Origin of the sequence: Marinobacterium lacunae, assembly GCF_000705555.1 — a bacterium.
In the GTDB taxonomy this organism is placed as follows: Bacteria; Pseudomonadota; Gammaproteobacteria; order Pseudomonadales; family Balneatricaceae; genus Marinobacterium_D; species Marinobacterium_D lacunae.
Window position 1 is genome coordinate 342,254 of sequence record NZ_JMQN01000015.1, and the last position, 108,268, is coordinate 450,521.

98 protein-coding genes (1 of these 98 only partly in view) are annotated in these 108,268 nt (G+C 57.7%); 61 read left to right on the forward strand and 37 right to left on the reverse strand.

Annotated features, from left to right (window positions below):
• From ADIMK_RS06180 to arfB, 4 genes are all read left to right on the forward strand, one after another.
• Window positions 1-3,069, forward strand: partial view of an MHYT domain-containing protein gene (locus ADIMK_RS06180; RefSeq protein WP_051692551.1) — the 3' portion only. Its footprint begins 300 nt before the window's first position; the window shows 3,069 of its 3,369 coding nt (coding positions 301-3,369); its start codon lies beyond the left edge, outside the window; its stop codon occupies window positions 3,067-3,069.
• Entirely contained in the window at window positions 3,066-4,058 is a 993-nt protein-coding gene (locus tag ADIMK_RS06185) for a response regulator (RefSeq protein ID WP_036184980.1), read from the forward strand. Before ADIMK_RS06180 ends, ADIMK_RS06185 begins: the two co-directional genes overlap by 4 nt.
• A 116-nt stretch (window positions 4,059-4,174) precedes the next feature.
• The gene (locus ADIMK_RS06190) at window positions 4,175-5,041 is read left to right on the forward strand and encodes a bifunctional methionine sulfoxide reductase B/A protein (RefSeq protein ID WP_036184982.1); all 867 of its coding nucleotides are present in this window, start codon (window positions 4,175-4,177) and stop codon (window positions 5,039-5,041) included.
• Complete coding sequence (gene arfB / locus ADIMK_RS06195; protein WP_036184983.1) at window positions 5,041-5,457, forward strand: alternative ribosome rescue aminoacyl-tRNA hydrolase ArfB; 417 nt, start codon at window positions 5,041-5,043, stop codon at window positions 5,455-5,457. Before ADIMK_RS06190 ends, arfB begins: the two co-directional genes overlap by 1 nt.
• A gap of 18 nt (window positions 5,458-5,475) precedes the next feature.
• Here the strand turns inward: arfB and ADIMK_RS06200 are convergent, their stop codons facing one another.
• Window positions 5,476-6,225, reverse strand: coding sequence for a DeoR/GlpR family DNA-binding transcription regulator (locus ADIMK_RS06200; RefSeq protein WP_036184985.1), 750 nt, complete (start codon window positions 6,223-6,225; stop codon window positions 5,476-5,478).
• A 138-nt stretch (window positions 6,226-6,363) separates the two neighbouring features.
• Between ADIMK_RS06200 and ADIMK_RS06205 the strand changes: the two genes are divergently transcribed.
• Genes ADIMK_RS06205 through ADIMK_RS06230 form a run of 6 tightly spaced genes read left to right on the forward strand, consistent with a single transcriptional unit; the run spans window position 6,364 to window position 12,140 of the window.
• Window positions 6,364-7,344: an ABC transporter substrate-binding protein gene (locus ADIMK_RS06205; RefSeq protein ID WP_036184988.1), complete on the forward strand. Its 981-nt coding sequence runs from the start codon at window positions 6,364-6,366 to the stop codon at window positions 7,342-7,344.
• 2 nt (window positions 7,345-7,346) lie between these two features.
• Complete coding sequence (locus ADIMK_RS06210; protein ID WP_036184991.1) at window positions 7,347-9,050, forward strand: ABC transporter permease; 1,704 nt, start codon at window positions 7,347-7,349, stop codon at window positions 9,048-9,050.
• A complete protein-coding gene (locus tag ADIMK_RS06215) occupies window positions 9,038-10,069 on the forward strand; it encodes an ABC transporter ATP-binding protein (protein WP_036184994.1) in 1,032 nt (343 codons plus the stop codon). The genes ADIMK_RS06210 and ADIMK_RS06215 overlap by 13 nt, the downstream gene beginning before the upstream one ends.
• Window positions 10,066-11,118: an MBL fold metallo-hydrolase gene (locus tag ADIMK_RS06220; RefSeq protein WP_036184997.1), complete on the forward strand. Its 1,053-nt coding sequence runs from the start codon at window positions 10,066-10,068 to the stop codon at window positions 11,116-11,118. The genes ADIMK_RS06215 and ADIMK_RS06220 overlap by 4 nt, the downstream gene beginning before the upstream one ends.
• Window positions 11,119-11,128: 10 nt before the next feature.
• The gene (locus ADIMK_RS06225) at window positions 11,129-11,698 is read left to right on the forward strand and encodes a histidine phosphatase family protein (RefSeq protein ID WP_036184999.1); all 570 of its coding nucleotides are present in this window, start codon (window positions 11,129-11,131) and stop codon (window positions 11,696-11,698) included.
• Window positions 11,685-12,140 (forward strand): phosphatase domain-containing protein, encoded by a 456-nt coding sequence (locus tag ADIMK_RS06230; protein WP_036185000.1) that lies wholly within the window; start codon window positions 11,685-11,687, stop codon window positions 12,138-12,140. The genes ADIMK_RS06225 and ADIMK_RS06230 overlap by 14 nt, the downstream gene beginning before the upstream one ends.
• 21 nt (window positions 12,141-12,161) lie before the next feature.
• Here the strand turns inward: ADIMK_RS06230 and ADIMK_RS06235 are convergent, their stop codons facing one another.
• Both ADIMK_RS06235 and ADIMK_RS06240 read right to left on the reverse strand, forming a co-directional pair.
• On the reverse strand, window positions 12,162-14,084 hold the full coding sequence (locus tag ADIMK_RS06235) for an EAL domain-containing protein (protein WP_036185002.1): 1,923 nt from the start codon (window positions 14,082-14,084) through the stop codon (window positions 12,162-12,164).
• Between the two features lie 137 nt (window positions 14,085-14,221).
• Window positions 14,222-16,204 (reverse strand): ABC transporter substrate-binding protein, encoded by a 1,983-nt coding sequence (locus ADIMK_RS06240; RefSeq protein ID WP_051692553.1) that lies wholly within the window; start codon window positions 16,202-16,204, stop codon window positions 14,222-14,224.
• A gap of 219 nt (window positions 16,205-16,423) precedes the next feature.
• On the opposite strand from ADIMK_RS06240, the gene ADIMK_RS06245 reads away from it, so the two are divergent.
• The 4 genes from ADIMK_RS06245 (at window position 16,424) to ADIMK_RS06260 (ending at window position 20,441) form a co-directional block, all read left to right on the forward strand.
• Window positions 16,424-18,010, forward strand: coding sequence for an ABC-F family ATPase (locus tag ADIMK_RS06245; RefSeq protein ID WP_036185003.1), 1,587 nt, complete (start codon window positions 16,424-16,426; stop codon window positions 18,008-18,010).
• A gap of 28 nt (window positions 18,011-18,038) precedes the next feature.
• Complete coding sequence (locus ADIMK_RS06250; protein WP_051692555.1) at window positions 18,039-19,379, forward strand: DEAD/DEAH box helicase; 1,341 nt, start codon at window positions 18,039-18,041, stop codon at window positions 19,377-19,379.
• 41 nt (window positions 19,380-19,420) lie between these two features.
• Window positions 19,421-19,714 carry a hypothetical protein gene (locus ADIMK_RS06255; RefSeq protein WP_036185004.1) on the forward strand — a complete coding sequence of 98 codons (294 nt, stop codon included), beginning with the start codon at window positions 19,421-19,423 and terminating at the stop codon, window positions 19,712-19,714.
• Between the two features lie 70 nt (window positions 19,715-19,784).
• Window positions 19,785-20,441 (forward strand): DsbA family oxidoreductase, encoded by a 657-nt coding sequence (locus ADIMK_RS06260; RefSeq protein WP_036185006.1) that lies wholly within the window; start codon window positions 19,785-19,787, stop codon window positions 20,439-20,441.
• Between the two features lie 10 nt (window positions 20,442-20,451).
• Here the strand turns inward: ADIMK_RS06260 and ADIMK_RS06265 are convergent, their stop codons facing one another.
• Window positions 20,452-21,345, reverse strand: coding sequence for an AraC family transcriptional regulator (locus tag ADIMK_RS06265; RefSeq protein ID WP_051692557.1), 894 nt, complete (start codon window positions 21,343-21,345; stop codon window positions 20,452-20,454).
• 174 nt (window positions 21,346-21,519) lie between these two features.
• On the opposite strand from ADIMK_RS06265, the gene ADIMK_RS06270 reads away from it, so the two are divergent.
• Together ADIMK_RS06270 and ADIMK_RS06275 are read left to right on the forward strand one after the other, a co-directional pair.
• Window positions 21,520-22,518, forward strand: coding sequence for an aldo/keto reductase (locus ADIMK_RS06270; protein ID WP_036185008.1), 999 nt, complete (start codon window positions 21,520-21,522; stop codon window positions 22,516-22,518).
• A gap of 75 nt (window positions 22,519-22,593) precedes the next feature.
• Window positions 22,594-23,205 carry a hypothetical protein gene (locus ADIMK_RS06275; protein WP_036185011.1) on the forward strand — a complete coding sequence of 204 codons (612 nt, stop codon included), beginning with the start codon at window positions 22,594-22,596 and terminating at the stop codon, window positions 23,203-23,205.
• A gap of 52 nt (window positions 23,206-23,257) precedes the next feature.
• Here the strand turns inward: ADIMK_RS06275 and ADIMK_RS06280 are convergent, their stop codons facing one another.
• Complete coding sequence (locus ADIMK_RS06280; protein ID WP_036185013.1) at window positions 23,258-24,604, reverse strand: multiheme c-type cytochrome; 1,347 nt, start codon at window positions 24,602-24,604, stop codon at window positions 23,258-23,260.
• Between the two features lie 21 nt (window positions 24,605-24,625).
• A complete protein-coding gene (locus tag ADIMK_RS06285) occupies window positions 24,626-25,180 on the reverse strand; it encodes a cytochrome c3 family protein (protein ID WP_156042817.1) in 555 nt (184 codons plus the stop codon).
• 394 nt (window positions 25,181-25,574) lie between these two features.
• Here ADIMK_RS06285 and ADIMK_RS21255 point away from each other — a divergent pair, with 394 nt between their 5' ends.
• On the forward strand, window positions 25,575-29,342 hold the full coding sequence (locus ADIMK_RS21255) for a PAS domain S-box protein (RefSeq protein WP_197027486.1): 3,768 nt from the start codon (window positions 25,575-25,577) through the stop codon (window positions 29,340-29,342).
• Here ADIMK_RS21255 and ADIMK_RS06295 read toward each other — a convergent pair.
• Genes ADIMK_RS06295 through ADIMK_RS21260 form a run of 4 tightly spaced genes read right to left on the reverse strand, consistent with a single transcriptional unit; the run spans window position 29,339 to window position 34,007 of the window.
• Window positions 29,339-30,127 (reverse strand): alpha/beta fold hydrolase, encoded by a 789-nt coding sequence (locus tag ADIMK_RS06295; protein ID WP_051692561.1) that lies wholly within the window; start codon window positions 30,125-30,127, stop codon window positions 29,339-29,341. The genes ADIMK_RS21255 and ADIMK_RS06295 overlap by 4 nt on opposite strands.
• A complete protein-coding gene (locus ADIMK_RS06300) occupies window positions 30,124-31,227 on the reverse strand; it encodes a M14 family zinc carboxypeptidase (RefSeq protein ID WP_231517006.1) in 1,104 nt (367 codons plus the stop codon). Before ADIMK_RS06300 ends, ADIMK_RS06295 begins: the two co-directional genes overlap by 4 nt.
• A 54-nt stretch (window positions 31,228-31,281) precedes the next feature.
• Complete coding sequence (locus ADIMK_RS06305; protein WP_036185016.1) at window positions 31,282-32,763, reverse strand: ABC transporter substrate-binding protein; 1,482 nt, start codon at window positions 32,761-32,763, stop codon at window positions 31,282-31,284.
• Window positions 32,760-34,007: a GGDEF domain-containing protein gene (locus ADIMK_RS21260; protein WP_197027487.1), complete on the reverse strand. Its 1,248-nt coding sequence runs from the start codon at window positions 34,005-34,007 to the stop codon at window positions 32,760-32,762. Before ADIMK_RS21260 ends, ADIMK_RS06305 begins: the two co-directional genes overlap by 4 nt.
• Before the next feature lie 368 nt (window positions 34,008-34,375).
• Between ADIMK_RS21260 and ADIMK_RS06315 the strand changes: the two genes are divergently transcribed.
• Window positions 34,376-34,984, forward strand: coding sequence for a hypothetical protein (locus ADIMK_RS06315; protein ID WP_156042819.1), 609 nt, complete (start codon window positions 34,376-34,378; stop codon window positions 34,982-34,984).
• 25 nt (window positions 34,985-35,009) lie between these two features.
• Here the strand turns inward: ADIMK_RS06315 and ADIMK_RS06320 are convergent, their stop codons facing one another.
• Window positions 35,010-35,417 (reverse strand): host attachment protein, encoded by a 408-nt coding sequence (locus ADIMK_RS06320; RefSeq protein ID WP_036185021.1) that lies wholly within the window; start codon window positions 35,415-35,417, stop codon window positions 35,010-35,012.
• 75 nt (window positions 35,418-35,492) lie between these two features.
• Window positions 35,493-38,360: an EAL domain-containing protein gene (locus ADIMK_RS06325; RefSeq protein WP_051692563.1), complete on the reverse strand. Its 2,868-nt coding sequence runs from the start codon at window positions 38,358-38,360 to the stop codon at window positions 35,493-35,495.
• Window positions 38,361-38,598: 238 nt separating this feature from the next.
• Here ADIMK_RS06325 and ADIMK_RS06330 point away from each other — a divergent pair, with 238 nt between their 5' ends.
• Window positions 38,599-39,522 (forward strand): histone deacetylase family protein, encoded by a 924-nt coding sequence (locus ADIMK_RS06330; RefSeq protein WP_036185023.1) that lies wholly within the window; start codon window positions 38,599-38,601, stop codon window positions 39,520-39,522.
• A 41-nt stretch (window positions 39,523-39,563) separates the two neighbouring features.
• Here ADIMK_RS06330 and trpB read toward each other — a convergent pair whose 3' ends face one another.
• Window positions 39,564-40,766: a tryptophan synthase subunit beta gene (gene trpB / locus ADIMK_RS06335; RefSeq protein ID WP_036185025.1), complete on the reverse strand. Its 1,203-nt coding sequence runs from the start codon at window positions 40,764-40,766 to the stop codon at window positions 39,564-39,566.
• 355 nt (window positions 40,767-41,121) lie between these two features.
• On the opposite strand from trpB, the gene ADIMK_RS06340 reads away from it, so the two are divergent.
• Window positions 41,122-41,721, forward strand: a complete 600-nt coding sequence (locus ADIMK_RS06340; protein WP_036185027.1) for a DUF6198 family protein — start codon at window positions 41,122-41,124, stop codon at window positions 41,719-41,721.
• Window positions 41,722-41,772: 51 nt separating this feature from the next.
• Here ADIMK_RS06340 and ADIMK_RS06345 read toward each other — a convergent pair whose 3' ends face one another.
• Window positions 41,773-44,655, reverse strand: coding sequence for a valine--tRNA ligase (locus ADIMK_RS06345; RefSeq protein ID WP_036185375.1), 2,883 nt, complete (start codon window positions 44,653-44,655; stop codon window positions 41,773-41,775).
• A 350-nt stretch (window positions 44,656-45,005) separates the two neighbouring features.
• On the opposite strand from ADIMK_RS06345, the gene ADIMK_RS06350 reads away from it, so the two are divergent.
• Window positions 45,006-45,914: a DMT family transporter gene (locus tag ADIMK_RS06350; RefSeq protein ID WP_197027488.1), complete on the forward strand. Its 909-nt coding sequence runs from the start codon at window positions 45,006-45,008 to the stop codon at window positions 45,912-45,914.
• Window positions 45,915-45,967: 53 nt separating this feature from the next.
• Here the strand turns inward: ADIMK_RS06350 and ADIMK_RS06355 are convergent, their stop codons facing one another.
• From ADIMK_RS06355 to ADIMK_RS06390, 8 genes are all read right to left on the reverse strand, one after another.
• Complete coding sequence (locus ADIMK_RS06355; protein ID WP_036185033.1) at window positions 45,968-47,374, reverse strand: NAD(P)(+) transhydrogenase (Re/Si-specific) subunit beta; 1,407 nt, start codon at window positions 47,372-47,374, stop codon at window positions 45,968-45,970.
• 10 nt (window positions 47,375-47,384) lie between these two features.
• Window positions 47,385-48,947, reverse strand: a complete 1,563-nt coding sequence (locus ADIMK_RS06360) for a Re/Si-specific NAD(P)(+) transhydrogenase subunit alpha (protein WP_036185035.1) — start codon at window positions 48,945-48,947, stop codon at window positions 47,385-47,387.
• Between the two features lie 465 nt (window positions 48,948-49,412).
• Window positions 49,413-50,606 carry an ABC transporter permease gene (locus tag ADIMK_RS06365; protein ID WP_036185037.1) on the reverse strand — a complete coding sequence of 398 codons (1,194 nt, stop codon included), beginning with the start codon at window positions 50,604-50,606 and terminating at the stop codon, window positions 49,413-49,415.
• The gene (locus tag ADIMK_RS06370; protein ID WP_036185039.1) at window positions 50,599-51,816 is read right to left on the reverse strand and encodes an ABC transporter permease; all 1,218 of its coding nucleotides are present in this window, start codon (window positions 51,814-51,816) and stop codon (window positions 50,599-50,601) included. The genes ADIMK_RS06365 and ADIMK_RS06370 overlap by 8 nt, the downstream gene beginning before the upstream one ends.
• On the reverse strand, window positions 51,803-52,507 hold the full coding sequence (locus tag ADIMK_RS06375; RefSeq protein WP_036185041.1) for an ABC transporter ATP-binding protein: 705 nt from the start codon (window positions 52,505-52,507) through the stop codon (window positions 51,803-51,805). Before ADIMK_RS06375 ends, ADIMK_RS06370 begins: the two co-directional genes overlap by 14 nt.
• On the reverse strand, window positions 52,504-53,634 hold the full coding sequence (locus tag ADIMK_RS06380) for an efflux RND transporter periplasmic adaptor subunit (protein ID WP_036185043.1): 1,131 nt from the start codon (window positions 53,632-53,634) through the stop codon (window positions 52,504-52,506). The genes ADIMK_RS06375 and ADIMK_RS06380 overlap by 4 nt, the downstream gene beginning before the upstream one ends.
• A 36-nt stretch (window positions 53,635-53,670) precedes the next feature.
• The gene (locus tag ADIMK_RS06385) at window positions 53,671-54,093 is read right to left on the reverse strand and encodes a DNA polymerase III subunit chi (protein ID WP_036185045.1); all 423 of its coding nucleotides are present in this window, start codon (window positions 54,091-54,093) and stop codon (window positions 53,671-53,673) included.
• Window positions 54,094-54,102: 9 nt separating this feature from the next.
• Window positions 54,103-55,611 (reverse strand): leucyl aminopeptidase, encoded by a 1,509-nt coding sequence (locus ADIMK_RS06390; protein ID WP_036185048.1) that lies wholly within the window; start codon window positions 55,609-55,611, stop codon window positions 54,103-54,105.
• A gap of 191 nt (window positions 55,612-55,802) precedes the next feature.
• Between ADIMK_RS06390 and lptF the strand changes: the two genes are divergently transcribed.
• Together lptF and lptG are read left to right on the forward strand one after the other, a co-directional pair.
• Window positions 55,803-56,930, forward strand: a complete 1,128-nt coding sequence (lptF, locus tag ADIMK_RS06395; RefSeq protein WP_036185050.1) for an LPS export ABC transporter permease LptF — start codon at window positions 55,803-55,805, stop codon at window positions 56,928-56,930.
• Window positions 56,927-57,994: an LPS export ABC transporter permease LptG gene (gene lptG, locus ADIMK_RS06400; protein WP_036185053.1), complete on the forward strand. Its 1,068-nt coding sequence runs from the start codon at window positions 56,927-56,929 to the stop codon at window positions 57,992-57,994. Before lptF ends, lptG begins: the two co-directional genes overlap by 4 nt.
• A gap of 27 nt (window positions 57,995-58,021) precedes the next feature.
• On the opposite strand, the gene ADIMK_RS06405 is transcribed toward lptG, so the two are convergent.
• From ADIMK_RS06405 to gloA, 3 genes are all read right to left on the reverse strand, one after another.
• The gene (locus ADIMK_RS06405) at window positions 58,022-58,486 is read right to left on the reverse strand and encodes an RDD family protein (protein WP_051692564.1); all 465 of its coding nucleotides are present in this window, start codon (window positions 58,484-58,486) and stop codon (window positions 58,022-58,024) included.
• A 68-nt stretch (window positions 58,487-58,554) separates the two neighbouring features.
• On the reverse strand, window positions 58,555-59,364 hold the full coding sequence (locus ADIMK_RS06410; protein WP_036185380.1) for a tetratricopeptide repeat protein: 810 nt from the start codon (window positions 59,362-59,364) through the stop codon (window positions 58,555-58,557).
• A gap of 205 nt (window positions 59,365-59,569) precedes the next feature.
• Complete coding sequence (gene gloA / locus ADIMK_RS06415; RefSeq protein ID WP_036185056.1) at window positions 59,570-59,962, reverse strand: lactoylglutathione lyase; 393 nt, start codon at window positions 59,960-59,962, stop codon at window positions 59,570-59,572.
• Between the two features lie 118 nt (window positions 59,963-60,080).
• Here gloA and ADIMK_RS06420 point away from each other — a divergent pair, with 118 nt between their 5' ends.
• The 3 genes from ADIMK_RS06420 (at window position 60,081) to ADIMK_RS06430 (ending at window position 61,570) form a co-directional block, all read left to right on the forward strand.
• Window positions 60,081-60,404, forward strand: a complete 324-nt coding sequence (locus tag ADIMK_RS06420; RefSeq protein ID WP_036185058.1) for a phasin family protein — start codon at window positions 60,081-60,083, stop codon at window positions 60,402-60,404.
• A 110-nt stretch (window positions 60,405-60,514) separates the two neighbouring features.
• A complete protein-coding gene (locus ADIMK_RS06425) occupies window positions 60,515-61,033 on the forward strand; it encodes a flavodoxin (protein WP_036185061.1) in 519 nt (172 codons plus the stop codon).
• A gap of 90 nt (window positions 61,034-61,123) precedes the next feature.
• Window positions 61,124-61,570, forward strand: coding sequence for a c-type cytochrome (locus ADIMK_RS06430; RefSeq protein ID WP_036185064.1), 447 nt, complete (start codon window positions 61,124-61,126; stop codon window positions 61,568-61,570).
• Between the two features lie 57 nt (window positions 61,571-61,627).
• On the opposite strand, the gene ADIMK_RS06435 is transcribed toward ADIMK_RS06430, so the two are convergent.
• Window positions 61,628-62,299: a cytochrome b/b6 domain-containing protein gene (locus tag ADIMK_RS06435; RefSeq protein WP_036185066.1), complete on the reverse strand. Its 672-nt coding sequence runs from the start codon at window positions 62,297-62,299 to the stop codon at window positions 61,628-61,630.
• Window positions 62,300-62,485: 186 nt separating this feature from the next.
• Between ADIMK_RS06435 and prfB the strand changes: the two genes are divergently transcribed.
• The 4 genes from prfB to ung all read left to right on the forward strand — a co-directional run bounded on the left by prfB (window position 62,486) and on the right by ung (window position 66,377).
• Window positions 62,486-63,580, forward strand: a complete 1,095-nt coding sequence (gene prfB / locus ADIMK_RS06440) for a peptide chain release factor 2 (RefSeq protein ID WP_036185068.1) — start codon at window positions 62,486-62,488, stop codon at window positions 63,578-63,580.
• 40 nt (window positions 63,581-63,620) lie between these two features.
• Window positions 63,621-65,150 (forward strand): lysine--tRNA ligase, encoded by a 1,530-nt coding sequence (gene lysS, locus ADIMK_RS06445; protein WP_036185070.1) that lies wholly within the window; start codon window positions 63,621-63,623, stop codon window positions 65,148-65,150.
• Window positions 65,151-65,219: 69 nt separating this feature from the next.
• On the forward strand, window positions 65,220-65,666 hold the full coding sequence (locus tag ADIMK_RS06450) for a hypothetical protein (protein WP_036185072.1): 447 nt from the start codon (window positions 65,220-65,222) through the stop codon (window positions 65,664-65,666).
• A 27-nt stretch (window positions 65,667-65,693) separates the two neighbouring features.
• Window positions 65,694-66,377 carry a uracil-DNA glycosylase gene (gene ung / locus ADIMK_RS06455; RefSeq protein WP_036185383.1) on the forward strand — a complete coding sequence of 228 codons (684 nt, stop codon included), beginning with the start codon at window positions 65,694-65,696 and terminating at the stop codon, window positions 66,375-66,377.
• 65 nt (window positions 66,378-66,442) lie between these two features.
• Here ung and ADIMK_RS06460 read toward each other — a convergent pair whose 3' ends face one another.
• From ADIMK_RS06460 to rsgA, 9 genes are all read right to left on the reverse strand, one after another.
• Complete coding sequence (locus tag ADIMK_RS06460) at window positions 66,443-66,694, reverse strand: hypothetical protein (protein WP_036185074.1); 252 nt, start codon at window positions 66,692-66,694, stop codon at window positions 66,443-66,445.
• A 61-nt stretch (window positions 66,695-66,755) separates the two neighbouring features.
• Window positions 66,756-68,156, reverse strand: coding sequence for an efflux transporter outer membrane subunit (locus ADIMK_RS06465; protein WP_036185076.1), 1,401 nt, complete (start codon window positions 68,154-68,156; stop codon window positions 66,756-66,758).
• Between the two features lie 6 nt (window positions 68,157-68,162).
• Complete coding sequence (locus ADIMK_RS06470; RefSeq protein ID WP_036185078.1) at window positions 68,163-70,112, reverse strand: MacB family efflux pump subunit; 1,950 nt, start codon at window positions 70,110-70,112, stop codon at window positions 68,163-68,165.
• Window positions 70,113-70,115: 3 nt separating this feature from the next.
• Window positions 70,116-71,357 carry an efflux RND transporter periplasmic adaptor subunit gene (locus tag ADIMK_RS06475; protein WP_036185079.1) on the reverse strand — a complete coding sequence of 414 codons (1,242 nt, stop codon included), beginning with the start codon at window positions 71,355-71,357 and terminating at the stop codon, window positions 70,116-70,118.
• Between the two features lie 173 nt (window positions 71,358-71,530).
• Window positions 71,531-72,565 carry a CAF17-like 4Fe-4S cluster assembly/insertion protein YgfZ gene (ygfZ, locus tag ADIMK_RS06480; protein ID WP_051692565.1) on the reverse strand — a complete coding sequence of 345 codons (1,035 nt, stop codon included), beginning with the start codon at window positions 72,563-72,565 and terminating at the stop codon, window positions 71,531-71,533.
• 32 nt (window positions 72,566-72,597) lie between these two features.
• The gene (asd, locus tag ADIMK_RS06485) at window positions 72,598-73,461 is read right to left on the reverse strand and encodes an archaetidylserine decarboxylase (protein WP_036185082.1); all 864 of its coding nucleotides are present in this window, start codon (window positions 73,459-73,461) and stop codon (window positions 72,598-72,600) included.
• A gap of 36 nt (window positions 73,462-73,497) precedes the next feature.
• Complete coding sequence (locus tag ADIMK_RS06490) at window positions 73,498-74,313, reverse strand: sulfurtransferase (RefSeq protein ID WP_036185088.1); 816 nt, start codon at window positions 74,311-74,313, stop codon at window positions 73,498-73,500.
• Between the two features lie 56 nt (window positions 74,314-74,369).
• Entirely contained in the window at window positions 74,370-75,998 is a 1,629-nt protein-coding gene (locus ADIMK_RS06495; RefSeq protein WP_036185091.1) for an HDOD domain-containing protein, read from the reverse strand.
• Window positions 75,999-76,033: 35 nt separating this feature from the next.
• Window positions 76,034-77,071 carry a small ribosomal subunit biogenesis GTPase RsgA gene (gene rsgA / locus ADIMK_RS06500; protein WP_036185094.1) on the reverse strand — a complete coding sequence of 346 codons (1,038 nt, stop codon included), beginning with the start codon at window positions 77,069-77,071 and terminating at the stop codon, window positions 76,034-76,036.
• Between the two features lie 98 nt (window positions 77,072-77,169).
• Here rsgA and orn point away from each other — a divergent pair, with 98 nt between their 5' ends.
• Window positions 77,170-77,712, forward strand: coding sequence for an oligoribonuclease (orn, locus tag ADIMK_RS06505; protein WP_036185097.1), 543 nt, complete (start codon window positions 77,170-77,172; stop codon window positions 77,710-77,712).
• On the opposite strand, the gene queG is transcribed toward orn, so the two are convergent.
• Window positions 77,709-78,857, reverse strand: coding sequence for a tRNA epoxyqueuosine(34) reductase QueG (gene queG / locus ADIMK_RS06510; RefSeq protein WP_051692566.1), 1,149 nt, complete (start codon window positions 78,855-78,857; stop codon window positions 77,709-77,711). The genes orn and queG overlap by 4 nt on opposite strands.
• Before the next feature lie 48 nt (window positions 78,858-78,905).
• On the opposite strand from queG, the gene ADIMK_RS06515 reads away from it, so the two are divergent.
• The 12 genes from ADIMK_RS06515 to ADIMK_RS06570 all read left to right on the forward strand — a co-directional run bounded on the left by ADIMK_RS06515 (window position 78,906) and on the right by ADIMK_RS06570 (window position 91,778).
• A complete protein-coding gene (locus ADIMK_RS06515; protein WP_036185100.1) occupies window positions 78,906-80,408 on the forward strand; it encodes a bifunctional ADP-dependent NAD(P)H-hydrate dehydratase/NAD(P)H-hydrate epimerase in 1,503 nt (500 codons plus the stop codon).
• Window positions 80,409-80,415: 7 nt separating this feature from the next.
• The gene (tsaE, locus tag ADIMK_RS06520) at window positions 80,416-80,886 is read left to right on the forward strand and encodes a tRNA (adenosine(37)-N6)-threonylcarbamoyltransferase complex ATPase subunit type 1 TsaE (RefSeq protein ID WP_036185102.1); all 471 of its coding nucleotides are present in this window, start codon (window positions 80,416-80,418) and stop codon (window positions 80,884-80,886) included.
• Between the two features lie 44 nt (window positions 80,887-80,930).
• Window positions 80,931-82,277, forward strand: coding sequence for an N-acetylmuramoyl-L-alanine amidase (locus tag ADIMK_RS06525; protein WP_036185104.1), 1,347 nt, complete (start codon window positions 80,931-80,933; stop codon window positions 82,275-82,277).
• Between the two features lie 59 nt (window positions 82,278-82,336).
• A complete protein-coding gene (mutL, locus tag ADIMK_RS06530; RefSeq protein WP_036185106.1) occupies window positions 82,337-84,202 on the forward strand; it encodes a DNA mismatch repair endonuclease MutL in 1,866 nt (621 codons plus the stop codon).
• Between the two features lie 34 nt (window positions 84,203-84,236).
• On the forward strand, window positions 84,237-85,142 hold the full coding sequence (gene miaA / locus ADIMK_RS06535) for a tRNA (adenosine(37)-N6)-dimethylallyltransferase MiaA (RefSeq protein ID WP_051692568.1): 906 nt from the start codon (window positions 84,237-84,239) through the stop codon (window positions 85,140-85,142).
• A gap of 104 nt (window positions 85,143-85,246) precedes the next feature.
• Complete coding sequence (gene hfq, locus ADIMK_RS06540; RefSeq protein WP_036185110.1) at window positions 85,247-85,486, forward strand: RNA chaperone Hfq; 240 nt, start codon at window positions 85,247-85,249, stop codon at window positions 85,484-85,486.
• Between the two features lie 8 nt (window positions 85,487-85,494).
• Window positions 85,495-86,793 carry a ribosome rescue GTPase HflX gene (hflX, locus tag ADIMK_RS06545; RefSeq protein WP_036185113.1) on the forward strand — a complete coding sequence of 433 codons (1,299 nt, stop codon included), beginning with the start codon at window positions 85,495-85,497 and terminating at the stop codon, window positions 86,791-86,793.
• Between the two features lie 71 nt (window positions 86,794-86,864).
• Complete coding sequence (hflK, locus tag ADIMK_RS06550; protein WP_036185115.1) at window positions 86,865-88,067, forward strand: FtsH protease activity modulator HflK; 1,203 nt, start codon at window positions 86,865-86,867, stop codon at window positions 88,065-88,067.
• A complete protein-coding gene (hflC, locus tag ADIMK_RS06555) occupies window positions 88,067-88,945 on the forward strand; it encodes a protease modulator HflC (protein ID WP_036185119.1) in 879 nt (292 codons plus the stop codon). The genes hflK and hflC overlap by 1 nt, the downstream gene beginning before the upstream one ends.
• A gap of 103 nt (window positions 88,946-89,048) precedes the next feature.
• Window positions 89,049-89,243: a DUF2065 domain-containing protein gene (locus ADIMK_RS06560; protein ID WP_036185130.1), complete on the forward strand. Its 195-nt coding sequence runs from the start codon at window positions 89,049-89,051 to the stop codon at window positions 89,241-89,243.
• 28 nt (window positions 89,244-89,271) lie between these two features.
• The gene (locus tag ADIMK_RS06565; protein WP_036185133.1) at window positions 89,272-90,447 is read left to right on the forward strand and encodes an ATP phosphoribosyltransferase regulatory subunit; all 1,176 of its coding nucleotides are present in this window, start codon (window positions 89,272-89,274) and stop codon (window positions 90,445-90,447) included.
• A gap of 35 nt (window positions 90,448-90,482) precedes the next feature.
• Entirely contained in the window at window positions 90,483-91,778 is a 1,296-nt protein-coding gene (locus ADIMK_RS06570) for an adenylosuccinate synthase (RefSeq protein WP_036185136.1), read from the forward strand.
• Window positions 91,779-91,890: 112 nt separating this feature from the next.
• Here the strand turns inward: ADIMK_RS06570 and ADIMK_RS06575 are convergent, their stop codons facing one another.
• Entirely contained in the window at window positions 91,891-92,697 is an 807-nt protein-coding gene (locus ADIMK_RS06575) for an inositol monophosphatase family protein (RefSeq protein WP_036185138.1), read from the reverse strand.
• 223 nt (window positions 92,698-92,920) lie between these two features.
• On the opposite strand from ADIMK_RS06575, the gene ADIMK_RS06580 reads away from it, so the two are divergent.
• The 18 genes from ADIMK_RS06580 to der all read left to right on the forward strand — a co-directional run bounded on the left by ADIMK_RS06580 (window position 92,921) and on the right by der (window position 108,100).
• Window positions 92,921-93,676: an RNA methyltransferase gene (locus tag ADIMK_RS06580; protein ID WP_036185140.1), complete on the forward strand. Its 756-nt coding sequence runs from the start codon at window positions 92,921-92,923 to the stop codon at window positions 93,674-93,676.
• 117 nt (window positions 93,677-93,793) lie between these two features.
• Window positions 93,794-94,279 carry a Fe-S cluster assembly transcriptional regulator IscR gene (gene iscR / locus ADIMK_RS06585; RefSeq protein ID WP_036185142.1) on the forward strand — a complete coding sequence of 162 codons (486 nt, stop codon included), beginning with the start codon at window positions 93,794-93,796 and terminating at the stop codon, window positions 94,277-94,279.
• A 25-nt stretch (window positions 94,280-94,304) separates the two neighbouring features.
• Window positions 94,305-95,519: an IscS subfamily cysteine desulfurase gene (locus ADIMK_RS06590; protein ID WP_036185144.1), complete on the forward strand. Its 1,215-nt coding sequence runs from the start codon at window positions 94,305-94,307 to the stop codon at window positions 95,517-95,519.
• A 37-nt stretch (window positions 95,520-95,556) separates the two neighbouring features.
• Window positions 95,557-95,937 (forward strand): Fe-S cluster assembly scaffold IscU, encoded by a 381-nt coding sequence (iscU, locus tag ADIMK_RS06595; protein ID WP_036185146.1) that lies wholly within the window; start codon window positions 95,557-95,559, stop codon window positions 95,935-95,937.
• A gap of 42 nt (window positions 95,938-95,979) precedes the next feature.
• Entirely contained in the window at window positions 95,980-96,303 is a 324-nt protein-coding gene (gene iscA / locus ADIMK_RS06600; RefSeq protein ID WP_036185148.1) for an iron-sulfur cluster assembly protein IscA, read from the forward strand.
• A 29-nt stretch (window positions 96,304-96,332) separates the two neighbouring features.
• Window positions 96,333-96,863, forward strand: coding sequence for a Fe-S protein assembly co-chaperone HscB (gene hscB, locus ADIMK_RS06605; protein ID WP_051692570.1), 531 nt, complete (start codon window positions 96,333-96,335; stop codon window positions 96,861-96,863).
• A gap of 11 nt (window positions 96,864-96,874) precedes the next feature.
• A complete protein-coding gene (hscA, locus tag ADIMK_RS06610; protein WP_036185151.1) occupies window positions 96,875-98,755 on the forward strand; it encodes a Fe-S protein assembly chaperone HscA in 1,881 nt (626 codons plus the stop codon).
• Window positions 98,755-99,093, forward strand: coding sequence for an ISC system 2Fe-2S type ferredoxin (gene fdx / locus ADIMK_RS06615; RefSeq protein WP_036185161.1), 339 nt, complete (start codon window positions 98,755-98,757; stop codon window positions 99,091-99,093). Before hscA ends, fdx begins: the two co-directional genes overlap by 1 nt.
• 14 nt (window positions 99,094-99,107) lie before the next feature.
• Complete coding sequence (gene iscX, locus ADIMK_RS06620) at window positions 99,108-99,308, forward strand: Fe-S cluster assembly protein IscX (protein WP_036185173.1); 201 nt, start codon at window positions 99,108-99,110, stop codon at window positions 99,306-99,308.
• A gap of 275 nt (window positions 99,309-99,583) precedes the next feature.
• Window positions 99,584-99,928, forward strand: coding sequence for a YMGG-like glycine zipper-containing protein (locus ADIMK_RS06625; RefSeq protein WP_036185175.1), 345 nt, complete (start codon window positions 99,584-99,586; stop codon window positions 99,926-99,928).
• A gap of 168 nt (window positions 99,929-100,096) precedes the next feature.
• Window positions 100,097-100,504, forward strand: a complete 408-nt coding sequence (ndk, locus tag ADIMK_RS06630; protein ID WP_036185177.1) for a nucleoside-diphosphate kinase — start codon at window positions 100,097-100,099, stop codon at window positions 100,502-100,504.
• Between the two features lie 54 nt (window positions 100,505-100,558).
• Window positions 100,559-101,695 (forward strand): dual-specificity RNA methyltransferase RlmN, encoded by a 1,137-nt coding sequence (gene rlmN, locus ADIMK_RS06635; RefSeq protein ID WP_036185179.1) that lies wholly within the window; start codon window positions 100,559-100,561, stop codon window positions 101,693-101,695.
• 11 nt (window positions 101,696-101,706) lie between these two features.
• Window positions 101,707-102,483 carry a type IV pilus biogenesis/stability protein PilW gene (gene pilW / locus ADIMK_RS06640; RefSeq protein ID WP_051692573.1) on the forward strand — a complete coding sequence of 259 codons (777 nt, stop codon included), beginning with the start codon at window positions 101,707-101,709 and terminating at the stop codon, window positions 102,481-102,483.
• Window positions 102,480-103,463: a RodZ domain-containing protein gene (locus ADIMK_RS06645; RefSeq protein WP_036185189.1), complete on the forward strand. Its 984-nt coding sequence runs from the start codon at window positions 102,480-102,482 to the stop codon at window positions 103,461-103,463. The genes pilW and ADIMK_RS06645 overlap by 4 nt, the downstream gene beginning before the upstream one ends.
• 56 nt (window positions 103,464-103,519) lie before the next feature.
• Window positions 103,520-104,779: a histidine--tRNA ligase gene (gene hisS / locus ADIMK_RS06650; protein ID WP_438267741.1), complete on the forward strand. Its 1,260-nt coding sequence runs from the start codon at window positions 103,520-103,522 to the stop codon at window positions 104,777-104,779.
• 8 nt (window positions 104,780-104,787) lie between these two features.
• Entirely contained in the window at window positions 104,788-105,447 is a 660-nt protein-coding gene (locus ADIMK_RS06655) for a YfgM family protein (protein ID WP_051692578.1), read from the forward strand.
• Entirely contained in the window at window positions 105,444-106,589 is a 1,146-nt protein-coding gene (bamB, locus tag ADIMK_RS06660; RefSeq protein WP_036185196.1) for an outer membrane protein assembly factor BamB, read from the forward strand. The genes ADIMK_RS06655 and bamB overlap by 4 nt, the downstream gene beginning before the upstream one ends.
• Before the next feature lie 74 nt (window positions 106,590-106,663).
• Complete coding sequence (gene der / locus ADIMK_RS06665) at window positions 106,664-108,100, forward strand: ribosome biogenesis GTPase Der (protein WP_036185198.1); 1,437 nt, start codon at window positions 106,664-106,666, stop codon at window positions 108,098-108,100.
• The last annotated feature ends 168 nt before the right edge of the window (window positions 108,101-108,268 follow it).

Consider the following 108,268-nt stretch of genomic DNA (forward strand, 5'->3'; position numbering starts at 1 on the left):
GTACCCGGTGTGCTGGCCTGTTGGTTGGCCATGGCTCGTGCGAATGACGAGCGCCTTGACTGGCGGCGTCTGGCGATCAACGGGTTACTGCTTGGCGCGGGTATCGGCACCATGCACTACACCGGCATGGCGGCAATGAAGATGTCGTCCATGATGCATTACGACCCTTACCTGTTTGCACTGTCGATTGTGGTGGCGGTGCTGCTGGCGATGCTGGCGCTGTCGATCAAGAGTTGGATATGGCACGGGTTCAGGCATCTGTCACGTTATTGGGTATCGCTGATCAGCGGCTCGGTGATGGGGCTGGCGATCTCGGCGATGCACTATACCGGTATGGCGGCGGTGGTGTTTGTATCTGACAGCCCCTTGCCGATGTCGGGCGGTCGCGACGATACCGCGGTATTGGCCCTGAGTGTGTCCCTGTTTACCTGCCTGATCACCGTGATCGCGTTATCGATCAACGCGTTGCTCTGGTATCGCAATCTGGTGGCACAGATCAGCGCCAACGCATCGCGGATGGACGCTATTCTCAATACTGCCGTGGATGGCATCATCACCATCGACCATAAGGGGATCATCCAGTCCTTCAATCCCGCGGCCGAGCGGATACTGGGCTGGAGTGCCGACGAAGTATCCGGCATGAACGTCAGTATGCTGATGCCCGAGCCCGACCACTCGGCCCATGACGGTTACCTCGAACAGTACCGAGCTACCCGCAAGCCCAAGATCATCGGTTCCGGGCGGGAGGTGATGGCCAAACACAAGATGGGCCATATGGTGCCCATCCGATTGGGTGTTGGCGAGGTCAATCTGCCGGGCAGCAAGGCGTTGTATGTCGGCTTTATCACCGATATCAGTCAGCGTCGGGCGATGGAAGCCGAGTTGAGAGAGCGCGAAGAGCGCTATCGCTCTTTGATCAGCAATATTCCCGGCGCGTCCTACCGTTGCCGTCAGGATTCACAGTGGAGCATGGCGTTTATTAGCGACGCGATTCGTGACCTGACAGGATGGTCTCCCGAGATGCTGGAGAAGGGCGAAATGACGCTCGGGGAGATGATCCATCCGGATGACCGCGAGATGGTTGAAGGCGCAGTGGCCCGACATGCCGAAAATCAGCAGCGCTTCATGATCGAGTACCGTATTCGCCACCGCGACGGGCGCTGGATATGGCTGTTGGATCATGGCAGCTTTTCCTATGATGAGCAGGGTCAGGTGAAGTGGATCGACGGCGTCTTGCTCGATATCTCCAGCCGAAAGGCGATTGAGGCGGCGCTGGTTGAAGCCAAGGAGCAGGCCGAGGGCGCGGCCAGCGTGAAGTCCGAGTTCCTGGCCAATATGAGTCACGAGATACGCACGCCGATGAATGCCATCATCGGGTTCTCGGATGTGTTGATGGACACCGCGTTGACCGATGATCAGCAGCGCTACCTGAAAACCATCTCGGGATCTGCGCGATCCCTGCTGCACCTGCTTAACGACATACTCGACAGTGCCAAGCTCGAGAAGGGCAAGATGGAGCTTGAGTGGTCAGATTTCTCGATGCCGGAGTTGCTCGACAATGTCATATCGACGCTTTGGTTGCAGGCACGGGATAAATCGCTCGATCTCAGTCTGGATCTCTCGCCCGAACTGGACACCTTCTACCTGGGCGCACCTCAACGTATCCGTCAGGTGCTGACCAACCTGCTGGGCAATGCCGTCAAGTTTACCGAAGAGGGGACTGTGCGGTTGTCGGTACTGCCGGCTGGCGACGGACTGGTGGAGTTCCGTGTCAGCGATACCGGTATCGGCATTCCGGCTGATCGACTGAAAGAGATTTTCGACCCCTTTACCCAGGCAGATGCGTCCATGAGCCGTCGATTTGGCGGTACCGGATTGGGTACGACAATCTGCAAGCAATTGGTGGAGTTGATGGGCGGCACGATCAGTGCCAGCAGCACTCCGGGCCAGGGCAGCTGCTTCAGTTTCCTGCTGCCGCTCAAGCCCGGCCAAAGTGTACAGGCAGAGCCCAAGCTTGATGCTGACCACATACAGCTGCCGCCACTGAACGTGCTGGTCGCCGATGATGTTCAGCAGAATCTGGATCTGCTGACACTGTTGCTTGAGCGCCAGGGCCATAGCGTCATCTCGGCTGAAAATGGCCACGAGGCGCTGCAGCGCTTCTGTGAGCGTCCTTTCGATCTTGTCCTGCTCGATGTCCACATGCCGCAGCTCGATGGTTTGGGGGCTGCCCAGGCGATGCGCAGCCACGAACGTGAAAAGGGCATAGCACACACGCCGATCATTGCGCTGACCGCCAGCGTCATGGAGGAGGATCGCCGGGCCACACGGGAGGCGGGTATGGACGGTTTTGCCACCAAACCGATCGACTTCCGACAACTGACCGCGGAAATGGCACGGGTAACCGGACTCAGCGTACGCGTGGCAGACCCAGCGCCCGGTGGTTCGCCCGACACGACCAAATGCTCGATACAGCGCGAAGACGGTCTCGCGCTTTGGGGTGACTGGACGCTGTACCTGAAGGAGCTTCAACGTTTTGAAGAGAGCAATCGCGACTGCTGCAAACAGTTCGGTGAACTGTATGACCAGCAAAACGTAGAAGAGGTCAGGCTGGCCGCACATCGGCTCAAGGGAGTAGCCGGTAATCTGGCACTCAAGCCGCTCTCCAGAGCGCTGGGACGTATCGAAGATGCCGTGCGACGCGTACCACCCGAGTTCGATCCCGAACTGGTCAGCCAGCTGGAGAGAGCCTTTGACGATTTCAGGCGGGAGCTGGCAAGGATCGTTGAAGAGCAGGCGGAGCGAAAAGAGGTGGTGCCTGCCGCGCTGCCGAGTGAGGATGCCGCTCAGTTCGAAGCCAGCGTGCAGCGCTTGATAGAAGCGGCGCGCGCGGCCGAGTTCGATGACGAGTCGCTGGAGCGGATGAAGCAATCGGCCCCGGAGCGTCATCGCTATACCGTCAACGATATTGCCAGAGCATTTGATGACTTCGATTTTCTCGAGGCGCATCGTTTGCTGGCCGAGTTGACCCCGGCCGACACCAAGGATGTAGAGGAGAGCGCAACGTGAGGCGAGCAAACACCAGAATACTGATCGTCGATGATGAGCCGACCAACCTGAAAGTGTTGCGTCAGGTGTTCCACGACGAACCCTATCGACTCTCGTTTGCACGCAGCGGTGAAGAGGCGCTGGCGCTCATCGAGCAGGAGGTCCCCGATCTTGTGCTGCTTGATGTCATGATGCCGGGCATGACCGGCTATGAAGTCTGTCAGGTGCTCAACGAGCGCTACCCCAGCTCACCCATACCGGTGATTCTGGTGACGGCGCTTCAGGACACGGTCGATGAAGTGAGGGGCTTCGAGTTGGGGGCGGTCGATTACATCACCAAGCCCTTTGCCCCTGCGATTATCAAGGTGCGCGTCAGAAATCAGCTCTCGCTGGTGCGGGCAGAGGAGTTACGCCGCACACAGGTGGAGTTGATCGAGCGGCTGGGTCAGGCGGCGGAGTACAAGGATAACGAGACCGGCAAGCATGTGATCCGCATGAGCCGCTACTCCAGCATACTGGCGCGCGCCTACGGCTTTTGCGACGAGGCCGCGCAGGATCTGGAGCTGGCCGCACCGATGCATGACATCGGCAAGATCGGCATACCGGATTCGATTCTGCTCAAGCCCGGTCGGTTGACCGAGGACGAGTTCGAACAGATGAAGCAGCATCCGCTGATCGGTACCGAAATACTCGGCCAGTCAGACTCCGAGCTGATCAAGCTGGCGCGCAGTATCGCCCTGACCCATCATGAAAAGTGGGATGGCACCGGCTACCCGCATGGGCTGGCCGGTGAAGAGATTCCCATTGAGGGGCGCATAGTTGCACTGGCGGATGTATTCGATGCCCTGACCAGTAAGCGCCCCTACAAGGACGCCTGGAGTGTTTCCGATGCGATGGGGCTGATCCGGGAACAGAGCGGGCGGCACTTTGATCCGGCGCTGGTCACGTTGATCGAGCAGGAGATGACCGCGATTCTCGAGGTCAAGGCGCGCTGGGCCGAGGACGACTAGCCCCAGCGTGTACCTGCAAAGGTTGCCATCAGGCGGCGAGGCTGTAAGGATGCCCGCCATTGTCCGACTAAACAGGCAGGAAAGCCCCGTACACCCACTTCTCACGAGGTAGCGTCATGTCCTACAAGAAACTGACCCCCGAAGAGCAGCATGTGATCCTGCACAAGGGGACCGAGCGCCCCTTTACTGGCAAATATGATGATTTTTTCGAGACCGGTGTCTACACCTGCAAGCAGTGTGGTGCGCCGCTATATCGCTCCGAGGACAAGTTTCCGTCCCACTGCGGCTGGCCCAGCTTCGATGATGAGATAGAGGGCGCGATCCGCCGCGAGGTGGATGCCGATGGACGCCGCACCGAGATCCTGTGCGCGAACTGCGGTGGTCATCTCGGTCATGTGTTCGAGGGCGAGATGCTGACGGCGAAGAATGTGCGCCACTGCGTCAACTCCATCTCCATGGACTTTGTCAGTGCCGAAGACAGGGCACAGCAAAAGGGCGGCGAACTGAAAAAAGCCTACTTTGCCGGCGGCTGCTTCTGGGGAGTCGAACACCTGTTGCAGCAGGTGCCGGGTGTGGTTGCCGTGGTGTCCGGTTATATGGGCGGCCATGTAGACAACCCCAGTTATCAGCAGGTGTGCGGCAAAACCACCGGACATCTGGAAACCGTCGAGGTGCTGTACGACCCCGCGAAGGTGGATTTCGAGACGCTGGCCAAGCTGTTCTTCGAGATCCACGACCCGACACAGGATAATGGCCAGGGGCCGGACCTCGGCCCCCAGTATGCATCGGCGGTGTTCGTCAATGACGACCAGGAGCGCGGTATCGTCGACAGTCTGATCGCACAGCTGGAGAACAAGGGGCACGACGTTGTCACCCGCGTGCTGCCGATGCAGCCGTTCTGGCGCGCCGAGGAATACCACCAGGACTACTACGTCAAAACCGGCAAGACGCCTTACTGCCACCGTTATCAGAAACGGTTCTAATGCTGAGAATCTCCAACACAGTAGTACTGGACGACGCCGAGATCGAGCTGACCGCCATACGTGCGCAGGGCGCGGGCGGTCAGAACGTGAACAAGGTCTCCAGCGCCATCCATCTGCGTTTCGATATTCGTGCCTCCTCTCTGCCCGAGTTCTACAAGGAGCGGTTGCTGGCGCTGTCGGATCAGCGCATCACGCAGGAGGGTGTCGTGGTGATCAAGGCGCAGCAGTTCCGCACACAGGAGAAGAACCGGGCCGATGCCCTTGAGCGCCTGTGTGAGCTGATCCAGAGTGTTGCCAGGGTGCAAAAGGCACGGCGCGAAACAAAACCCACCCGCAGTTCGCAGAAAAAGCGCATGGATAAGAAAAACCAGCGCGGTCAAACCAAGTCCATGCGTGGCAAAGTGCGCGACTTCTGACGCTGTTTTCGGGTCTGCTCAGCACAGCGTATTCCGACCGCTTGCCTTGAGTCCTGCGTGCAGCCTTGGCGGTAGTGGGGTGTCGCTGACCACCAGATCGTACTGCTCAAGCCTGCCTGCACTGCACGGCGCATGGGTGCCGAACTTGCTGCTGTCGATCAGCAGAATGTGAAAGCGGCTCTGCTCCAGCATTGCCTCCCGCGCCATCACCTCATCGTCGTTGTAATCGTAAAGCCGTCCGCCGTCGTCCATGGCTCCGACTGAGGTGATGGCAATATCCGCCTGATAGCGCTGAAAGAAGCGCAGAGCATCACCGCCGATCACATCCTGATCCCGTTGCCGTACCCGCCCGCCGGCGATGGTCAGTGCGCAATCCGGGTGCCCGCACAGCAAGCGCGCCGCATGCAGATTATTGGTCAGAATCTGCAGCCCCTTCAGTGCGCCGAGTTGGGCCGACAGTTCGGCAACTGTCGAGCCGGTGCCGAGAAATAGCGTCTGATAGCCGTTAAGCCACTGTGCACAAAGGCTGCCGATCCGTCGCTTGCCACCGGCGTTGCGAATGCGACGCTGGTCATAGCTGATGTTCTCCCGGTGAGGGAAGGGCAGGACTTCGCCGTGATTGCGCAGGATCAGCCCCTGTTGAGCCAACACCCGTACGTCGGTGCGGATGGTCTGCACGGATACGTTGAAATGGGTCGCCAGCTGTTGCAGCTCGATCCGACCGCGTGTGTTGACCAGCTCGGTGATCTGCTGTCTTCGTTTATGCATCGATGACACCTTGAAGTGCGATGGAAACCGTTGAAGTGCCCAAACGAAAGTGCAGGGCATCAAAACGAAAGCGCACTGTCATTCTGGTGTAAGGAGATGACATTACCTTTGCAGATACGAAATCACGGAGGTAATGACATGCCCATGAAAAAGCTCCTGACACTGGCCGGTGTTGCCGGCCTTTCCTTGCCGATGCTGGCTCTGGCCGATGAAAAACTGGTGCTCTATACCAGCCAGCCCAATACCGATGCCCAAGCCACGGTCGACGCGTTCACTCAGGCCTACCCGGATATCGAGGTGGAGTGGGTGCGCGATGGCACCACCAAGCTGATGACGCGCTTGCGCGCCGAGCTTGAGAGCGGCGTATCCCGTGCCGATCTTCTGCTGATCGCCGATACCGTCACCATGGAATCGCTCAAGCAGGAGGGGCAGCTTCAGCCCTACCTGAGCCCGGAGCGCAGCCACTACGACAAGACACTGTACGAGCCTCAGGGCTATTACTATGGCACCAAGCTGATCACCACCGGCATTGTGCGCCACGTTAACGCCAGTGAGCATCCCAAGAGCTGGGCGGATCTGGCCGCTACCCAGTACAAGGGGCAGGTGGCGATGCCTAGCCCGCTGTACTCCGGTGCGGCGCTGATCCATCTTGAAACGCTGACCTCCAACCCTGATCTGGGCTGGGCGTACTACCAGTCGCTGGCCGACAACCAGACGCAGGCGCAGGGCGGGAACGGTGGCGTACTCAAAGCGGTCGCCTCCGGTAACAAACCCTACGGTGCCATTGTCGATTTCCTCGCGATCCGCGAAGCGCGCAAAGGCTCACCCATTGAGTTTGTCTTCCCGAAAGAGGGTGGCAGCATGGTGACCGAGCCTGTGGCGATCATGAAGGACGCCAAGAATGTCGATGCCGCGCACACGTTCGTCGACTTCGTGCTCTCCAAACAGGGGCAGGAGTTGGTGCGCAGTCAGGGTTATCTGCCGGCCAGCGATCAGGTTGCGCCGCCCGAAGGCTTCCCGCCGCGCAGCGAAATCCGTCTGATGGCGTTCGATGCGGCTGATGCGCTGAAAAATGCCGACGCCAACAAGACGCGCTTTAGTGAACTCTTCGGCGGTTGATAATGAGTGTACGCGCACTACCGGGGGACCAGCCGCGATGGCTGGTTACCCTGATCCTGACGCTGATTGTTCTGCTGAGCCTGACACCCAGTGTGCGGTTGCTGTTGGAGGCGATCAGCCATCTTGAACTGGGCAGCGAATCACCGCTGGCGAGGGTGCTGCGCGACGGCGCTACCTGGCAGGCGCTGTTCAACAGCTTTTACACCTCGTCACTGGCAACGCTGATCGCGCTGTTTCTGGGTTCGTTATTTGCCTGTGCGCTGTCGCTCACTAATGTACGCGGGCGGCAGTGGCTGGTGTTCTGCTTCATGCTACCGATGATGATCCCGCCTCAAGTGACGGCACTGAGCTGGTTGCAGCTGTTCGGACCGAGCAGTCCGCTGCTTAACTCTTTGGGGCTGGCGCCCGCGCTGGGCTCGCCTCAGCCGCTCTATTCCGCTGAGGGGATCGCACTGCTGATGGGGATTCAGCATGCACCGCTGGTGTTCCTGACCCTGCGCAGCAGCCTGATCAATCTGCCCGCCGAGCTGATCGAGGCGGCGCGCATCAGTGGCGCCGGTCAGCGTCAGGTCTGGTGTCAGGTGATACTGCCGCTGTGTCGCAGCGGACTGATCGCTGCGTCGGCCATTGCATTCGTCTCGGCGCTGGGCAACTTCGGCATTCCGGCGATGTTGGGTATCCCCGCCTCGTACTACGTGCTGCCGACACTGATCTATCAACATATGGCGGGCTTCGGTCAGAGCGTGCTCAGCGAGGTGGCCGTGCTGTCGATGCTGATCGGTGTGCTGGCGCTGGCGGGCGTACTGTTGCAGCAGCACTTCTCGCGCCGGGCCCGTTACGAGCTGGTCGGCCACTCCGGCCGGGCCCAGGCCTTTGTGCTGCGGCCCGTGCATCGCCGGTTACTTCAAACATCACTGTGGGCGGTGCTGGCACTGATTTTGGTGGCACCGTTGCTGGCGCTGATGGTGAGTTCACTGGTCCCGGCGCTGGGTGTGTCGTTGAGTGCCGAGACGCTGAGCTTTGATGCATATGTAGAGATGCTCTCCCGTCAGGGTGTGACCGCACGGGCGTTCAGCAACAGTCTGTGGCTGGCCGGCAGCGCTGCACTCTGTCTGATGCTGTTGAGCCTGCCGCTGGCCTGGCTACTGCAACGCATGTCTGGCGCCATGCAGACGGCGGTTAACAGTCTGGTGGAGATACCCTATGCGATTCCGGGTGTGGTGCTGGCGATCGCCTGCATTCTGCTGTTCGCGCGACCCTTGCCGATTATCGAGGTCAGCCTGTACGGCTCGCTGGGCATCATATTCATCGCGTATCTGGCCAGGTTCATGAGCATCGCCTTGAAGCCGGTAATGGCCAGTGCCGGGCAGCTGGACCGCTCGCTGGAGGAGGCGGCGCAGCTCGCAGGCGCAGGCCCCCTACGCCGACTGGGGCAGATCGTGCTGCCGCTGGTGGCACCCGCGCTGTTTGCTGGCGGCCTGCTGGTGTTCTTGACCGCTGTAAATGAATTGACTGTCTCGGCGCTGCTTTGGAGTGCCGGTAACGAGACGCTGGGCGTGCTGGTGTTCAACCTGGATGAGGGCGGCGACAGCGTGCTCGCCGCCGCGGTTTCGGTGGTGATCGTAACGATGGTGGTTGCCCTGATGCTGTTGCTCAGTCTGGTCGGGCGTTGGCTACCCAAAGGAGTGATACCTTGGCGCACCTGATTCTTGAAAATGTCTGTAAACGCTTCGATGACCAACCGGCAGTGGAAGGTCTTGACCTGAATATCGAGCCCGGTGAGTTCGTGGCTCTGCTTGGGCCCAGTGGCTGTGGCAAAACCACCGTGCTGAGAATGCTGGCCGGTTTTGAAGCCCTCTCGGCCGGTTGTATCCGTCTGGGGGACAAGGTGCTGGCTGATGACCATGTTCACCTGCCGCCGGAACAACGCCAGATGGGTATGGTGTTTCAGTCCTATGCGCTCTGGCCACACATGAGCGTGGCGGAAAACGTGGGCTATCCGCTGAAGATGCAGAAGCTTCGCGAAGCGCAGCGCAAACAGCGTGTTGGCGAAGCGCTTGAGGCGGTACAGCTGAGCCATCTGGCTGACCGGGCACCGCGGGATCTCAGCGGCGGACAGCGCCAGCGTGTTGCGCTGGCACGCTGTCTGGTCACCGAACCGGATGTGGTCCTGCTTGATGAGCCGCTGGCCAATCTGGACCGCCATCTGCGCGCCTCCATGGAAGAAGCGTTTCGCGAGTTTCATCGTCGCACCGGCGCCACGCTGATCTATGTCACGCACGATCAGGCCGAAGCGATGTCGCTGGCCAGCCGTATCGCGGTGATGAACCGTGGCAGGCTGGAGCAATGGAGTACGCCGCAGGCGCTGTACGACTACCCGCGCAGCGAGTGGGTTGCAGGGTTCATCGGGCAGGGTGGTGTCGCGCCGGTGCAGGGCGTGTCCGCCGGATGCGAGGTAGGCGGCGAGTCGCTCTCGCGGGGATTATCAATGACCGGTAGCGGTGCCGCCACACCGGTGCTGATCCGCCCTCAGGATGTGCAGGTGGTGGATCATGGCGTACCCGCGTCGGTGGCAGAGTCGATCTACCGTGGCGAGCGTTATGAGCTCAAGCTGCTGCTGGAGAGCGGTGCACAGTTGATGGCCTATCATAACCGACCGTTGGCGCCGGGACAGCGCACAGCGATTCAGGTTACCCGCGGCTGGGCGCTGGAGGCGAGCCGGTGAGCCAGCTGCAGATCCTCAGTGGACTGGGCGACAAGGCTCCGGCGGCGATGCTGCTGGATACGCCGGACGCCCGCCTGCTGATCGAGATGGGCGGGCCACTGGAACCGGGGTTGCCGCGAGGCTGGGATCTGCCCGCTGATCGTCCTGTTGATGCGGTGGTGATCAGTCACGACCACGTGGATCATATGGGGGCCGTTGACCTGCTGCCCGCGGGAATGCCGGTCTATGCGACCGAGCCGGTGGTGGCATCGTTGCCCCAACGGCTGGATCGGCGGTGCTTGCCGCTACAGGGGCAGATTGATCTTGCCGGTGTGACGCTGCGTTGTGGGCAGGCAGGACATTCGCTGGGTGGCGTCTGGCTGCATTTTGAGATTGGCGGTGGCGTTTTATACAGCGGTGATTTTTCGCTGGAGTCCACCCTGTTTCGGTTCGACCCGCCACCGTCTGCCGCCTTGGCACTGCTCGATGCCTCCTACGGTGTCTACGATCGCGCACAGGATGAGTGTCGCAAGGCCCTTGAGCGGTGCCTGAGCATGCCGACGCTGTTGCCGGTTCCAGCCTCGGGGCGGGCATTGGAGATGGCGCTCTGGCTTGATGACCTCGGCATCAGCTGGGCCATGGATCAGCGCTGTGCCGAGCAGCTGGATCGCCTGCTGACGCTGCCCGATGGCTGCTTTCAGCCCGGTGCGCGATCACGCCTTGCCCGGTTGGCGGTATCCACCGATCTGGCCTCGGCGCAGGTCGTACTGGTGGGCAGCCCTGAAGGGATAGGGCCTGTGATCGAGCCATTGATCGCCCGCGGCGATCGCCAACTGATCTACACAGGCTACCTGCCGCCCAAGGCTAGGGGCGATGTGCAATCGGGCAGGGCACAGTGGCTGCGCTGGAATGTGCACCCGCGCGCGTCCGATCTTTGCTCTCTGGCCGAGGCGGTGAATGCCGGGCAGGTGGTGCCGCTATTCACCTCGCTCGAGGACGACACTGCATGGCGTCGTATGCTCGGGCCGCGATTTTATCGACCGCGCGATGCGGTTATTGCATTGGACTGAACAGATAGTCATGAGCGATTCGGATTTAACACTGTTACGCCGCCCCTTTGTGTTTATGCGCCACGGGGAAACCCCGATGAACGCACAGGGCCTGATCTGTGGCGCGACCGATGTGCCACTGAGTACGTTAGGTGAAGCCCAGGCCAAAAGCGCTGAATGGCTTCAACGCAAGCAGTGGAGTCTGGTGGCCTGCAGTGGTCTGCGCAGGGCGCAGCACACCGCGCAGCTGGCACTGCCCAACCAGAGTGCACAGCCGTTTAACGGCTTGAACGAAAGGGACTGGGGGGCGCTGGAGCTCAGGCCTTTGGATGAACAGACACCCTATGAGGTGACACCGCCTGAGGGTGAGTCATGGCCGGCGTTCTGTCGGCGGGTGCTTGAGGCGATGAACCGCCTACTGGCGGGCCATGAATTGCCGCTGATTGTCGCGCACTCCGGTGTATACCGGGTGATCCGTGCATTGCAGACCGGCACGCCACATGGCCCACGCATAGCAAACGCCCAGCCAGTACTGATCGAACCGATCGCCGATGGCTGGACGATGAAAGAGATCAAGGAGAACTGGATTGAACAACGCTGATACCGTAATTGTCGATGTGGATGGCACCCTGGCTCAATTCGAGCCCTCTGAGGTGCACCAGTGGGTACTCAAGAAAGAGAAGGAGTGGGATCCGTTTTTCGCCCATATGAGCGAAGCGCCGGTGGTTGAGCCGATACGGGCGCTGGTGCGGATACTCAAGGCGCAGCAGCAGCGTATCGTGATCTGCAGTGGTCGACCGGATTCCCACCGGCATCACACCCTGGCCTGGCTCGATCGCCACGAAATCCCCTACGACGGGGTGTATCTGCGTGCCCAGGGCGATGACGCTGTCGATGATGAGGCGGTGAAACAGGATCTGCTGGCACAGATTCGCGCTGATGGTTTTCAGCCCTGGCTGGTGATCGATGATCGTGATGCGGTGGTTGAACGGTGGCGCGAGCTTGGTCTGACCTGCCTGCAGTGCGCGCCGGGCAGCTTCTGATCCATAGGGCCGGTTGCGGACTCAGTCGATCGTCAACTGATCGCCCGGAGCCGGCTTTCCGATCGCATAACCCTGTACATAGGTAACCCCCATCGCGGCCAGATCTTCCTGAGTCTTCGTATCCTCGACGAACTCGGCAATCAGCGGAATACCCAGACTGTCGGCAAAGCGGATGACCGCTTCGATCAGTGCACGCGCCTTGCGGCTGTTGTGCATGCGCTTGATCAACTCGCCATCGATCTTCAGGTAATCAGCGTCGATTTTCAGCATCTGGTCGAAGTTGGAGTAGCCGCTGCCGAAGTCGTCTATCGCAATACGCATTCCAGCCAGTTTACAGCGCTTGAGTACCGCCAGCGCTTCATCCTGATAATCGATCGATTCCGACTCGATCACCTCAAGCGTGACTCGCCCCTGCATTCCATACTCTTCCACCTTGCGGATGAGGTTGTCGATGGTGTCGTGATCAAGGAGATCGAAACGTGTCAGGTTGATCGACACGCTGCAATGCTTATCGGCAAACAGGCGGAAACTTTGCTCGATGATGGCACCGGTGAGCTGCCGATAGAGATGGCTTTTGCGAATGGCCGGCAGGAAACGGTAAGGGGTGTGGATCTGCCCGCTGGTGTCGATCAGCCGTGCCAGCGCCTCGTAATGGGTGATCTTGCCGGTGCGGGTATCCAGAATAGGCTGGAACCAGGGCACTACGCGCCCCTGCCGGAAGGCATCACTGACCATATTGAGCCAGTGCAGGTTCTCTTCGTAGCGCGCTTCAGGACGCATGTCGTCGCTGTACAGCAGCATGTCCTGGCCATGCTTGCGGGCTTGATCCATCGCTTCGCGGGCATAGGCAACAAGGTCAGACGCATCGTCAAGGTTCAGTACCAGGCCTGCGCGGGCGGTCACGGTGATCTGACGGTTATCTTCCGCCTCGATCGGCTCGAAGATGGAGTCCAGCAGCTGCTGCGTCAGATGTTTGGTGGTCATCGGGCGGGCGGCCTTGAGCAGTATGAAGTACTCATCCACCATCGACCGATAGAGTTTGGCGCCCGAGGGTAACTGACGGCTGATGGTGTCGGCCACCTGTCGCAGCAGGTGATCCCCTGTCTGGTAGCCGAATAGGGTGTTGATGGCGTGAAACTCATCCAGATTGATCAGAATGCCACTGTAGGGGCCGGATTGCGCCGTCAGCTCCTGCTCCATGCGGGCGATACGCGGCATGCCGGTAATGGGGTCGTAGTAGAGCTCGTTTTCCAGCTCCTCTTCACGGCGGCGCTGAAGATGGCGATAGAGCCGCAGCAGCGGATAGATAGGAACCAACCCGATCAGCGCGGTCAGTGCCGAGACCTGAAGGCTGTTGATGAACAGTGTGTCCGGACCGTCCACTTTGACGTCGGCAGCCATAATGTACGAACTGCCGTCTGAACGCTTGGTGGGCACGAATGCGGAGCGGAAACTGCCCCATTCGTTGGTGTACACCGGCGTAAAGATCGGCTCATTGCTCTGTTTGGCCTCGAACAGCTCATCAGGTGCTGAGCGGTACGGGTTGTAAAACAGGCTGGGGGTGCCGCGGTTCAAATCATCGCGTGTTTCGTTGCTGACGATAAAGAAGGCTTTGCCGTCGACAACATCCATGGAATACACGTACTCCACTCCCGGCAGGTCTTCCACGAGCCGATCGAGGGAGTCGACGATCAGTCGATAGTGCACCTCTCCCGGGGAGTGGCTGCGATCGTAGATGTCGTGGAAGTAGAGGCCGATGATGTGGCCACCTGCGCGCGCCGCCGTCAGCAGCGTGGAGCGAGTCTGGGCCAATTGCTCGGTCCGGCTGGCGCGAAAGCTGTATAGCGTCAGCGCGGTTGTGGCGGCCAGATAGAGCAGGAAAAGTGTCGCGAACAATCCCTGTTCGGTAACGATGAAGCGTGCAATGCGCTTGAAAGCTGGCATCTATTCAACCGGATTGATTATGACAATTCGATTGCCCGTGTTTGGGCCGTATGCAAACAAACTGTCCCGAACATCTCGGGTTTAACGCCAAATCAGTGTCCAACGTCGTCAATAGTATAGCCATTAAGACATTGTGGCTATAGCACGGAGTTGGGCGCCTTTTCCTCTTCTTCTGTAGCGAAGCAGGCTTGGTTACGGCCTTGCGATTTAGCCCGGTACAGGGCGGCGTCCGCCCGGGTAACAAGCATGTCGGTTGAGGTATCCGTCGTCTGATAACTACTGATCCCCAGGCTGATTGTTGCGCTTTCCACACCGGTAAAATGGATGTGCTCGACCGCCTTTCTCAGTTTTTCGGCACAGACCAGAGCGTCTTGCCCGGTTGTGCTGGGGCAGATTACGAGGAACTCCTCGCCACCCCAGCGGCCGACGAGATCAGTGCTTCGGGTCTCCTGAGTGAGCAGTGCAGCGATCTCCTTGAGTACCGAGTCTCCGACCAGATGGCCGAACTGGTCGTTGATCCGCTTGAAGTGGTCCAAGTCCAGCAGTATGACGGAGAAAACCGTTCCATACCGCTGGGCACGGGAAAACTCGGTGTCCAGAAACTCGTCGAGCTTGAGCCGGTTGGCGATACCGGTCAGCGTGTCGGTGGAGGAGAGCAATTCCAGCCGCTTGCGGTCGGTAATGTCTTCACTGACTGCCCGGTAACCGCTGAGTTGGCCATTGAACTCCCTGATCGGTTCTATGTGGCTGTGTATCCAGTAGGAGTTGCCCTGCTTGTCGATATTATGAAGCTCGCCTTCCCAGCTTTCGCCAGCCTTCAACTTGTCCCAAAGCGGTAGATAGAAGGATGCTGGGCGCTCAGGGTGGCGGACGATGCTGTGGTTTTTACCGATCACCTCATCAGCGCTGTAGCCGCTGCGTCGGCAAAACGCGTCACTGACCGCGGTAATCAGCCCCTGCCGATCGGTTTCCGAAATGATGACATGCTGATCGACCATCCGTTTTTGTCGGGTCAGCTCGTAGGTTCGCGTGGCGATAATATTCTTCAGTCGGCTGTTTACCAGTAACACCGCGAGCACGCCGAGCAGCGAGACGGCGACGATTCCGAAAGCCACCCTTAAATAGAACAGCGGCTTTTGCTTGTGCTCATTGGGGTGCCAGATAAGGCTCTCGAGCGTTTTGTCTGCCTTGGCACCGTCAAGCTTGCCCAGCGATTGGTAAATCTGGGCGATGCGGTAGAACCGGGTGGGGCTGGTGTAGCCGATCTCGACGAGAGTGGGGGCTATCATTCGGCGTATTACGTCTGCTTCGTACTCAAGATGCTCCCGTGTTCGCTTGGGTTGGTATTTGGCTATGATCGTGCCGATAGCCTCCTGCGGGTGTGCAAGCGTATATTCCCAGCCTTTTATGCTGGCCTGCATAAAGCGATTTGATCGGTCGGGATACTGCTCTAGCGTCTCGTCGGTGGCGAAGAGTATGTCGCCGTAGAAATCGATGCCGTAGTTATGGGGGTTGAGGATGGTGAAGGGAATGCCGAGTTCCCGCAGGCGAAACGGCTGATTGCTGAGGTAGGCGCTGGTCGCATCCACCTTGCCATCAATAAACGCCTGTCCGGTAAAATCCAGCGGTACAAACTCAAAGTCACTCTCTGACAGGCCGGCATCCTGAAGCATCGAGAGTAAGGGGGCTTCATCGAGCCCCTTCTGATACGACAGACGCTTTCCGGCCAGCGACTCGGGGCCGATATTATCCGAGGAGCCGCGCGTAATGAACACCAGAGGCGAGTGCTGAAAGATTGAGGCCATGACGCGTACAGGGTTGCCCTCTGCACGGTATAGAAGCAGCGAGGAGTCGGCTACGCCGTAATCCGCAGCGCCTTCGATCACCTGAGTTATGTTGTTGAGCTTTGGATCACGCTCGATAAGCTCCACATCCAGCCCGGCGTCCTCATAGAAGCCTTTCTCCTTGGCCATGTAGTAGCCGGCAAACTGGAAGGAGTGAAACCACTTCAGCTGTAAGCTGACGCGCTCCAGTGGCGTGTCCTGGCTGTCATCGGCCAATACAAGCGCACTGAAAAATATCAGCAGGCATGAGAAGCAGTATCTGATCCTGGTCGACACGCGTTCCCCCGGTGGTCGGCTTAGATCCATGAACGTTCGGTGTGAACGTTATGTCGGTAGCCCTGTAAAGATAACACCGAAAATGGGGCTGGGTATCCCCATGATTAACGCAAGCGCAGCATCATTGGTCTATATATGGCATAATTGCGGCCTTATTTTCGGCTTTCGTGCATCGTCATCCACGCCGCACTCTTCCAACTTTCAAATCCGGGTAGTCTCTTGCTTACAACCGCGAACATCACCATGCAGTTCGGCGCCAAGCCGCTGTTCGAAAACATCTCCGTAAAATTTGGCGACGGTAACCGTTACGGTCTGATCGGTGCCAATGGTTGCGGTAAATCCACCTTTATGAAGATCCTCGGCGGCGATCTGGAGCCGAGCAGCGGCACCGTGTCCAAGGATCCGAACGAACGGCTGGGCAAGCTGCGCCAGGACCAGTTCGCCTATGAAGAGTACAGTGTCGTTGACACGGTCATCATGGGCCATGAAGAGCTCTGGGCGATCAAGTCCGAGCGTGATGCGATCTACGCCAAGGCGGAGATGACCGAAGCCGACGGCATCCGCGCCGGTGAGCTGGAAGCGGAGTTCGCCGAGATGGACGGCTATACCGCCGAGTCACGGGCGGGTGAGCTGCTGATCGGTGTCGGGATACCGGTGGAGCAGCACTTCGGCCCGATGAGCGAGATCGCCCCGGGCTGGAAACTGCGTGTCCTGCTGGCGCAGGCCCTGTTTGCCGATCCCGATATCCTGCTGCTCGACGAGCCGACCAACAACCTGGATATCAACACCATCCGTTGGCTCGAAGGGGTGCTGAACCAGCGCAACTGCACGATGATCATCATTTCGCATGACCGTCACTTCCTGAACAGCGTCTGCACCCATATGGCCGACATCGACTACGGTACGTTGAAGGTCTACCCGGGTAACTACGACGACTACATGACCGCGTCCACACAGGCGCGCGAGCGGATGGTCGCCGACAACGCCAAGAAAAAGGCGCAGATCGCCGACCTGAAATCCTTTGTCAGCCGCTTCTCGGCCAACGCCTCCAAGTCACGTCAGGCCACCTCGCGTCTGAAGCAGATCGACAAGATCCAGCTGGAGGAGATCAAACCGTCGAGCCGTCAGAACCCCTTTATCCGTTTCGATCAGGCGAAGAAGCTGCACCGTATCGCGCTGGAAGTTGAGGGGCTGGCCAAGTCGTTCGACGAGGAGCTGTTCTCCGGTCTTAATCTGACTGTCAGTGTCGGCGAGCGTGTCGCGATCATTGGCCCCAACGGTATCGGTAAATCCACACTGCTCAAGTGTCTGGTCGGTGATCTGGAGCCCAATGCCGGCACCGTTAAGTGGTCGGAGAATGCCGAGATCGGCTACTACGCCCAGGATCACGCCCACGAGTTCGAAGAGAACAAAAACCTCTACGACTGGATGGCGCAGTGGGGCCAGGAGGGCGACGACGAGCAGGTTATCCGCGGCACCCTGGGGCGGATGCTGTTCTCGCAGAAGGAGATCGGCAAGTCGGTGAAGGTGATCTCCGGTGGTGAGCAGGGGCGCATGCTGTTCGGCAAGCTGATCCTGCAGAAGCCCAACATCATGCTGCTGGACGAGCCCACCAACCACCTGGATATGGAATCGATCGAGTCGCTTAACCTGGCGCTGGAGAACTACCCCGGCACGCTGCTGTTCGTCAGCCACGACCGCGAGTTCGTCTCCTCTCTGGCGACCCGCATCATCGAACTGACACCCACCGGTATCGTCGATTTCCACGGCGACTACGAAGAGTATCTGCGCAGTCAGGAGCAGTAAGTCAGGACGAGTAGATGAGAGCCAAATCATGAGTGGTTTTACCGAGCTGAATCTATGCCCCGAACTCAACGCCACGCTTGAGGCGTTGGGCTATCGCGAGCCGACGCCGATCCAGTCTCAGGCGATTCCGCTGGTGCTGGCCGGCCACGACCTGATTGCCGAGGCGCAGACCGGTACCGGCAAAACCGCCAGTTTCGCACTGCCGATGATCGAGCGTCTGAGTAAGACTCCGGTAGCAGCCGATTATCACGCTATACGTGGTCTGGTGCTGGTGCCCACCCGCGAGCTGGCGATTCAGGTGGGTGATAACACGCTGGAGTATGGGCAGCTGCTCGGCATGCGGGTGATCTCCATTTTTGGCGGCGTGCGCTTCGATAACCAGCTCCGCAAAATGAAGCGCGGCGCCGATATCCTCGTTGCCACGCCGGGCCGTCTGCTCGATATGCTCAAGCAGAAAAAGCTGACGCTTGAGCAGCTTGAGATATTGGTATTCGACGAAGCGGACCGTATGCTGGATCTTGGCTTTATTAACGAGATTAAGGCACTGCTGGCCTATATGCCCGAGCGCAAGCAGACCCTGCTGTTCTCCGCAACCCTCGATGAAAGCGTTGAGGTTCTGGCTGACAAACTGCTTGATAACCCGAAGCGTGTCAGCGTGGCTAAACGTAACGCGCCCGCCAGTCAGGTGACTCAGCGCGCCTACGCGGTGGATAACCGGGACAAGGCCGATGTGCTGGCCTACCTGATCACCGGTGCACACTGGCAACAAACGTTGGTGTTCACCCGTACCAAACGTCGCGCCGATGAACTGGCCGCTAGCCTTCAGCATGAGGGGATCGATGCACTGGCGATCCACGGCGACAAACACCAGAAAGAGCGTATAGCGACGCTCAACGCATTCGCCAATGGCGAGGTCAACGTTCTGGTCGCTACCGATGTGGCGGCCCGCGGGCTCGATATCGAGAGCCTGCCTCAGGTTGTCAACTACGACCTGCCCAACCAGCCTCAGGATTATGTCCACCGTATCGGCCGCACGGGTCGAGCCGGACAGAAAGGGCTGGCGGTGTCGCTGGTCGCGCCGGAAGAGCGACGCTTTCTAAATGCCATATCCGAGCTGATCAACAAGCCTTTGCAGCTTCAGCCGGTGCCTGTGGCGGAGAATGGAAAACTGACCGACGGTAAAGCGCTGGCGGACAACAGCAAGCGAAAGCCGACAGCCGGTGGGCATAGCGCCAAAGGTGGCGCAAAATCGGGGGCTAAGCCTCAGCCTCAGGCACGGTCGAAAGCGCCGTCACGCACCGCCAAGTCTGAGCCGGAGCCCAATGTACCGGCGCGCTCTGCAGGACGGCGTTCGCTGTTTTCGAAATAATCGCTAGTTGTCGCAAGTGGAATAAAAAAAGGAAAGGTGAAATGGATACTTCGCTTAAAACGCTCAAGAGAAAGCAACTCGTTGCGAAGCTTATCAGCGCAGTTGCGGCTGCCGCCATTGGGCTAGGTGCTTCTACATTCAATCCCAAGCACTCAGGTGGCCAGATTCCCCTGCTGGATGATCCCAATTTTGTCAGCACAATGCTGTGGATAGCGATACCGATATTGGTGCTAACGCTTATCATCAACCTGAGGTTGAGCAGGGCGATACGAAAGCTCGATCGGGTAGCGCAGTCCCCCAAGACACCCGCCATTCCGGGTATATCGCGAGAATAGTGGGTTCAGGCTGTGTCGTTTGGGCCAGTCTATGAATGGTAAACTCTGGCCTTTAACACGGAGAATGAATATGTCTCAGGTTTTAAAAATCGATTTTGTCTCCGATGTAGTGTGCCCCTGGTGTGCCATCGGTCTTAACAGCCTGCTGCAGGCGCTTGAACAACTTAAGGGAGAGGTCGCTGCGACGCTGCATTTCCACCCGTTTGAGCTGACGCCGGAGATGTCGGATGAAGGCGAGTATGTGATCCCGTACCTGTGCGCCAAATACGGCATTAGCGAGATGCAGGTGGCGCAGAATCAGGCGTTGATCACCGAAAGAGGGGCTGAGCTCGGGTTTCGGTTCGATTTTCGCGCGGATAGCAAAAAATGGAACACCTTCGATGCGCACCGTTTGCTGCATTGGGCGGCAACGCAGGGGGCGGATAAACAGCTGAGCCTGAAGCTTGGGCTGCTCGAAGCCTATTTTACCCACAACCGTAACCCGTCTGATCGGACACTGCTGTGTGAGCTGGCCGAGCGCGCGGGGCTTGATGGCAAAGCCGCGGGCGAGGTGTTCGATAGCGGACGCTTTGCCGATGAGGTAAGGGCCGAAGAACAGCTTTGGCAGCGCCGCGGCGTGAGTTCGGTGCCGACGATCGTATTCAACGAGCGTTATGCCGTATCCGGTGGCCAGCCGGTGGAGACATTCGTGCAGGTTATTCGGGATGTGTTAACCGAGTCCGATTAAATACAGGGGCTTATAGCCTGTCCTCGCTGGGCGCCAGACCGAACAGCCGCTTGTACTCCCGACTGAACTGGGATGGGCTGGCATAACCCACTTTGAACGCGGCATCGCTGATGCCCTTGCGATCATGCAGCATCAGTCGTCGTGCCTGATGTAGCCGCACCGTCTTGATGTACTGGATCGGCGAGAGACCGGTCACCGCCTTGAAGTGGTGGTGTAATGACGAGGCACTCATATTGGCCAGATCCGCCAATTCACTGACCTCCAGCGTCTGTTCATAGCTCAGCTGAATAAGCTGAAGCACCTGGGCGATACGATGGTGGTGTCGATGTTGCTGGGCAAAGGCATGTAACTGCCACCCCTGCGGGCCGCGCAGGAGGTGGTACAGTGCTTCCTTGATCAGCAACGGTCCAAGCACCCGGCTGCGCTCCTCCCCCTCCTCTTGTAGACAACGCATCAGGCGTTGCAACACATCCTCCAGGTCTCCATCCATCGGTGCCACGTAGATACCTCGCATGCTGGTTTCGCTGCCGGCTGCAGACGGCATATCCATCTCCAGCAACAGTTCACCGAGCAGTGCCAGATCAAGCACCAGACGCAATGCGAAGTAAGGTTTCTCGCAGCTGGCGTCAATTACCTCGGCTTCCAGCGGCATCGGGACCGGCAAGACGAGATAGTTGAGCGCATCGTACTGATACACCTGCTCACCCAGATAGGCCCGTTTTTCACCTTGAGCCACGATATAGATGCTGGGTTGATAGATCACCGGCGCTCTTGTCGTTGGCGTTGAGCTGCGCATCAGCACAAGCCCGGGAATCCTGGACTCGACGACACCGTCTTCGGCCATCAGTGAAGCGATCTGGTCGGCCAGCGACAGGGGATCAGGCGGTAAGGCTGGGGCGTTCACGTGGAAACTCCGATCATCATACGGAAAGTCAGCTTACCTCACTAAGGCTAGCGTTGCCCGATGGGTGATCGACGTTCTGGAGGAATAGGCATGGATTGAACAGCTTTAATCTAAGGCCGGACGCGGTTTGCTGCGCATACTGATCGCCATTGGTGACAACGAAAGGAGCAGAGTATGAAGTCACGGATATTGGGCGCCTCGGGTATCGAGGTGTCGGCACTTGGACTGGGCTGCATGGGGATGTCGGAGTTTTACGGTGCAACCGATGATGCGCAGTCGCTCCGCACGCTCGAACGGGCGGCAGAGCTCGGTATCAGTCTGTTTGATACCGCCGACATGTATGGTCGCGGCCATAACGAAGCGCTTGTTGGACGGTTTCTGAACACGACGGAGTACCCGGTTAAGATCGCCACCAAATTTGGCATCGTGCGCGATGCACCAGAGGAGGCGGGCCGCTATACCCGTGCTATCGATAACTCCCCTGAGTATATCGAACGCGCCTGTGAAGCATCGCTGAAGCGTCTCGGGGTCGAATGCATCGATCTTTATTATGCCCACCGCATCGATCCGGCATTTCCCATTGAGGAGACGATAGAGGCGATGGCGCGGTTGGTACAGGCGGGCAAAGTACGGGCGTTGGGACTGTGCGAAGTATCGGCGGCAACACTCCGGCGTGCCCATGCGGTACATCCGGTCAGCGCGCTGCAGAGTGAATACTCGCTCTGGACACGGGATCCGGAAGAGGAAGTGCTCACCACCTGCCGTGAGCTGGGGGTGAGTTTTGTCGCCTACTCACCGATGGGGCGTGGCTTTCTGACCGGTGCAATTAGCGGAACAGACGATCTGTCTGCCGATGATTTCCGTCATCTCAGTCCGCGCTTTCAGGGCGAAAACCTGCAGGCAAACCTGCATCTGCTCACCGCTGTTCGCGATCTGGCGGCGCAAAAAGGCTGTACGCCGGCGCAGCTGGCCCTAGCCTGGTTGCTGCATCAGAGGGCGGAGATTATTCCCATTCCCGGGACACGCCGTGTTCAGTATCTGGAGGAGAATCTGGGTGCTGTCGATGTGGTGTTGAGCGATCTGGAGCTGCATACCCTGGATAAGGTGTTACCGCGCGGCGCCGCAGCGGGGACACGTTACCCGGAGGCGGGGATGAAGTTGCTGAATACCTGACAATGTCGATCGAGGCGATGCTATCCTTGGATAGCTGACCGGCCGACGGCAGCACATAGCCTTGGGGACTGGGGGATGTCCGACGAACAACTGCTGTTGTGGATTCTGGGCCCGCTGTTTGGCGCAGTGGGCCTTTATCTTGTCTGGTATGCCAGACGACGCCGGAGAATGATGCGGGCCTTTGCCCGGGAGCATCAGTTTCCGGTTAAACGCACGCTTCTCAAACCTTTACAACACTGCCTGGATACGGCCTTTGCCCTGCCTCAGTCGGATGCGGTGCGCAGTTTCGGGGAGTTAAGCTGCGTCGTCGATGCGGGCAAGGCGTGGTTGTTTCTGACGGTGGAGTTATTGGATCTTCGCCGTTACGGTCAAACGGGCTCGACCCATTTCGCGCGTATGGCGGCGGTGTTCAAGGTGAGCGCCGATCTGGATGCATTTTTTCTGATCGATATGCACGGCAAGGTGATAAAACGTATCACGCAAGAGCCGGAGGTACTGCCCAGGGTGGCGACTGCCGCCCATGAGGCGATGCGTGAAGCCGGGGCCGGTCATACGCTCAGTGTGACGCTTGCCAATGGCTATGGGCTTGTCTACTTCGAGCCGCTGGCAACCGGTGGCGAGGAGCCCGCCGATCTGGAGGCGCTCTGCAAGATTGCCTTGTCTTTGCACGCGCGCCTCTTTCGTTAATAGCAGAACAGGCGGACCCCTTGCATTGGCGGGGCGGCCTTTCGCTTAAGGGTTATTCCCGGCCCTCGATCTGCCCGCTCTCTATACGCCTTTTATAGATCGCCTCCAACTTGTAGAAATCCATCTGCAACTCGAAGAAACCGTGCCAGTGTGCGTAGTCAGGCCCGGCCATCAGGGCGCCGTGTCGAGCACGACGGCCCTCGTGGTGCCAGAGATGGTAGAAGGTGATCTGGAACTCGTCGGCCCAGGGGTTCTCCAGTAGCAGCCCTTTTGCCGACAGCTCGTCCAACATCTTCTTGGCCGGATCGTAGTACTCCTCGTTATACAGCCGTACCGCTTTGTCGCCCTGGGCGAAGAAGCCATTGGTGTGGTTTTCGCCGTGGCAGGCGGAGCACACCTCTTTCATTTTTTCCCGGCCCTGCTCACCGTTGCCGAGCAAGGGGCTGAGCACATCGGTTGAGTTGCGCACTTCCGATCGCTTGGCCCAGAGGTTCCAGTACAGGCGCTCGGTGACGTTGTGCGTGCTCTGCAGCTTGCCGATACCGCTCATGTGGCAGGTCGCGCAGGTGGGGGCGCGGTAGTCGCCGGGTTCCCATCCGCCGGCAGGTGCGGTCCAGTTCCACTCATGCCCTTCGGCGTTGAATATCTGGCCATGCTTACTGTTGTTGAACACCTCGATATCGGGGTGATCCGGACCCAGATGGCAACTGGCACAAGCGGTGGGTTTACGCGCCTCGGCCAGCGAGAATTTGTGCCGGGTGTGACAGGCACCGCAGTTGCCGGTGCTGCCGTCGGGGTAGATGTTACCCATACCGGAGTTGGGCCAAGTGGTCGGGTCGGGGGTGCCGTCGGCGTTGAGTTTTATTTCGGTACCGTGGCACTGCATGCAGCCGGTTTCGCTGGGGGCCCCGCCGAGCTCTTCGTTGTTACGCCCTTCATGGATACGCACCAGCGCATGAAGGCTGTCTTTTGGGATGATCTGGTGATAGGCACGGAAGTGCCCGCTCTCGTTAAATTGGGCGCGCTCCTGGGCATGGCAACGCCCACAGGTGGCCGGTGACACCAGCGGCGTTATATAGACGCCCTGTAAACCCTCTTCGTTGTGTAGCTGAGCCCCGGGCTGATCTTTGCTGGCGCCATGGCAGTCGTTGCAGCCGACGCCGACGTGGCTGTGTCGGCTGTCTTTCCAGTCGGCGACGATGCCGGGGTGCTCCTCCTGATGACAGGCAACACACTGCTGGTCCAGTGCCGTTAGTCCCTGGCTGAACGATAGGGTACGCACAGTGCTTAGATTCGCGCTGCCATTTTCGGTAGCGGCGTTCAGTAACGAGGGGCCCGCCAGTGAACCGAACAGCAGCAGGCATGCATACAGTAACGGGCGTAATCGGCTATGTAACATCGGGGTATCCTTATCCTTGCGTTATTTGTTATTGGACGCGTTCGGTTGCGCACCGAAATGCTGATTGAGTGCCGCTGTCAGGTCGGCATGGCCGACTTTGTGGCAGGTAATGCAGGTGTCCTTCACGGTGCCAAGGAAGTAGGGCTTGTGGGCAACAAACTGCTTGCTGGAACGTTCGGATCCGCGCTGCAGGTCGTTGTGGCATTTAAGGCAACCGGATTCATAGACGAATTCATGCGCCAGTGCTCGTTTGGCGTGCCAGTCCACATCATCGGCACCGAGCACAAACTCCTTCATGACATCCCAGGCGCCGTTGCGCGCTTTCATGTACAGGTAGTCGACATAGGAATCCTGAGGGAGGTGGCAGTCAGTGCACAGCGCACGTGTACCGGTAGAGGAGAGTCCACCATGGCTGCTTTGCAGGAAGCTGGCCTGCATCGGTTTCATGCTGTGACAGCTGCCGCAGAACTGTGCATCCGAGGTGATGTGAAGCGCGGTGTCAGTGGCCGCCCACGCCAGTAGTGAACCGACGCCCAGAACGGCGACGACCAGTATCAGCTTCAGTGTTCGTTTCACGCGCAGAATTCCCTTTCCTGTCTGTGGGTATTTGTTTTTCCTGACACTATAGACGCTGTCCGAGCAATCTGCGCCGGCGGCGACGCGATATCGTTGAAGTAGCGCAATAAATACATTTTTTTGTGAGAGAGGGACCAATGGACAATTTGTCTGACAAGAGGTCCCATGGATAATGCTGCTTATTGGTTACAAAACCTTAAGTGCAGTTGCAAAGCGCTGAGAGGTGCAGGCAAAGGATAGTGCCGGTGGTATACATCGCTGTTCCGATCTGGCAACGTGCATGAACTTATTGACCGTTATGTCAGATTGACGGGGCTCAAGGCATTAAGATGGTTGTGAGCTCAATGTGTTAGCAGTGGGTATTTTTAAGGTATTGCTGTCCCGAGCCTCTATGATGTCTGCATTGCGTCCCAACCGAATATGGCTTCTCCAGTTCACGCTGGTGTGTCTGGCTTACTATGTCGGCGGCCGGGTCGGGTTGTCGGTGCCCTATGTCGGTTCATTCATTACGCTGATCTGGCCGCCCACCGGTATCGCCATGGCCGCGTTACTGTGTTGGCGGCTCTCTCTTTGGCCCGCGATCTGGATCGGTGCCTTTCTTGTTAATTTGCATATTGGCAGTGGCATCGGCCTCGCCTTCAGTATCGCTTGCGGTAATACCCTCGGTCCGCTGGTCGCAGCCTGGCTGCTAAGACGTCTCTCACTGGATAGAACGCTGGCAAAGCGCCGTGACCTGATGCTCTATTTGGGTGTTGCGGTGTTTGGGGGGATGGCGATCAACGCTACCAACGGCGTGATCCAGTTGTGGCTTGCCGGTGTACTTGAGGCCAGTGCCGTCTGGGAGGCCTGGATCACCTGGTGGTTTGGCGATGCCATGGGAGCACTGGTACTCGGCGTTCCGCTGCTGACGGCGAACAGGGATGTGCGTCGCCAGGTTTCGGGTACACGTGGCCTGGAGCTGGGCTGTGTGCTGCTGTTGATGCTGATGGTCAGCGTGATGATTTTTGTAGGGCAAGGTGACGCTTCACCTGCCCATCCTCTTTTGTACGTACCCTTCCTGTTGATCTGCTGGCTGGCGATTCGCGGTGGGGCATGGGTAGGCTCAACGGCGGCGCTGCTGCTATCGGCGCTGGCGGTCTGGTCGACAGCCAACGGTCTTGGCCCATTTCAGGCCGAGGATATCCACTTCAGCCTTGCCATGCTCTGGGGTTATATGGCCACCGCGACCATTATCACGGTGCTGCTGACAATCATGGTGGGCGAGCTCAGAAGCAGTGAAAGTCGGCTGGCACTGGCCACGGTCGGTGCGGAACTGGGTATGTGGGAATGGGACGTTGTCGCTGATTCAATCAGTTACATCGGCGATCAAGACACCATTGCCCTGTTGAAAGATGAAGGGGCAACACGCTGTGGCTGGTTGGCCAGCGTTCACCCTGGGGATTCCGATGAGTTGCAAGCACTGCTGGATTCACATCTGGCAGGCAAGACCGAGTTGTTCGAGGCCACATTCAGAGTGCAGGGTGCGCGGCAGGGCTGGATATGGCTGCTCTCTAGAGGGCAGGTGGTCGATCGTAACGCGCAGGGCGTACCGCTGAAAATGGCGGGCACGCTGGTTGATATTACCGATCGAAAACTCAATGAGCAGGAGCTGCGCTCGAGCGAACAGCGTCGTCGTCAGAGCGAGGAACGATACCGGTTGCTGCTCAACAACTCGCCGGTCGGTATTCTGCACTATAGCCGCGATCTGATCGTGACCTATGCCAACGCCCGGTTCGAGGAGATCGTGCGGGTGCCTCGTGGGCACATGCATGGGTTTGACTGCAATGCATTGAAAGACAAGTCGGTACTGCCTGCGTTGGGTCGAGCGCTTGAGGGGGAAGACGCGCATTACAACGGCCCCTATGTTACAACATTCGGCTGTGAACATCTCTGGATTTCGATGGAGTGTGCGCCTGTACGCAACGATGAAGGCGGCATACTAGGCGGTATTGCGATTATCGAAGATATAACCGAGCGGATGCGTATAGAAGCGGCTCTGAGCGAAAGTGAGCGCCGGTTTCGGGCAACATTCGAGCAGGCGGCTGTGGGTGTCGCCAACGTGGGGCTCGACGGATGCTGGTTACGCGTGAATGAGCGTTTGTGTGACATCGTCGGTTACAGCCGTGAAGAGATGCTTGGGCTCTCTTTCCAGCATCTGACGCACGTCGATGATCGAGCCTCCAGTTGGAGTTGCCTGCAGCGTTTTCTGGCCGGTGAGATCGACCATTGGCAGATGGAAAAACGCTATCTGCGTAAGAACGGTGAGGTGATCTGGGTGGCGCTGACCATCTCGTTGCTGAGGAATAGCTCGGGAGAGCCTGATTACTTCATCACCGTGATAGAGGATATCAGCGACCGTAAACGCATCGAGGAGCACGAGCGTCGCCAACGCCAGGGGCTGGCGGCCCTTAACGAGATTGCCGCACTCTCCCATCTGCCGTTGTCTGAGCAATTGAAAAAGGCGCTGTCGATCGTCGCCGCACAGCTGGATCTTGAGTTTGGCATCGTCAGTCACATTTCTGCGGATACCTATACCGTTGTGGAAGCGATCTCGCCTGAGGACATGTTGAAGCCGGGTCAACGCTTCTCTGTACATGAGACATACTGCGAAATCACTCTTCGACAGTCGAACGTAGTGGCGATAAGTGAGATGGGAGTCTCCCCATTCCTGAGCCACCCGTGTTATGAAGCGTTCAGACTGGAAGCCTACATCGGTGCGCCTGTGCGTGTTGCGGGCAAGGTCTATGGCACGGTTAACTTCAGCTCAGCCAAGCCTTGCGCACGTCCTTTTGATGAAGCTGACAAAGAGTTCGTGCGCTTGTTGGCTAGTTGGGTCGGCTCTGCACTGGAGCGTAACCAGGCACGAACTCAGCTTGCCGAGAGTGAGGCGCGTCTGCAGACGATCATCGAGAATGAACCCGAGTGCGTGAAGGTGCTCGACGCCGAGGGTTATCTGTTGCAGATGAACAGGGCCGGCTTGGATATGCTCGAAGTTGCCACGGTAGAGGAAGCGAACGAGGTGGGCGTAATCAACTTTGTCGCGCCTGAATATCGAGGGGCGTTCGAAGAGGTGAACAACGCCGCGTTTTCCGGTGCTACGCAGATGTTTGAGTTCAAAGTGGTGGGCAAGAAAGGGCGTGAGCGGTGGCTTGATACCCATGTCGCACCGTTGAAAGACGCCGATGGGCAGGTTGTAGCGGCCTTAAGTGTGACCCGCGATATTACGGCGCGTAAAGAGTCGGAAGCGAAACTGAAGGCTGCTGCCAGTGTGTTCTCGCATGCTCATGAGGGGATCATGATCTGCGACAGCGACCGGCGTTTGATCGATGTGAACCCTACCTATACCGAGATTACCGGCTTCAGCCGAGCGGAGGTATTGGGCAAGACCCCGGATGTGTTGACGGAAGATTATCATGGCGGGTCTCGTTATCAGGAGATGATCGATGCGATAGCATCGAAAGGGCAGTGGAAGGGGGAATTCTGGAGCCGGCGCAAGGATGGCACCGAGTATCTGCAGCGACTGACGCTATCCTGTGTGCGGGAGTCCGATGGACAGATCAAACAGTACATCGGCACCTTCGCCGATATCACGCTGCTTAAACGGCAGCAGGAGCGTCTGGAGTATCTGGCGCACTACGATGCGCTGACCCAGTTGCCCAACCGTGCTTTGCTGTCGGACCGTCTGGTGCAGGCGCTGGCGCAGGCCAAGCGCAATCAGACTGAAGTGGCGGTGTGCTACCTCGACCTGGATGGCTTCAAGGCGGTCAACGATGCACTGGGCCATGATGCGGGCGATACCTTGTTGATCGAAATCGCCCGACGCTTGCAAAACGTTGTGCGTGGCGGCGACACGGTTGCGCGGCTGGGGGGCGATGAGTTTGTACTGCTGCTGATCGGTATTCGCGGGGAGGCAGAATGCGATGTGGCGATCAATAGAATCCTGCAGGAGATTACCCGACCGGTCTTGATCAAGGGCAAGAGCTGTTCCGTTTCGGGCAGTATCGGCATTGCACTCTACCCCATCGATGACAGCGATGCCGATACGCTTATTCGTCACGCCGATCAGGCGATGTATGCGGCCAAACAGGCCGGCAAAAATCGTTATACTCTGTATAGCGCTTAGTTCATATCAGGTAGTGGGTTTACAAGGTGGTCAATTACCCACTCTGGCGCATCGTGCGTCAGATCGTGACCTGCCCAGGGGTGTGTCTTCAGCGGCACGCCCCAATGTCTGGCAATGCTTGAGCTACAGCCTGGATTGACCAGTTGATCCCCCTGCGCGTTCAGAATCAGGGTGTCCTGCGTCGGCGGGTTGCGAGGGCCCCTATAACGTGCGGCGGCGAACAACTGTCGTCCGAGATTAGCGCGACTGACCGGACATTCCCGGGCATAAATGGCCCACTGAGCAACACAGGCTTCCAGATCATCACGGCGTTGGCAGATCATTTCGAATACCTGTTTCTCCCGCACAAACACCGGTTTAGACAGCGAGGAGGCGATCCTGCGCAAGGCCGAGGGCCGTAATCGCTGCCAGGGAGGGCTCAGGTTGCCAAAGCTTGAGTTGACCAGCACGAGGCGCTCTATCTGCTCTGGATACAGGCGTGCCCACTCCGTTGCGATCATCCCTCCCATCGAAAGACCCAGTAGTTGGAAGGGGCCGGATGTGGCCAGTTCACAGCGCACACGCTCCAGTGTTAGCACGATATCAAGAGGGCTTTTCTCCCCGTACCGGTAGCCGTTACCCGGGGTGTCCGGGCAGATAACCCGGCACTGCAACCGATCGGCCAACTGTTGAGGAAAGCGGCCCCAGTGGCGCTGCTCACGCGCCAGTCCCCTCAGCAATACCCAGGGAGTGGTGTCTTGGGCGGGGGCTGCACACGGGATGTACTCGGGTGAGCGATGGGTCATCGATGCGAGTCCTGACGTGCCCAGCGGCGTTCGGCATAGCGTTGGTGACGCGCACGCGTCTCCGGGGCCGGTATCCAGTTGTGCCATGAACGTACCGCATCGATTAGAAACGTGAGCAGCGCGTGGTGCCGTCGCAGGGTGCGGCGCTGGCGGTGCGGCACGGTAGGGTTGAACAGGCCGCTGTAGCTCGTCATCTGACGAAGGTTTTTCTTTACCCAGAGCCAGGAACCCATTTCAAGCGTCAGTGGCAGAAAAGCCGCGTCGTGCCGGGTGTGGTATTCGCTGTAGAGGTAGTCCCACAGGTCGCCATGGGTGCGGTAGTGATGATGCTGGGGCTCGAACAGGTAGGGGTGATGGGGGTGGGCGCGCTCGAACAGCCGCACCAGTGCGTGAAGCTCCGCCACATGTTCGAATAACCGGTTACTACCGGCATAGGGAAACCAGACTCTATCGCGCATTCCAAAGCCAGAGTGGCAGTCCAGCGCGAGCACGAAAGGGGAGGTGGCGCACTGGTGCGTCACCAGATCGCATAGGGCCTGAGCCTCGGGCTGCATCGGCTGCTCGGCGTTGCCCCGGTACCAGGGCAGCCATGACGCCAGACGATGACCCGACACCAGCCAGGGGCTTGGCATTTCGGCGTCAATGGGGGCGTTGCGCATCAGATCCACACCCTGTCCGTTACTGCGCCACCCTCTGGCCATGCCTACAGGGTTGAGCAGCGGCAGGAAGATCAGCCGGATCTCGGTAAGCGTCTGTTTCAGACATTCGTCCCACTGCAGGCGGTGAATCAGAGTCGCCAGATGCGCGATCAGCAGCTGCGAACCGATTCGTTCGATACCGTGTATGCCGCCGCACAGAAGCATCACTGGCGCGTCAGCGCGTGTACTGCCAAGCTCGATGCTGTAGAGCGGCAGCTCCACCGCACCATCGTATACAGTGCCGATTACGTCTGGACGCAGATAGCCTTCGCCCTTTCTTATCAGGCGTTGTACAAGGCGCATTTCAGGCAGGCGCTGGCGGCAGTAGTCTGCCAGCACTGTGTGCCGGGATATATCATTCGAGATGTCGAGCAGAGTATCCATCACCGCGGTCGTCTTCACCTGTAGGCGTCTTGCTAAAAGTGTAGACGTCCGACACGACGGCGTGACCGGTACTTACTTGGTCCAGTGAATATCCTGCAATACAAACGAGGGGATAGGGCTGTTTTCCCAGAACCCGCTGAGGCTTCGGTGCATGAGGTTCTCTTCGGGACGGCGGAACAGGAACACATTCACGGCGTCATCGGCAAGTTTGCGTTGAGCCTCACCCAGCATCAGGTTGAGGTCATGAGGGGTGCGGGTGGCCAACACACGTTTCCAGATCGCCTTGAATTCGGTGTTGTCATAATTGAAGTAGTAGTCGTCTCTGGCATAAATATTCATGTCCATCGGCTCGACGTGCATGATCAGTGTCAGGTCGTAATCCTTGTCGGTGAACACCTTCTTTAACCACTGTTTCCAGTCCACTTGTTCAAGCTCGACCCGAAAACCCACTGCCTCCAGGTCGGAGGCGATCCGCACACCGCCGTAGCGACCGTAGTCGGTGGGGGGCAGGCTAAGCTTGATCAACCTGCCATCTGCAACGCCTGCGTCAGTCAGCATCTGATGAGCCAGTTGAGGGTCATAGGCATACCGTTTCGTGAGGTCGACGTAGGCCGGGTGGGAGGGGACCAGGTGACTGCCGATCAGTTCGGGCTTTACGTCATCTCCGTATATGTCGAGCAAGCCATTGCGATTGATAGCATGAGAAAGCGCACGACGTACCTGCAGGTTGTCGAACGGTGCCCGGCCGTTATTGATGGCCAGTATCAGCTTGTTTTCCAAGCGTCGTGGAATAACGCGGTAATCGGGTCGCTGGGAAAACTGCGCGGTGGCGCGGGTGACACTCACCAGCCCGTCGATCAGCCCTTCGGAGAGCATGTTCTCGGTGCCGATGCTTGAGCGCATAAACACGAACGATGCCGCCTTCAGTATTGCGTTCTTGCCCCAGTAGTCACCGTTGCGCACCAGATTGACCCGATTGCCCTTCTGCCATGATTTGAAACGGAAGGGCCCCGTTCCGATGGGCTTCGCTGCGTTGGTGGCCGCTGAGTCTGGATGCACGATAACGGCGGCGGGCAACGCCAGCGCGAAGGGCAGCAGGGAATCCGGCTGATGTAAGTGGATCAGCAGTGTCGTACGATCTGACGTCTCTATTGAACTGATCTTCTCGAACCACTTCTTTTGCGGGTTGAGCGACCCCTCCCCGATGATGCGACGAAGGCTGTAAGCCGCGACATCGGCGTTGAAGGGACTGCCGTCATGAAACTGAACATCCCGGCGAAGTGTGAATGTGTAGACAAGCCCATCAGACGAAAGTGACCAGGCGCTGGCCAGTCTGGGAATCAGTTGGCCTTGACCGTCGATCATTGTCAGACCTTCGAATACATTCCCGTAGGTGATTTCGCCCGCCGCGGCAGCCGCGGTTACGGTAGGGTCGAGCGCAGGTGGTTCGAGCTGAATCCCTACACGGATATCATCGCGGGTGCTGGCGGTTGCGGTAAACGCTGAGGCTAGCAGACAGATAAGCGCCAGGAGCGCCTGAAGCTTTTTTATCATGGTAGCGCCTCCTCCAGCGCCTGCGCGGTGCGAGACAGGCAGATTTTGTTTCTGCCGGAGCCTTTGGCCTCGTAGAGCGCGTCGTCTGCTTCCTTCAATGCCGCGTTCAGCGCGTCAAGTGCACCTTCGTCGCCCTCGGCCAAGGCCGTGCCCGGTTCCACCAGGGTCAGGCCGATACTCAATGTCAGGTAGATCGGCTCTCGTCCATCCAGATTGACTGGGTTGTGGCTCACATTACGGCAAAGTTTGTCAAAAATGGCCAACGTATCCTCGAGCGAACGTACCGGCAGGACTGCCGCGAACTCCTCGCCGCCAAAGCGCGCGAGTATATCGTTGTCGCGCAGGCTATCCCTAATCAGCTGGGAGATGTGTATCAGGGCGCGATCGCCGTTGGCATGACCGTAACGGTCGTTAACCTGCTTGAAATAGTCGATATCCAGCACGGCAACGCAGATCGGCTGCAGGCTTTGCTCCAGCAGACGACGTGCGGCAACGTAGAGATGTCTGCGGTTGGCAAGACCGGTCAGGGAGTCATGCTCGGCCAGAAATGCCAGCTCATCATGTACCTGTTTCATGCGCGCTTCCTGCGACTGGATCCTCTGAACATAGCTCTTGACGGTTTCGGCCAACTGGGTGATTTCGTCCCGTCCATGATCGTTGAGTTCATCCGGCGTTAGCTCAACTTTACTGACAACACGCTGCATCCGCAGGATACGCCGCACCACCTTGAACTCGAAATACAGTGCGAACAGCAGTGTCGATAAAAGTACGAATAGCGTGAGCAGGAACAGATCGCGCTGGTGCTGGTCTATCTCGCTCTGCAGCTGGCTGCTCTGGCTGAACATCTGCTCACGCATCTCGGCGGCGAAGTAGCCGGTCTGTACCGATAGTTTGCCCGAGAGGGCCTGATTGGCGGCCGAGAGCATCTGGATCTCTTCGAGATCGCTATCGAGTGCATCGCCATCGATCCGCACCCGAACAAGCGTGTTCAGGCGCTCTATATTGCTCAGCAGGACCGACTGTGTCTCCCGCAGTTCGAGCAGGAGGTTTTCATTGCCCGGCAGCGGCAGGATGTCGGTCATGTGCGCAATCCACGCCATCCGGTCGTTGAGCTCGACCATTGCGGTGCGCCGGTCGGCCTGCGTCGTAGACGCAATCATCAAGCCTGTGAGACGCGGCAGAGATTCCACCTGTTGCACCATACGCACGGATGTCATCAGGTCGGGAATTTCTGAATTGGTCATTTGACCGACGGTGTCCTGGAGACGCCAGAGGGTTTTTGAGGTCAAAAGGGTAGCAGCGATTACCATTAAGGAAATCAGGAGTGTGATGCCGACGGTCTTGGTCGTAAGCCCAGAGGCAATTCTGCGCTGAAACATCTTGTCTACGCCGCTAGTCAGAGCAATGGGGAGTCCATCAGGATCGATAATTGTGTGTTTAATTAGCGACCATAGCTCTTTCAGTCCAATCCATGAATTGAACATTAGATTCGTGTTAACTACAAGTTTAATACGCGGCACCTCAGCTATATTGGTGTCTGTAGGACGGGTCAAGAGGCGTGGGGCTGCTATTATGTGCCCAGCGTCCCGACAGATCCGATGAGAGGTGAGAAATGCTAAGAGTCATAGTGTTACTGGTGACGCTGGGTGGCCTGTTCGGCTGCGCGGGGCCTCAATATTGGCATGAGCCGCCGGGTGCGGCACAGAGCAGCGCTGAGTCGGAGGTGTGGCAGGGTATAGCACGTAATACCACTGTGCGTTATATCTCTGTTTCACCCTTAACGCAGGTCAGTGTGCGTTGTGCGTCCTATGAAGACCTGATTCGGCTTGAACGCAAGGGAAGTACACTTGATGTGCAACTCGGGCGTGACCCGGTGCTGGACTTGAATATACCGGTTGGTCAGGACGGTCGGTTCAGTACGGTGGTGCCCGTTGAGGGTGATACCTGGGTGTACGGCGGAGTCATGCTCATCGATGAGTCGCCTGTTCTGCATCTCTGGGGCCAGCTGGATGACGATAGCGGCATCGGGGTGGGGCGCATCAATGTGTCGCCGGGCGATGAGCGTCTGGGATGTCCCGGCCGGTTTCAGGTCAGCCGCAACGGAGGGCCTCCCGCCGAGTCAGAGCTTGGGTCTCCGTTCAGGGTGCAGTATTGGATCGATGAGCTGGATAGCAATGACGATCACCTGATTCTGGGAGGTTGGCCTTTCCGTCGACACTAGGGTCGACGGAAAGCGATCCGCGTGATCAGGTGCGGATCGTCGGGTAGGAGAACGCGGCGATCACGTCACCCTGCGCAGCGCCGGTCAGATTTTTGTCGAGATCCCGATGCAGAGACTTGCGCAGATGGTTGTCCATCGAATCGCGCAGAAGACCGAGAAAATGGGGCGGTGCCGCCATATAGAAGCCGCCTATTTCATTGGTGTCTAACGCATGGCGAACTTTGGCCATGATATCGCGTGCAAAGCGCTGGTCTTCGGTTTGGCGGACGCTGCCTTTTTCAGGTACGCCCGGATGGTCGGTTTTCAGGGCACTGTCCTTGACCCGTGCTTCCGGGTGTACGAGATCCATCACCTCCAGAAGCTCTCCCTTGGGTCGGTCCTGTGCGTAAACGATCGCTTTCGACGCATCGGCTACAACAATCCAGTCTGGCATAAAGCACCTCATCTTTGTTTGAGCATCAACGAGCTTGCCCGACTAAGTATTGTCTATTTTGCGCTGACTGCATGGTCAGGAAGTGACCGAGTGGGTGTGCTGTGTAAGCCAGGCCTCGATATCATCGCCTGGCAGCGGTTTGGCATACAGATATCCCTGTGCCTGATCGCAGCCCGACGCTTTCAGTAGGGCTGCCTGAGACTCGCTCTCCACGCCCTCGGCGACAACGGCGAGCTTGAGGCTCTGCCCCAGTGCAAGGATGGTCTTGATGATCTGGGCATCGTCCTCGTCGGCAATCGCATCGAGAACGAATGAGCGGTCAATCTTGAGGATGTCGATTGGCAGACGGCGCAGATAGGCAAGGCTGGAATAGCCGGTGCCAAAGTCGTCGACGGCGATGCGAACGCCCGCCTGTCTGAATTGGTTCAACAGCCCGGTTACCCCTTCAGGGTTTTTCATCAAGGCGCTTTCTGTCAGTTCGAGTTCAAGCGAGGAGGGTGGAATGCCCCGCTGGTGTGCGAGTGCGCACAGTTGCTGATACAGGTCGCCGGTCTCAAGCTGTCGGGCCGATATGTTGATCGCGACTTTCAGATCGAGCCCCTGAGCGCGCCAAATGGCGGTTTGTCGGCAGGCTTCTCCAATTACCCAGGCGCCTATGTCGCAGATCAGCGCATTTTCTTCCGCCAATGGAATGAACTCACCGGGTGCCTGCATGCCGCGAGTGGGGTGTCGCCAGCGCAGCAGTGCTTCAACGCCGGTTACGGTATTGGATGCCAGGTCGATCTTCGGCTGATAGTGGAGCTCCAGCTCGTTGTTGCTGATCGCCCTGCGCAGGTCCATCTCCAGTGTAAGCCGCCGGGTTGTGCGCTCAAGCATCTCCTGGCGGAAGAAACGGTAGGTGTTACCGCCGGCTTCCTTGGCCGCGTACATCGCCATATCCGCACGCTTCATCAACTCCAGCGGCTGGTTGCTGTCTTCAGGGAAGAACGCCATCCCCATCGAGGCGGTTATCTCAAGCCGATAACCGGGCAGCGCTATGGGGCGCGCGATCTCGTCGAGCAGCTGTTGTGCTTTAGTGGCGCAATCGCGCGCTGATGTCAGATTCTCCATCAGCACCAGAAACTCATCGCCGCCCACGCGGGCTACGGTATCGGTCGTGCGCAGGCAGCGTCGAATTCTGTCGCCAACCTGTTGTAGCAGGTTGTCGCCCATGTCGTGCCCAAGGGCGTCATTGATCCCCTTGAAGCGATCGAGATCGATGAATGTCACCGACAGGCGCTTGTTCTCGCGATGCGACTGCGCCAGTGCATGACCCAGCCGCTCAAGCAGCAGTTCACGGTTGGGGAGGCCTGTGAGCGCATCGTGAAACGCCAGATGCTCGATATGTTCATCCTTGCGGCGCAGCTCGGTAATGTCATGGAACACCGCCACGTAACGGACCGGATTTCCCAGACTGTCGTCGATACGGTTGATTGTCAGCCACTCGAGAAAGGCTTGTCCGCCTTTGCGCCGGTTCCACAACTCCCCCTGCCATTGCCCCTCGGTGAGCAGTGCGTCCCACATCTCGCGGTAGAAGTCGGCCTTTTGGTGCTCCGATTTCAGCATGCTGGGCTTGCGGCCGAGCGCTTCGGCCGCGCCGTAGCCGGTAATCTCGGTAAAGGCGGGGTTGGTCGATATGATTCGACCGCTGGCGTCGGTGATCATCACGCCCTCGGCTGAGGCGTGAAACACGCTGGCGGCCAGGCGCAGCTCCTCCTCGGCGCGCTTCAGTTCGGTCAGGTCACGACCGACAGCCAGCACACTGCCCGGCAGTCCGTCGGCATCGGGTTCAGGCACGATGCGCATGGCAAAGTGGCGTCGGTGGCCATCGGGCGCTGCGAACACCATATCCATTTCGGTGGCTTTAGCGGTTTTCGCAATCCGTCTGGCCTGCTCCTTCAGCAGCGCGAAACTGCCGCCGTTCATTGTTTGCTCAAGGTTCCGAACCTGCTGATCGCTCACCGGCTGCGGCAGCAGGCGCTGCATGGCCGGGTTGGCGTACAGCAACTCGCCCTGCCTATCCATGCGCAACACGGTGTCGGGCAGGTTGTGGGTCAGCGTTCGAAACGCCTGCTCGCGTCGGGCGAGTTTCTCTTCGGCGAGGCGTTTGTCGGTGTTGTCCTGCATCATCAACAACAGGTGGCGCTGACCGTCGATATCGAAGCTGGACAGATGGATCTCTGCCCAGAGCGTGACGTTGAAGGAGGTTGTGTACTGGCGCTCGAGCGTCTCGGATGTGTGGGCGGAAAGGACCCTGGTGGCGGCATCCAGCAGGCCGCTGCGAAACCAGGATTCCAGCTGTGTGAAGTTCTGCGCCAGTAGCTGCTTGCGAGAGCCGCCGGTCATCCGCTCGGCGGCGGTATTGGCCAGAATGCATTGTCCGGTGTGTTGGTACACCAGTATCGCGGAAGCGGAGGCTTCGAGTATCGACTCGTTGAGCTTCAGCGAATACTTCAGTTTGACCTCGGTGTCGGCCAGTGCACGTGTGCGTGAGGTAACACGCCGCTCCAGCTCTTCGTTGAGCTTAAAGATTTCACAGCCTTGAGCGCAGCGGTCACGGAGGTTACGCACATAGAAAAGCTCGGCGTGCGCGCCTTCATGCGTCCAGGGGATAATACGCGTCTCGACAGGGAGCAGATTGCCGGTCAGATCGAGCCATCTGTCAAAAGAGGGGGCACTTTCGCCTTCAGCTGTTAACCGAGATACACGCGATTGCAAGCGGGCCTGATCGGCGTGATGGACGCGATCCAGCATCGGGGTGCCGATCAGCTGTTCGGCACAGGCAGCTCCCAAGAGCTCCAGCGCAGCCGGGTTCAGGTACACAAACTCACCGCGCTGCGTCAGCACTAGTGGCTCGAGCGATCGTTCTGCCTGACGGCGAAAAGGGTTGTCGGTGCTGAGCACTGGTTTGCTCCCCGTATAACCGGACGAAGGAGATAGGCGTCGGTGATTGACTACGGTTTTATTGTCGGGCAGGCCTGTCTTTTTGCCATTGACGGTCGTCAAGCTTGAGGAGCGCACGGGAATCCCGTCGTCGTGTCTGCGTATGATGGCACCTGATCGAGCCGTAAAACGTCCTAGGCCTTTCTCTGTACTCCCGGCCGATTTCTGCTGTACTGAGAGGTAGATGGGGGGAGTGCTTATGACGACTGCGCTGATCAGCCATGTGGATTGTGAGCTACATCAGATGAGTGCCGGACATCCGGAAAGCCCTGAGCGGCTGCGCGCGATACACCGGCAGCTTGAGCTCAGCGGTATGCTTGAACGTTTGGATCTGCTAGTGGCTTCGCCCGCATCCCGGGCACAGCTGGAGCTGGCCCATCCCGATCACTACATCGATGCCATCTGCGATCTACATCCCGAGCGGGGACTCAGTTATGCCGACCCCGATACGGCGTTGAACCCCCACAGTCTTCGGGCGGCAGATCTGGCTGCCGGCGCGGTCGTGCAGGGTGTCGATCGGGTACTCGACGGATTGGCCGACAATGTATTTTGCGCCGTGCGCCCTCCGGGGCACCATGCCGAACACGATGCCGCTATGGGGTTCTGTCTGTTCAATAATGTCGCAACCGGGGCGGGCTGGGCTTTGCAGAGGCCAGGTGTGAAACGTGTGGCGGTGCTGGACTTTGATGTACACCACGGTAACGGCACTGTGGATATCTTCAAGGATCGGCCGGATGTGCTGGTCTGTTCGAGCTTCCAGTTTCCTTTCTACCCCTTCCGGTTTCAGGATATCGACAAGCCCAATATCGTCAATACGCCGCTGCCGGCGGGTACGGGCAGTGCCGCGTTCAGGCAGGCGATAGAGCGCGACTGGTTACCGGCACTGGCAACACACCGACCGGATATGATTCTGGTGTCAGCCGGTTTTGACGCCCATCGTGATGATCCGTTGGCCGAGCTGATGCTGGATGATGAGGACTTCGGCTGGATCGGTGGCTTGATTATGGATGCCGCTAAGCGCTACTGCGAAGGCCGTGTGGTGTCGGTGCTTGAGGGTGGCTATAACCTGAATGCGCTGGGGCGCTCGGTTCAAGCCTACATCGAGGCGATGCTGGAGGGATGAGTAAAGCCCACCCCGACAAGGGGTGGGCGATGGCATAGTCCTTAGGATTTTGCCTCGAAGCCGAAGTTTTCGGCCACGTAATCGATATCCTTGTCGCCTCGACCGGAGAGGTTGATCAGCAGCGTCTGGCCGGGGTTCTCGCGGCCATGCTTCATGGCCCAGGCTACCGCATGGGCGCTCTCCAGTGCCGGGATAATCCCTTCCATACGCGAAAGTTTGTAAAACGCATCCAGCGTTTCGTCGTCGCTAATCGCATGGTAGTTCACCTTGCCGGCGGTCTTGAGGAAGGAGTGCTCAGGTCCCACCCCCGGATAGTCGAGGCCAGAGGCGATGGAGTGCACCGGCGCCGGGTTGCCCTCTTCGTCGCTGAGCAGCAGACACTTGAAGCCGTGGATCATGCCCGGTTTACCGAAGGTCATGGTGGCTGAGTGCTCGCCGAGCTTGGTGCCCTTGCCCAACGGCTCCACGCCATTGAGTTGTACCCCTTCATCATCGAGGAAGGCGCTGAACAGGCCCATGGCGTTGGACCCGCCGCCGACGCAGGCGCCTACCTGATCCGGCAGTTCGCCGACCATCTCAAGGAACTGATCTTTGGCTTCGGCACCGATGACGGACTGGAAGTCACGTACCATCAGTGGGAAGGGGTGAGGTCCGACTACCGAACCGATGGCGAACAGCGCCGTGTCGGCCTGACCCAGATAGGACTGGAAGGCAGAGTCGACCGCTTCCTTGAGGCTGCGCCCGCCAAAGCCCACCGGCACAACCTTGGCGCCGAGCAGCTTCATGCGGGTGACATTGGGGGATTCCTTGGCGATATCGATCTCGCCCATATGGATTTCGCACTCCATGCCGAAGTAGGCAGCCGCGGTGGCGAGCGCCACCCCGTGTTGGCCTGCGCCGGTCTCGGCGATGAGCTTGGTTTTGCCCATGTGCTTGGCAAGCAGCGCCTCTGCCATGCAGTGATTAAGCTTGTGGGCGCCGGAATGGTTGAGGTCTTCGCGCTTTAAGTAGATATGCGCGCCGACTTCGCGGCTTAGGTTGTGCGCGTAATACACCGGGGTGGGGCGACCCTGGTAGTGCTTGCGGATATAGCGAAGCTCGTTGAGAAAGTCGGCCGAGCGGCCAAGGCTCAGGTAGGCACGATTGATTTCGGCGAACTGGGACTCCAGCTCCGGCGGCAGAAAGGCTCCACCGAACTCACCAAAATACCCCTCCTTGTTCGGGTAATTCTTCAAATATCCCATGATGCGATGCCTTTATGATGTGATACGAAAACGCGTGCCTCACAATAAATTTAATTAACAGGTGAAACAATACTGCAGTGAGTCGATTGCGCCGGATTGGTGAGGCAGGTCATGCGGTTGTGGGCAAAGTCAGTGCAAGGGATGCACCGTGAAGGTGAAGAAATCCGGCAACAGGGCGGTAACGCGTTAATTTAGCGCTATTGATCTATGGCATACAGCATGCATCAGCTATGATTGCAGACCATTTCTGTCAATGAAGCCCATAGCACACCTGTTATGCGTGCTTCTTGGATGCCGGGCCCACAAGGCCTTTTGATCATCGGTTCGAACCGCCACAAGCGGAGGGAGTCGTTTTATGGTTTTTACTCATCGCTGGCTCTCCATTCTGGAGGGTTGCCTGCTCGTTGCGCTGGGCATACATCTGCTCAATTCAGCCCATCTGCTGATCAGCGGTACGGCGGGGCTTGGGCTTACACTGCAGTACGTGACTGGCCTTACATTCGGTACACTGTTCTTTATTCTCAATCTGCCTTTCTATCTGCTGGCGGCCCGTTTCATGGGACTGGCCTTCACATCGCGGACCTTCGCCGCTGTCAGCCTGCTCACACTGCTGTCGGTACTGATGGATCGCTGGCTGGAGTTCAGCATTGCCGAGCCTGCGATGGCCGCAATACTGGGCGGCCTTCTGGTGGGCTTCGGGTTGATTATTCTGTTTCGCCACCAAACGTCCTTGGGTGGCATCAATATCCTGGCGATCTACCTTGAGCGCCGTTTCAATATCCATGCAGGCAAGACCACGCTGGCCTGCGATGTGCTGATTCTGGTGGTGGGCTGTCTGGTCTTTCCGCCCGAGCAGATACTCTATTCGCTGCTGGCGTTTCTAAGCCTGAGTTCGGTGATGGGGCGCTATCACCGCCCACCGGCCTGGGCGCAGGCCGCGCAGCCAGCCCGTTAGACAAAAAGAAAGGGCAGCCGTGTGGCTGCCCTTGTTCGATAACGCGGACTGTTAGAGCGCCTCGATCTTCGCGTATTGCTCCTTGAGCTTATCGAACGAATCCTGGGCGGCTTCGATCTTCTCGCGCTCCTTGGCGACCACCTCTTCAGGCGCATTGGCAACGAACTTCTCGTTGGCCAGTTTGCCTTCAACGCGCTTGATCTCGCCGGTCAGGCGGTCCAGCTCTTTCTGCAGGCGGGCCAGCTCGGCGTCTTTGTCGATCAGGCCGGCCATCGGTACCAGAACCTCCATCTTGCCCACCAGCTTGGTGACGGACATCGGGGCGTCCTCGTCCGGCTCCAGCCATTTGATCTCGCTAAGCTTGGCCAGCTTGGTCAGAGAGATGTAGTTCTCGCGCAGGCGGCGGAAATCATCGTCGCTGCCGTTGTGGATCAGTACCTCGAGCTCTTTGCCCGGGGCGATGTTCATCTCACCGCGAATGTTGCGGATGCTGATGATCACCTCTTTCAGCCACTCCACATCGGTTTCGGCCGCTTCGTCGATCAGCTCCTGAACCGGTTGCGGGTAGGGCTGCAGCATGATGGTGTCGCCCTCTTTGCCGGCCAGTCCCTTGATCTGCTGCCAGATCTCCTCTGTGATGAACGGCATCATCGGATGGGACAGGCGCAGGATCGCTTCCAGCACGCGGACCAGAGTGCCGCGGGTGCCGCGACGCAGGGCGGCCAGTTGCGCTTTCTCCTCGTCGGTATTGCCCTCCGAGGTATCCCAGAGTACCGGTTTGGACAGTTCCAGATACCAGTCGCAGTACTGGTTCCAGACGAAGTCGTACAGCGTCTGTGCAGCCAGGTCGAAACGGTATTCGTCCAGATGACGGATCACCGTCTGTTCGGTGCGCTGCAGGGCACTGAGGATCCAGCGGTCGGCCAGGGTGAGCAGTACCTCTTCATTGTTCTGGCCGCAGTCTTCACCTTCGGTGTTGCTGAGTACATAGCGGGCGGCGTTCCAGATCTTGTTGCAGAAGTTGCGGTAGCCCTCCAGGCGCTTCATATCCCAGTTGATATCGCGACCGGTGGAGGCCAGCGCGGCCAGCGTGAAGCGCAGTGCATCGGTACCGTGAGCGGCGATCCCCTCCGGGAACTGCTTCTCGGTACGCTTGCCGATCTTCTCGGCCAGCTGCGGCTGCATCATGTTGCCGCAGCGCTTCTCCAGCAGTTCCGGCAGGCTGATGCCGTCGATCATGTCCAGTGGGTCGAGTACGTTACCCTTGGACTTTGACATCTTGTCGCCGCTCTCGTCGCGGATCAGGCCGGTTACGTACACGGTCTTGAACGGTACCTGCGGTTTGCCGTCCTCATCCTTCATGAAGTGCATGGTCATCATGATCATGCGCGCCACCCAGAAGAAGATGATGTCAAAACCGGTCACCAGGGTGTCGGTGGGGTGGAAGGTCTTCAGGCGCTCGGTATCTTCCGGCCAGCCCAGTGTACCGAAGGTCCAGAGTGCCGAGCTGAACCAGGTGTCGAGCACGTCATCGTCCTGACGCAGTTCCAGCTCCAGATCCAGATTGTACTTCTCGCGTGCCGCTTCGGCGGAGTTGGCGACATAGACGTTGCCGGCATCGTCGTAGAAGGCCGGGATGCGGTGGCCCCACCACAGCTGGCGGGAGATACACCAATCCTGAATGTCGCGCATCCAGGCGAAATACATGTTTTCGTACTGCTTGGGCACGAACTTGATATCGCCGTTCTCCACAGCCTCGATCGCCGGCTTGGCCAGTGTTTTGGCATCGCAGAACCACTGGTCGGTCAGCATCGGCTCGATGACGACACCGCCACGGTCACCGTAGGGCACGGTCATGGCGTTCTCTTCGATTTTGACCAACAGACCTGCGTCTTCAAACGCGGCGACGATTTGACGGCGGGCTTCGAAACGCTCCAGACCGCGGAACTGCTGCGGCAGGGTCGCATCGATGTCGGCGTTGACGCTGCCGTCGAAGTTGAACACCTGCGCTTCTTCGCGGATATCGGCATTCAGTGTTAGCACGTTGATCAGCGGCAACTGCTGGCGCTGACCGACCTGGTAGTCGTTGAAGTCGTGGGCCGGGGTGATCTTTACGCAGCCGGTGCCCTTCTCCATGTTGGCGTAGTCATCAGCGACGATGGGGATGCGGCGGCCCACCAGCGGCAGCTCGACGAACTTGCCCACCAGGTTGTCGTAGCGCTCATCCTCCGGGTTCACCGCCACGCCGGTATCACCGAGCATGGTTTCCGGACGGGTGGTGCCGACGACGATGTAATCCAGACCGTCTTTGGTTTTAACACCGTCGGCCAGCGGGTAGCGCAGGTACCACATCTTGCCTTTGACTTCGCGGTTCTCAACCTCCAGGTCGGAGATCGCGGTGTGCAGTTTCGGGTCCCAGTTGACCAGACGTTTGCCGCGGTAGATCAGGCCGTCGTCGTACAGACGGATAAACACTTCCTGCACGGCGTGATAGAAACCGGAGTCCATGGTGAAACGCTCGGTGGGCCAGTCCACCGAGTTGCCCAGGCGTCGCATCTGACCGGTGATGGTGCCGCCGGACTGCTCCTTCCATTCCCACACCTTTTCGATGAAGGCGTCGCGGCCCAGGTCGTAACGGCTCTCGCCGGTTTCCGCGGCCAGTTTGCGCTCGACCACCATCTGGGTGGCGATACCGGCGTGGTCGGTGCCGACCTGCCACAGGGTGTTTTTGCCCTGCATGCGGCGGTAGCGGATCAGGGCGTCCATGATGGTGTGCTGGAAGGCGTGGCCCATGTGCAGGCTGCCGGTGACGTTGGGCGGCGGGATCATGATGCTGTAGGCATCGCCTTCGCCTGACGGGGCGAAGTAGTTACTCTCTTCCCACTTCTTGTACCAGTTCTGTTCGATCTCGTTGGGCTGGTAGGTCTTGTCCATGCGGTCTGTCATGTCTTGAAATCCGGCAGCGTGATTGCGCCCAGAGCGAAGGGGCGCGGGGCGATTCGAAAACCGGACATTATACAGGCACAGAGCGACCTGTTACAGGGTAAGACGGGCGTTCAGCGCGGTGGTCTCCGCACAGGCTGGACGGCGGTAGCGGTTCGTCACATTCCTGAACCTGTACCTGTTGCAGTCTTTCTAGCCAGGCATCGGAACCTGGGGGATAGCGAGCACCCGCTTGTCGAGACAGGTGGGTGTCTATACTATCGCTCGCCTTCAATATCTGCTGATCCTGCGGCCTATCGCTGTTTCAGCCCTGTATGGTTATCGGTGCGAGGTGTGTGGTGATGCTCGATCGGGAGCGGGTAGGCGAGTTGTATATCGCAGGAGCGGCAACGATGTGGGGATTGCTGCCGGTCGTCTCCAAGCAGGCTTATGCGTCTATTCCCGTGCTGGTCTGTGCGGCACTCAGTGCGCTGGTGACGGCTCTGTTTTTTGCCGCTTGGCTCACCCTGCGCGGTGAGTGGCGGGAGCTGCTGTGCAAAGAGGCGTTGGCCAGTTCGCTGATCTCCGGCATTGGCATTGGCGTTCTTTACTATGGTTTGGTGTTCTGGGGGCAGTCGATGGTCCCGGCAAGCACAACCAGCGTGTTGCTGCTGATGGAGGTGTTTTTCTCCATGTTGCTGCTGCGTCTGATGGGGCACGAGCGTCTTTCCAGACGTCAGGGTGTCGGCGGTGCCGTTATGGTGTTGGGCGCTGTGCTGGTTCTGGCGCCGGATTCTCTGAGCTTTATCGGCAAGGGAGAGCTGATCCTGCTGGTAGCCGTGGCGATTCCCCCCTTTGCTAACTTCCATATGCAGAAAGCGCGCAAACTGGTGGGTGTCGGCAGTATTCTGTTCCTGCGCAGTTGCATCAGCTGTGCCGTGCTTTGGTTGATGGCACTGAGTTTTGAAACGTTGCCATCCGTAACGGATATGATGTCAGCGGCGCCCTGGGTGCTGATTAACGGATTGTTGATATTGGGTGTGTCGAAAATCCTCTGGGTAGAGGCGATTCACCGAATACCGATTTCGAAAGCAGTTTCGATGAACTCAATATCACCGCTGGTTACGCTGGCGGTTGCCTACTGGCTTCTTGATGAGCGTGCGGACTGGTATCAGTGGCTTGGCTGTATACCGCTGTCGCTGGGGTGTTGGCTGCTGGTATCGCGGCCGGGGCGGCCGACTGAGCCGCTGGTGGCCAAGCGGGATGCTTGAGGCGGGTCGTAGATAAAGCGGAAGACCGGCCGCGGGCCGGTCTCCGTAGAGTATTACTCGCTAAGGTACTTCAACACCGCATCCACACTGTCCTTGGCATCGCCGAACAGCATGCGGGTGTTCTCCTTGTAGAACAGCGGGTTGTCCACCCCGGCGTAGCCGGTGCTCATGCCACGCTTGAGCACGATGGTGGTCTTGCCGTTCCACGGTTCCAGTACCGGCATGCCGGCGATGGGGCTGTCCGGCACCTCTTGCGCAGCCGGGTTGACGATGTCGTTGGCGCCGATGACGATGGACACATCCACGTTCGGGAACTCCTCGTTGATCTCGTCCATCTCGAACACGATGTCATACGGAACCTTCGCTTCAGCCAGCAGCACGTTCATGTGCCCCGGCATGCGACCCGCGACCGGGTGGATACCAAAGCGCACGTTAACGCCCTTATCCTTCAGCTTCTTGCTGATCTCGTACACCGTGTGCTGGGCCTGCGCCACGGCCATGCCGTAGCCGGGGAGGATCATCACCTCCTTGGCGGAGGCCAGCATGTCGGCCACCTCGTCGGCCTGGATCGGCTTGATATCCTCTTCGCTGCCGGCAGGACCTGCGGCACCGGCACCACCGCTGCTCTTGTTGCCGAAGCCGCCGAGGATGACGTTGACGAACTTGCGGTTCATCGCCTTGCACATGATGTAGCTAAGGATCGCGCCACTGGAGCCGACCAGCGCGCCGACCACGATCAGCAGATCGTTGCCGAGCATGAAGCCCATGGCTGCCGCGGCCCAACCGGAGTAGCTGTTGAGCATTGAGACCACCACCGGCATATCGGCACCGCCGATGGCGACGACCATGTGTACGCCGAACACCAGTGCGATGATGGTCATCGCCACCAGCCAGCCAATACCGCCCTCTGGTGCGGAGGCGACGTACTCGACGCAGAACCCGATCGCGGCGAGTAACAGGACTAAATTGAAAATGTGCCTGCCCGGCAGCTGCAGCGGCTTGCCGCTGATCTTGGCCGCCAGTTTCAGATAGGCACAGATAGAGCCTGAGAAGGTCAGTGCGCCGATCAGGATGCCGAGGTAGGTCTCGGTGGCGTGGATCGCCTGCTCAACCGGTGTCTGGCTCACGGCGTTGTGGTCCAGGGCGTTGGCCCAACCGACGAACACCGCGGCAAGGCCAACCAGGCTGTGCAATACCGCCACCAGCTCCGGCATCTGGGTCATCTCGACTTTTTTCGCCAGATACCAGCCGATGGCGCCACCGGCAAGGATGCCGACGATGAGGACGAAATGGTTCTGGGTGACCAGTCCGACAATGGTGACGACGAGCGCCAGCCCCATGCCGAGCATGCCGTAGAAGTTACCGCGACGGGCGCTCTCCTGATGAGCCAGTCCCCCGAGCGCCATGATGAAGAGCGCACTGGCGCCTATGTATGATGCTGTGATGATGCCTGTATTCATTGTCGGCTCCTTACTTCCTGAACATCCGCAGCATGCGCTGGGTGACGGCAAAGCCGCCGACGATGTTGATGCTGGTGATAAACACCGCCAGCGTGGCCAATATCACCACCAGCGGACTGTCACTTGAGATCTGGATCAATGCTCCGATGACGATGATGCTACTGATGGCGTTGGTCACGCTCATCAACGGCGTATGCAGCGAGTGCGACACGCCCCAGATCACCATGTAGCCGATAAAGCAGGACAGCACGAACACGGTCAGGTGCCCGATAAACTCAGGCGGCGCGACGGAGCCCAGGCCAAACAGGGCCAGACCCGCCAGCGCCAGGGGAATAATGAACGCCAGCGGATGGGCCGGCTTGGCTTCCGGCTTCTCCAGCTGCGCCTTGGCCTTGATGCCGATGTCCTCTTTCGGTGCCAGGGAGATACGCGGGGCAGGTGGCGGCCAGGTGATATTGCCCTCTTTGACCACGGTGGCACCGCGGATCACTTCGTCCTCCATATCAACCACGATGTTGCCGTCCTTCTCAGGGCAGAGGTCGGTCAGCAGGTGGCGCAGGTTGGTGGCGTAGAGCTGGCTCGACTGCGCAGCCAGACGGCTCGGCAGATTGGTATAGCCGATCAGGGTGACGCCATGCTTGACCACCACTTTGTTGGCTTCGGTCAGCTTGCAGTTACCGCCGGCTTCCGCCGCCAGGTCAACGATGACGCTGCCAGGCTTCATGTTGGCGACCATGCGCTCGGTGATCAGCTCAGGGGCCGGCTTGCCCGGGATCAGCGCGGTGGTGATGATGATATCCACCTCAGCGGCCTGGGATGCGAACAGATCCATCTCCGCCTTGATGAATTCGGGGCTCATGGTCTTGGCGTAGCCGCCGCTGCCTGCGCCGTCCTCATCCGGGAAGTCGAGCATCAGGAACTCGGCGTCCATACTCTCCACCTGCTCCTTTACCTCGGGGCGGGTGTCGAAGGCACGCACGATAGCGCCCATGCTCTTGGCCGCGCCGATGGCGGCAAGACCTGCCACACCGGCACCGATCACCAATACCTTGGCCGGCGGAATGCGACCGGCAGCAGTGATCTGACCGGTAAAGAAGCGGCCAAAGTGCTGTGCAGCCTCGACCACGGCGCGGTAGCCTGCGATGTTGGCCATGGAGCTCAGGGCGTCCATCTTCTGCGCACGGGAGATACGCGGTACGCTGTCCATCGCCAGTGCGGTGACACCGCGCTCTGACAGCGCCTGCAGGGTCTCCTGGTTCATCGCCGGGTAGAGGAAGCTGATCAGGGTCTGGCCCTTGCCCAGCAGCTCGACCCCATAGAAGCCCAGCTCCGGGTGCTCCTTGGGTGGTCGCACCTTCATGATGATATCGGAGTGCTTCCACAGATCGCGGGGATCCTCGACGATCTCGACACCGACGGTTTTGTACTGCTCGTCATCGAAATTGGCAGCCGCGCCGGCACCGGACTCGATGGCCAGCGTGAAGCCCAGCTTCTGCAGCTGTGTCGCGACCTCAGGGGTGAGCGCTACGCGCTTCTCTCCCTCTTCGATCTCTTTGGGTACACCTATTCGCATTACTCTCTTCTCTCTCGAACCTGAAATGGAATTCTGTTCTGCAGCGCCCCAAGCGCGGCGCGTAGTTATCGATACTGCCTATTCTGTTGGCCTGTGGCGCACCCGACTACGGCCTGAAAGTCTCATTCAGGCACTACAAAGGTGTCCCTACCAAGGGGAGGCAGCAGCGTTTCTGACGGATTGTAGAGCGGCCTTTCAGTGCATGACGTACCAGAAACGGCCTGCATCCATATCGCTTTCGGCATTTCAGCGCCATATTCGACTTAGGTCTAGTTGGTGACCTTGTTCGGGATGTGTGAATTGAGGGGTGTCTTTAGATGCCAGCTCCAAGGATGTCACTGGCTAAATGAGCGCAAAGGCAGACAGCACGGTGCCTGCAGCGGAGGGATGTAATGGTAAAAGGGGGCGGCGGGTGGGCAGGCTACCAAATTCTGCAGTTCCAGTTCCCACAACTGCAACGGCTTATTACTCGCTCTGCAAGGCTGATACGGGATTGAGCCGCGCCGCCTGACTGGCTGGTAGAACGCCGGCCAGCAGTCCAACCATAGCTGAAAGGCTGAGGGCGAGCAGCAGGAACAGCGGGCTGATCTGGATTGGCAATGCCGGTATGGCCAATGACAGTATGCCCAGAAACAGGGCGGAGAGCAGAAGCCCTGCAAGTCCACCGGCCAGCGCCAGTAGCACCGCCTCACACAGGAAAAGCAACAACACCTGGCGGGTGGTGGCGCCGAGTGCCCGAAGCAAACCGATCTCGCTGCGACGCTCACGTACTGTGGTGACCATAATAGTCAGAATGCCGATGGCACCGACAAGCAAGGAGATACCGCCCAAGCCGCCGATGGCGAGGGTTAGGATGCCGAGAATACGGTCGAGGCTCGAGAGCATCTCGTCCTGCGTGATGATGGTAAAGTCCTCACCGCCATGGCGGGCGATCAGACGTGTGCGTATGCGCTCAGCCATGGCCTGCGCCGTGGTCGAGGGCTGATAGGTGATATCCACCTCCATCAGCCCTGTGCGGTTGAACAGGCTCAACGCACGGTCGATGGGGATGTACACGATGTCATCCAGATCGAACCCCAGCATCTGTCCCTTCTCCTCCATCACGCCGACTACGCGATAACGCTCGCCGCCGACACGAATGAATCGCCCGAGTGGGTTTTCACCGCCAAAGAGTTCGGCATGTACCTTGTGACCGAGCACGGCAAAGGGCTGTGAATAGCCGCCGCTCTGCGGCAGAAAACGTCCCAGCGCGATGTTAAAACGCCAGGCCGCCGCGGCATCAGGCCCGACACCGAGGATATCGGTGTGCCGGACGCGATTACCGTACTCGATCGCGCCTGCACCCTGCACGATCGGGACCACATGAATGGCGTAGGGCAGCGAGCGAAAGCTGCGGGCGTCCTCGAGACTGATTGGGCGTGTGCTGGAGAGGAGACCGCCCATGCCGCCGGTTTGGGACTTGCCTGGGGTGACGGCGACGATCCGGCTGCCGAACTGGGAGAAGTTCTCCAGTACATAGAGCCGTATGCCCTGGCCAAGGGTGGTCAGCATGAGTACGGCGGCGATGCCGATCGCGATACCGACAATGGTCAGTACCGAGCGCATACGCCCGGCATGCAGGGTGCCGAACGTCAGGCGTAGATAATCGCGGCTAAGCATCGTGCACCTCGCCCTTGAGGGCTTGTACCGGTGCCAGCCGGGCGGCACGGGAGGCGGGCAGCCAGGCGAACAGCGTGGCGACGCCAAGCGCGATGATCAAACTGCCGGACAGCGCCCACAGGGGTACGGTTACCGGAAACTGCGGCCAGATGCTGTGGCCGAGCCAGAGCAGGGCGTATCCGCTGATAATGCCGATCAGTGCGCCAAAGGCCGAGAGCATCAGCGCCTCGCTGATAAACAGCAGCCGTACCAGTGCGGCACTGGCGCCGAGTGCCTTGAGAAGGCCGATCTCGGCGGTGCGCTGGCTGACGCTGATCAGGGTGATGTTCATGATCAGGATGCCGGCGACCACCAGACTGATCGCGGCAATGGCGGCAACGGACAGCGTCAACAGTCCGAGAATGTCGGTGAAGGCGCCGAGCAGCGCATCCTGTGTGATCAGCGTTACATCGCGCTCGCCACCGTGGCGCTGTTGCATCAACTCTATAACGCGTTCACGGCTGCGCTCGATGGAGGCCCCGGCGCGTACTTTCAGCAGCACACGAAACATCCCCTGGGTGTTGAATATCTGTTGCGCCGAGGCCACCGGCAGGATGACCTGATTGCTGACATCCATGCCCAACGATTCGCCTCTGTCCTCGACAATGCCGATGACCCGAAAGCGCCGGTCGCCGACGCGAATCCATTCGCCCAGCGCCCGTTGTGTGCCAAACAACTCGCGACGCACCTCGGGCCCGATAACACAGACGGCACCAGCCTGTTGCAGTGGAATGTCCGGTAACGCCTGCCCCTGCTGCATGGACAGTTGGCGCAGCTCGAAAAAGCGCGCGCTGGTGCCCAGCGTCACAATTTCCCGGTTGCGCCCGCCGACGTACACCTGCGCGTTGCCGACGATCAGCGGGGCGACCATCTCGATGCCGGGCAGCCGGCTCAGGGCGTCGACATCGTCAAGCGTGATGTCCCTAGTGCCCTCTCCGGTCAGTGGCGGCAGGCCTCCGGTGGTCTCTTTGCGCCCGGGCAGCAGAATCAGCGTGTCCTGTCCCAGCAATGAAAACTCATCGAGCACAAAGCGGCGTGCGCCTTCGCCAAGGCCGGTTAGCAGCAGCACGGCGGCCACGCCGACGGCTGTGGCCAGTAAAATCATCAGCGTGCGAAACCACTGGCGCAGCAGCAGGTGAAGGTTGAACTGGATCAGATCAGCGGTTCGCATCGGGGTCACCCGAGTCCCGGTTGCGGGTATCGCTGATTAGCTGACCATCCTGCATCCACAACTGTCGCCGTGCACGCTTGCCCATGGCCGGGTCGTGCGTGACGACGAGCAGGGTAATGCCCTCGCCGTTCAGCTCTTCAAGTAGCCCGATCACCTCCGCGCCGGAGTGACTGTCCAGATTGCCGGTGGGTTCATCGGCCAGCAGCAGCGCCGGGCGGCGAATGACCGCGCGTGCAATCGCCACGCGCTGGCGCTGTCCGCCGGAGAGTTGATGCGGATGGTGGGCGGCATGACGTGACAGCCCCAGTCGTTCAAGCAGCTCATCGACCCGCGTTCTGCGCTCACGCGGTGGTACGCCCGTCAGTATCAGTGGCAGCTCGATATTTTCCCGCGCGTTGAGTCGGTCGATCAGATGGTAGGCCTGAAACACGAAACCGATTTTATGGTTGCGGATCTGGGCACGTTGCTCTTCGCCAAGTGCGCTCATCTCCTGCTGTTCAAGCCGATAGTGCCCGCTGTCCGGCGTGTCGAGCAGTCCAAGCATGTTCAGTAGCGTGGACTTACCTGAGCCGGAGGGCCCCATGACGGACAGATAATCCCCGGCGGCGATCTGCAGATCCAGATGATCAAGGGCGTGCACGCTTTCACCGCCGAGATGGTAGGTTTTACAGAGCTGTTCCAGCACGATCATTGCGGCGTGACCCGGGCCCCGTCCACGGCACCTTCAATATCGAGACGGGTCAGAATTTGATCGCCTTCGGCAAGACCGCCGGTGATTGAGGTCCAGCTCCAGTTAGCGGGGCCGGTATCGACACTGACACGTTTGAGTGTGGCACTGGCTGGATCGAACCGCAGTACGGCACTGCCTTCCAGCAGTGCTTCGGTGGGGATGCGCAGGGTGTTCTCATGGCGCTCGATGATCACTTCCACATCGGCGCTATAGCCGACCAGTAGCGGGGTGGAACGAGGGATCGGATCGAAGTAGACATCCACATCCACAGTGCGCGCCTGTTTTTCCAGTTCCGATACGAAGGGAGCGATGCGCTTTACTGTGCCGCTGAACCCGGAACCGCGAAAGGCGTCGAGTGTGATGCGGGCACTCTGGCCAGAGCGCAGTTGAGCTGCCTCCACCTCATCAATCGGTGCGCGCACATACAGGCAGCTGTCATCGATCAGATCGACAGCAGGCGGTGTGGCAACGCCGGGCGGGGAGGGGGTGGTGTATTCACCGGGCTCACCGTTAATTTCCGCGACAATGCCGGAGAAGGGGGCGCGCAATTGCCGCTTGTCCAGCTGGGCGGTGTACAGCGACAGCTCCGCCTGAGCCTGAGTGATACTGACGTCAGAGCGCTCACAGTCGATCGCGGAGAGCCTAGCCGCGTTGGCCAGGCGGTCGAGTTGCTCATCCGATACCAGATTGCGCTCGGCCAGCGACTGGGAGCGTTTCAGTTCGCGGCGATTGAAATCGGCTAGTGTGCAGGCACGTTGTTTCTCCAGTCGTGCAGCGGCGAGGTTGGCATCGGCCTGCGCAACCAGTGCCTGCTGTTCATCGTCATAGAGCTTCAACAGCAGCTGGCCGGTCTTGACCCTGTCGCCCTCATCCACAAACAGGGTTTCAACGCGCCCGCCCTGAGGCATGGACAACCGGGAGCGCTCGCAGGCGCGAATGGTGCCGGCGCGGCTGTTGGCAGCGATAACTTCCACAGGACCTGTGCCAACTGGGGACAGCGGCACCGACAGGGGGGCTGGACGGTTCATATACCAGATGCCGGCGGCAATCGGCAGGGCGACAAATATCAGTATCAGTGCGCGCTTCATGCGTACTCCTGAACATCGCCCCAGACGGGCGTCGGATCAGCGCATATCGGTTCGGTGCAGCTCGACTCCCCGATCGCGGCAGCGCTGATAGTTTTGCCGCGTCGCTTCGAGTACATCGGCGTCCTGCACGACGATCTCGACAATGCGCTGAAATTCGAAAGCATCCTCCGGAAGCGACAGCGCCAGATTGATAAACACCTCTCGGTGCTCGGGACGCTGTTCTCCATGACCTATTTCGATAGGCGCGGAGGGCTTATCACCTAGTATAACGTGCGGTACGAAAGCGTCGGGTCTGAACGCCCAAAGGCGCTGATCGAGACGCTCCGCGTCGGATTCACTTGGCATGTGAATGTAGATGTTCAGGCCAAGGCCCAGAATCTTCTCGCACAGCCGACACAGGAACAGCTCACGGCTGTCCGGGTCGGCGTCGGCGAGAATGTAGTAGTCGGCACGGCTCATCGGCTTGGATCAGGCCTCGTCTGCGCTCTCTTTCTGTTCTGCCAGATCAAGCAGGTACTGGGTCAGCAGCGGCACGCAGCGGCCGGTAGCACCTTTGGCCTTACCGCTCTTCCAGGCGACACCGGCGATATCCAGATGAGCCCAGCGATACTCTTTGGTGAAGCGTGACAGGAAGCATGCCGCCGTGATGGTGCCAGCGGGGCGACCGCCGATGTTGGCGATGTCGGCAAAGTTGGAGTCCAGCTGTTCCTGGAACTCATCCCACAGCGGCAGCTGCCAGGCACGATCCGCAGCATAGTCGCCGGCATCGAGCAGGGCTTCGGCCAGTTCGTCGTTGTTGCTGAGCAAGCCTGATGCCTGATGACCCAAGGCGATAATGCAGGCACCGGTCAGGGTGGCAATATCGATGACGCTCTGCGGCTCGAAACGACCGACATAGGTCAGTGCATCACAGAGTACGAGGCGACCCTCGGCATCGGTGTTGAGAATCTCGACGGTCTGCCCGGACAGTGTGGTGACGATGTCGCCCGGTTTCGTAGCTTTGCTGCCCGGCATGTTTTCGGCGGCGGCGATGACACCGACCACGTTCAATGGCAGGTGCATCTCGGCGAGTGCTTCCATGGTGCCGAGGACGCTGGCAGCACCGCCCATGTCGAATTTCATCTCGTCCATTTCGGCGCCGGGCTTCAGACTGATGCCGCCGGTGTCGAACGTGATCCCTTTACCGACCAGTGCATGGGGCTTTTCGTTTTCGTCGCCGCCTTTGTAGTGCATCACGATCAGGCGTGACGGCTGGGCACTGCCGCGACCGACTGCGAGCAGAGCGCCCATGCCGAGCTCCTCCATCTGCGTATCGTCAAGAATCTCGACGCTGATGGATTCGAAGTTTTCAGCCAGCCCGATCGCGCGTTCAGCCAGGTAGCTCGGGGTGCAGATATTGCCCGGCAGATTGGCAACTTCGCGGGCGCTGCTGACACCGTTGGCGATCGCCGCACCGTCTAGCAGCGCGCCTTCGCCGAGTTCGGTTTCCGCTTCATCAAGCAGGATCGCGACCCTCTCGAGCTTGATCGGATCGGACTTTTTGCTCTTGGTAATGTCGTACTGGTAAAGCTCTTCGGATACCCACTCAACCAGCTGACGGGTCTGGCGATAGGTGTCTTTCTGCTCGCTGGCAAGTCCGTCCAGTGCAACAACGGCACTGGTCACACCGGCTTTTTTCAGGGTTGCGGCAATAGAGCCGATCAGTTTACGGTGGTGGCGGTCCTTGCGCTCGTCCGACTTGCCAAGCCCCAGTACCAGTACACGCTTGGCTTTCAGTCCCGGTACCTTGAACAGCATCTGCTGCTCGCCGGCCTTGCCCGTAATGTCGCCACTGCCGATCAGCTCACGGAGGTAGCCTGAGGCTGCCTTGTCCAGTGCTTCAGCCGAAGGGGCAAGCTTGCCCTCGGCTTCGACACCTATGACGATGCAATCTGTTTCCAGTGCTTCAACCGGGCCATTGACGATTTCGAAATCCATGACGACTCCATACAAGACTTTGCTGACTGATTGCGGGATAATGCGGCCCGCTTAACGATAAAGATAGCCGCACTATACAGTGGTTTCGGGAATCAGTGCCAGACGGCACCCACAACGGCCTGCGGTGTTACATGCCATCTGAACCCTCGATATCAATGTGTGCGACCGGGGTTCGCGACAGGGATTGAGCTTTGATTATTTTCCGTTATCTCTCCCGCGAGGTATTACTCTCCACAACGGCGGTGACGGCAGTGCTGCTGCTGATCATCACCAGTGCCCGCCTGATCAAGTATTTGACCGATGCTGCCACCGGCAAGCTCGATGCCGATTTCGTGTTGCTGGTATTGGCCTACCGTATTCCCGGGTTCCTTGAGCTGCTGCTGCCGCTGGGGCTGTTCCTCGGTATTTTGCTCGGGTTCGGGCGTTTGTATCTCGAGAGCGAGATGGTGGTGCTGCGGGCCTGTGGGGTCAGCCATAAACGGTTGGTGCTCTATGCGTTGGGCCCGGCGCTGCTGGTTTCGCTTCTGGTTGCGGCTATTTCGCTGGTGATCTCTCCCTGGGGCGTCGGTCAGGCGAAGCAGATCTTCGCCCAGCAGGAGGCGCGAAGCGAACTCGAACTGCTGACGCCCGGGCGTTTCCAGTCTCAGGATAAAGGCGCCCGGGTGACCTATGCTCAGCGACTGAATACCGATAACGGTACGCTGGAGCAGGTGTTCATTGCGCAACAGAATGAGAAAGGGCAGCCGCTTTTGCTGTTCGCCAAAGGTGCAGAACAGCGCATCGTCGAAGGCCAGGGGCGGTTTCTGGTGCTGGAGGATGGTTACCGTTTCGATGGTGTGCCGGGGCGTGCCGATTACAGCGCGACATATTTCGGTGAATACGGGGTGAAACTCCCCGAAGCCGAGGCGGGATTAGCGATCAACGAGATCGAGGCCAAGCCCACCGCTGAGATCCTGCATGATAATTCGCCGCGGGCCCGCGCCCAGATGCATTGGCGTCTCTCGCTGCCGGTACTGGCCTTCATCGTAACGCTGATTGCCGTTCCGCTCTCGCGCACCAATCCGCGCCAGGGGCGATTTGCGAAACTGATACCCTCCATCATCATTTATCTGCTCTATGTCACCCTGCTGACCGCCACCCGTTCGGCTATCGAAGATGGTAAGACCGGTGCCTGGTCGTTGTGGGCCATTCATCTGGGCTTTTTGATGCTGGCAGCCAATCTTATCTTTGCCGATCGCTTCTGGGAGTCGTTGTTCAACAAGTTACCTGCGCTGCGGCTGCCGGGACGACTGAGGAAGGTTAAGGAGGGTGGCGCATGATCGCTAACCGTCTGGAACTCTATATTGCCCGCCATGTGCTGGCGGCTATCGCCGTGGTATTGCTCATTGTGGTAGGGCTTGACCTGCTGTCAGCGCTGATTGATGAGCTTGACCGTCTTAGCGACCGCTATCAGTTTGGCGCCATGTTGCAGTATTTGGCGCTGACGATCCCGAGACGCATTTACGAGATGTTGCCGCTCAGTGCGCTCGTGGGGTGTTTGATCGGTTTGGGCTCGCTGGCCAGTCAATCGGAGTTGACGGTGATGCGTGCTGCAGGCTTCTCGACTGCGCGCATTGTGTTAGGCGTGTTCAAGCCTGTTTTGCTGCTGATGCTGCTGGAGCTGACGCTGGGGCAGTTTATTGCACCGGCCACCGAACGTCTGGCGCTCAGTGGCAGGGCAGTGGCACTGGCCAGCGACGGTATTCTCCGGGCCAACGAAGGTGCCTGGCATCGTGATGGTAATGAGTTTATCCACATAGCAGCGGTGGAGCCTGGCGGCGTTATTCACGGTATTACGCGCTACCAGTATGGCGATGATGAAGGCTTGCTGCGTTCAAGTTATGCCCGTATTGGCAAGGCTAGCGACGATGGCTGGATTTTGCAGGATGTGCGTGAGACCCGTTTTGTCGACGGCCGAACAGAGGCTCGTCAGTTGGAAGAGGAACACTGGATAACAGGGCTTTCTCCGGGGCTGCTGTCAGTGATTATCGTCGACCCGGTCGATCTTTCCATTACCGGTCTGGCGCGCTACTCGGGCTATCTCGAGGAGCAGGGGGTCAATTCAGACAACTACCGGTTGGCATTCTGGGGCAAATTGCTCCAGCCGCTGTCGATTGCTGCGCTGGTGCTGATTGGGGTGTCGTTTATCTTCGGTCCGCTGCGTAATGTGACCGCCGGTCAGCGAGTGATTGCGGGGGTTATCGGCGGTGTCTGCTTCAAGTTCGCGCAGGATATTCTTGGGCCCGCCAGCAGCGTTTTTGGTTTCCCGCCGCTGCTTGCTGTATCGCTGCCGATTCTGATCTGCTTCGCCGTCGGCTTCCTGCTGTTGCGCCGGGCGGGTTGACCGCACTTAAGGGCCCGCCATGCGGCCCTAGCGTTTCCCTTTGGTTTTCTTGGGTAGCGATACCACGCAGCTTTCTGACCAGCGGTCATGCCAGGTCAGCTTCTCGTCGCTGAACAGCATCCACAGGTAGCCAAGGCCAAGGGGGATCCAGGAGATGATGGCGCAGAGAAAGCGGATCAGGGCCTGGGTCCAACTCAAGCGGTTACCATCAAAGGTCTGGACGCGAATGCGCCAGGCCTGCATGCCGAGTGTCTGACCGCTACGGGTCCAGAAATAGCCAAAAAACAGGAAGCTGAAACAGAATTGTGCGGACTGCATGGCCGCGCGGCCAAGCGGCGACACCACGCCACCCTGATTGATGGCCGTTGCAATGATCGCCACCCCAAGCCAGATGGCCACGAGGATCAGGAGATCGTACACCATTGCCAGCAGACGTTTGGCGAATGAGGCGGGGCGGATGTCGGTAGTTTCGTCGCGGAAAGGGCGGTGCATGAGGTGGGGACCGGTACTTGGCGGTTAAAAGGCAGGGCGTCCGCATGAGCGAAGCCCCGCCAGGGTTGTCATTTGCTGAATGGCGTAACGTAGCGGGTTTTGTAATCGTTGGCGAGTGCTTCAGCCTCACCAAGCTGCGACTCGCTCAGTTTCATCTTCAAGCGTGACTCGATTGCCTGTGCGGTCGGATTGCCGAGCGCCGCAGCGTTATGCATCCAGGCGTAGGCGATAACATCGGATTCGGCCGAGTCATCGCCGCCGTGGTTGGTGGCATAGAGTGTGCCGAGGAAGAACATCGCGTCCTGATGCCCCTGTTCAGCCGCTTTGCGGTACCACTGTTCGGCAGTGGCATAGTTCTGCTCTACGCCTGTGCCGAAGTTGTAGCAGCGGCCCAGATTATGCCAAGCAGTTACATTGCCCTGATCGGCTGATTTTTGGTACCAGCTGAACGCAGCATCGATATCGCGTTTGACCCCCTGGCCAAACTCGTACATTTCGCCAACACGGTTCTGGGCTTCGGCGTCACCGGCATCGGCATCCGGCTTGATCTTGTCGAACTCGGCCTTGTAGGCCTTGTTCTTCAGTGCGCGTAGGCTGTTTACGCTATCCAGATGTCCCTGTCGTGCTCCGCGCTCATAGTAGCGCTGCGCGGTTTCCAGATCGGTGTCCACGCCCCAGCCATGCTCATACATCTGGCCAAGCAGGTTGAGTGCCGCCGGGTCGCCCTCTTTTGCCAGAGGGGTCAGCTCGGTCAGTGCGCTGGCGTAGTCTTTGGCGTCGAAGGCGCGTTGTGCTGACTTAATTGAGGCAGCTGAGGCCATCTCGACCTGCAGACTCAGCAGCAGGCCGGCTGTTGTCAAAAGTGCGATTTTTTTCATCAAACCCATGCCTTGCGAAGTGACTGTATATTCGGATCCATGGCTGGACCCGCCGGTATGTGTGTAATCGGCTACGTTGATTGGCCGGAATGCGCCTGAGGAAAAACCAGATGGGCACGGTCGGCAATTCAGATTCTTCTAATGTTGGGCGCGATTGTATAGGAAAAGCGCTTGCGGCGCAGCCCGCAAGCGCTGGAAGGCGTGTTCAGTCCTTACGGCTGGGGCTGAGCAGTTCGATCATGTAACCGTCGGGGTCCTTTACGAAGGCCAGAATGCTGCTGCCGTGCTTCATCGGGCCTGCTTCGCGGACAACCTCACCACCCTTGGCCTTGATACTGTCACAGGCGGCATACACATCCTCTACTTCGATGGCGATATGGCCATAGGCATTGCCCAGATCGTAACTGTTGGTATCCCAGTTGTGGGTAAGTTCCAGCACTGTATTGTCCGACTCGTCACCGTAGCCGATGAAGGCGAGTGTGAATTTGCCTTCGGGGTAGTCCTTGCGTCGCAGCAGCTTCATGCCCAGCACGTTGGTATAAAAAGAGAGCGACTTTTCGAGATCGGAAACACGCAACATGGTGTGAAGTAAACGCATGACAGGGGCCCCTCTTAAAAAATGATGATTTGCACATAAAGCGTATTGCCCATACAAGTCTACAATGCTTAATTAGAGTGTTTAAATATAGAGTGACAAGCAAAGGATGGGATGTGCCATGTTTCAAGATATGAATAAGATGCTCAACCAGTCGATGGAGCCGTTCAAGGAGCTGGTCGATATCCAGACTAAAATGCTGGAAGAGCTGACCCGGCACCAGATGGATTGCACTAAGGCGTTCATCGATGCGACGGTTCAGCAGACCAAAGAGCTGCAAAACTGCAAGACGCCCGCCGACGTTCTGGAGCTTCAGAAAGCCTATGCCAAAGAGCTTGAAGATACCCTTCGCTCTGCGAACCAGCAGAATCTGAAAGCGTTGGCCGAGGCGCGTGACGCAATGCAGGCCCTGACGCAGGGCACACTGGATAAATTTAGCGGGTAATACGCACCAACGCTGCGACACCCCTATCCGGCAAAAGCAGCCACGACCCTTTCGGTCGAGGGCTGCTTTTTATTGTCTGTGGGGTGGCAAGGCATGTTCATGAGTTAACGATGATGAACCGAATAGGGCTCTTTTACGCCAGTACCACCGGAAATACCGAGACGGTCGCCGAGCAGATTGCGGGCCTGATCGATAAAGATGTTCTGGAGATGCACAACATCGCAGCGGAAGGGGTGTCCAGAATCAGTGACTATCGATACCTGATCATGGGGATCTCCACTTGGGACTTCGGCGAGTTGCAGGAGGATTGGGATGCAGAGTGGGCGGCGCTAAGCAGTATCGATTTTACCGGTCGCAAGGTTGCGTTGTTCGGGCTTGGTGATCAGATCGGTTATGGCGAGTGGTTCCTCGATGCGATGGGGCAGCTCGCGGAGCTGGTGACGGAGCGTGGCGGTGAGCTGGTTGCGCCCTGGCCGACAGCGGGGTACGAATTCGAACAGTCCAAGGCGCTAAGCGCAGCCGGTGACAGTTTTGTCGGCCTTGCCATCGATGAAGATGCGCAGCCAGCGGAAACCGCCGGGCGTCTCGAGCGCTGGGTACCTGAGGTGTTGGTTGCGTTCGATGTGTGAACGATTCGACAGGCAGTGGAACTCTTTATATTAATGCTATCTAATGTAGTTCGTTGTTAATTTCACATTGAAAGGGAAGGACTCTGGATCATGAAAAAGTATATGACAGCTGCAGTTGGAGGCGTATTGCTTGTCTCGGCGCTGAGTGTGCAGGCTGCGGAGGTTGATGACGCCATCGAATATCGGCAGGGTATCTTTAACGCCTTCAAATGGAATCTGGGCCCGATGGGGGCGATGATCAAGGGTAAAATGCCCTACGATCAGGCGCAGTTCACGTTACACGCGCAGCGTCTGGAAACCCTGTCACACATGCCGCTGGAGGGGTTTGTCGAAGGTTCGGATAGCGGTGATACCGACGCTAAAGCGGAAATCTGGTCCGATATGGACACCTTCAGTGCTGGATTCGACAAGCTGCAAACCAACGCTGCAGCTCTGGTTGAGGCGTCTAATACGGGTGATATGGAGCAGATCAAGCCGGCATTCGGTGCTGTGGCGAAAAGCTGTAAGGGTTGTCACGATAACTTCCGCAAAGATTGATCAGCCGACAGAGAAACCATTGAAGAAGGGCGCGCTGTGCGCCCTTTTTTATGCCCGCTAGCCCAAAGAGCGAAGCAGCAAGAACAGGCCCAAGGCCGGAATAATCACGATCAAGCCGAGCAGCACTGGTGTACGAACATCCGAATAACCGCCAGAAACCGGTTTGCGGCCGTGGATCATCCCCTGCACCAGTGGCTCGCCCTTGAAGCGCTGGTGATAGATGACCCCCGCGAGGTGCAGAAAAATAGCCCCGAGCAGCAGGTTGAAGTTGGCTTCATGTATCTCGGTCATCAGCGAGGCTGTTCCCGAGCTTACCCAGGATGACAAAGGGCCTTCGGTGAAGATGTCATCGGTGGCGAACAGTCCGCTGGTAGCCTGTAGTGTACAGAGCAGGATCAGGGCGATGACCATCCAGCCACCCAGTGGGTTATGTCCGGTGTAGTGCGGCTCTTCACGGCGCATTGCTGTCTTGAAGTACTGCAGCGTGTGGCCGGGGGCTTTGACGAAGCTGGCGAAGCGGGCATAGGGGGTGCCAATAAAACCCCATATCAGGCGGAAGAGGATCAGAGAAAGTATGGTGTACCCGGCGAGCATATGGGCGGTCATCCAGTTGCCACCCTGCTCGGCGCTCCACCATGCGAAGACGATTGTGCCCGCCAGCGTCCAGTGAAAGAGGCGGATAAAGATGTCCCAGACCGGCCGGGTCTGAGTCTGAGTTGATGCATCCATGAGGCGTGTGACTCCTGTGACGTGCGCAATGATGTGCTAACAGATACGGATCAGTATCGCTTAACCCCGTTTAAGAGTCATGACGTAGACTTCGGTTCCATATTCCTGATGCGTACAGAATTCAAACAGGGCGGCAGATCAGGTAGAATACGCTCCTTTTTCCAAGCAACGAGTTTTTGACCCCCGATGGAAATCAACCCGATTCTGAACAGCCTCAAGGATATCGGCGAGCGCACCAAGCTGCTGCGCACCTATCTCGAGTACGATGTGAAAAAAGAGCGCCTCGAAGAGGTGCAGCGCGAGCTCGAGGATCCGGCGGTCTGGAACGACCCCGAGAACGCTCAGCAGCTGGGTCGCGAACGCGCCACCCTTGAGGCGGTCGTCGAAACCATCGACGAACTGACCGCGGGTGTATCGGATGCACGTGAGCTGCTGGATCTGGCGGTCGAAGAGGACGACGAAGACACCGTTGCCGAAGTCGAGTCCGAGGTCGAAGGGCTGCTGGAGAAACTGTCACAGCTCGAGTTCCGCCGCATGTTCTCTGGCGAAGCCGACGCCAACAACGCCTTCCTCGATATTCAGGCGGGTTCCGGCGGTACCGAGGCTCAGGACTGGGCCAACATGATGCTGCGCATGTACCTGCGTTGGGGCGAAGCCAAGGGCTTTAAGACCGAGCTGGTCGAGGTCTCCGAAGGTGAAGTGGCGGGTATCAAATCGGCGACCATCCGTTTCGAAGGTGAATACGCTTTCGGCTGGCTGCGTACCGAAACCGGTGTGCATCGACTGGTACGTAAATCGCCGTTCGACTCGGGCGGTCGCCGTCATACCTCGTTCTCGTCGGTATTCGTATCGCCCGAGATCGATGACAACGTGGATATTGAGATCAACCCGGCGGACCTTCGTGTCGATGTATACCGCGCCTCCGGTGCCGGTGGTCAGCACGTTAACCGTACCGAGTCCGCCGTGCGTATCACCCACGAGCCGTCCGGCATTGTGGTGCAGAGCCAGTCTGCCCGTTCTCAGCACCAGAACCGCGACACCTGTATGAAACAGCTGCGCGCGAAACTGTACGAGATGGAGATGCTCAAGCGTCGCGAAGCGGCTCAGGAGATGGAAGACTCCAAGGCCGATATCGGTTGGGGCAGCCAGATCCGCTCGTACGTGCTGGATGACTCCCGTATTAAGGATCTGCGCACCAACGTGCAGACTTCCAACTGTGATCGCGTGCTCGACGGCGATCTCGACATGTTTATCGAAGCCAGCCTCAAGGCAGGCCTCTAAACTGAATTTGACCGATTTAAGCCGATTTTAAGGTAGCCTGATGTCCGACAACGCTCAGAACCCTCAGCTGAATGGCGAAGCGCCGCAGCAAGAAGAAAACCGCCTGCTCGCGCAGCGCCGCGAGAAACTCGCCGCGCTGCGCGAGCAGGGCAACGCCTTCCCCAACACCTTCCGCCGCGACAGCTATGCCGGCGACCTGCAGAAGGCACACGGCGAGAAGAGCAAGGAGGAGCTGGAAGAGGCGGGCATCAAGGTCTCTGTGGCCGGTCGCATCATGCTTAACCGCGGCGCCTTCATGGTGCTTCAGGATATGAGCGGTCGTATCCAGCTGTACGTCAACAAAGAAGCACGCGGTTTTGCCAAATCTGTGGATCTGGGTGACATCGTGGGTATTCAGGGTACCCTGCACAAGTCGGGCAAGGGGGATCTCTATGTCGATATGGAGCAGTTCCAACTGCTGACCAAGAACCTGCGTCCGCTGCCGGACAAGCACAAGGGTTTGCAGGACATGGAGATGCGCTACCGTCAGCGCTACGTGGACCTGATCACCAACGAGCAGTCACGCACCGTGTTCGAGACACGCTTCCGCATCATCGCGGCAATTCGTCAGTTCCTGGCCGAGCGCCGTTTCCTCGAAGTCGAAACCCCGATGCTGCAGGCGATTCCGGGGGGGGCTTCTGCGCGTCCGTTCGTGACCCATCACAATGCGCTCGATATCGAGATGTATCTGCGTATTGCACCGGAGCTGTATCTCAAGCGTCTGGTCGTGGGTGGCTTCGAGCGTGTGTTCGAGATCAATCGTAACTTCCGTAACGAGGGGCTCTCGACCCGCCACAACCCCGAGTTCACCATGATCGAGTTCTATCAGGCCTATGCTGATTACCACGATCTGATGGACCTGACCGAAGAGATGCTGCGCACCGTAGCTCAGAATGTGCTGGGTACCACCACCATTATCAATACCGTGCGCAACGAAGAGGGTGAGGTGCTGGAAAGCTTCGAATACGACCTGTCGAAGCCCTTTGCGCGCATGTCGGTGTTTGATGCGATTCTACATTTCAACCCCGAGATCAGTGCCGAAGCTCTGGCCAACGAGCACGCAGCACGTGAGATCGCGCAGCGCCTCGATATCGATGTGAAAGATGGCTGGGGTCTGGGCAAAATTCAGATCGAGATATTCGAAGAGACCTGCGAACACCGTCTGCAGCAGCCGACCTTCATTACCGAGTATCCGACTGAGGTCAGCCCGCTGGCGCGCCGTAGCGATGATAATCCGTTTGTAACCGATCGCTTCGAGTTCTTCGTCGGCGGTCGCGAGCTGGCCAACGGTTTCTCGGAGTTGAACGATGCCGAGGATCAGGCCGAACGCTTCCGCAAGCAGGTTGAAGAGAAGGATGCTGGAGACGACGAAGCAATGCACTACGATGGCGACTTCGTTAACGCACTGGAATACGGCCTGCCGCCGACCGCTGGTGAGGGTATCGGTATCGACCGACTGGTGATGTTGTTCACCGATTCGGCCTCGATCCGCGATGTGATTCTGTTCCCGGCCATGCGTCCGCGCGCGTAAGCCGACTCAGCGAAAAGGCCGCCCTGTGCGGCCTTTTTTACGTCAACACTCAGTGGGTGAAGCCTGACGATGGGGATCAAGCAGCTTTTATTTCCGGAAAGTGCCCGCAGTCTGCCGGGCAAGCGCTACATCAGTCTGGCGCTGCGTGGGCTGCATCTGGTGGGCGTTGCTGGTACTGCAGGACTGTTTTTATACAATCTGCCAGTCGAGCAGTGGAAGTTATACGGTGTGCTGGCGTTGGTGACCGGTACTCTGATGATGGTGATGGAGATCTGGGGTGATGGTGTGTGGCTGTTCCAGCTGCGTGGGCAGGCGGTACTGCTCAAGCTGGTGCTGCTCGCTGTGGCGCTGATCTGGCCATCGACGGCTGTACATAATTTCGTCGCGATCATTCTGCTCTCGGCATTCTTCTCCCATGCGCCGGGCAGGATTCGGTACTATTCGATCTGGCACGGTCAGGTGGTCAAGGCGCTTCGTACCGCCGATGGCCGTATTCGTGACAGTGGGCAGCTGTAACGAGACATTTGAATGGATGAGGTAATGATGGCACTGGACAAGGCTCCGAGCTGGCAACCCCTGCTGGCGTCCGAATTCGACAAGCCCTATATGCAGCAGCTGAAGGCATTCCTTCAGCAGCGCAAGGCCGAACATGTCACCATCTATCCGCACTCAAGCAACTGGTTCCATGCTCTGGAGGCCACGCCGCTGGAGAGTGTGCGTGTGGTGATCATCGGTCAGGACCCTTACCACCAGCCGGGGCAGGCCCACGGTTTGTGCTTTTCGGTCAAACCCGGTATCAAAGTGCCGCCGTCACTGGTGAATATTTACAAAGAGTTGCAGGCTGATCTCGGCATAGCGCCGGTGAATCATGGCTATCTGGAGTCATGGGCCCGGCAGGGCGTGTTGCTGCTAAACGCTGTGCTGACCGTCGAGGACAGCAGCGCCAATGCCCATCAGGGGAAAGGTTGGGAGCAGTTCACCGACCGAATTATCCATCTGGTCAATGAACAGTGTGAACATGTCGTCTTCATGCTTTGGGGCAGTTATGCGCAGAAAAAAGGCGCCTTCATCGATACCGGTAAACACCGGGTGTTGAAAGCGCCTCATCCATCGCCTTTGTCCGCCCATCGCGGTTTTCTCGGCTGCAAACACTTCTCGCAGGCCAATGACTGGTTGCTCCGTCAAGGACGCGAGCCGGTTAACTGGCAACTGCCCCTGCAGATCTGATATTGCCTGACGCCACTGGCGTCAGGCAATATCAGAGCAGCCGGTCAGCTCTGGGAATGTCGAGTCTATTGCGGGGAACGGCGGTCATCGGGGGGCGCGTCTTGCGGCATTTCTACTCCGCATGCGTATGCCGCTTTCTGTAGCTTCTCCTGAGCGGGTCTGCTGTTCTTTGACGGTTTGCCCAGAAGCTTCTCCATGCACTGACGCTGTGCCGCCGTCAGCGGCGGTGGGGCGTGGTCCGAGGGTGGGCTGGTATTCGTTCCGGCCGCCATGGCGGTGGTGGATAGCAAGCAGAGCGAGATCAGCAGGTATCTCATGTGGGCGTTCTCCGGACGGGTTTGGCTAACCTGATGGTGGTGTTGGCGTGAGTTTTCGGTCTCAACTGCCGGTGGGTTCGTTCAGCATAGTGTCCCGGCCGCCGAGTGCTTGATAGAGTGTCGCCATCGCCGTCAGCCGCTTATAGCGACTTTCAAGCAATGATTCCTCTGCGCTGCGGCGATCATCCTGAGCATCGAGCCAGTCCTGAATGGCGGCCGCGCCGTTGCGGTATTGGCTTTCATATAGTCGCTCGGCTTCTGCAGCAGAGGCGTATTGCTGCTCCAGCTGTTGGCCCTGTGCCTGATAGTGGCTAATGGCGGAGAGTGCGTTATCCACATCTTCAAACGCCTGATAGAGCGTGTCACGGTAAGTGATAATGGCACTTTCATATTCGACCCGGGCAATCTCTTTATTGATCTGCATTTCGTTCCATTGCAGGAATGGCAGTACGAGACCTGCGCCAAGGGTGCCGACTGGGTTGCTTAAAAGCTCCCTCAGTGCGCTGGAAGCATCACCGACCTGGCCTGTCAGGGTTAGTGTTGGCAGGTAAGCGGCAGCTGTCGCATCGCGGCTGGCAAGGGACGCACGCAGGCTGTACAGCGCGGATTTAACATCAGGGCGTCGCAGCAAAAGGTCGGCGGGTACGCCCGCGTTCACCTGCGGAAGCGGCGTCTCGGGTAACTGCGTTATGCTGGTTTCATGGCTGTTCGGTGGCTGGTTGAACAGTATAGCCAGCGCATTTTGGGCCTCGCCCAACTGACGCTCCAGTTCAATACGGTTTGCACGTTGTGCTGCCAGACTGCGGGTGGCCTGAAGGACGTTGAGCCTTGATACGGCGCCGGCCTCATACTGGGTTTGCGTTAATGACAGCGTTTTCTCGGCATATGCCAGACTCGCGTCAGTCAGGGTCAGGCGCTGCTGAAGGTAGCCTATCTGCCAGTACAGAGTGGCAGTGGTTGCCACCAGAGCCTGGGCTGTGGCTTCACGATCCTCGGCGCTGGCAAGGGCTGTCCATTTGGATGCATCGACATTGGCGGCGACACGGCCCCAAAGGTCAGCTTCGTAGCTAACAGACAGGGTAGCGTCGTAACTACGGCTACTACTTCCGCCATCCAGTGGTTTGCTGCGTGAGGTGGAAAGGCTGGCAGAGAGCTGGGGGAACAGCTCCTGCTCTTTAACCCCGGCTTGTAGGCGGGCTTTTCTCAGTGTCAGTGTGGCTTGGGCGAGGTCGTTGTTAGTTTCCAGTGCCCGCTCAATCAGTTGATTGAGCTGTGGATCATTAAATGCCTGCCACCAGGGGTCGACACCGGGTGCTCTGTTCTGCACTTGGTTTTGCCAGCCTGAGGGGACTGTCAGCGCGGGTGACTGGAACTCAGAACGGGTCAGAGCGCTGCAGCCGCTGAGCAGCGCAATACTGAGCGTCAGGGCCGCGATGCGGGTGTTCAATGTGTTTTTCGTCATCTGAAATTACTCTCGTGCCAGTGCGTCGACTGGGTCGAGCCGTGCGGCATTGCGCGCCGGCAGAAAACCAAACAGCACGCCAATCAGGGTTGAGCAGGCAAAGGCTGCCAGGATCGAGTTTGTTGAGTAGACCAGTGTGAAGCTGCCGCCGGAATAGCTGAAGCCCACGCCGATAAGGTAAGCCAGCAGGATACCCAATAGCCCGCCACACAAGCAGACCAGTACGGCTTCGATCAGGAATTGACGCAGAATGTCGCTTTGGCGGGCACCGACCGCCATGCGTACGCCGATCTCCCGGGTACGCTCGGTCACTGAAACCAGCATAATGTTCATCACCCCTATTCCACCCACAATCAGGGAGATCACAGCGATAGCCGAAATCAGCAGGGTCATCGTGGCTGTCGTCTGCTCAATACTCTGGCGAATGGTGTCGGTATTGATGGTGAAGAAGTCCTGCTTGCCATGGCGCATCTTCAGTAGCGAGATGATTCCTTGTTCGGCGGCATCGCTGGGTACCGACTGATTGATTCTGACCGTTATACCCTCAAGATAATTTTGCCCCACCATGCGTCCGGCAATCGTGGTGTAGGGGAGCCACACATTGAGAGAGTCGTTGTTACCAAAAGCGCTTTCCTTGGGAGCGGTCACGCCCACTATGCGCACCGGGAGATCGCCGAGGAATATCACGCTACCGATCGGGTCGCTGTCCGAGAAGATCGACTTGAGTGTGTTGCTGTCGATCACCGCTTCCTGTGCGAGCGAGGTTACGCTTTCATCATCCCAAAACTGGCCGCGGTCCAGCGTGTAGCCGCGTACGCGGAAGTAGTCGGGGCCGACGCCATTGGCTGTAACGGTTACCGCTTGGTTAGCATAGCGCAACGTTGTACTGGAGCTGATCGAGGGCGTCACGCTGTCGACGTAGCCGAGATTCTTGAGCGCATCTGCATCTCTGCTGGTGAGGGTGCGTACGCGCCCAGAGCGGCGATCGCCGAATCCACTGCCGGGTCGAATGTCGATGGTGTTAGTGCCCATTGAGGCTATATTGGTCAGGATCTGCTGTTGTGAGCCGGCCCCCAACGCGACGACGGAGACTACAGAGGCGATGCCGATAATGATGCCCAGCATTGTCAGGAAGGTGCGCAGCCTGTGGGCCGACATCGCTAGTAGCGCCATTTTCAGCGCCTCTATCTGACCTTCCCAGATGTTGAGCCAGGGGTGGCGAGGTGCTGAGCCTGCTCTGCCGGGACGGGCTGGCTGTTTGGGCGGGTCTGCCTTGCAGTGGTCGCGAATAATCTCCCCATCCTTGATCTCGATAATGCGGTCGGCAAACTCGGCGACATTCGGATCATGGGTGACGATAATGATAGTATGGCCGTCATTATGCAGCTCACGCAGCAGCCGCATCATCTCTTCGCCGCTGCTGCTGTCCAGTGCGCCGGTGGGCTCATCGGCAAGAATGACATCGCCGCCATTCATCAGGGCGCGGGCAACGCTGACACGTTGTTGCTGGCCGCCACTTAGTTGACTGGGTTTATGGTCCAGTCGCTGGCCCAGTCCCAGGCGGGTGAGAAGTGTGCCAGCGCGTTCATGGCGTACCTGACGGTCCTGACGGGCATAAATGGCGGGAACCTCGACGTTGCCCATCGCATTGAGGTCGCCAAGCAGGTGGTAGCGTTGAAAAATGAATCCAAAGTATTCGCGACGCAGCTCGGCGAGCGTATCGGCATCGAGTGTCGATATGTCCTTGCCGTTGATCCGGTAGGTGCCGCTAGAGGGGCGATCGAGGCAGCCGAGAATATTCATCAGTGTCGATTTACCAGATCCTGATGCGCCTATTATCGCGACCATCTCGCCTCTGTGGATGGTCAGGTCCACCTCTTTGAGTACTGTCAGTTGTTGGTCGCCCGCGGGGAAGGAGCGGCTGATGCCATGCAGTTCAAGCAGTGCTTCACTCATCACTTAAAACCCCATCGGGCCGCGAGGGGGCTGGAACAGGTTGCCGTCGCCGCTGGACATGCCGGTTACGACCTGATCGCCTTCGTTAAGGCCTGAGGTGATTTCGGCAAAAAACTTGTTGTTAATGCCAACCTGAACAGGGCGGTATTCAACACGGCCTTCGCTAAGAACCGGAACCTGATAGCCCGTGTCAGGGCTGTTTGCCACGGTGGCGTGTGCTGGGCTGATGCTGCTGCCTGCGCCGGTCGGTGGCTCAGGCATACCTTTTTGAAGAATCTGTGCCGGCACCAGCAACGCGTTTTCGGATTTTGCCAACACTATCGATACCTCGGCGGTCATACCGATACGCAGAGTGCCGTCCGGGTTGTTCACATCAAACAGGCCGTTGTAGTAAATAGCATCGCTGTCGCTGGGCGTCATGTCGCTGTCATCGCCGTCCATCGAGGTGGGGCCCGGCTCTACGGCGCGCAGCGTACCCTCATAGCGGGTCTGCGGCTGACCAAGTATGGTGAAGTAAACAGGTTGTCCAGCTTTGACGTTGACCACATCCGCCTCTGAAATCTGTGCTTTGATAGTCATCCTGTCCAGGCGGGCCATCTCAACGATGGTGGGTGTGCTCTGGTTGGCGTTCACGGTCTGCCCCTCTTCAACGGCGGTGTACACCACGGTGCCGTCCATAGGAGCGGTGATTTTTGTATAGCCCAATTCGACTTTGGCACTGTCAACCTTGACGACGGCCTGTTCCCGCTCAGCCTGAAGTTGCTCCAGTTCGGCACGGTATACCCGGAGGTTGGCATCGGCGGTTTCATAGTCAGAGCGTGCGCTGGCATCGACTGCCTGCATCTTTTTCTGGCGGTTGAACTCTAGGTGGGCCTGTTCTATCTGCGCTTTCTTGGCTCGAATCTGGGCGTCAATGCTTTTCAGTGAGGCTTGGGCCTCCCTCAGGCTGTTCTGCTGGCTAAGACTGTCGATCTGCGCGATAAGATCGCCTTTTTTGACCGTCTGACCCAGTGCAACGGGCAGTGTTTGGATCTGCCCGGATACCTGGGCACCTACACTGACGAGCTTGGATGCCTGCAACATGCCGGTGGCCAAAACTGTCTCTTCTATCGTCCCGTGTCGCACGGGCTCCGTAACGTAGCTGGGTGCAGGCGCTGTCGTGAAGTGGTCATATGCCGCATAGAGTGCGCCAGCGATTACGAGGGTCGACAGTGCCAGTAGCGAGTGTTTAATCGGCTTTTTCATGGAGGGCGTCGTAGTCCTTAACTGCGTTGGTCCCGAAGGGCAGGTTAGTATATCGATTAGACGCGCTGAAAAGAGGGAAGGGGGCGTAAAGTTAGATTAAGAAGTGTTGACTTAGTGGCGCAGGTGGGTATGCCGACCCATTTCAGGGTCGGCCGGTAATGTGTGCAACGACGTTAGCGCTTGCTTTCAAACAGACGGGGATCCAGCGTATAGGGCAGGTCCAGCAGCCGCAGTACCGGGCCGTCCAGGGTTCCCAGATGGATGTCGCTGCTTTCGGCCTGATCTTTGGTGATAACGGCGAGCAGTTCATATTCACCGGTGTCTGTCGGCGCGGCGATGACGACCTGGCCGATATTCTCCTTCTCGGCGCTGTGCAGTGTCTGTCCCGGCTGCGGACGCTCGGTGCTTGTAACGCAGGCCCTGTACATCGGCTTTTTAAGAATACCGCGGTGCTGCAGGCGGGTGACCACCTCCTGTCCGGTATAGCAACCCTTGGTGAAGCTGACACCCTCGAACGCCTGCATATTGGTCATCTGAGGGATGAAGGCTTCAGAGGTGTCGCTGTACAGTTCCGGCAGACCCGCGCGGATCTCCTGCAATAGCCAGTCATCGGTACCGGCCAAAGAGGCCTGCTGGGCAAGCTTTTCCAGCAGGTCCGGGGCTTGATTCAGAGGCAGCCAGATCTCGAATCGATCACCCGGTACGCGTACCAGAACCCTGTCGTCTTCACAGCTGGCGCCGTCGGTTTCCTGCGGTACTGCTGAGAAAAGGGTGCCGACGATATCGCTGGCGTCAGGGCCGAACACGCCGATACCGACCAGTTCATCGGTCAGTTGTGCCTCGGCCTTGGAGAACAGTATGTACTTCTTGATGGTGGCAAGTGCCTTGTCCGCATTGCTGGCATCGGTTCTCAGCAGGAAGGTATCGCTGCTCTGCTTCATGACGCGAAACAGGCTGATCATGTGCCCTTTGATGTTGCAGTGTGAGCCCAGGCGACTGCCTATACGGTCTACCTCTGCGATGTTGCAGCTGAGCTGGCCCTGCAAAAACTTCTGGGTATCAGGCCCCGAGATGCGAATGATACTGTGCAGGGTCAGTGGTACGGCGTGGTTTTGCTCGCCCGATTCGGGTGCGCCGATAGTCGCGTTGCCCTGCTCATCAAGGGTGTAGCCTAGTGTCTTGAGGGTATCGTTCCAGATGGTATTCATAACGCGTAACCGCCTCTATAACCTGCGTGAACTCAAGCGCTTTTGCCAAAGGTGGCGATACGATGCCCGAGTGTGACGCCGGCGCCATGTGTCAGTGAGTCTTCCCATTGCAGCGCATCCGGGCCAAAGGCCAGAATGACCGTGGAGCCCAGATGGAAGCGCCCCATCTCCTCTCCCTTTTCCAGCCGAACCGGTTTCGGACTTGCGAGACTGTACAGGGTTTGAGGTTTGCGTGGCAGTGGCGCGACCGGGCCGGACCAGACAGTCTCGATTCCGGCGACGATCATTGCACCGACCAGAATCATGGCCATGGGGCCGTACTCGGTGTCGAATATGGTGACAAGGCGCTCGTTCCGTGCAAACAAGCTGTCGACGCCCTGTGCTGTGGCATTGTTCACCGAGTACAGATCGCCGGGCACATAGATCGCTTCGCGCAGGGTGCCAGCGACCGGCATGTGGACACGGTGATAGTCACGTGGTGACAGGTAGAGCGTTGCAAAACTGCCGTTGATGAAGGGCTCTGCACGCTTGGCATTGCCGCCGAGCAAGGTGGTAAGGCTATAGCCACGGCCCTTGGCCTGAATGACGCGGCCGTAGCTGATCGCGCCGGCCTGACTGACGGCTCCGTCGCAGGGGGAGACCAGCGCATCGTCGGCCGGGTCGATAGTGCGAGCGTCTTTCTTCAGTGCGCGCGTAAAGAATTCGTTGAAGCTGCCATAGGCGCGAGGGTTCTCTTCCGCGGCCAAACTCATATCGATGCCGTAGTGACGGTGAAACAGGTCGATAAACAGGTTCTTGACCCACCGGATGCGGCAGTCGGCGAGGCGGCCTACCAGTCGAGACAGCAGGTGTTGCGGTAGCAGGTGCTGCAGCAGAATAAACAGCTTGTCTTTCAAGGATATCTCCAAAGACCCTTTGGGGTCGGGTGTTAATCAGCGTTCGATCGGCAGATCTGGGGTGTTACCCCATTCGAACCAGGAGCCATCGTAACAGCGAATATCGTCTACGCCGAGCCAACGACCGACCAGCCAGGTAAGGCCGGAGCGTCGATGGGTCTGGCAATGGGTGACCAGTGTATCGGCCCCGTCGAGGCCAGCCGCGGACATGAGCAAGCGAACAGTCTCTCGATCGCGCAGGCGGGGAATGGGGCCGGGTTCGAGCAGGTCGGTCCACTCCAGTAGGTGTGCGCCTGGAATGTGGCCCCCCCATTTCGCATTGATCACCTTTTCGCCACGATACTCTTCGAGGCTTCTGGCGTCCCATATCTTGACCGTTGGGGTGTTCAGATGGTTCAGCAGCCAGGGGATATCCACGACCAGTCCGGTATCCGGCTCGACGTTATACTGAGTCGGAGTGGGGGCGTTTGCACATTGTTCGGTCGGCAACCCGGCCTCCAGCCAAGCAGGCAGCTGACCATTCAGGAAGCTGGCGTTGTGGTGCCCCGCGATTGCCAATGTCCAGATCATCCGGCCTGCCCATGGACCTTTCTGGTCGTCATAGACGACAACATGACGCTCAGGCGAGAGTCCAATGCCCGAAAGCAGCGCACTCAGCTGTCCGGCGGTCGGTAGCTTGTTCGGTACAGGGCCTTTGCCGCGCAGCAACTGCTGCGGGTCGACGTGAATCGCACCCGGGATATGAGCGTTGGCATAGTTTTCGGTGCTGGACAGGTCGAGGATCAGCAGTTGCGCGTCGTCCAGGTGGTCGGCCAACTGCTGGGGTTCGATTATGAGCGGTAATGTAGACACAGAGTCTCTCCCGATGCTGTTTGTGTGACGAGTGCGAGCAACAATGGCGTCGTACGTCAGTCACCAGACCCTAAACGTTTGAGTGCGCCGCCGGCGGCAAGGCACAGTTCTCGGAAATGCTGCTGGTGAAAATCGACCAGTGGCGTATTGGCCCCTTCGCGGTCGGCGTAGATAAGTGCTACCGGTGATTTTCCGCGGAATATCGACATTATCAGGCCATCATTCTGGCCAAACCAGCCTTGGTGCTCTTGTGGCAGTGAGGCGTGAATCTGACGGCGATTGTTCTCGGAGATCTGCAGCATCGCGGGCTTTTCGCAAAGTCGTGCAAACAGCCGGGTCTGTTTCAGGTCGATCTCCATGTTTGCCATGGGGTCATCGTTGGATATGCCCATGGCGCGTGCGGCATGAAGCGTCTGTGTCTGGGGGTGAATCAACAGCAGGAGTGCGCGCTCCAGACCGATACCGCGATAGATGCCCTGTAGCAAACCATGCAGTATGTGAGAGGGCTTGGTGTACAGATCGTATCCATCCTGAAACCGCTTGAGCACCTGATTATAAATATAGGGGTTGAGCAGCTCGGGTTTTATCTCCGGCAGGTCATCTTCCGGTTGCTCCTGATGAACAGGTGTCGCGTCACGAGGCGGCTCTACAGGCTCAGGAAAGCGTGTGGCGTAAGCGTGCAGTTCATGGTCGGACAGGCGGTGTGCCAGGCGGATATCGCCCGGCAACAGAATCATCTCGGCAGCCGGCGCCATGACCCCCGGCACATGATAGCCGCGAGCCGCGGTGGCGCAGTTTCGATGCAGCCTGGCCATGGTTTCCGGCAGTGTCAGGTCAAGGTAGTCGCTGATGATGTCGAAGGTGCGGTGTGCGCGACTGTGATCCCAGCCACGGCTGACATTCAATGTCATCCAGTTGGCCAATTTCACCGGGAAGTAGTGCTGTTGCACCAGATGATTGAGCTGGCGCAGGTCCTTGTCCTCCAGGCGGGGGTCTTTCAGCGCGCGCATGTGCAGCTGTTTGAGCGTGCTGAGTGAAGGCGAGGTTTCATGATCGAGCGCCAGGACCGTCAGTTCGGTCAGTTTCCAGCGATCGGCCAACGCCTTACCCATCTCCTGGGTTGTACAGCCAAACAAGCGGCGCTCGGCGTCGACCGGACTCTCCCCATTCTCAATGACGGCGATGGCGAAACGGTGCTTGTGTAGCGGGGCGTATAGCCACAGCATCCAGTGCACCAGACCGTAGAACAGAGCGGCAAGACGGGCTTCTTCAGCGTAGGGCAGTTGCTTGTGGTTTACCCAGTCGGCGGCTTGGACCGAGGCGTGATTGCTCGCAGCAATGGAGCGGAAATAGCTGCGTTGCGCCACGCTGTGGGCGTGGATCTTGATCGTTTCCAACTCGTCGGCAAGGGCTTCTATCTGGCCGAAACCCAGTGAGGCGATGGCGTGGTCAACACTGGTAACCGAAGAGCCCTTGGCTTCGTGAAATGTTTGGGCCAGCCGGGTCACGTGCAGCGACAAAACCGGATCCATTCGAACCTGGTGTCCGAGCTGGACCAGGGTTGTTCGGTCGTCGTTCAGTGACCGCTTCAGTCGGGCCAGGGTGCTGGCGCGTACCGGAAGCGATTTGCTGCTCAGGTAGTGTTCCCAGGCCTCAAGGCCATATAGGTTTTCGGTACTGCTCATGCCGATCGGTTCGCTTTTCGCCTGAATGCTCGAATTTAGCTCTCGCGTATCTGACCTGCCTGTAGAGACTGCAGAATCTGTCGATAGCTGTTGAAACGGCTTTCGCTGATCTCGCCTGACTCCAGTGCCGCCTTGAAGGCGCAACCCGGTTCGCTTTCATGCTTGCAGTCGCGAAACCGGCAGTGGCCAAGCAGTGGCCGCAGCTCGCGAAAACCTTCCAGTACCTGCTCCGGTTCGATATGCCAGAGCGCAAACTCGCGTATCCCCGGAGAGTCGATCAACTCGCCGCCGTCGGGAAAATGGAACAGTCGGGCGGTGGTTGTGGTGTGGCGCCCCTTGCGTGTCTGCTCGGAAAGCTCCCCCACTTTCAGGTCGATGCCGGGTAGCAGTGAATTGATAAGAGATGACTTGCCAACGCCGGACTGGCCCACGAATACACTGACCCTATCTTTAAGCAGATCTTTGAGGTCGTCCAGACCATGCTCGGCGGTGGTGGACGCCTTGAGCACCCGGTACCCGATCGCTTCATATTGCGCCAATAGAGGCGGCAGGTAAGCGCCCGCTTCGGTATCCAGCAGGTCTACCTTGTTCAGCAGCAGGACCGGTTCGATGCCACAGGATTCGGCTGCGACCAAATAGCGGTCGATCAGGTTTGGATGAGCTCTGGGCTCGACGGCAAACACGATGACGATAAAGTCGATGTTGGCGGCGACCGGCTTCAACTCGCCCATATTGTTCGGGCGTTGTAGTTCGCTCTCGCGGGGTTGGGCGGCAACGACGACGCCGCCGTCGTTGGAGGCGCGCCAGATAACACGATCTCCGGTTACCAGCTGTCCGAGGTGGGTACGCATGTGACAGCGATGTATTGCGCCGGCGGCAGGGCCGTCGAGGGCTTCTACATCTACACTTCGACCGAAATGGGAGATGATCAGCCCCGATTGTTCGGGTCCGAGGTCTCCGCCTTCGAGTTTCGCATCCAGTTGGCTGTCTCTGCGCTCGGCTCGCTTGGCGCGCTCGGCCTGAATTTTATCGACACGCCAGGCCTGGCGCCTGGTCAGTTTGCGTTTCGCCATCGCGGTGGGCGTCGTCCCGGTAGACTAAAAAGTTGATGTGCTAAGGTATTCTAAATTCGGTAGAATTTACAGCATTTGCATGGGGAGTAAGCCTGACAATGGACCGAGATCAGAATCTGATCTGGATCGATCTGGAGATGACCGGTCTGATACCGGAACGGGATCGCATTATCGAAATGGCCGCGATCGTCACCGATGCGGATCTTAACCTGATCGCGGAAAGCCCGGTTATCTGCGTGCATCAGCCCGATTCGCTGCTCGATCAGATGGACGAGTGGTGTACGCGGCAACATGGCCAGTCGGGCCTGACTGCCCGCGTTCGGGCAAGCACCACGACCGAAGCCGAGGCCGAGCAGCAGATGCTGGCCTTCATATCGCAGCACGTGGCCAAGGGTGTATCGCCGATGTGCGGCAACAGCATCGGTCAGGACCGTCGTTTCCTCTATGCTTACATGCCGGAGCTCGAGGCGTACTTCCATTACCGGAATCTGGATGTCAGCTCAGTCAAGGAGCTGGCGCGGCGCTGGAAGCCGGAACTGCTCAAGGGGCTGAAGAAGCAGGGCTCTCATCTGGCGCTTGATGACATTCGCGACTCCATTGAGGAGCTGCGTTACTACCGCGAGCACTTCTTCCAGCTTTAATCGTTCAGGCGTCGGGCTCCGCGGTGCGCGAGTATGGGCAGTGGCTGTGGTTGTGCGGCCCTCCCCAGATTGTCTACCGCCCAGTCGATATGTTCCTGCACCAGAGGCGATGCGTGATCGCGCTTCGCCTTTAACGCCGCAATCACCTTGTCTCCACCGGCACTGTTGCCCAGCGCAACGGCCAGGTTTCGCTGCCATCCCTCGAATCCGGTCCTGCGGATGGCTGAACCTTCAGTTTTGCGCAGGAAAGTCTCTTCATCCCAGTTAAACAGTGTGAGCAGGTCTGCATTGTCCAGCGCATGGCGGGGTTTAAAATCATCCTCTGGCGTGCGCCGGGCAAAGCGGTTCCAGGGGCAGATCAGCTGGCAGTCGTCGCAGCCGAAAATGCGGTTGCCCATCATGGGGCGCAGCTCAAGCGGTATGGATCCGCTGTATTCGATGGTCAGGTAAGAGATGCAGCGTCGGGCATCGAGGACGCCGGGTTCCGGAAAGGCCTGTGTTGGGCAGACATCAAGGCAGGCAGTGCATCGGCCGCAGTGGGATTCCGTTTCGGGAGCGTCGATTGGCAGCGGAATATTGGTAAACAGCTCGCCGAGGAAAAAGAGCGAACCGGCCGATCTGTTCAGCAACAACGTATGCTTGCCGATCCATCCCATGCCCGCATTACGTGCTAGAGGGCGCTCAAGCACCGGCGCACTGTCGACAAAGGGACGAAACTGTACATCAGCGCCGGAGCCGGCTTCCTGCTGCAGCCATTGCCCCAGTTGCTTGAGTCGCTTGCGAATTAGTTTGTGATAGTCACGGCCCAGTGTATATCGCGCGATGTAAGCCTTGTCCGGGTTGGTCAGTGTCCGCAGCGTCGTGGTTTCAGGCGGCAGGTAGTCCATCCTGACCATTACGATGCGCTCACTGCCCGGCACCAAAAGGCGAGGATTCAGGCGCTTCTCCCGATGCTGCTCGAGGTAATGCATCTCGCCGTTATAACCTTGCGCCAGCCATCGATCGAGAGTTTCCGCCTCCATGGAAGCATCGGGCAATGTCACTGCGCATTGTTGAAAACCCAGCTCCCGCGCGCGCTGTTTTAGCGCGTCAGCCAGCTGGCGAAGACGAGCGTCCGAGAGGGGGTTGGGGTTCGTGTTTGCCAAGGGCTGTTCCACTATAATGCGTGCAGATCGGAGATGGGTGGATAGGCTATGAGCGTCAATAGGTCAGCGTTACCGACAACATTATACACAGCCGAACAGTGCCGTGTGCTGGATCGCACGGCGATCGAACGCTGCGGAATTCCGGGCTTTCGCCTTATGCAGAGAGCAGGGCAGGCGGTTTGGGCTGTTATCAGCCAGCGTTGGCCGGAGTTGCGTCGTATCACAATAGTCTGTGGCGCGGGCAACAACGGCGGTGATGGTTTGGTGGTAGCAGGGCTTGCCTGGCAGGCGGGTGTCGAGGTGCAGTTGGTTGTCGTCGGTGAGCGCTACGCCGAACGTTTGCGCGCAGAGGCGCTGGAGGCCTGGCAGTGGCTCAGTGGCTTTGGCGTCAAGGCCGAAACCTGGCATCCGGGCGTCGAGTTCAGCGGTGAGCTGGTGGTGGACTCCTTGCTGGGGATCGGGCTGAGCGGGCCGGTCAGAGGCGAGATCGCCAACGTTATTGGCCAGATTAACCGCTGTGCGGTGCCGGTGTTGTCCGTGGATATACCCTCAGGTCTTTGTGCCGACACTGGGGCTGTGCTCGGCAGCGCGGTGCAGGCGGACTTGACGCTGACATTTATTGCACTCAAGCAAGGTTTGCTCACGCACGAAGGTGTCGACTTTGTTGGGGAGTTGCTGTTCGACGGGCTGCTGTTGCCGGATGAGGTGTTCGAAGATGTACCGGTGAGTGCATTCAGAACCGACAGTGAAGATCTGCGGGAGTTATTGCCCGAGCGGCCAAGGTCTGCCCACAAGGGGCGATATGGGCATTTGCTGATCATCGGCGGGGATCTGGGAATGGGCGGCGCTCCCCTGATGGCCGCGCAGGCGGCGCTTCGCTCGGGGGCAGGCTTGGTCACTCTGGCGACACGAGAGGAGCATCGGCTGGCGGCCATTACTCGTGCGCCCGAGGTGATGTGTCACGGCGTCGAAGACGCTGATGATATTGAGTTGCTGGTGGCGCGGGCCGATGCGATTGTGGTCGGCCCCGGTCTTGGGCAACAGGTATGGGGGCGGGCGCTGTTTCAGGCGGCAATCGAGAGTGGAAAACCGCTGTTGCTGGACGCCGATGCGCTGAATTTACTGGCGCAGGACGACAGTGTCGGTGTGGGCAGTGACTGGGTGCTCACGCCCCATCCGGGCGAGGCGGCCAGATTGCTGGAGACCGATGTGCGAGATATTCAGGCAAACAGGTTTGAGCAGGTGCGCGAACTGCAGAATCGGTACGGCGGAACGGTGGTGCTTAAGGGCGCCGGCACCCTGAGCTGTGATGGTGATGTGATTCATCTGTGTAGCGACGGCAATCCGGGGATGGCAACGGCGGGTATGGGTGATGTGCTCAGTGGCGTGATCGGTGCTTTGCTGGCGCAAGGGCTGGCGCCGCTGGATGCCGCGCGCATCGGTGTTCTTGTGCATGCGCGTGCCGCGGATATATGCGCCCGTCATTACGGTGCGCGTGGACTGCTGGCCACGGATCTTGTAAATACCCTTCCATTGGCGATGAACGAATAGAGTAGAGATGACGGAACAGACAATTGAGCTGCCTGACGAGGCATCGACAGTCGCGTTTGGTGAGCACCTCGCGCGGCAGGCGCAAATGATCGGTGGTGTGGTGATCTTTCTGCACGGCGATCTGGGGATGGGAAAAACGACCTTCTGTCGTGGTGTGCTGCACGGTTTTGGGCATACAGGTGCCGTTAAGAGTCCGACGTATACGCTGGTGGAGCCCTATGAAACGGCGCGTGGGCGAGTGTATCACTTTGATTTATATAGGCTGAGTGATCCGGAGGAGCTCGAATACCTGGGGATTCGAGATTACTTCGACGAAGATTCCCTCAGTTTGATCGAGTGGCCTGAGCGTGGTGAGGGCATCTTGCCCAAGGCTGATCTGGAGATCAGTATCGAGACTGCCGGTGCAGGGCGGCGATTGTCGTGGCAATATAATACTGAAAAAGGTCGTGAATTGGCCGATAAATTAATTAAAGTGTAGAACTTACGGCCTTGATTAAAGGTCAGTTTTGGAAAGAAGGGGTAATGAGGCCGGTGCGTGTGCTGATCAGGTTTGCGCTGTTGCTGACTGCAATGTGCGGTTGGACTGTGCAGGCAGCTACCAACGTTGAAAATATCCGTGTCTGGCTGGCACCGGATAACGTGCGCTTGGTGTTTGATCTCAGTGCGCCGGTGGAGCATAACCTGTTTATGCTCGATAACCCGCGGCGTCTTGTTCTGGATATCAAGGACACCCGCTTGGGTGTCGATGTTGATAAGTTGGGTCTGGCTAAAGGGCCGATATCGAGTGTACGCACCGGCGATAGGGATGGCGGTATACGCCTTGTGCTGGATCTGAAATCGGATGTCAGCCCCAAGAGCTTCCAACTCAAGCCCAACGATCAGTATGGCAACCGTCTGGTGCTGGATCTCGATACCGGTGAGGAGCCGGCCGCGCCGACGGTTGCTCAACCCCAGCCGCATCCCAAGGGACCGCCGCGCGATATCGTGGTGGCTGTCGATGCCGGTCACGGTGGCGAGGATCCCGGTGCGCTTGGGCCGGGGCGGATTCGCGAAAAGAACGTTGTGCTGGCGATAGCCAAAGAGGTAGCGCGTTTGATCGATGCGGAGCCTGGCTACCGTGCGGAGCTTATTCGCAGCGGCGACTACTATGTCAGCCTGCGCGGGCGAACCCAGAAGGCACGTAAGATAAATGCCGACCTGTTTGTCTCGATTCATGCCGATGCTGCGCGCGACAAGCGTGCCCGCGGTGCATCTGTGTGGGTGCTTTCCGGGCGTGGCGCTACCAGTGAGATGGGGCGCTGGCTTGCACGCAAGGAGAACAGTGCTGACCTGATCGGTGGTGTGGGTAGCGTCAGTCTGGAAGACAAGGATGATGTGCTGGCCAGTGTGCTGCTGGATATGTCGATGACCGCGAGCCAGACCAGCAGTCGAGAGGTGGCCAAGCGTGTCCATGACAACATTGCGGGCTTTGCCCGAATGCATAAGCCGTATGTTGAACAGGCCGGTTTCGTGGTGCTCAAATCGCCGGACATCCCCTCAATACTGGTGGAAACCGGGTTTATCTCCAACCCTCAGGAAGCCGAGCGCCTAAGCAACAGCCGTTATCAAAGTCAGATGGCGCGGGCCATTTTTCAGGGCGTAAAGGCGCACTTCTGGGAGCGTCCTCCTGCCATGACCCAAGTGGCGGAGATGAAGCGCGGCGGAGCGGTTATCGCAACGGCTGAGCGGACGTACAAGGTTGCCCCGGGAGATACGCTCTCGGTGATTGCCGTTCGAAACGGCGTCACTCTGGATGATCTTCGTAAAGTGAACGAGCTTCGCGGAGATCGTATCCGTGTCGGTCAGGTACTTCGTATCCCTGCCAGTTAACCCCCGTAGCTGTTACCCTGTCCGCAATTGAATTATCAGGCACCGAATCAGGCTGAAATATGACCCGTATACACTTGCTGTCGCCGCAGTTGGCTAACCAGATAGCGGCGGGTGAAGTCGTCGAACGTCCAGCGTCCGTGGTCAAGGAGTTGCTGGAAAACAGCCTTGATGCCGGGGCGCGTAAGGTTGATGTCGATATTGAGAGTGGTGGCATAAAGCTGATCCGGTTGCGCGATGATGGTTTTGGCATCGACAAGGAGGATCTGGCGCTAGCATTGAGTCGCCATGCCACATCCAAAATCCTGCAGTTGGAAGATCTTGAAGCGGTAGCCAGTCTTGGTTTCAGGGGAGAGGCGCTGGCATCGATCAGCTCGGTTGCTCGTCTGTCGCTGATTTCGAGAACCGCGCAGCAGGATGCGGCATGGCAGGTGCGCGCGGAAGGGCGCGATATGGAGGCGGTCCTCTCGCCCGCCGCTCATCCGCAGGGTACAACCGTTGAGGTGAGAGATCTCTTCTTCAACACGCCGGCGCGGCGTAAGTTTCTTAAAACCGAGCAGACCGAGTTCAGGCACCTCGAAGAGGTGATCAAGCGAATGGCGTTGAGCCGGTTCGATGTGGCGTTCAACCTGCAACACAATGGTCGACGGGTGCAGCAGTTGCGGCCAGTAGACGGCGAGCAGGCACGTGAGAGGCGTCTGGCGTCACTGTTGGGCGCCGCCTTTATTGAGCAGGCGGTACATCTTGATGTCAGTGCTGAGGCTTCAGGTTTGCGGCTTTGGGGCTGGATCGGTTTGCCGACCTATTCGCGCAGTCAGGCTGATCAGCAGTACTTCTTCGTCAATGGCCGCATCATCCGTGACAAGGTGGTCACGCACGCCGTGCGACAGGCCTATGCGGATGTGCTATTCCATGGGCGTCACCCGGCGTTTGTGCTCTATCTTGAACTGGATCCTGCGCTGGTGGATGTGAATGTGCATCCGACCAAGCATGAAGTGCGGTTCCGCGAGAGTCGTTTGGTCCATGACTTTATTTTTCGAACGCTGCACAGGGTGATTGCCGATCTTCGCCCGAAGGATGGCGCCACAGCTGCGCTGGGTACGACGACCGGCCTGGAGCATCAGTCGGAGCCGCCTGGGCTGCGCTCACCTGGGGGGAGTGTTGGCGGTGGAGGTGTGTTCAGTCAGGGGCGAATGCCGCTGTATCAGCCCTCTCCGGGATCAGCGGGCTCACAGGGTGTGGCGGTGCGGGAGCAGGTCGCCGCCTATGCGGATTTGCATACACCGGCGTCGCCCGTCGCTTATCCGCAGCCGTCCGCAATGCCGGAGCAGAGTGCCGAGAAGGTGCCGCCTCTGGGATATGCCATCGCTCAGCTGCACGGAGTCTATGTGCTGGCGCAGAACGAAACCGGATTGGTTCTCGTCGATATGCACGCGGCCCATGAGCGGATCGTTTATGAGCGCATGAAAAAAGCCTGGGACGAAGACAAGGTGCGGTCACAGCCGTTATTGGTGCCGGTTAGTCTCAGTGTCAGTGAGCGAGAGGCGGATCTGGCCGAGGAGCAGCCAGAGTTGTTCGAACGGTTGGGGTTTAAGATCGAACGTATGGGGGCGGACACATTGACGGTTCGTGAGGTGCCGGTTTCACTGGCCAGAGCTGATGCGGCGCAGCTTGTGCGCGACGTCCTCGCTGATCTTGTTGTATTTGGCCGAAGTCACCGGATCGAGCAGAGCATCAATGAGCTATTGGGCACCATGGCATGCCATGGTGCCGTGCGTGCCAACCGTCAGCTGACTGTCACAGAGATGAATGCATTGTTGCGCGATATGGAGGCGACAGAGCGCAGTGGTCAGTGTAACCACGGTCGCCCGACGTGGACACAGCTGTCCATGGCCGAACTGGACAAGCTTTTCTTGAGAGGGCAGTAGCTCAGTGGCACAGCATCCTCCGGCTATTTTCTTGATGGGGCCAACTGCCTCTGGCAAAACCGCGTTGGCCATGCATTTGTACGATCACTTACCCTGTGAGTTAATCAGTGTGGACTCCGCGCTTATCTACCGCGGCATGGATATTGGTACGGCAAAGCCCAGCGTCGCCGAGTTGGCGAAATATCCGCACCGGTTGATCGATATCCGCGATCCAGGTGAAGGATACTCAGCGGCCGAGTTTCGCGCTGATGCGCTGGCGGCCATGGCCGAAATTACGGCGGCAGGGCGCATCCCGGTGCTGGTGGGTGGGACCATGATGTATTTCAACGCGTTGCAGCAGGGGCTTGCCTCCCTGCCTGAAGCGGACCCTGCGTTGCGTGCCGAGCTAGAAGCTGATGCGCAGCGCCTGGGCTGGGCGGCCATGCATGAGCGGTTGGCGCAACTGGATCCTGCCGCGGGTGAGCGTCTAAAGCCGACCGATGCTCAGCGTATCGAGCGTGCGCTGGAAGTTGTACTGCTGACGGGCAAACCGATCAGTGAGCATTGGGCCGAGCAGCAGGATGCTGCCTTGCCGTACAATGTGACGGCGTTGGCGCTGATGCCGGGTGATCGGGCGAGGCTGCATCAGCGTATAGAGCAGAGGTTTGACCTGATGCTGGCGCAGGGTTTTGAGCAGGAGGTGCGTGCCTTGTTTGAGCGGGGCGACCTGCACCCGGGGCTGGCATCGATTCGCTGTGTTGGCTATCGGCAGATGTGGGATTATCTCGAGCAGCGTCTTGGTTATGACGAGATGCGCTATCGGGGAATTGTGGCGACACGTCAATTGGCCAAGCGTCAGCTGACATGGTTGCGTGGCTGGGACGGTGTTCACTGGCTGGATAGCGAAATGGATAATTTACTTGCTTGCGCCTTGAAACTGGTGGAAGCAAACATTATATAATGAGAAGCTTTCTCGACCCCTGCCCGCTGGGCGTGTATGGGCTACGAAGAAAGCAATAAATTACAACGAACGAAAGTTTTTTCTTTTTTGGGAAGGAGTTTGCAATGTCAAAAGGGCAGTCTTTACAAGACCCTTATCTGAATGTGCTGCGCAAAGAGCGTATTCCGGTATCTATCTTTTTGGTTAATGGTATTAAGCTGCAGGGACAGATCGAATCCTTCGATCAGTTCGTTATCCTGCTGAAGAACACTGTAAGCCAAATGGTTTATAAACATGCCATCTCTACGGTGGTTCCCTCACGCCCCGTCAAATTGCCTCAAGGTGATGAGAAGGCGTCAGACTGAGGTTCTAATTGTTTTTCGAACGTCCCGAATCGGGCGAGACTGCGATTCTCGTCCATATTGAGCTGTCCTCTGATGAGAACAGCGAAGATCCACGGGAACTGGAAGAGCTAGCGCTCTCCGCAGGTGCCGATCCGGTCGTTTTTTTGACCGGATCTCGCGCCGATCCCAGCCCCAAGTTTTTTCTCGGAAAAGGTAAGGTTGAAGAGCTGGCCGGTTTGGTACAGCAGTATCAGGCTGAACTGGTGATCTTCAATCACGCCCTGAGTCCGGCACAGGAGCGTAATCTAGAGCGCGAAATCAAATGCCGGGTGCTTGATCGAACCGGTTTGATCCTCGACATATTTGCCCAACGTGCACGCACCCATGAGGGTAAGCTGCAGGTCGAATTGGCTCAGCTTGAGCATATGTCCACACGCCTTGTTAGAGGCTGGACCCATCTTGAGCGGCAAAAGGGTGGTATCGGGCTGCGTGGTCCCGGTGAGACGCAGCTCGAAACCGACCGGCGATTGTTGCGTGCTCGTATCAAGGCGATTCAGAAACGGCTCGAAAAGGTGCGCTCCCAGCGTGAGCAGGGACGTCGTGCCCGTCAGCGTGCCGAGGTTCCGACGGTGGCATTGGTCGGTTATACCAATGCGGGCAAGTCTACCCTGTTCAATTACATGACGGACGCGTCGGTGTATGCTGCCGATCAGCTTTTCGCGACGTTGGATCCGACGCTGCGCCGTATCGAGTTGGATGATGTGGGGCCGGCGATCCTTGCTGATACGGTTGGTTTTATACGTCACCTGCCACATAAGCTAGTGGAGTCTTTCCGTGCTACGTTACAGGAAACGGTAGAGGCGACCCTGTTGTTGCATGTGATCGATTGTTATGACGAGGAGCGTCAAGATCATATCGATCAGGTGCATGCGGTCTTGCGCGAAATCGGTGCTGATGAGGTGCCGGCTTTGCAGGTGTATAACAAGATCGACAAATTGCCCGGACAGGCGCCGCGGATCGATCGTGATGAGGATGGCGTCGCTCAGCGTGTCTGGCTTTCGGCCCAGACTGGAGAAGGTGTGGCGTTGCTGATGGATGCCGTGCGCGAGCGTCTAGGCAGCGACATGTTCCATGACACGCTTTGCCTGACCCCCGATCAGGGGCAGCTGCGCGCGCAGTTGTATGCTCAGGGGGCTGTACTGACAGAACAGGTCGATGAGCAGGGGCATATCAGCCTTGAGGTGCGTATTCCGATGCGCGATATACGCCAACTGTTGAGTCGACTGAGCATTCCGGCGGAACGTTATCTGCCGGAACAGGTCCACTAAGGTTGCGCGTAGAGGGTTGGCCCCCTAAAATTTTTTAAACTTTTCAAGCGTTTTCACTGACGGAGAACAGTATGGCCTGGAATGAGCCTGGTGGTAATGGCAACAACCATGACCCCTGGAGCGGCGGTAGCAAGGATAACCGCGGTAAGCGCGGTCAGGATCAAGGACCGCCCGATCTGGATGAGGCGCTGCGCAAGCTGCAGGACAGAATGAACGCGATCTTCAGTGGTGGTAAACGCCGTGGAGGTGGTTCAGGAGGTGGCTCCGGCGGTAGCGGCGGTGGCTTCGGCTTTTTGATCGTCGTGATCGTGTTGGCTGCGCTGTTCTGGGCCGGTATGGGGTTCTATACCGTCGACCAGCCTGAGCGCGGTGTTGTGCTGCGTTTGGGTAAGTACCATGAGACGGTGCAGCCGGGTTTGCAGTGGAATCCGCCGCTGATTGACGACGTGACCAAGGTTAATACCGAGGTGGTTCGGACCCACAGCCATGACTCCCAGATGCTGACCGAGGACGAGAATATCGTCTTTGTTGACTTGACCGTTCAGTACGTGGCGACCGATCCGAAGGCTTTTGTGCTGAATGTGCGCGATCCGGAGGAGAGTCTGGCTCATGCGGCTGAGTCGGCGCTGCGTCATGTGGTGGGTACGACCGATCTGCATGCGATCCTGACGGAGGGGCGTGAAGCGCTCGGTCTGCAGGTGCAGGAGCGTTTGCAGCGCTACATGGAGTTCTACGGTACCGGTATCAATATCACCAAGGTCAACATCAAGAACGCGCAAGCACCTAGTCAGGTACAGGAAGCGTTCGACGATGTTATCAAGGCGCGTGAAGATGAGCAGCGTACCATCAACCAGGCTCAGACCTACGCCAACGGTGTAGTGCCTGAGGCGCGTGGTGAAGCGCAGCGTATCATCGAGGAGGCTAACGCCTACCGCGAGGAAAAAGTGGCCCGTGCGACCGGTGAAGCAAACCGCTTCACGGCACTGCTGGACGAGTACGAGAAGGCACCGCAGGTTACGCGTCAGCGCCTGTATCTCGAGACCATGCAGGAAGTGTTGGGTAATACGCCGAAGGTGTTGGTTGACGTGGACGGCGGTAACAACATGATGTACCTGCCGCTCGATAAACTTATGGAAAAACAGTCGGAGACTCGCGATACAAGCGGGCGTGCGGTGAGGCTGGATGACAATAGTCTGCGACAGATCACTGATGAGGTGCTGAACCAGGTACGTCAGCGCCAGAGTTCTTCATCTTCGACACGGGAGGGCCGCTGATGAGCGCTAAATCTCTCTATGCCCTGATTGCCGTTCTTGTTGTAGTCATGGTGGGTTCCAAGTCGGTTTACATCGTCAAGGAAACCGAACGTGCTGTGATGCTCCGATTTGGTGAGATTGTCGATCCCGACGTGACACCCGGTCTGCATTTCAAAATTCCGTTCGTGAACACCGTGCGGTTCTTTGATGGTCGTGTGCAGACCTTGGATGCACGTCCGCAGTCGTTCCTGACGCTTGAGAAAAAGCGTCTGGTTGTGGACTCATTCGTCAAATGGCGAATCGCGGATCCGGCGAAGTACTACACCTCTATCTCGGGTGATATCTTCCGAGCCTCCGAGCGCCTGTCCAACAACATCGAAGAGAAGCTGCGTAACCAGTTCGGTGAGCGTACGGTGACCGAGGTTGTGTCCGGTGAGCGTGAAGAGGTCATGGATGCCGTCATTCGTGATCTCAGTCGCCAGGCGGATGAGCAGTTCGGTATCGAAATTATCGATGTGCGGGTGAAGCGAATCGATTTGCCTACCGAGGTTTCATCATCGGTGTATGAGCGTATGCGTACCGAGCGTGAGCGTGAAGCCAGAGAGTTGCGTGCACGCGGGCGAGAGTTGGCTGAAGGTATTCGTGCCGATGCCGATCGTCAGCGCACCGTTATTCTCGCCGAGGCCTATCGCGACTCGGAGAAGTTGCGTGGTGAGGGTGATGCGGAAGCGGCGCGTATCTACGCGCAGGCGTACACCAAGAACCCTGAGTTCTATGCGTTCAACAGAAGCCTGCAGGCCTATCGCGACACCTTTGATGGTGGTGGCGATGTCATGTTGCTGAAGCCGGATACCGAGTTCTTCCGTTATCTGGATAACGCCAGTACGCCTAAGCCGTAATAGATCCTGCAACACAGAAATCGGGTGCCCCTGGCGCCCGGTTTCGTGGTAACATTCGGTAACCGGGTCGAGGCCCGGTTTTTTTGTGGATTGAGGTGGCTGGATGACCGAGTTGTGGCGGGAACTAATGATAGCGTTCTGCCTGATGCTGGTGATTGAGGGTGTGTTGCCGTTTCTTTACCCCCAGCGCTGGCGCCGACTTGTGATTCAGCTGGCTGATATCAATGACTCCGTGTTACGTGGAGTCGGTTTGGTGTCCATGTTGCTGGGCGTTCTGGCTCTGTATCTGATCCACTGATTTTGTATTTATTGTACTGGAGTGCTGCATGACATTGGCAGATCGCTGGTTGCTGCCGGATGGAATGAAAGAGATGTTGCCGCCACGTGCACGTCTGGTTGAGACGATGCGTCGGCGCTTGCTCGATCTTTATCACAGCTGGGGTTACGACCTGGTGATGCCGCCTTTGGCGGAACATTTGGAGTCGTTGCTGACGGGCGTTGGGCGAGATCTTGAGCTTAAAACGTTCAAGCTGACCGACCAGGTCAGTGGCCATACCCTGGGCGTGCGGGCTGATATCACACCGCAGGTTGCGCGTATCGATGCTCACCGTCTGCGTACCGAAGGGCCCAGTCGGCTTTGCTATTGCGGCTCGGTTTTGCACACGCGTCCTGGCAATAAACTTGCCTCGCGCAACCCGCTTCAGCTAGGTGCCGAGCTCTACGGTCATGCCGGCGTTGACAGTGATGTTGAAGTTATCTCGCTGATGCTTGAAACGCTGGATTTCGTAGGGGTAAAAGGTCCGATCAGTCTGGACCTCGGGCATGTCGGCGTTTTTAGTCAGCTGATGAAGGATGCGGCGCTTAGCGCATCTCAGCAGGATGATTTCCTGGATATGCTGCAGCGTAAAGCACTGCCCGAGATTTCGGCTTTTGTGGAGCGTTTGTCGTTGGCACCGGCGTTGTCCGAGCGTCTTCTGGCTCTGCCGCGTCTAAGTGGCGGCATCGAAGTATTGGAAAAGGCGCGTGCACTGTTTGCTGGTTCAGCGAGTGTGATAGTGGCTTTGGATTATCTCGAGCACGTGGCTAAGCGTATTGCGGTGCGCTATCCCCAGACCGATCTCTATTTCGATCTGGGTGAGTTGCGCGGCTATCACTATCATACGGGTATCGTCTTTGCGGCATATACGCCCCATTTTGGACAGGCGCTCGCCAAAGGCGGTCGTTATGACGAAATCGGTCGGGACTTTGGCCGCGCCCGCCCGGCTACGGGGTTCAGTGCAGATCTGAAAACGCTGCTCGAGACCGCCGAGGCTTTGCCGGAGTTGGAGCAGGGTGTGGTATTGGCGCCGTCGGGTGAAGATGCCTCTTTGCTTGATGCAGTGTCGAAATTGCGTCAGCAGGGCGTGCGGATCGTCCAGGCGCTTGAAGGAGAAGTGGTACCGGGCTGCTGTGATCGTCAGCTGGTACTGAAGGATAAGCAGTGGGTCATTGAGGCCCGGTAAACATTTCCCAATTCAGAAGAGTTTTAAAGACAGCAATGGGTAGAAACGTCGTTGTTCTGGGCACCCAGTGGGGTGATGAAGGCAAGGGTAAGATCGTTGATCTTCTGACCGAGCGAGTCGCGGCAGTCGTGCGCTTTCAGGGCGGTCATAATGCCGGCCATACACTGGTGATCGAAGGTCAGAAAACCGTTCTTCACCTGATCCCGTCTGGCATCCTGCGCAAGAATGTTGAGTGTCTGATCGGTAATGGTGTGGTGCTTTCGCCGGATGCGCTGCTGAAAGAGATCGCTGGTCTGGAAGCGAGTGGTGTGCCGGTTGCAGATCGTCTGCGCCTGAGTCCTGCTTGCCCTCTGATCCTGTCCTATCATGTTGCTCTGGATCAGGCGCGCGAGAAGGCGCGAGGAGAGTCCAAGATCGGTACGACCGGTCGCGGTATCGGTCCTGCGTACGAGGACAAGGTGGCGCGCCGCGGACTGCGCTTGGGGGATCTGGCTGATCCGGTGCGCTTCGAGCAGAAGCTGCGTGAAGTGATGAGCTATCACAATTTCATGCTGGAGAGTTACTACAAGGTCGATCCGATCAATGTCGATGAGCTGCTGGCTAGCTGTCTTGAAATGGCTAAGACGCTTGTGCCGATGATGACCGACGTGACGGCTCGCCTGCATGAGTTGCGCAAGCAGGGCGCCAGCATCATGTTCGAAGGTGCTCAGGGTTCTCTGCTTGATATCGATCACGGTACCTATCCCTACGTGACCTCCTCAAATACGACTGCAGGTGGTACATCCACGGGTAGCGGTTTTGGCCCGTTATATCTCGACTATGTTCTGGGGATTACCAAGGCTTACACAACCCGTGTCGGCGGTGGTCCGTTCCCGACTGAGCTTAACTGCGATATTGGTGCGCGTCTTGCTGAGCGTGGTCATGAATTTGGATCGACCACCGGTCGTGCGCGTCGCTGTGGTTGGTTTGATGCGGTGGCGCTCAAGCACGCTATCCAGATCAACTCGGTATCAGGTTTGTGTCTGACCAAGCTGGACGTGCTGGATGGTCTGGATCAGATCAATATCTGTATCGGTTATCAGGCTGCCGATGGCAGTGCTGTTACATCGCTCAGCGGCAGTGAAGATTACGAAGCAATTACGCCGGTATACGAATCGGTACCGGGTTGGTCCGAATCGACTGTGGGTATCAAAACCCTTGAGGCGTTGCCGGCTAACGCGCGTGCGTACATCGCCCGTCTGGAGCAGTTGGTGGAAGCGCCGATCGACATTATTTCGACCGGTCCTGATCGTGTAGAGACGATTGTTTTGAGAGATCCGTTCCAAGAGTGATTGCCCTGCTTGGAGTGAGAGGAAAACGCCGCATTTAGTGCGGCGTTTTTTTATGCTGTTCGCGCAAAAAAATGCCGCACGGATGTGCGGCATTTTATGAGCTGTTCGGCGCTTAAGCGTTGAGTGCCGGACGCATTGCTTTTAGTAGAGCCTTGAACATTTTCGGGTTGCCCGCGACAAGTTTGCCGCACTCGCGGTGGTTGTTGCCGCCGGCGGTATCGCCGACCAACGCGCCAGCTTCCTGAAGCAGCAGAAGGCCGGCGTCCTGTTCGCTCTGTTTGAGTCCGAGCTGGCAGAAGCCGTCGAGGCGACCGGCAGCGGTATAGGCCAGATTCAGTGCGACAGAACCGGTATTGAACGGTGTTGCGCCTGAGCTCACCAGTTCGCGCATGATGGCGATCTGGGTTTCCAGTCCGTCTGCATCGCTCTTGCGGCCCAAGAATCCAGTGCCGATCAGTGCGCCGTCCAGTTCCTTGCGGATGCTGACGCGGAGGCGTTTGCCATTGAGTTGTGCGCCTTCGCCGCGGCTGGCTGTGAATTCATCGCCGGTAATCGGGTTGATGATGACCGCGTGTGTGACCTTGTCCTTGATACGGCCTGTCATGCTGAGGGCGAACGACGGGACGGCGTTGGAAAAGTTGGGCAGGCTGTCGATCGCCGTGATTTGCCATTCGCAAGGCGTAGGACCGTCACCGATGGCCTCGTGTCGCCCGCTGTAGTCGCCTACCAAGGTGTGGTGGGGGTAGGCTTTCTGCAGGGTGTGGACGATGGTGCGTTCAGCCTGCTGGCAGAGGTCACTGATGTAGGTGGCCACACTTGCCTGCTCGGATTTGATGAGGTCCAGGCGTTCTGTGGCGCGGACGATCTGCTCGGCAGCCTGGCGGGCGGCTCGCAGAGCGATATTGACCATTGGTTGCATCGGTAATGGGATCCAGTCGTTCGTAGAAAACAAACGACTATTGTAGCTCAGGACGCGGCGCGGCTGAACCATCCACTGACGTTATGGGCGATATCTTCTCGGTATCTTTCGCGATAATCATCATTCTATGGCTATTGGGCGCATTCTGGATGTCGGCGCGTGTCGATAAACAGGTGTCTGATCTGCTATTATATCGCCCCCTTTTTCGAGCCTTGGCCTCTGAATGCTTGATCACATACGCATTGTACTGGTGAATACAACACACCCCGGCAATATCGGCGCTGTCGCGCGTGCCATGAAAAACATGGGCTTGAGCGATTTGTGTCTTGTGGCGCCCAAGCGTTATCCGGATGAGGAGGCGATCGCGCGGGCATCGGGCGCAACCGATATCCTCGAGCGTGCGCGGATAGTGGATGAGTTGACCGAGGCGCTAGAGGATTGTCAGCTCGTTGTCGGAGCCAGTGCGCGCGGGCGGCACATACCCTGGCCAGTTATCGATCCGAGAGAGTTGGCCGCTATCGCGACGCCACTGGCGGGACGATCACGCGTGGCGATTCTGTTCGGTCGAGAGGATCGGGGGCTGACCAATGAAGAGCTGCACGCCTGCCATCATCATGTTCACATCCCTTCGGTAGAGGGGTTTAGCTCCCTTAATGTGGCGGCGGCCGTTCAGGTGGTGTGTTACGAGCTGCGTATGGCTGGTTTGTACCAAAACGCTTCGGATAAGCCTCAGTGGGGCACCGACTGGGATATCGAATTGGCGGATCATGCGGAGCTCGAGCGTATGTTCGAGCACCTTGAGCGGACGTTGGTCGATATTGAGTTTCTCGATCCGGATAACCCTCGTCAGCTCATGCCCCGTTTGCGACGCCTGTTTCTGCGTGCGGTGCCTGACAAGGTTGAGGTAAATGTCTTGCGCGGGATCTTGAAATCCGTAAATCGCGCGATGCTCGGCAAGCAGAAGGATGGTAAACAGTAGGTGTGCAGCGCGGCGTTTTGCAACTAAAGCCTAGTAAAATGGTCGGAATAATAGTTGACTAAAAACCTCGGGATTTGCATAATGCGGCCAGACTCGTAAGAGTAGGTGAGGATTGATATGCGATTGACGACTAAAGGGCGCTACGCCGTAACGGCTATGCTGGATCTGGCGCTGCATGAAGGGAAAGGGCCAATCAGCTTGGCCGATATTTCTGAACGCCAGGGTATCTCATTATCCTATTTGGAACAGCTGTTTGCCAAGCTCAGACGTAATGAGCTGGTGCACAGTGTTCGTGGCCCGGGCGGCGGCTATCAGCTCAAACGTGAGCGTGGCGCCATCAATGTGGCTGAAGTGATCGATGCGGTCAATGAGTCAGTCGATGCCACTGGCTGTAACAAGACAGCGAATTGTCAGGGTGGCGATGTCTGTCTAACGCATCATTTGTGGTGCGATCTGAGTGACCAGATTCATGGCTTCTTGAGTGGTATCAGTCTGGCTGATTTGGTGCACAGGCATGATGTTCAGGAAGTCGCGGAGCGTCAGCAGCGTGCGATGGCTCAGCCCGAAAAGTTGATTGCCAGTAGCGTTGCTTCGGCGTCCTGAGAGAGCAAGTTTTTTGGAGATTGAAATGAAATTGCCGATCTATCTCGATTATTCCGCTACGACGCCGGTCGACCCGCGCGTTGCCGAAAAGATGATGAGTTGTCTGACTCTGGATGGCAACTTCGGTAACCCCGCGTCCCGTTCTCACCAGTTCGGATGGAAGGCGGAAGAGGCTGTCGAAACGGCGCGCCGTCAGGTGGCTGACTTGCTGAATGCTGATCCTCGCGAGATTGTGTGGACATCCGGTGCGACCGAGTCGGATAACCTCGCGATCAAGGGTGTTGCGCACTTCTATAACAAGAAGGGCAAGCACATCATCACGTCGAAGATAGAACACAAGGCGGTGCTGGATACCTGTCGTCAGCTTGAGCGTGAGGGGTTTGAGGTTACGTACCTGACGCCGGGCAGCGATGGCATCATTACGCCGCAGATGGTGGCGGATGCGCTGCGTGAAGACACCATCCTGGTCTCTTTGATGCATGTGAATAACGAGATAGGCACCATTACCGATATTGCGGCTATTGGTGAATTGACCCGTAGTCATGGTGTGCTGTTTCATGTCGACGCTGCGCAGAGTGCAGGGAAACTGCCGATCGATATGGCGCAGATGAAGGTCGATCTGATCTCCCTTTCCGGTCACAAGATGTATGGGCCCAAAGGTATCGGTGCACTTTATGTGCGTCGTAAGCCGCGTGTCCGTCTTGAGGCTCAGATGCACGGTGGCGGTCATGAGCGTGGTATGCGTTCGGGTACGTTGCCGACCCATCAGATCGTGGGCATGGGCGAAGCGGCCCGTATAGCTAAGGAATCGATGGCTGAAGAGGTCGAGCAGCTTAAAGTGCTCCGGGATCGTTTCTGGAATGGGATAAAAGACATGGAAGAGGTGCATATCAATGGCTCCGTCGAGCAGCGGGTGGCCGGCAATCTCAATGTCAGTTTCGCGTTTGTCGAGGGTGAATCCTTGCTGATGTCTATCAAGGATCTTGCGGTGTCCTCTGGCTCTGCCTGTACATCCGCCAGTCTTGAGCCCTCATATGTATTGCGTGCTTTGGGACTCAATGACGAGCTTGCTCACAGTTCTATCCGTTTCTCCTTCGGACGCTTTACCACCGAGGAAGAGGTTGATTTCGCCGTTCAGCAGATCCGGGTAGCTGTAGAAAAACTGCGTGAGTTGTCACCCTTGTGGGATATGTACAAGGATGGAGTTGACCTCAGCAAGGTTCAGTGGGCTCACCACTGATACAAAGCGAGCATTATTTAGTTTTTTGGAGGTCGTTATGGCTTACAGCGAACAGGTTATTGATCATTACGAAAACCCGCGCAACGTCGGCAAAATGGACGATGGCGACGATCATGTCGGTACCGGCATGGTGGGCGCGCCAGCATGTGGCGATGTTATGCGTCTTCAGATCCGCGTCAATGACGAGGGGGTGATCGAGGATGCAAAATTCAAAACGTATGGGTGTGGCTCCGCAATCGCGTCCAGTTCACTGGTAACTGAGTGGGTCAAAGGGATGACGCTGGATCAGGCGGCTGAACTGAAAAACTCGCAGATTGCAGAAGAGTTGGCGCTGCCTCCAGTCAAGATCCACTGCTCAGTGCTGGCGGAAGACGCGATCAAGGCGGCTATCGAAGATTACCGCAAGAAGCGCGGCTGATTGTTACTGCAAGAGTCGGGTTGTTGAAGGTTTGAGGGTTGTATGGCGATCAATATGACAGAAGCGGCGATCAATCATGTCGCACGCTATCTTGAAAAACGTGGTCACGGTAAGGGGATCCGGGTGGGCGTTCGTACGTCTGGATGTTCGGGTATGGCTTACGTGCTCGAATTCATTGATGAAATCGAATCCGATGATCAGGTGTTCGAGTTTGGTCCCGTTCATGTCGCCATCGACCCCAAGAGCCTTGTTTACCTTGATGGAACCGAGCTGGATTTTGTCAAGGAAGGCTTGAATGAAGGCTTCAAGTTCAATAACCCGAATGTGCGCAGTGAGTGCGGTTGCGGCGAAAGTTTTAACGTCTGATTCTGTAACAGAGGGTGTTGTACTGACGCATGGATATGACCCGTAGCTATTTCGAGCTGTTTGATCTAGAACCCTCTTTCGACGTTGATCAGGCGTTGCTCAGTGAGCGCTATCGGGCGCTGCAGAAACAGTGGCACCCTGATCGTTTTGCACATCTTTCGGATCGCGAGCGCCGGCTGGCCGTTCAGTATACGGCCCACTTGAATGAAGCGTTCGCGACGCTGAAGTCCCCTCTGCGCCGAGCGCAGTATCTTCTTTTGCTCGCCGGGCGCGATACGCATGGTGAGTCTGGTGCTCAGTTGGACCCCGGATTTCTCATGCAGCAGATGGAGTTGCGTGAGCGACTTGCTGAGGCTGTCGATCATGATGACCCTGAATCTGAGCTCGAGGATATGCAGCGTCTGGCTGATGACAATCTGCGTCAGCTGCTTGCTCAATTTGTTTCTCTATACTCTGAAAACGATCTTGATGGTGCGGAAAAAATTGTGCGCAAGCTGCAATTCGTAACCAAACTGCAGCGTGAAATAGAGCAGCTTGAAGATCGTTTGCTGGACGACTGAACGGAATATCTATGGCTTTGTTGCAAATCGCCGAGCCCGGGCAGAGTGCTGCGCCGCATGAGCGCAAGCTGGCTGTCGGGATCGATCTTGGCACCACCAATTCACTGGCGGCTACCGTTCGCAGCGGTGAAGCGCAAACCCTGGCTGATATGGAGGGGTATCACCTGCTGCCCTCTGTGGTGCATTACGCCGAAGACGGTTCCATTGATGTAGGGCGTTCGGCTTTGTCGCATGCAGCAGAGGATCCCTACAACACTATCGCGTCGGTCAAGCGTCTGATGGGGCGTGGTGTAGAGGACGTACTCTCATTTGGTGGCGAAATGCCCTACCGGTTTGCACCGGGTGAGGGGGGGATGCCCTTCATCGAAACACAGGCTGGATTGCGCAGTCCGGTGCAGGTGTCCGCTGATATCCTGCGCGTTCTGCGTGAAAGAGCCGAGCAGGCGCTTGAGGGCGATCTGACAGGTGTGGTTATAACCGTACCGGCCTATTTTGATGATGCACAGCGTCAGGCTACCAAAGACGCGGCACGGTTGGCTGGGCTGCATGTGCTGCGGTTGCTGAATGAGCCGACAGCGGCAGCTGTAGCTTACGGGCTTGATCAGGGTGAAGAGGGTGTTATCGCCGTGTATGACCTTGGTGGTGGCACGTTCGATATCTCGGTGTTACGCCTAAGTCGTGGTGTGTTTGAAGTGCTCGCCACCGGTGGCGACAGTGCATTGGGCGGCGATGATTTTGATTACGCCTTAGCGCGCTGGATGCTGGCAGAATCCGGTATAGAGCTGGAACTTGATGCTCATCAGGCGCGTTATATAACGGCGCTTGCGCGGCAGGTGAAAGAGACGCTGAGTAGTCAGTCACACGCCGAAGTATCAGTCAGTCTGGGCGGTAAAGAGGCGAGAGTGAGCGTGTCGCGAGACCAGTTCAATGCGGTCATCGAACCCCTGGTGAAAAAGACGCTAAGGGCGTGCCGGCGTACGCTCAAGGATGCAGGTGTCTCTGTCGACGAAGTTCGCGATGTTGTTATGGTCGGTGGCTCTACCCGCGTGCCTGTGGTGCGTGAGAAAGTGGGCGACCTGTTTGGGCGGGAGCCTCATATCGATATCGACCCTGATCGGGTTGTTGCGATCGGGGCGGCATTGCAGGCGGATGTGCTGGCTGGGAATAAACCGGACAGCGAGATGCTTCTGTTGGATGTTATTCCGCTCTCCTTGGGTTTGGAGACTATGGGTGGTCTGGTGGAGAAAGTTATCCACCGAAACACCGCGATACCTGTCGCCCGTGGTCAGGAGTTTACGACTTATCAGGATGGTCAGACCGCTATGGCAATCCATGTGGTGCAGGGTGAGCGTGAGCTGGTGTCGGACTGCCGGTCCTTGGCGCGTTTTGTTTTGCGTGGCATTCCGCCAATGGCGGCTGGTGCAGCCAAAATTCGGGTGACCTTCCAGATCGACGCCGACGGTTTGTTGAGTGTTGCAGCTCAAGAACTCTCGACCGGGGTTGAAAGTAGTATCCAGGTTAAGCCGTCCTATGGTTTGAGCGATGATGAAATCGCGGGCATGTTGAAAGACTCGTTCAGTCATGCCGAAGATGATATGGCGGCGCGTGCGTTGCGTGAGCAACAGGTCGAGGCAGAACGTCTGGCTTCAGCGCTGGAGGCAGCTATCGCGCAGGATGGAGAGCTACTCGACGTAGATGAGCGTGACGAGTTAGTGGATGCCGTGGCTGAGTTGCGCCGTGTCGCTTCCGGATCGGAGGCGGCGGCAATTGAGGCTGGTGTGCAGGCGCTGGCTAAGTTGAGTGATGAGTTTGCGGCGCGGCGTATGGATAAAGGTATTCAACGAGCGCTGAAAGGGCATCGTATAGATGAGCTGGATAAGGAGTCGAAATAATGCCGCAGATTATATTCCTGCCGCATGAGGAACTTTGTCCGGATGGCAAAGTTATTCAGGTCGAACCGGGTGTGACCATTTGTGATGCCGCGCTTGCCAACGGTATCGAGATTGAGCATGCCTGTGAAAAATCCTGTGCATGTACTACCTGTCACGTGATCGTACGGGAAGGGTTTGACTCTCTGGATGAGTCCGATGAGCTTGAGGATGACATGCTGGACAAGGCGTGGGGGCTCGAGCCTGAATCACGCCTCAGTTGCCAGGCGGTTGTGAGTGAAGACGATTTGGTCGTCGAGATACCGAAGTACACCATCAACCAGGTCTCGGAACAGCACTGAGAAGGAGTGTCGCCGTGAGTCTTAAATGGGTAGATGTCCAGGAGATCGTGTTTGAGCTGGACGAGAAGTATCCGGATTTAGATCCTCTGCGAATCAATTTCCCGGATTTGATGCAGATGGTGTTGGATCTGGATGGCTTTGATGACGATCCGTCACATTGCGGTGAGAAGATTCTGGAAGCGATCCAGATGACTTGGATCGAAGAGCGAGACTGATAGTCCGACCGGCTTCGATTAACCCTAAACCCGGCACTTATTGCCGGGTTTGTTGTCTTTTGGGTGTCTCGAAGGGAGTGGGGTAGCGGTTCGGTTGGTCTTGGTGGTCACCGGTCGCGCACCATTATCTTTCGAATATCCTCGTCAGAGCTTGCTGCTAGAGCGGTAGGCATGGCGGGGGTGATAACCACCATCCGTTGCAATTGTTGCGATGGATGTCTGTTGAGGACACTGCAAGCTGTTCGGCCGGGTCTCCGGAGAGCAGGGGGGGAGCTATGAGAAAATCCGTAATCGCTATCGCGATGTTGTCGCTGTTGCCGGGGCTGGCAATGGCGCGTGATCTGACAGTCGATTCCGCCATCGGTGGGGCGATCGGCGGCGCGTTAGGTGGTGCTGTCGGTGCTGAGCTGGGTGGTCGCGACGGTGCTGTTGTTGGTTCAGGTCTGGGTGCCGCCCTTGGTACTGCGATCAACACTGAAGACCATCGTAAAGATGATTATCGTGAGGGGTATCGCGAGCAGCGTGGCGAGTATTATTTTCGTGACGGGCACCGCTATATCTATGATCGACATCGCAACTCATTTTGTCCGCCTGGGCAGGCGAAGAAAGGGCGTTGCTGATACTCGTCTCTTTAATTTAGCGACTGCTCATTCCGCCACTGGTGATTGCTATCGAAGCGTTGTGTCGTGGCGTAGATTCGCACTTGTTGCTGTTCAGGCTTTGAGCAGTCGCGTATAATGCTGCGCCTTGCATTTTTATAACCCTACAACTTTGGGATTAGGTTTAACATGGCTACTGAACGTACACTCTCTATCATCAAACCGGATGCCGTTGCCAAAAACGTTATCGGTGAAATCGTGACTCGCTTCGAAAAGGCGGGCCTGAAGGTAGTTGAGATGCAGATGAAAGCGCTGAGCCAGGCAGAAGCCGAAGGTTTCTATGCTGAACACAAAGAGCGTCCTTTCTTCGCAGACCTCGTTGCTTTCATGACCTCTGGCCCGGTTGTGGTTCAGGTACTTGAAGGTGAAAACGCTATTGCACTGAACCGTGAGCTGATGGGTGCTACTAACCCGAAAGAAGCGGCCGAAGGTACAATCCGTCGTGACTTCGCCGAGTCTATCGATGCCAACGCTGTGCACGGTTCTGACTCCGCAGCTTCTGCTGAACGCGAGATTGCCTACTTCTTCGGTAAGTGATCCCATTCGGGGCTGCCGTTCGGCGGCCCCTGTACACCGAATAGAGTGAACCCCATGACTGAATCCACTGCTAAAGTTAACCTGCTCGGCCTATCTCCTCGTCAGCTCGAATCATTTTTTGAAGAGCTCGGCGAGAAGCGTTTTCGCGCCACTCAGGTGTTGAAGTGGATGCATCAGTTGGGTGCAAGCAGCTTTGATGAGATGACCAATATCAGCAAGGCGCTGCGTGCGAAACTGGCGGAAGTTGCCGAGATCCGTGAACCGGAAATCGTCGTTGAGAAGTTTTCCAAGGATGGTACACGCAAGTGGGTCATCAGAATGGATGGTGGCTCGGCAATCGAGATGGTACTCATTCCCGATGGTGATCGGAAAACGCTTTGCGTTTCGTCACAGGTGGGATGTTCGCTGGATTGCAGTTTTTGTTCTACCGGTAAGCAGGGCTTTAATCGCGATCTGAGCACGGCCGAGATTATCGGACAGTTGCGGGTGGCGATACGTTCTTTCGGACCCTTTGATCCTTCAGGTGAGCGTCGCGTGACTAACGTGGTGTTCATGGGGATGGGGGAGCCGTTAATGAATTTCGATAACGTTGTTGCGGCCACAGAATTGATGATGGACGACAACGCTTATGGTCTCTCCAAGCGTCGAGTCACGTTGAGCACCTCGGGTGTGGTTCCTGCACTTGACCGTCTGAGAGAAGTTAGTGATGTTTCCCTGGCGGTATCCTTGCATGCGCCGAACGACGAGCTGCGCAATGAGCTGGTGCCAATCAACCGTCGTTATCCTATCGACGAGTTGATTGCGGCGTGCAATCGCTATCTTGAGGGGCTCAATGACAAGCGCGTGGTAACGGTTGAGTATACGCTCATCGCCGGTGTTAACGATCAGCCTGAGCATGCCCGTCAGTTGGTTAAAGTGCTTCGCAAGCTGCCTTGTAAGCTGAATCTTATTCCTTTTAACCCATTTCCGAACTCCGGATACAGCCGCCCGACGGAAGAGGCTATTCAGGCGTTTAAGCAGATCATGTTGAGCAGTCATGTTTTGACGACTGTTCGTCGAACCCGGGGTGATGACGTGGATGCGGCGTGTGGGCAGTTGGTCGGCCAGGTGCAGGACCGTACGCGGCGTAGCCAAAAGTATATCGCTGTGGTACAAGAGGAGCCTGTTCAGGGGAAGAGTCAGGCTCTGTAGGGGAGGATCGAATGCGTAAACTACATGCTGTGCTGCTGATTTGGGCAGCGTTAGGTGTCTCAGCATGTACGACGACCTCCGACCGCTTTAACTCCCCTGACTCATCCCCGCAGGCGGCTCTGGAATCGTATACCAGTCTTGGTCTTCAATACCTGCGGGCAGGTAATACGGCCAGTGCAAAAGGGCCGCTCCAGCGTGCGCTGGAAATTGATGCTGATTACGCTCCTGCATTTAACGCTTTGGCACTGGTGTTTCAGGCTGAAGAGGATTTGGCGCTTTCAGAAAGCTATTTTCGCAAGGCCGTTGCCGCTGATCCCCAATCTGCGATGATTCATAACAACTTCGGTGCTTTCCTGTTTTCCCAGCAGCGTTACGAAGAGGCGTGTCAGGAACTAACACGTGCAACCGAGGATCCTTTCTATCAGGCACGCGCGCAGGCGTTCGAGAATATGGGACGCTGCTACCGAAAGATTGGTCGCTTGGACATTGCCGAGCATGCGTTCAATAGAGCGCTGACGCTATCGCGACAACGTCCGATCGCGATGATCGAACTGGCTGACATCCTGTTGGCGAAAGGAGATAAGGCCGGAGCGGCGGTGCTGTTTGATCAGTTTAGAGAGTATGTTGACGCCAAGCAGATTGATCATTTTGCTTTGAGTCTATGGGTTGGCGTTCGCGTTGCGCGTTTTGAAAAGAATTCGGGCCGGGCGGCTACCTACGCCCTGTTGCTTAAGAACATGTTCCCAGAATCCGCTGAATATCAGTTGTACAAGGAGTCTGCGCAGTGAGCAGTGAAGAGGAAAACATCGGCGGTGCTCAATCCTTCCCGGGCGGTGATTTCGCTGATGCACGCCATGCGCTTGGGTTGAGCTTCGAGCAGTTGACCCGTGAATTGAGACTGCCGGTTAGAACGCTTGAGTCGATCGAGAATGGACAGTTAGAAAAGTTGGGTGGACCGGTTTTCGTGCGTGGGTACATACGCACCTATGCTCGACGTTTGAAGCTTGATCCCGATCGCTACGTCGCTCTGTACGATCGGCTTTTGGGTACGACGGACACCCGCAGTACTGTACGCATGGTGGGAACCGTGTCGACAAGTCCGGCCAGACAGAGTCGCTCCTTGATGCGATTCGGTACGTTTGTGTTTCTGTTGGCGATTGTCGGAACGGTAGTTTGGTGGTGGCAGACGCAATACTCCATCGATGCAGTCATCGCACCGGAACATGATGCGCCGGTTACAGTGGATACGGCTGACGGAAATACCCTTGTATTGCCGCCTCTTGATGATGGTCTGCCATCGCAAGAGGATGATCTGAATTCAGCCCTTCCCGAAGTGGCAAGCTCGGCACAGGCGACGGAAGATGTTGAATCCAGGGACATGGATCAAGAAGAGGTGGCGGCTTTGCAGGAAGGGGGCGCGACTCCTGGGGCGGGTGAGGATACTGGCGTTGAGGCCGCTGGGGCTGATGGTGTCGTGTCTGACTCTGAAACCGAGAGCTTCGCGGGGGGCCTGGGCGCCGAGGGGTTGAGTTTGTCTCTGGCGGAGGATAGTTGGCTCAGTGTGAAAGATGCAAACGGACGTTCCCTGTTCAACGGGATTGCCAAGGGAGGGCAGTCTCTGGATCTTAAGGGGGCAGAGCCGCTTGCGGTTGTAATCGGTCGGGCAAGTGCTGTAAGCCGCATCGAATATGCTGGTGAGCCTGTTGATATTAGTGGCGTTAGCAATAAAAATGTCGCCCGCCTGACGCTCCCGGCGTCACAACGTTAATTTTATCTGTATTACGGGAAAGTGGAATCTTGGCGAAGATCAAAGCCATCAGGGGCATGAACGATATACTGCCGGACCAGACACCGGTGTGGCAGTACCTGGAAACCGAGGTTAAGCGTGTGTTGGGCAGCTACGGCTATAGTGAGCTGCGCATGCCGATCGTTGAGCAAACCGACCTTTTCAAGCGATCCATCGGTGAGGTTACCGATATTGTTGAAAAGGAGATGTACACTTTCGAGGATAGAAACGGCGACAGCTTGACCCTCAGGCCAGAAGGGACGGCAAGTTGCGTGCGTGCCTGTGAAGAGCATGGATTGATCTTCAATCAGGTTCAGCGTCTGTGGTATATGGGCCCGATGTTCCGGCATGAGCGTCCACAGAAGGGGCGTTATCGTCAGTTTCATCAAATCGGGGTCGAAACATTCGGCATGCAAGGGCCGGATATTGATGCTGAGTTGATTATGATGACTGCGAGGCTTTGGCGTAGCCTGGGGCTTGATAAAGCGGTCAAGCTCCATCTCAATACGCTGGGCAGTGCGCAGGCGCGAGCTCGCTTCCGCGATGACCTTGTTTCGTACCTCAGTGATCATGTCGATAAGCTTGATGCTGACAGTCAGCGGCGTCTCACGACCAACCCCTTGCGTATCCTCGACAGCAAGGACGCCTCTACTCAGGTGCTGCTAAATGAGGCGCCTCATTTTCACGATTACATCGATGATGAGTCGCGTGAGCACTTCGACCACTTGTGCGCATTACTCGATAGCGTGGGTATTGACTATGAGATCAATGCGCGACTTGTTAGAGGGCTCGATTACTACGGTAAAACCGTATTTGAATGGATAACTGATCAGCTGGGTGCGCAGGGTACGGTCTGTGCCGGCGGCCGCTATGATGGTCTGGTTGAGCAATTGGGTGGCCGGGCGACACCGGCGGTCGGTTTCGCGATGGGAGTTGAGCGCTTGGTCTTGCTGCTTGAAACCTTGCAGGCGGTGCCGGATCGTGTGCATCAGAATGTAGATGTATATGCGATTGCTATGGATGATGAATCGCTTGAAAAGATGGTTGCAATCACCGAGTGTCTGCGAGATGAAACGGGGCTAAGAATCCAATTGCACTGTGGTGGCGGAAGCTTCAAAAGTCAGATGAAAAAGGCTGATAGAAGTGGGGCGCGTTACGCTTTGCTTATGGGCGAGGATGAGCGTCGCTCAGGTGTCGTGACGTTAAAGCCATTGCGTGAGTCGGTGGAACAGAAACAGGTTAATGGTGCAGCGCTGGCCGGTGAGCTGGTCGCTATCTACGCTGCAGAGCAGGAGTGAAAACGGTCGTGGCTGAATTGCGTACGGAAGAAGAACAGATCGAAGCAATTAAAAACTGGTGGAAAGAGAACGGCCGTTCTCTGTTGCTGGCGATCGCGGTTGCTGTGGCGGCTGTGTTTGGGTGGCAGGGTTGGCAGAAACGCCAGGATGCTCAGGCGACAAACGCTTCGATTACCTATCAAGAGCTCGTAGACTCTGCTTTGGCGTTGCGTTCTGCTCCAGATGCGGGTGCTCAGCGAGCTACGGCAGAGCATTTGTCTGAGACGCTGAAAAATGACTACTCCAGCAGCGGATATGCTGTGTTGGGAGCGTTGTTGATGGCGAAGGTTAATGTCGATGCGAGTGATTTAGATAAGGCTCTGTCGGAATTGGTCTGGGCGGAGGAGAATGCGCAAGAGCCTGAAATGAAACAGTTGGCTCAGCTTCGGATTGCGCGTATTAAGCTTGCGCAAGGGGATGCGGCTGCGGCGCGAGACCTGCTGAAGTCGGCTAATGCAACGTATTTCACAGCCGCTTATGAAGAGCTGTTGGGCGATGCTTTTGTAGCGCTGGGTGATGTTGCCCAGGCGCGCAAGGCCTATGATAGTGCGCTGTCGGTAGCCACGCCGCAGGCGAAGGCTGTTTTGCAGATGAAGAGGGATGATCTGGCCCAGGGAGATGAGTCATGAAGTTCCCAGGTGCGATCCCGCTACTGATTGCAACCGCGTTGCTTTCTGGGTGCGGTTTTTGGGGTGGAGAGTCCGAAGTAGAGCCTAGCAAATTGGTCGATTTTTCGGCTGAAAAGCAGGTCGATGTTGCTTGGAGTGCTCAGATTGGCTCCGGGCCCGGTACGATGTACCACCAGTTCGTGCCGGCTGTAGGCGACGTTAATGTATATGCGGCGGATAGTCGGGGCGAGGTGGTCGCTCTCTCTAGGGTGGATGGGCGTAAGGTCTGGGAGTCGGATCTGGATTTGGTGCTCTCCGGTGGTATTGGGGCTGGTTATGGCACAGTGGTTGTGGCATCCGAAGATGGCGATGTTGTAGCGCTTAATGCTGAAACCGGCGAGGAACTGTGGCGTGCGCGTGCTGCTTCTGAGGTTGTGGCACAGCCTCAGGTGAATGCGGATTTGGTTGTTGTTCAGGTTATCAATGGTCAGGTGGCTGCGTACGATAGGGTGACGGGTGAACATCGCTGGACGTTTGATAGCCAGATTCCGCAGCTTAGTTTACGTGGTACCAGTGCGCCGGTGCTGACATCCAACGTGACGTTGACCGGATTTGCCAATGGCAAGTTAGTGGCGATTGATAACAGATCGGGCAGTGCTTTGTGGGAACAGCGCGTCGCTTTGGCTGAAGGGCGCTCGGAGTTGGAGCGTATCGTCGATATTGATGGTAGGCCCTTGATCTTTAACGGCATTGTATTTGTCGGAAGTTATCAGGGCCGTTTGCTGGCGCTTAACCCACGTGGCGCACAGGTTATATGGGCGCAGGATTTTTCAACCTATCGTGGCTTGGCGGCGGGTTTTGGTAATGTTTATGCCGTGTCTGCCGATGATGAGATCGGAGCTTTTGACGCTGGTAGCAGCGCCAGTGTCTGGCATCAGGATGCATTACGTTATCGCGGACTCACATCCCCTGTTTCGCTGGGTGATACGCTAGTTGTCGGAGATGCTCAGGGGTATCTGCATTTTATGTCGCAGATCGATGGGCATTTTGTGGCGCGATATAATTTTGACTCCTCTGGTGTCTTCAGTGATCCGGTGGTCGTCGATGATACGCTCTACGTGTTCAGTAATGATGGCAAGCTCTCTGCTCTGACTCTGAACTGATTTTATTTTTTCTGCATTGGCGGCGGCGCTCTGCGTGAAGTGGATCGCCGCCGTGCTGCATTTTGGTGATGTATATGCTTCCGGTGATAGCGCTGGTCGGTCGACCCAATGTCGGTAAATCCACTCTTTTTAATCGCCTGACACGTTCACGTGATGCGTTGGTTGCGGATCTCCCGGGCCTTACCCGTGATCGCAAATATGGCGAGGGTAAGCTCGGTACTCGAGATTATCTGGTCATTGATACCGGCGGTATCTCGGGCGATGAAGCAGGCATAGACAAAGCCATGGCAGAGCAGTCCTTGCTGGCCATTGATGAGGCTGATGTCGTCTTGTTTCTGGTCGATGCCCGAGCAGGTATTAATCCCGCAGACGAAATGATTGCTGACCATCTACGCCGTCAGCGAAAGGTTTGCCACCTGGTTGTAAATAAGGTCGATGGCCTGGACCCCGATGTTGCGCGCTCTGACTTCTTTGCGCTGGGTATGGGTGAACCGTTGACCATTGCTGCGTCACATGGGCGGGGGGTAACGGCTCTGATTGACTACGCGCTCGATGAGCTTGGTATCGAAGAGCCCGACGAGCAGGAAGCGGCGGACAAGGTGTACGATGATAGTGTCAGAATTGCCATTGTCGGTCGTCCCAACGTTGGCAAGTCTACGCTGGTCAATCGCATGCTCGGTGAAGATCGCGTGGTGGTATACGATCAGGCGGGCACAACACGTGACAGTATATATATCCCGTACGAACGCGATGGCCAAGACTATACGCTGATCGATACGGCGGGTGTTCGACGTCGAAAGCATATCAAAGAGGCGGTAGAGAAATTTTCTATCGTCAAGACGTTACAGGCGATTAAAGATTCCAATGTCGTTGTTGCCGTTATCGATGCGCGTGAGGGGGTGACCGAGCAGGACCTTCATATGTTGGGGTTCGTTATCGATTCCGGGCGCGCTCTTGTGGTGGCGCTTAACAAGTGGGATGGCATGACGCAGGAGCAAAAGGAAGGGGTTAAAACTCAGGTTGAGCGTCGCCTCGCCTTTGCGGCTTTTGCGCGTTTTCATTTCATATCCGCATTACATGGTTCGGGTGTCGGCGATCTTTATGGTTCGATTAATGAGGCATATCGATGTGCAATGGCGAAATGGTCGACCAACCAGCTAACGCGATTGCTGGAAGATGTAGTTGCCGATCATCAGCCACCTACAGTTCACAATCGCCGGATCAAGCTGCGGTATGCGCATCAAGGGGGGTCAAACCCGCCGGTAATTGTTGTTCATGGCAATCAGACGGATTCATTGCCGGGTGCGTATAAGCGATATCTGGAGAATCGCTTTATTAAATTGCTTAAGGTGAAAGGGACACCGATGCGATTCGAATTCCGTACCGGTGACAACCCGTTCGCGGGCAAGAAGAATACCTTGACGCCTCGCCAGTTGGCCAAGAAGGAACGACAGAGGCAACATGTAAAAGAGATTAAGCAGCGCCAGAAGAAGCGTGCTAAAAAAGGTTGATCTATTTTTTAAGGCTTTTCGAAAATAGGCGTTGACAGCATTCGTTTTGTCAGTAGAATACGCCTCCACTTCAGCGCTGAACCGTGCGACTGTTTTGAAGTTAAGTCTTCGAAACTAAAGCGAAAATAAAGGTTGACACTGAGGTTTGAGGCGGTAAGATATGCGCCT

Coding starts and splice junctions, on each gene's coding strand:
- mutL (WP_036185106.1), top strand. CDS start 82,337: ATGACCCGTATACACTTGCTGTCGCCGCAGTTGGCTAACCAGATAGCG.
- ADIMK_RS06465 (WP_036185076.1), bottom strand. CDS start 68,156: ATGACGAAAAACACATTGAACACCCGCATCGCGGCCCTGACGCTCAGT.
- pilW (WP_051692573.1), top strand. CDS start 101,707: ATGCGTAAACTACATGCTGTGCTGCTGATTTGGGCAGCGTTAGGTGTC.
- rsgA (WP_036185094.1), bottom strand. CDS start 77,071: ATGGCGAAACGCAAACTGACCAGGCGCCAGGCCTGGCGTGTCGATAAA.
- ADIMK_RS06375 (WP_036185041.1), bottom strand. CDS start 52,507: ATGATCGTGCTGGAACAGCTCTGTAAAACCTACCATCTCGGCGGTGAA.
- miaA (WP_051692568.1), top strand. CDS start 84,237: ATGGGGCCAACTGCCTCTGGCAAAACCGCGTTGGCCATGCATTTGTAC.
- lysS (WP_036185070.1), top strand. CDS start 63,621: ATGTCCGACAACGCTCAGAACCCTCAGCTGAATGGCGAAGCGCCGCAG.
- ADIMK_RS06385 (WP_036185045.1), bottom strand. CDS start 54,093: ATGAGCCGTGCCGACTACTACATTCTCGCCGACGCCGACCCGGACAGC.
- ADIMK_RS06205 (WP_036184988.1), top strand. CDS start 6,364: ATGCCCATGAAAAAGCTCCTGACACTGGCCGGTGTTGCCGGCCTTTCC.
- hflK (WP_036185115.1), top strand. CDS start 86,865: ATGGCCTGGAATGAGCCTGGTGGTAATGGCAACAACCATGACCCCTGG.
- ADIMK_RS06580 (WP_036185140.1), top strand. CDS start 92,921: ATGCTTGATCACATACGCATTGTACTGGTGAATACAACACACCCCGGC.
- ADIMK_RS06250 (WP_051692555.1), top strand. CDS start 18,039: ATGAGTGGTTTTACCGAGCTGAATCTATGCCCCGAACTCAACGCCACG.
- ADIMK_RS21260 (WP_197027487.1), bottom strand. CDS start 34,007: ATGACCAATTCAGAAATTCCCGACCTGATGACATCCGTGCGTATGGTG.
- ADIMK_RS06340 (WP_036185027.1), top strand. CDS start 41,122: ATGGTTTTTACTCATCGCTGGCTCTCCATTCTGGAGGGTTGCCTGCTC.
- hisS (WP_438267741.1), top strand. CDS start 103,520: ATGAACGATATACTGCCGGACCAGACACCGGTGTGGCAGTACCTGGAA.
- ADIMK_RS06360 (WP_036185035.1), bottom strand. CDS start 48,947: ATGCGAATAGGTGTACCCAAAGAGATCGAAGAGGGAGAGAAGCGCGTA.
- ADIMK_RS06590 (WP_036185144.1), top strand. CDS start 94,305: ATGAAATTGCCGATCTATCTCGATTATTCCGCTACGACGCCGGTCGAC.
- iscR (WP_036185142.1), top strand. CDS start 93,794: ATGCGATTGACGACTAAAGGGCGCTACGCCGTAACGGCTATGCTGGAT.
- ADIMK_RS06190 (WP_036184982.1), top strand. CDS start 4,175: ATGTCCTACAAGAAACTGACCCCCGAAGAGCAGCATGTGATCCTGCAC.
- ung (WP_036185383.1), top strand. CDS start 65,694: ATGGCACTGGACAAGGCTCCGAGCTGGCAACCCCTGCTGGCGTCCGAA.
- ADIMK_RS06470 (WP_036185078.1), bottom strand. CDS start 70,112: ATGAGTGAAGCACTGCTTGAACTGCATGGCATCAGCCGCTCCTTCCCC.
- ADIMK_RS06260 (WP_036185006.1), top strand. CDS start 19,785: ATGTCTCAGGTTTTAAAAATCGATTTTGTCTCCGATGTAGTGTGCCCC.
- ADIMK_RS06275 (WP_036185011.1), top strand. CDS start 22,594: ATGTCCGACGAACAACTGCTGTTGTGGATTCTGGGCCCGCTGTTTGGC.
- ADIMK_RS06420 (WP_036185058.1), top strand. CDS start 60,081: ATGTTTCAAGATATGAATAAGATGCTCAACCAGTCGATGGAGCCGTTC.
- hflC (WP_036185119.1), top strand. CDS start 88,067: ATGAGCGCTAAATCTCTCTATGCCCTGATTGCCGTTCTTGTTGTAGTC.
- ADIMK_RS06235 (WP_036185002.1), bottom strand. CDS start 14,084: ATGCCAGCTTTCAAGCGCATTGCACGCTTCATCGTTACCGAACAGGGA.
- der (WP_036185198.1), top strand. CDS start 106,664: ATGCTTCCGGTGATAGCGCTGGTCGGTCGACCCAATGTCGGTAAATCC.
- trpB (WP_036185025.1), bottom strand. CDS start 40,766: ATGGGATATTTGAAGAATTACCCGAACAAGGAGGGGTATTTTGGTGAG.
- ndk (WP_036185177.1), top strand. CDS start 100,097: ATGGCTACTGAACGTACACTCTCTATCATCAAACCGGATGCCGTTGCC.
- ADIMK_RS06525 (WP_036185104.1), top strand. CDS start 80,931: ATGAGGCCGGTGCGTGTGCTGATCAGGTTTGCGCTGTTGCTGACTGCA.
- ADIMK_RS06355 (WP_036185033.1), bottom strand. CDS start 47,374: ATGAATACAGGCATCATCACAGCATCATACATAGGCGCCAGTGCGCTC.
- ADIMK_RS06625 (WP_036185175.1), top strand. CDS start 99,584: ATGAGAAAATCCGTAATCGCTATCGCGATGTTGTCGCTGTTGCCGGGG.
- ADIMK_RS06200 (WP_036184985.1), bottom strand. CDS start 6,225: ATGCATAAACGAAGACAGCAGATCACCGAGCTGGTCAACACACGCGGT.
- iscA (WP_036185148.1), top strand. CDS start 95,980: ATGGCGATCAATATGACAGAAGCGGCGATCAATCATGTCGCACGCTAT.
- tsaE (WP_036185102.1), top strand. CDS start 80,416: ATGACGGAACAGACAATTGAGCTGCCTGACGAGGCATCGACAGTCGCG.
- hfq (WP_036185110.1), top strand. CDS start 85,247: ATGTCAAAAGGGCAGTCTTTACAAGACCCTTATCTGAATGTGCTGCGC.
- ADIMK_RS06425 (WP_036185061.1), top strand. CDS start 60,515: ATGATGAACCGAATAGGGCTCTTTTACGCCAGTACCACCGGAAATACC.
- bamB (WP_036185196.1), top strand. CDS start 105,444: ATGAAGTTCCCAGGTGCGATCCCGCTACTGATTGCAACCGCGTTGCTT.
- ADIMK_RS06320 (WP_036185021.1), bottom strand. CDS start 35,417: ATGCCAGACTGGATTGTTGTAGCCGATGCGTCGAAAGCGATCGTTTAC.
- ADIMK_RS06350 (WP_197027488.1), top strand. CDS start 45,006: ATGCTCGATCGGGAGCGGGTAGGCGAGTTGTATATCGCAGGAGCGGCA.
- ADIMK_RS06565 (WP_036185133.1), top strand. CDS start 89,272: ATGACATTGGCAGATCGCTGGTTGCTGCCGGATGGAATGAAAGAGATG.
- ADIMK_RS06305 (WP_036185016.1), bottom strand. CDS start 32,763: ATGATAAAAAAGCTTCAGGCGCTCCTGGCGCTTATCTGTCTGCTAGCC.
- ADIMK_RS06405 (WP_051692564.1), bottom strand. CDS start 58,486: ATGCACCGCCCTTTCCGCGACGAAACTACCGACATCCGCCCCGCCTCA.
- ADIMK_RS06575 (WP_036185138.1), bottom strand. CDS start 92,697: ATGCAACCAATGGTCAATATCGCTCTGCGAGCCGCCCGCCAGGCTGCC.
- ADIMK_RS06210 (WP_036184991.1), top strand. CDS start 7,347: ATGAGTGTACGCGCACTACCGGGGGACCAGCCGCGATGGCTGGTTACC.
- ADIMK_RS06370 (WP_036185039.1), bottom strand. CDS start 51,816: ATGCGAACCGCTGATCTGATCCAGTTCAACCTTCACCTGCTGCTGCGC.
- ADIMK_RS06475 (WP_036185079.1), bottom strand. CDS start 71,357: ATGAAAAAGCCGATTAAACACTCGCTACTGGCACTGTCGACCCTCGTA.
- ADIMK_RS06330 (WP_036185023.1), top strand. CDS start 38,599: ATGACGACTGCGCTGATCAGCCATGTGGATTGTGAGCTACATCAGATG.
- ADIMK_RS06430 (WP_036185064.1), top strand. CDS start 61,124: ATGAAAAAGTATATGACAGCTGCAGTTGGAGGCGTATTGCTTGTCTCG.
- ADIMK_RS06315 (WP_156042819.1), top strand. CDS start 34,376: ATGCTAAGAGTCATAGTGTTACTGGTGACGCTGGGTGGCCTGTTCGGC.
- ADIMK_RS21255 (WP_197027486.1), top strand. CDS start 25,575: ATGTCTGCATTGCGTCCCAACCGAATATGGCTTCTCCAGTTCACGCTG.
- orn (WP_036185097.1), top strand. CDS start 77,170: ATGGACCGAGATCAGAATCTGATCTGGATCGATCTGGAGATGACCGGT.
- ADIMK_RS06435 (WP_036185066.1), bottom strand. CDS start 62,299: ATGGATGCATCAACTCAGACTCAGACCCGGCCGGTCTGGGACATCTTT.
- hscB (WP_051692570.1), top strand. CDS start 96,333: ATGGATATGACCCGTAGCTATTTCGAGCTGTTTGATCTAGAACCCTCT.
- fdx (WP_036185161.1), top strand. CDS start 98,755: ATGCCGCAGATTATATTCCTGCCGCATGAGGAACTTTGTCCGGATGGC.
- ADIMK_RS06570 (WP_036185136.1), top strand. CDS start 90,483: ATGGGTAGAAACGTCGTTGTTCTGGGCACCCAGTGGGGTGATGAAGGC.
- ADIMK_RS06270 (WP_036185008.1), top strand. CDS start 21,520: ATGAAGTCACGGATATTGGGCGCCTCGGGTATCGAGGTGTCGGCACTT.
- ADIMK_RS06345 (WP_036185375.1), bottom strand. CDS start 44,655: ATGGACAAGACCTACCAGCCCAACGAGATCGAACAGAACTGGTACAAG.
- ADIMK_RS06560 (WP_036185130.1), top strand. CDS start 89,049: ATGACCGAGTTGTGGCGGGAACTAATGATAGCGTTCTGCCTGATGCTG.
- ADIMK_RS06450 (WP_036185072.1), top strand. CDS start 65,220: ATGGGGATCAAGCAGCTTTTATTTCCGGAAAGTGCCCGCAGTCTGCCG.
- ADIMK_RS06225 (WP_036184999.1), top strand. CDS start 11,129: ATGAGCGATTCGGATTTAACACTGTTACGCCGCCCCTTTGTGTTTATG.
- rlmN (WP_036185179.1), top strand. CDS start 100,559: ATGACTGAATCCACTGCTAAAGTTAACCTGCTCGGCCTATCTCCTCGT.
- ADIMK_RS06280 (WP_036185013.1), bottom strand. CDS start 24,604: ATGTTACATAGCCGATTACGCCCGTTACTGTATGCATGCCTGCTGCTG.
- ADIMK_RS06380 (WP_036185043.1), bottom strand. CDS start 53,634: ATGAAGCGCGCACTGATACTGATATTTGTCGCCCTGCCGATTGCCGCC.
- ADIMK_RS06295 (WP_051692561.1), bottom strand. CDS start 30,127: ATGACCCATCGCTCACCCGAGTACATCCCGTGTGCAGCCCCCGCCCAA.
- prfB (WP_036185068.1), top strand. CDS start 62,486: ATGGAAATCAACCCGATTCTGAACAGCCTCAAGGATATCGGCGAGCGC.
- iscU (WP_036185146.1), top strand. CDS start 95,557: ATGGCTTACAGCGAACAGGTTATTGATCATTACGAAAACCCGCGCAAC.
- lptG (WP_036185053.1), top strand. CDS start 56,927: ATGATCGCTAACCGTCTGGAACTCTATATTGCCCGCCATGTGCTGGCG.
- gloA (WP_036185056.1), bottom strand. CDS start 59,962: ATGCGTTTACTTCACACCATGTTGCGTGTTTCCGATCTCGAAAAGTCG.
- ADIMK_RS06495 (WP_036185091.1), bottom strand. CDS start 75,998: ATGAGCAGTACCGAAAACCTATATGGCCTTGAGGCCTGGGAACACTAC.
- ADIMK_RS06460 (WP_036185074.1), bottom strand. CDS start 66,694: ATGAGATACCTGCTGATCTCGCTCTGCTTGCTATCCACCACCGCCATG.
- ADIMK_RS06365 (WP_036185037.1), bottom strand. CDS start 50,606: ATGCTTAGCCGCGATTATCTACGCCTGACGTTCGGCACCCTGCATGCC.
- ygfZ (WP_051692565.1), bottom strand. CDS start 72,565: ATGAATACCATCTGGAACGATACCCTCAAGACACTAGGCTACACCCTT.
- hscA (WP_036185151.1), top strand. CDS start 96,875: ATGGCTTTGTTGCAAATCGCCGAGCCCGGGCAGAGTGCTGCGCCGCAT.
- arfB (WP_036184983.1), top strand. CDS start 5,041: ATGCTGAGAATCTCCAACACAGTAGTACTGGACGACGCCGAGATCGAG.
- ADIMK_RS06515 (WP_036185100.1), top strand. CDS start 78,906: ATGAGCGTCAATAGGTCAGCGTTACCGACAACATTATACACAGCCGAA.
- ADIMK_RS06410 (WP_036185380.1), bottom strand. CDS start 59,364: ATGAAAAAAATCGCACTTTTGACAACAGCCGGCCTGCTGCTGAGTCTG.
- ADIMK_RS06390 (WP_036185048.1), bottom strand. CDS start 55,611: ATGGATTTCGAAATCGTCAATGGCCCGGTTGAAGCACTGGAAACAGAT.
- ADIMK_RS06255 (WP_036185004.1), top strand. CDS start 19,421: ATGGATACTTCGCTTAAAACGCTCAAGAGAAAGCAACTCGTTGCGAAG.